The sequence below is a fragment of the Acinetobacter sp. YH12021 genome, assembly GCF_013420145.1.
GTDB lineage: Bacteria > Pseudomonadota > Gammaproteobacteria > Pseudomonadales > Moraxellaceae > Acinetobacter > Acinetobacter towneri.
In genome coordinates this window covers 57,672-173,014 of record NZ_VOYT01000002.1, presented here as the reverse complement: position 1 = coordinate 173,014, position 115,343 = coordinate 57,672, and the positions used below count along the sequence as shown (strand labels likewise).

The window sequence follows — 115,343 nt, the reverse complement described above, 5'->3', positions numbered from 1 at the left end:
GCAGGCAATAGGGTAAAACCTTGTTTTAAGCGTTGTACGCGTCCGCCTTCCTGATCGACTGCAATTAAAATATCAGGGCGTACCTGACGCATGTGGTCGGTCAAGGCGCGTACTTGCGCAGGAGATTGGATATTTCGGGCAAATAAAATGACTCCACCGACTTGCGGAGCGCTTAATAGTTCAATATCTTCTTGAGTAAGTTCTGTGCCAGCGATGTCGAGCATCAATGCGCCAATCATATTGGGTGTCCGTATTCGATTTTTATCAATAAAAAAACAATACCTGAATTCTGCAATGATTTGCTACATTTTGACAGCACAGATTATGATAAAACTACACGACAGACCCAAATTAAGTTGTATAAGATTTTGAATCTGCTCAATTCATTGTGAAAAGCAGAGATTGGTCAAAAACCAAGGACGTAAATATTTTTATGAAACTTCAAACCATCGCTTGTGCGGTTGCAATAGCAACTGGCGGTTTTTTCTTTTCTCACGCCATTAACGAGGCAATTGCAGCCAATAGTACCGCTGTCGTTGCTAACAGTATTGTGCCGACGCAGGAACAAGCTTTGGTTTCGCGTCAATTGGCGACCTTGGTCGATCGTCAGCATTATTTAAATCAGCGTTTAGATGCCGCAACGTCGCAGCGCATTTTTGATTTTTATATCGACAGTTTAGACCCAGACCATACTTTGTTTTTGGCTAAAGAAGTTGAGCAATACCGCAAACAATATGCAGCAACATTTGGCGCTTCATTAAAAGCAGGCAATTTGGCTGGACCGTATCAAATTCATGCACAGTATCGTGAACGCTTAAAACAGTTTTATCATTTCATGTTGGCAGAGCTGAAAAAACCACAAAATTTAAAACAGCCAAATGTCACGATTGAAACAGATCGGGAAAAAGCACCGTTCTTTAATACTGAAGCAGAAATGCGTAAGCATTGGCAAAAAATGCTGGTGTCGCAGCTCATTAACCTGACCATTAGCAAAGAAGAAGAATTGGCAAAACAAAAAGCCATTAAAGATAACCCTGAATTGACCAATGGTCAGGATTTGGCAAGTCCAGAAGATTTGACTCCAGTGCAGACTTTAACTAAGCGTTATACTCGTCAGTTAGAGCGCATGGATCGTTTAAAGAGCGATGATGTGCTGGATAAAACTTTGAATGCGATGATGCTGACTTATGATCCGCACAGCAATTATTTCCCACCTGTTGATGCGATGGAGCTGAATCGTCAAACGACTTTGCAGCTTGAAGGGATTGGGGTGTCGATTCGTCCTGAACGAGGCAATGAAGACTACACTAAAATTGAAACCATTGTTGAAGGTGGCCCTGCCAGTAAAACAGGGCAGGTGAAATCGGGTGACCGCATTATTGGTGTGGCGCAAGATGGCGAAAAAATGGTGGATGTTGTGGGTTGGCCGAGCAATGAAATTGTGGGGCTGATTCGCGGTAAACGTGGCACCAAAGTCACTGTGCGTTTGTTGGGTGCGGGTGCGGCGATGAATCAGGCGCGTAATGTGACCATTGTGCGTGATGTGATTCAGGAAGAAGATGCGGGAGTTCGCTCACGAACAATTGACATCAAACGTGATGGTCAAACTTATACCTATGGTGTGATTGAAATTCCATCGTTTTATTTGAATTACCGTGCGCGTCGTGCAGGTAATGAATATCGCTCGGTGTCGGAGGATACCAACAATGCCCTGAAAAGTTTGGCGGCCAAAAATGTCGCAGGGATTATTGTCGATTTGCGTAACAACCCTGGCGGTTCATTGGAAGAAGTGGCACGTATGCTTGGGCAAGTAATCAAATCAGGCCCTGTGGTGCAAATTCGTGATGGCAATGGCAACGTGAGCGTATTTGAAGATGACGATGGTGGTGCACAGACTTATGCAGGCCCATTGGCAGTGATGATTAACCTTGCTTCTGCTTCGGCCAGTGAAATTTACTCTGCTGCAATTCAGGACTATCAGCGCGGGATTGTGATTGGTAGCACCACCACAGGTAAAGGTACAGCGCAGGTACAACTCGACACCTTAGCTTATGGGCAGGCGACCTTAACTCAACGTAAGTTCTACCGTATTACAGGTGGAAGTACCCAAAACAAAGGTGTGATTCCAGATATTAAACTGGTGGATATTTACAATGAGGAGTTTGGTGAGCGTAAAGCTAAAAATGCCTTGAAGTGGGATACCATTCCAACTGCGCCATTTAAGCGTGAAGGTTCAGTACAGCCGTACATCACCAAGTTGGGTCAATTGTCACAGCAACGTGTCACGCTTGATCCACAATTTCAATATTTGGAACAACGTAAGCAAATTGCCAAACAAACTGAAGATCGCAAAAGCATTGTGTTAGATATTGAACAACGCAGAGCAGAGTTGTTAGCTTTGGAGCAACAAACGCTGACTGCGGAAAACAAACGCCGTCAGGAAACAGGTTTGAAACCATTTGCTAATTGGGAAAGCTATCAGGCATCTATTGATGCTTTGGCAGAAGCGCGTGCCAAAATGAAAGCGGCACAACGCCCTGCTTTACCTGAGGAAGAAGCTTTTGCGATTGAAGCAGCGCAGGTGTTGCAAGACTATGCCATGTTGCAAAAAGGTGTTTCTGAGCCGAATCAACCTTAAAACAATGTTAGAATCTTAATCAAATAGAACCAGCAGCGAAAAGTTGCTGGTTTTTTTCATCCTAAAGCGAAAAGTAAAGTGACAAGATGCATATAGCTTTGAGTCAGACAGCTATTTTTAGCAGTTTTGAATTGCCATTATTTCATGATGACATATTATATATTTGACTATTGACCAAAGCGGAATAGTATTAGACTCTTAAGTCAATGCAGTCTTTGCTAGATCAATCCGTCGTTCAGGTTGCTTTTTAGTTATTATTTATAAGAGAGTGTGAGATTGAGTAGCCGAAAAACAATAAAATATGACAGAGATGGATACATCTAATGATGCATGTACATTATGATCTGAGCTTGGTAATTGGCTCGGTAGCAATCTCAGTATTGGCCTGCTATTTTGCAGTGTCTGTTGGGCAAATGCTTTTTCAAAATGTACAACAACAACTAAAAAAAATTGCATTAATCATGAGTGGTTTGCTGCTGGGTGCGGCAGTGTGGAGTATGCATTTTGTGGGCATGTTGGCCTGCCAGTTACCTGCACCGTATCAATTTGATCTTAGCTTTACGACCCTATCTTTTGTTATTGCATTTATCGCCTCTACGTTTGCGGTTTGGCTGACCACGCAATCGACCTTGTCTGTGGCGCGTTTGATCCTGAGCGGCATTTTAATGGGGTTGGGTATTTCAGGCATGCACTATACGGGCATGATGGGAATTCAGGTAGAAGGCTACCGTAGTTATTATGATCCTACCATTGTTTTGCTGTCTGTATTAGTGGCCATTGGCGGTGCAATACTTACCTTTTGGTTTATGTTTCATTCCAAGTGCAGAATGGGGCGTCAGGCACAATATAAAATTTTCATTGCGGTGCTCATGAGTCTGAGCATTGTTGCCATGCACTATATAGGCATGGAAGCACTGCATTTTTACTCTACAGCAGATTTGCCTCAATCAGGGCATTTTCAGATCGGGCAAGGGCCAGCTCTGTTGGTGGTTATTTTAGTGACCAGTCTGATTTTTGCTGCTGCGGTGGGCGTATCTCTGCTGGAGCTGCGCTTAGAAGAAAAAAGCAGACAATTGTCTTTAGCCAACCGTGAATTGGCCAATCAGGCAGTCAAAGATAACCTGACCAAATTGCCCAACCGTTTATATTTAGCTGAATATGCACAATTGCTTTTTTCTGAGCATCGGCAAAAAAACACTAAAATTGCATTTTTGTATATCGACTTAGACCGCTTTAAAGCGGTGAATGACGTATTTGGGCATCATGTTGGCGATCAATTGCTGATTCAGTTGTCTAAACGTGTGCAATCCCACTTGGGCGAAAATACCCAATTATTAAGAATTGGTGGCGATGAATTTCTTTTGGTGATTGAACATACCGACATTGCAGAAGCCACTGTCATTTCTGAAAAAATATTAGAACTGATTCAGCAAAGTTTCTTAATTGCAGGCAAGGTCATTAATATTTCAGGCAGTATTGGCATTGCGATGTATCCAGAGCATGGCACCAATTTGCAAGATATTTTAATGAATGCTGATGCGGCGATGCTGACCTCTAAATATCAGGGGCGTAACACCAGTTCAATATTTAATTATGATCTGGAGTTACTTGAGGCTAAAAGCCAAAGTAAGTTGATTAATGATTTATATAAAGCAGTTGAACAACAACAATTTGCGTTGTTCTATCAGCCAAAGTTTAAAGCCGCTGACCATAAAATTTGTGGCGTAGAAGCTTTAATTCGTTGGTATCACCCCGTACATGGTTTACTTACCCCAAATATGTTTATTAAAGGAGCTGAAAAGACGGGGTTGATTATTCAAATTGGCTATTGGACGTTAGAGGAAGCCTTTAAACAAATTCAAATTTGGGAAAGATCGGGTGCACCGTTATTTCCTGTGGCTGTGAATTTATCGGCAGTGCAGTTTGAACATAAACACTTATTTTCGACTTTAGAAAACTTGTTTAAACGCTATGAGATTCAACCCCATCACCTGATGATTGAAGTGACTGAAAGTACAGCAATGCATCATATTGAATCGAGTATTCGTAGTTTTGAGCGTTTGCGTCAAATGGGGATTCAGTTGGCGATTGATGATTTTGGCACAGGACATTCGAGTTTCTTATATTTGAAAAAATTGCCAGTCGATGAGTTGAAAATTGATCGTGCTTTTATTTTAGATTTGTGTTTGGACAGCAAAGAAGAATTAATTTTAGAAAGTATTATTCAGTTGGCGATTAAACTGGGTTTAACTGTGACCGTTGAAGGGGTGGAAACGCCGTTACAAGCAGAAATTTTAACCCGTTTAGGCTGTCAGCAGTTGCAAGGTTATTTATTAGGCTTACCTATGGATGTTGAGCGTTTAGAAGAGTTGTTTAAACATTCGGCTTAAGTTAGTGGCATATAAAAATGATCACTGGCATGAACATGAAATCAGCTATTATCAAAAACAGATGATTGAAGATTTTTATGAATATATGCAGTTGATAGGTGGTAAGGTTGTTTTGAAAAATGAGTTTATACGGTAATTTCTTTTATTTTTTAATAAGTTTATAAATATTAGTGTTTTGATGAATAATTCTGGTGCGCACTGAGGGAATATGAAATACCAACCGCCTTATACTATCACCTCAAAAATCATTCATCTGATTGCTCAGATCAGTGAGAATATAGGGCGTTTGACTGTTTTAGAAGAAATCCAAGAAAATTTAAAACTTAGAAAAGCTAATCGTATTCGTACCATTCAAGGTTCACTTGCGATTGAAGGTAACACGCTTAGCACTGAGCAAATCACGGCAATCCTTAATGGTAAAACAGTAATTGCACCTCCAAAAGAAGTACAGGAAGTGCGTAACGCTATCAAAGCCTATGAAGCATTTCAGCAGTGGCAACCGAGCCAAGAAGCAGACCTATTACAAGCACATCAAGTTTTGATGACAGGCTTGATTGATGAAGTCGGTCAATATCGTCATGGTGGTGTCGGTGTAATGTCAGGTGATCGTGTGGTGCATATGGCGCCACCTGCGAATCAGATCAATCGTCTTATGGCTGACTTACTCGATTGGTTGAATGACAGTGATGTGCATCCACTCATTCAAAGTTCAGTATTCCATTATGAGTTTGAGTTTATACATCCATTCGCAGACGGTAATGGACGTATGGGGCGATTATGGCAAACATTGATTCTTAGTCAATGGAATCCAATCTTTACCAATATTCCTGTGGAAAGTCTGATCTATCAAAATCAAAAAGCTTATTACGAAGCCTTACAAGCAAGCACTGATCGCACGGATTCAGCACCGTTTATTGAATTTATTTTGCAAATGATTTTGGATGCAATCTTAAGTTCTAATGAAACCGCTCAAGCTAGCGATCATGCTACCGCTCAAGATAGCGTACAAGTGAGCGATCAAGTTCGACATTTAGTTTCTACATTAGGACAAGATGATTATACTTTGATTGAGTTGATGCAGCTGCTTGGTTTAACTCACAGAGCAACATTCCAAAAGAACTATCTGAATCCTGCCATAGAATTAGGTTTGATCGAGCGTACTATTCCTGAAAAACCGAAAAGCCCAAAGCAAAAGTATCGTCTTAAACCATGATTTAGCTTGAAAAATATTTTATTACATCTTTGCTTAAGTAGTTAGACATGAATGATAATCAAAAAGCGTAAAGTAAGTTTTTAAATGAATAATTTATTATTAATCAATAATTTATTTAATATTTTTCTTGATTGTGCTATTGGGGTTTGGTAAAAATAAAATCATTACCAAGTGTGAGATCGGTGTGATGAGTACTTTTGAAATGCAAGGTCTGACATGGAAGGCAAGATCGAAGTATCAACAAGATGCCATATTGATTGAAAATAAGGTTATTCAACATGATGGGCTGATCAGTAAACTTTACAGCCATTCTGAAACAGAATTATGGTGTGTTGCTGTAGCGGATGGGATTAGTAATAGTCCAGTAGCTGAGCAAGCATCCTATACGGTCTTAAAAGCTTTAATACAAAATAAAAAGATAGAACCTTGTCAAGCATTTACCATTCAGCAGTATCTTGTTGATCAATTAGCAAATAAAAAAAGTAGTTTTGGCGCCAGTTCAACACTCGCACTCATTCATCACGGTACAAGACAAGGTTTTGTAACCATTCAACATATTGGTGATAGCCGAGTTTATTTGTTTAGTCAGCATGATCAAAAATGGCACTGTCTGACGAGTGACCATAATTATCTTGAACAGTTAAGAGCAAATGGAGAAGTAAAAGCTGGAGAGAACTATGCCAGTATGTATGGTGCATTATTACAATACTTTTGTGCTGATCCCTTGCATGAAGTGATGGATTTTACAATAGCTGAGGAATTCTTAACTCAGAATGATGCCCTATTAGTCTGTACGGATGGCGTACATGATGTGATGGAGTGTACAGAATGGCCTCCATTAAAAGTAGATATGGAGCTTCGAACATGGTTACTCAATATGAAAGCGTCATTAGATTCAAAACAGGCGTATGACAATATCAGCATGGTCTTAGTACGAGCAAAAATTTAATTCATTGAGAATGGGGAAATTATGCAATCAGATGATCTTTTTGAACGTGCCAAATTATTCACAGAGGAAGTGGGTGTCGTTTCTGTATCGAGTTTACAACGCCATTTTTTAATTGGGTATTCTCATGCAGAACAATTACTTAGCCAGTTAATTGAAGCAAGTATTTGTGAATCTACAAAAACTTTTGTTCTAGATTATGGGTATGGCTATAAATTGCATCAAGGTATGAAATAACAACTTTAACAATTAAAAAATTTTATTTTTAGGATAATTTTTTATGGCTCAGCATCAAGTTGATCAACTGAAAACAGGAATTTGGTCAGTAAAAGAATTACTCTTAATTTTAGATCAACTCAGAATTCCTGATTATCAGCGTCCTTACAAATGGACAGAAAAAAATTTAAATGCCCTCGTCAATGATATACAGGAACATAAAGATAAATCTGCATATCGATTGGGTACTATCGTATTACACCGTGATAAAAATAATACGAGCCTTAAAAATATAAATATTGTGGATGGACAACAACGAACTTTAACTTTAATACTCCTTGTTTGGGCGGTTATTCAGAAGCAAGAATTAGATTTAGAACGAGAGGATCTGAAAACAGTTTTGAATGAAATATCGAATCAAATTAATGTCTTTATGGATGTGCAAAAATTTAATAGTGATATTAGCCATTACAATATTTATCAGAACTTTAATGCCGCTAAACGGATCGTTGCAGTAAACTTTTCCGAACAAGATATTGATTTTTTACTCAATAATTGTCAGGTTGCGGTTTTTATTTTAGATGATATTTCAGAGGCATTTCAGTTTTTTGATTCACAAAATGCACGTGGTCGTGATTTAGAACCGCATGATCTTTTAAAAGCTTATCATCTACGAGAATTTTCTGAACAGGAGCAACATTTAGAAGCGCAAACTGTTGCGCATTGGGAAAGTTTAGACTCGGCTCATTTGGCAAAGTTATTTTCGAACTATCTATTCCGTATTCGTCTTTGGTCAAGAGGAAAGTCCGCAAGATTTTTCAATAAAGATCATGTGCATCTTTTTAAAGGTATTCATCTTGGGCAATCAGACCATCATCCATATTTAGAACCATTACGCATAGCGCATTATTTTATTGATGACTATAACGCACAATATCAACGGCAAATAGATCGACAAGAAATGAGTTTCCCATTTCAGCTTGATCAAATGATCATAAATGGTCGTCGATTTTTTGAAATGGTTGAGCACTATGAAAAACAGATCAGTAAAGTGGTGGATCATCAAGATCAGTCTGAGAAGATCTCTATGTTTGGTGCAATATTACAAGATAGAGCAAATAGAATTATCAAAAGTTTGAATAAATTTCATGGTGCAAGCCATCGGTCAGGTGATGGCTATGTGCGAACCTTGTTTGATTCTGCATTGATTTTTTACATCGATAAATTTGCTACAGATCGGTTATCTGAGGCGATTGAAAAGATTTTTATTTGGGCATATCACAGTCGTATTAGTCAATATTCGGTGCAATTAGCAACGATAGATAATTATGTCATAAAAAATAATATATTCAGTTTACTGAAATATGCTCAATCACCCAGTGAGTTAATGGGATGGTCTCTCCCGATAGTTGATAAACAGGAAGGCACTAAAGTTGAGCCTTTGATCGAATTATTTAAAGAATTAAATTATCTCAAACAGGAAAATCATAATGACAAATGAGTCAATCCAAGCTCTTAATGTTCAAGCCTTGTTCGAGAATAAACAAACTTATATTATCCCGATGTATCAGCGTAATTATGCTTGGGGTGAGAAAGAAATTGATCAGTTAATTTTGGATATTCAAGATTATCAAAAGCAAACTGATCAATTAAATCAAGGACAGACTCAAGAAAATAAAAAATACTATATTGGAACTTTGGTTGTTTTTGAGCGTAGCAATAGCACTTATGAAATTATCGATGGTCAGCAACGATTTACCACTTTAACCTTGTTAGCGATTTGCCTGAAACGATTATCCAAAGAAGAAAAAATTGTTCTTGATATGTCTTGGTTTAATCAATTCAATCTTGATTTTCATAGTCGTCCAAAGTCTTCTTTAACCTTTCAGGCTTTACTCAGAGGCGATCATCTACAACATTTAAAATCATCCGAATATAACGCGGATTTAGTTCAGGGGTTTGAGTTGCTACAACGTGCAATTCAAAAAATCATCAAACAGGGTGACTTGAGTGTTTTTTGCAAATATTTATTTGAAAATGTAGTCATCACACAAGTTTTAGTTCCGAAAGATACTGATCTCAATCATTATTTTGAGGTTATGAATAACCGTGGTGAACAATTAGAAAAGCATGAAATTTTAAAAGCGCAATTGATGAGCGTATTGAATCAAATCAAAGATGAAGCAGATAAAACATCAAGCATGACACTATTTACGAGTATTTGGAACGCGACTGCCAATATGGAGCGTTACGTTCAATATGGTTTTTCCACAACACAGCGTGATGTGATTTTTGGAAAGGATTGGGGTGATTTTGTTCCTGAAAATGCTTCTAGCTTGCTCGAAATTTTTAGCAAAAATGTAGAATCACAAGAACAAACAAATTCGGAAAGCAATTTTCAATCTATTTCTGAAATGTTAAAACAAGTGCCTGAGCGTATTAGAAATAAAGATACAAAAGAAGAAAAGCCTGAACGATTCAACAGTATTATCAATTTTCCGAATTTCTTATTACAGGTTTTACAAATTTGGCTAAGTCAAACGATGCGTAATGAAAAAGTGGCATTGGATGATAAGCAACTGATTGATCAATTTGAAAAACATATTCTTTTAAAAGGGCAGGGAAACCCAGAGCATGAAAGGGTTATTGAGAATGTAAAAGGTTTTATGTTTACCTTGCTGAAGTGCAAATTTATATTTGATCAATACATTGTTAAACGGGATTATTCTACGGATCATGATGATTGGAGCATAAAAAAACTTAAACGATATGAAAATAGTGATTCTTATGTGAATACATTGGATGGAGACAGTTCTGAAATTAATCAAAAAATTCTATTATTGATGACAGCATTTCATGTATCCACGCCTACTTTGTCTTATAAATACTGGTTAAATGGCGCACTGTATTGGCTTTATCAAAATAAAGATAAATCTGTGTCTGACTATTTTAATGCATTCCAACATTTAGCGAGAAAGTTTATTTTTCAGCGGTATCTAAATGAAAAACAGATTGATTATTTTGATTTGATTTATGGCAATCAGAAAATTGATGATTTTAAAATTGATCAATCCAAACTAAGCTTTGGAAATATTGAAAATAATTTTGTCTTTAACTATTTGGATTTCTTAATTTATTGTAATGCAGAAAAACGTAATTTAGATGATCGATATGATGTAATCAAAAAATTTAAATTTACGCAACGGAGTTCGGTTGAGCATTTTTATGCACAACAGATAGAGGGAGAGCGTGATGAATCAGATCATGAAAATTTACATCGCTTTGGGAACTTGTGTCTCATTAGTTCAAGTAAAAATTCAAGCATAGGGAATCGCTTGCCAAGTGCTAAACGTGATTATTTTATGCCTGAGATAAGGAAGGGTAAAATTGATACCCTTAAATTGTATTTGATGATTCAAACGCTTGAAGAAGAAAAAGTTTGGAAAAAAGAACAAATCCTAGATCACGAGAAAAAGATGCTTGATTTGTTTGAGTCAGATTACAAAGACTTTTGTGAAATGTGTGCTGGTGAATCTATTCAATAATTTGAATTGTGGATAAATCAAGACATATCCGCAATCAGTAAAATCCTATTTAAATCTGCTACAATTACGCCAATTTTGAATTCCCACTTTTTCAGTTTTGGTACATATTTAGAAATGTGTACATAACTGTGTACATATTGTAGATTTTTCTCATGTTTAAAGATCAATTAGCTAGAGAGGTAAAGGCTCGTAGAACCTTTGCTATTATTTCCCACCCCGATGCTGGTAAAACCACCATGACAGAAAAACTGCTGTTATGGGGACAAGCCATTCAAGTTGCAGGGATGGTAAAAAGCCGTAAGTCAGATCGTGGCGCAACATCTGACTGGATGGAAATGGAAAAAGAACGTGGTATTTCCATTACAACTTCGGTGATGCAATTCCCGTATAAAGACAAAATGATTAACCTGCTCGATACCCCAGGGCACGAAGATTTCTCTGAAGATACTTACCGCACTCTAACTGCGGTGGACTCTGCACTGATGGTGATTGATGGTGCGAAAGGTGTCGAAGACCGTACCATTAAATTAATGGATGTGTGTCGTATGCGTGACACACCCATCATTTCATTCGTCAACAAAATGGACCGCGAAATTCGTGAACCATTAGAGTTGTTGGATGAAATTGAAAATGTCCTCAAAATTAAGTGTGTGCCAATCACTTGGCCAATGGGTACAGGGCGTGATTTCGCAGGGGTGTTTAACCTCATCGAAGAAAAGTTTTATGTGTACAAATCAGGTTTTGGTTCAACCATTCCTGAAATTGAAGTACGTGATGGCTATAACCATGCAGATTTACGTGAAAAAGTAGGTGAATTGGCATGGGCGGCATTTGAAGAATCACTTGAGTTGGTACAAATGGCGAATGAGCCTTTAGACCGTGAAGAGTTTTTAGCGGGTCGTCAAACACCAGTGCTATTTGGTACTGCTTTGGGTAACTTCGGTGTAGATCATGTATTGAATGCATTCAGTGAATATGCGCCGCCGCCAAAAGCACATCCAACGCAAGACCGTATTGTAGAAGCCAATGAAGAAGGCTTTAGTGGTTTTGTTTTTAAAATTCAGGCCAATATGGATCCGAAGCACCGTGACCGTATTGCTTTCATGCGAATCTGTTCAGGCAAGTATGAAAAAGGCTTAAAAATGAAGCATGTGCGTATTGATAAAGATGTACGTATCAGCGATGCCTTGACCTTCTTGGCAGGTGACCGTCAGCACCTCGAAGAAGCTTGGCCGGGCGACATTATTGGTCTACATAACCACGGGACGATTCAAATTGGCGATACCTTCACTTCGGGTGAAAAGTTGCAATTTACAGGGATTCCGCACTTCGCACCTGAAATGTTCCGTCGTGTACGCTTGAAAGACCCATTGAAGTCCAAACAGCTGCAAAAAGGCCTTAAAGAGCTTTCAGAAGAAGGTGCAACGCAAGTCTTTATGCCACAAAACAGCAATGATTTAATCGTAGGTGCTGTTGGTGTGCTACAGTTTGAAGTCGTCGCCTATCGCCTGAAAGAAGAATACAAAGTCGATTGTATTTACGAGCCTGTCAGCATCAACACGGTACGCTGGGTGTCTTGTGCCGATGAGAAAAAGTTTAACGAATTTAAGAAAAAAGCCCACGATCAGTTGTCTGTCGATGGTGGTGGTCACTTAACTTATCTCGCGCCAAGCCGTGTGAATTTACAGTTAATGCAAGAGCGTTACCCTGACATTGAGTTTAGAAACACGCGCGAGCACTAAGCCGTTGCTAATGTTTGATCTGGCAGGTGCGATCAGCGTAGCGTAGATGAATGTTCAGCGTTGCTAAAAGTTTCAAAATTAAAACAGCTTCTTTAGGAAGCTGTTTTATTATGGGGGCGGTAAAAGATTAAAGATTATTTTTGATAAGTGAATTGGGGAAATCATGCAGCAAAAATCGGTTTATCTGGGTGCAATTTTGAGCGGGATGGTTTTGCTTAGCGCCTGTGACTCATCTAAACAAGATCAAAACTCAGATGAGCAAACGTCTATTTTTCAGAAAGATCAAGCGGATGTTTTACCGTATTTGAATATCAAGCAACAGGCAGCAGAAATTGCCTTGCCATTTTGTGAAAATAAAAACTGCATTGAATTAGAGGTACAAACTTTAAATACCCAAGATACATGGCTCAACAGTTGGATTGCAAAAAATCAGGCCATGGTGATTCAAGATCAAATTGGCTTAAAACAAAAGATGAGTTTGCAGCAAGCCGTAGATGCCTATGTGAAAAAATCCGATGCTTGGCAGGCACAATTAGATCAAAATAAAGCTTATGAATTGGCGATGTACACCCGTATGGCATATCAACGCAATCAATATGTTTTGTTGCAAGTCGGGGTAGATAGCAAACAGGAAGGCACGCAGGTCAAAGAACGCTATTATTTCTTTGTGGCAGATCGGAAGCAGCAAAAAGCCTTGTCTGTTTTAGATGTGATTGATGCCAAACAACAAACCCGTATGAATACTTTTGTACAGCAGGCCTATCAGGATTGGCTCAAAACACAAAGCAGTGACGTGCAAAAAGCAGCACCTGCCAAATTATACTGGGGGCAGGCAGATTGGTTTTTTGATGATCAGGGCTTAGGATTGCATTATCGCACCCATGAAATTGTCAAAGATGGCACGCAGTTAGATATTTACCTAAGCAAAGCACAAACACAACAAGTTTTAAAAGCAGACATCTATCCATCTATGTTTTAGTAGATGAGTACGATGACAAGCAAAAATAGATGAAATCAAGGTTGGATCCATGTTGAAAAATAAAAGTATTTTGGCGATCAGTATTTTAATTACAACGCTAGGGATTACTGCATGTCAGCCAAAGAAAACCGAACCAGAAACAGTCGAGCCAGAGCAGACGCAGGCGGAACAACAAAGCTTAAAACTGGTCGGGGATACTGAAAAACTGAATTTGTCGTTGCCTAAATGTGAAGGGAATAACTGCCCTGAAATTTCAATTGAGCGTTTGAATAGTAATCAGGCCTTTATCGACCATTTTATTGATCAGAAAATTATTCAAGAATTGGCACAAATTTTAGAAATTGCACCACAGCAGGCGGCTTCTGAGGCTATAGCAGTTGAGAATGCAGCCAGTGAAAATACAGCAGCCAGTGCTGCAGATGCACCTGCCAGCAACCCCACTGCAGCAGCCATTGCACAAGTGGAAACTTTGGCGCAAAAATTAGAAAAACAAACTGTGCCTTATGTGCAAAGCTTTTTGGTACTTGATCAGGAACTGAAAGCTTTAAGCTCAAATCATAAAATCAGTTTGATGATTAAGCCTAAAATTTTGAATGCAGATCAGCCTTTGGCAACCGTGGTACTGAATAGCAGTAGTTATTTGGGCGGAGCGCATGGTGCATCGGCACAGCAATACTATAATTTTGATTTAGAACAGAAAAAATTAGTATTGTTAAATGACATTCTGTTAGAGAAGCAGCGTCCCCAATTGGAGCGTAAAGCCTACGAAGCGTTTAAACAATGGGTCATCGCATCTGAACTTTCCACCAATGTGCAAGAATATGAACAAGCGTGGAAATTTAAGCTGTCGGAAAATTACTATTTAGGTCAACAGGGTTTAATTCTGCAATACGCAGAATATGAAATAGGCCCTTATGTCGTTGGTTTACCGCGTTTAACCATTCCGTATGCAGAACTGCAGGGGATTTTAAAAGCTGCGTATTTGCCTGTAACAGAAGCAGCCTCTGAAGCAACCGCAAAATCTGCCGAAGCCAGTGCAGTAAACACAACCAAAGCGAAATCTTAATATGAGCATTGCGCTGTTTGATACGCATACCCATTTTGATGTACCTGATTTTGACTCAGATCGGGAGCAATTGACGTATGCGGCCAAGGCAGCAGGCGTAGAACATTTGGTACTGATTGGCTTTGTACAATCACGTTTTCAAGATTTAATCTCTACACAACAGTTTTTAAACCAACTTGAGCATGTGCCACAAAGTCATCTTGCACCAGGCTTGCATCCTTTTTATATCGAACAACATCAAGACCAACATTTACAAGATTTAGAACATTTTTTGCAACAACAGCATTGTGTCGCGGTGGGTGAAATTGGCTTAGACACTTTTTTGGTTGAACATAAACAGCCTGAAGCGTTTCAAAAGCAGCAAGATTTTTTTGCCGCGCAATTGGAAATCGCACGCCATCGACAAAAACCTGTACTGCTACATATTCGTAAGGCCCATGCCGAAACCTTAAAAATACTCAAACAACAACAATTTCAGTTTGGTGGCATTGCACATGCTTTTAGCGGTGGGGTAGAAGAAGCCAAAGCACTGATCAAATTGGGTTTTAAAATTGGTGTGACAGGGCAGATTACCAATCCCAATGCAAAAAAACTGCGCCGTGTTGTGCAGGAAATTGGTGCTGAACATTTGGTTTTGGAAACCGACTGCCCCGATATGACGCCTTTATGTTGTCAGACAGATACTCAATCACGAACCCGAAATACCCCTGCGAACCTGATTTATGTGCTTGAAGGTTTAGCGGATTGTTTAGATATTGCACCGCAAACTTTAGCCGCACAGATTTGGCAGAATAGCATTCAAATATTAGACTTGCCTAAACTTTAGATGAAACAACACGAAGTCTGCGAAACGCAGTAAAATGCCCACACTTTGAAATTAGATTTGATTGCAGCATGACAGACCTTCTTCAAGATGATGAATATGAACGCCGTTTTGCGGGTGTGGCCAAGATTTATGGCGACAGTGCTTTTCAGCATTATGCCCAAAGTCATGTCATGGTGATTGGAATTGGCGGTGTCGGCTCTTGGGCAGTTGAGGCGTTGGCACGTACAGGTATCGGCGAGCTGACATTGGTGGATATGGATGTGGTCGCAGCATCTAACATTAACCGTCAATTGCCTGCCATGAGCTCAACCTTGGGGCATGAAAAAATTAATGTCATGGCAGAGCGTTGTCGCGCCATTAATCCACGTATCAAAATTAATTTGGTCGATGATTACCTCAGTCCAGATAACGTCAAAGCGTTATTGGCGACTGCACCTGATTTGATTTTAGATTGCATTGATGACGTAAAAGCTAAACTAGCGTTGATGCTGCATTGTCGTTTTAACAAGATTCCACTGATTGTTTCGGGTGGTGCAGGTGGCAAACTTGATCCGTTGAAAATTCGAGTGGCAGATTTATCTAAAACCGAACAAGACCCAATGTTGGCCAAATTGCGCGCCCAATTACGCAGCAAAGGTATTTGTAAAAAGCCAAAAGAAAAGTTTGGGATTACCTGTGTGTATTCCATCGATAATCCATTTTCTAGTGCCGATGTATGCCCAAGCGCAGGCTTGCGCTGTGGCGGCTATGGTTCGGCGGTGGTGGTCACGTCCAGTTTTGCGATGGTAGCTGTGGCAGAAGTGTTGAAAAAGTTAGATGCCTTACAGGCTAAAAATACATAAATCAAAGCCATGCGAGGCATGGCTTATAAAAAAGTTCTTTGATTTTGCACATCGCCAATGACTTTATTCAGTAGGTCGTTGTAGCTGCTGCTCTTTTAAATAGTCTTCCGTACGCTGCATTGCTGCTTGAATATTGACCAATGCTTGCTCTACATCTGCAAATGTTTTGGCATTGCCGCCACTTAGTGCCTGACGCCATTTACGTGCACCTGGCAGGTTTTGGAATAAACCTAAAATATGGCGGGTAATGACAGAAAGTGGTGCACCTTGTTGTAGACGTTGTTCAATATACGGCAACATGCGCTGCATAATTTCAAAACGGTCAGGTAATTCTAGCCCCCATAATTGCCCAAGCTCTGCCAGTAAATAAGGGTTGTGATAGGCTTCACGACCAATCATCACCCCATCGACATGCTTGAGGTGTTGTTGGGTTTCGGCAAACGTTTTAATTCCACCATTAATTTCAATTAACAATTCGGGGCGGTCTTGTTTTAGGCGATACACATCCTCATAACGCAGAGGCGGAACTTCGCGGTTTTCTTTAGGCGATAAACCTTGTAATAAGGCAATTCGGGCATGCACGATAAAGTTATTGCAACCTGTTTGAGCCACGGTATCCACAAAATGCAGCATCTCTGCATAAGAGTGCATGTCATCAATCCCGATTCGATGTTTTACGGTCACAGGAATATCAACAGCTTGACGCATGGCGGCAATACACTCTGCCACCAAGTCTGGTTCTGCCATTAAACACGCACCAATTTTATTGTTTTGTACTCGATCACTTGGGCAGCCAACATTCAGGTTGATTTCATCATAACCCCAGTCTTGTGCCATTTTACTGCAGGTCGCAAGGTCTTTCGGATTTGAACCGCCCAACTGCAAGACAATAGGATGTTCTTCTTTGCTGTAATCTAAATGGCGCTTGGCATCACCAAATAAAATTGCGCCAGTGGTTACCATTTCAGTATACAGAATGATATTGGGGTTAAATAAACGTGCAAAAAAACGGTAATCGCGGGTAGTCCAATCCATCATAGGGGCAACCGAAATGCGAGGTTGTAAAGTTTGGATGGCACGTGTCATAACCCACCTGAATTGAAAAACAAAAGCACAAGACCGCGCATTATACGGGGTTTAAGTGAAAATCGACAGTATCCCCAACCCACATCCATTGGCATTAACTTTGCTTTGTTCGCTATGAACAAAGCAGCGCAACCGTAGATGCTAAAGCGGAACTGCTCAGTATTTGTATGCGTAGCCGTTTTTTAGTATGTTGAAAAGATAACGATAACGCAGCATAAGAGGGAAAATAAAATGTTGGTATTAGAAGAAATTTATCGAACTAAGAAAAATGAATTTTCAACGGCATTTAATTTACGCATGCAGCGCAGTTTAAGTTGGTGGAAAAAAGCCATTGAGTTTCATGATGATGTCGATATGCAATTTATGACAGCATGGGTGGCGTTGAGTGCCTTGTATGCGCAAGGTCAGACGGCAGAGCATACACAACAGACCTTGCAGCAATTTGTGCAGCGTATGTATCAAAAAGATGTCGATCAGCGCATGGCGAGAATTATTTGGGAAAAATATCCACAAAGTTTAGAGGTGTTGCTGACCAACCCTTATTTGTATCAAAGTTTTTGGGATTGGCGTAATCAAAAAATGACTGAAGCTGAATGGCGTGCAGATTATGAAGCAGAGAAACAGCAGATTATGCAGGCATTGCACATCCATGATTCAGCTACAATTTTGGCATGTTTGTTTAAGCGCTTATTGACGTTACAGCAGCAACTTTTACAAGGTGGTGCAACTTATAACAGTGCAATCAACCGCAAACAACTCAGCCATGCCAATACTTTACTGTGTGCGTTGATGCCGTGTTTTATCCAAATTTTATTGGAAAATTTAGAAAATGTGGAATTGAGTCAGCCGTTTTACCCTGTGATGCAAATGTCTTAAGCGACTTGCTTGATTGTAATCGCAGCGTTTAAGGCATGGCGGTGTGTTGACGTTGATGCTGCCAGTCGAGTAGGGCAAAGCTCATTGCGGCGGTAACAAAACACAAACCAACTAGGCAACTCCATAACCATCCACCGTGTTGCCATGCATAGATTCCCAAGGCAGAACCACAAGCACCGCCAGTAAAATAACTGGTCATATAAATTGAGTTAATCCGCGATTTGGCATCGGGGTGTAAACGGAAAATCACGTTTTGGTTGCTGCTGTGTACGGTGGCAAGCCCAAGGTTAATTAAGCCAAAACCAAGAATATAACTCCATAAGCTGAATTGTCCGTTGTATAGAAAGACCCAGCTAATTGCCAATAACGCCAACCCCCCCCAAGTCAGTGCTGTAACATAGCCGCGATCTGCAATTTTTCCCACATGTTTAGTCGAAAGAGCACCGAATACTCCCACCATTGCCACAATGCCCACCATAAAGTCGGCTAAGCCAAAACTGGATTTGAGTAATACTGCAATGGTAGAAAACAACACACTCATCGCTGCAAAAGCAAACGCACCGAGCAAGGCACGATAGACCAAACGACGTTCTTCTAAAATGAGTTTGCCCATAGACTGAAACACGGCCAAATAGCTGAGTTTGCTGGTTGAGATAAAGGGTAAGCGTGCTTTGAGGACTGCGGCAATGCAAAGCATCAGCACACCGCTAATCAGGTAAATCACTTTCCAATGGAATAAATTGGACAGCAAACCTGCCAAACTGGTCGAAAGTAAAATACCGACCAATAAACCACTCATCAATAAACCGACCACTTCACCCATTTTTTCAGGTTTTACGGTCATGGTGGCAAAGGGAATTAAGACTTGTGCTGCAACTGAAAACAGCCCTGTGATAATCGTGCCAATCCATAGCATGCTTAAATTGCTGGAAAAGGCACATAAAAATAAGCCAATCGAGGCCAAAAACATCAATAAGGGAATGAATTTGGTTTTATTGACAATATCGCCCATGGGCACAATGAATAATAAACCCAGTGCATAAGACACTTGTGCAAAAGTCACTGTCAATGCCACTTGGGATTGCGGAATTTGGAAAGATTGATGAATCGAGTAAATCAGCGGTTGGCAATAATAATTCGCCCCCGCGCATAGACCACAGGCAATCGCCATCAACCAGAGCAGGGTTTTATCTTGGCCGATGTCTGGTGCAGTGTTCATAATTATCCTAAGATCAATGGCAAAAACGGAATTGCAGTAGCTCAAAGATTGAATCCAATATTCAACTTCATTAGTGGCAGGATGTCGTCTTTAACTTAATGAGAGAACTTGTTTTTGGACAAGGTGATCATCATCACGCCTACAATATTGAGCATGCAGCCGAACCATTGTATGCCATTTAGGTGTTCACCTAAAAATGCTGTGGCCAATAAAATTGTCAAGATTGGGCCAATTGAAGCAATCATGGCCGATTGTGCCGCACCTAAACGGGCGATACTGTGCGCCATGAGTAAGGTGGGCAAGACTGTGACAAATATCCCTAAAGCTATGCCATAGCCCAGCACTTCTACAGGCAGTTGTTGCACCAGTCCCAGTGGATTCGGTGTGACCAAACTGTAATGCGTAAGCGTACCGATGCAGGCAGTACTTAAAGCCAGACCTGTAAAATTCCATGAACCAAAATGCTGAATCAGGCTTTTGGTCAGCAATAAATAGCCTGCAAAACACACTGCACTGGCGAACACCAAACTACTGCCTAACCAAAAATACGTGTCATGTGGGGTATTGCTCTGTTCCTGTAACATCACAATCACTGTTCCGCCATAACTCAGAGCAATTGCAAACAGACTCAGCCAGCTCAGTTTCTGCCGATACATTACGCTCGAAGCCAGAACGGTGAGCGTTGGATATAAAAACAGAATAATGCGTTCTAATGAAGCGCTAATGAACATCAGCCCTAAAAAATCCAGCCAGCTAGAAAAATAATAGCCCATCAGACCTGCAAATATTATTAGCAGCCAATTGCGTGTAGAGATGTTGCGACTGTGATGGCGATTGAGCCAACAAATCAGCAAGAAGAAAGGCAGGGCACTTGCCATGCGCAAAGCCATGAGTACGGTTGCATCGACCAACGGTGAAAGTGCATAAGCCTGTTTAATAAAAATGGCTTTGGTACTAAACAAAAAGGCTGCAAATAAGGCAAAGATGGAGCCCCATTGTGTGGCGTTAAGTCTGATCATGAAAAATGCTGTCGAGCAAGGTGGATGCAAGAAAAGTGACACATGCCGCGCACACAAATGCAAGTTGCATGATAGATAAAGGCAGATGCGACTGCATGGATAAAGCTGTGTGCTGTATTTGAGCAAGCATAGCCGATTTTATGCAGATGGTCTGCTTGAGATGGCATAAATTTTGTGAAAAGTAGAGTAAATGAGCTTTGCACGATAATGGTGCAAATTAGTTGAAAATATTGCAAAACAGAGAAAATCCATCATCAGACTAAATGACGCACAAAAAAAATGAAAAAAATAGCAGCACTTAACTTAGACCTGAGTTGAATAAATTCAAGCTTCTTTTAAAAGTTTTACTGTTTCAAATATTCGATTTTACTCATAAGGCAAAGGTAGGTTTTTCTAAGGTTTTCAGATGCGCAAAACACTTCTAAATTGAACCTTGTTGTGCGGTGTAAAAATTGTCAAAAAAGTCAATTTGGTGTTTAAGTTTTTGCTTTTAGCGCTTAAATGTATAGATATGCAATCTTTTAGCGCTAAGTCGGATTTTCCCAATTAAGTGAAATGCGTGTCAGAATGATCAATGCTTAATTCATTTAAATGTGGTCAACTGCAAGCTCAAAGCATCGCTTTTTTTCTTTTAGACACTTCAAATCGAAGTTTTGCTGAATAATTAGACTTATATTCAAGAAGCAAAACTTATCAATTATATCTCGCAACAATATTTTTATGAATCATCAGTTCAAAATATGGGTATTTATTAAATAAATATTGGGTGGTAATTTAAAAATGTTGCATTAGAATCCAAAAATTCAACAAAACTTATCCTGAGGGGAAAGCATCGTTATCCACGATGTTGACTTAAGAAAAACTAGCTTGAGGAACGCTCATGCAGATCGGAATTCCAACCGAAACTGTTGTCGGTGAAAATCGTGTCGCTGCGACGCCAGAAACAGTAAAGAAGTTGATTAGCGCGGGTCATAGCGTAGTCATTGAACGTGGTGCAGGCGTAAAAGCCGCTTATATCGACAGCGCTTATGAACAAGTAGGCGCGACCATGACAGATGATGCTTATCGCGGTAGCCAAATGATTTTGAAAGTTCGTGCCCCAAAGGGTGAAGAAATTCAAAAACTTGCACCGAACAGCACTGTGGTGGCGATGTTTGATCCTTACCGCAATACTGAATTAGACCAATTTGCTGCGGCTCAGGTGTCTGCATTTGCTTTAGAGCTTTTGCCACGTACCTTGTCGCGTGCGCAAAATATGGACGTGTTGTCATCACAAGCCAACTTGGCAGGTTATAAATCTGTGTTGTTGGCTGCAGCAGAATATCAACGCATGTTCCCAATGTTAATGACGGCAGCGGGTACTGTAAAACCTGCGCGTGTTGTGATCATGGGTGTGGGTGTTGCTGGTTTGCAAGCCATTGCAACAGCGAAGCGTTTAGGTGCTGTAGTCGAAGCAACTGACTTGCGTCCAACGGCAAAAGATCAGGTGGAATCTTTGGGTGGTAAGTGGTTAGACGTACCAATGTCTGAAGAAGAACAACAAAAAGCTGCCGATGCTGCCAAAAATGGTTATGGCTGGATGCCTGGTGAACAATACATTAAAGACCAAGCAGTGATTGTCGATAAAGCCGTTTCTAATGCGGATATCGTGATTACCACTGCGTTATTGCCGGGTCGTGATGCACCGCGTTTAATCAAAGCGGAAACTGTGGCAAAAATGAAGCCGGGTTCTGTGATTTTAGATATGGCAGTCGAAACGGGCGGTAACGTCGAAGGTTCACAATGCGGTGAAACTGTAGTGACTGCCAATGGTGTGAAAATTTTGGGTATTCCAAACATTCCATCGACTGTATCGACAGAAGCATCTGCACTATATGCGCGTAATGTGTTGAATTTTGTTGAAACATTATTTGATAACGACAAGAACTTCGCATTGAATCCTGAAGAAGAAATTCAGAAAGCGTTGCTGGTCACTCATAACGGTCAAGTGCTGTTAAAGCGTGGTTAAGGAGAATTCTCATGGTTGAAACAATTACGATTTTTGTCCTTGCCATCTTCGTAGGTTACTACGTGGTGTGGGGGGTAACACCTGCGTTACATACGCCATTAATGGCAGTAACCAATGCACTTTCTTCAATCATTATTGTAGGTGCGATGATTCAAACTGTTGGTCTACCAATCATGGGTGTAGAAGGCAGTGTCGATTTCCAAACCATTAATGTGGTGAGTGTACTGGGTGCGATTGCTGTGTTCTTGGCAAGCATCAATATTTTCGGTGGTTTTGCAGTGACTGCACGTATGCTGGAAATGTTCAAACCAAAAGCAAAGAAAAAAGAGGGCTAATGCATGGAATTTATTCGTGAATATGCAGACTGGTTCTATTTAATCGGGGCTGTGCTCTTTATCTTAACTTTACGTGGTTTGTCTGGGCCTAAAACTGCGATTGCGGGCAACCGTTACGGCATGATCGCAATGGCGATTGCAGTCTTGACTACATTCTTTGTGGCAGACAATCCAGTTGTGTGGATGATTCTGGCAGCTATGGCAGCAGGTGCGGTGGTGGGTATTGCCCGCGCACGTACGGTGCCAATGACTCAAATGCCTGAAACTGTAGCGTTAATGCACTCTTTAGTCGGTTTGGCTGCAGTTTTAATTGCGATTGCTGCGATTATTCATAACAACAAGTTAATCGAACTTGGTCCAGACTTGTTGGCTGCAAATGGCATTACTTTCCATGAAATGAGCAAAGTTCATTTATTTGAATTGTTTGTGGGCTGTTTCGTGGGGGCGATTACCTTTACTGCATCTGTTTTTGCATACGGTAAATTGGCGGCGAAGAAATGGGCAAAAACTATTTCGGGTGCATGGGTAAAACCTGTTCAGGCGTTAATTTTCCTTGCTATGCTCGGTTTTGGGATTCACTTCTTCCTGAGCGGCAACATGACTTCATTCTGGGCAATGACAGGTTTAGCATTGGCATTCGGTTGGGTATGGATTGCACCAGTGGGTGGTGGTGACATGCCAGTTGTGGTGTCATTGTTGAACTCGTTCTCAGGTTGGGCGGCAGCAGGTATTGGTTTCACACTTGAAAACAACATGCTGATTGTTGCAGGCTCATTGGTCGGTTCTTCAGGTGCGATTCTGTCTTACATCATGTGTAAAGCCATGAACCGTTCAATCATCAACGTATTGTTTGGTGGTGCGATGGGCGGTGCAGCAGCACCAACGGCAGCAGCGGGTGCACAAGTACAACGTAACTACCGTTCAGGTTCTGCAGATGATGCTGGCTTCTTGATGTCAAATGCAGACAGCGTGGTGATTGTACCGGGCTATGGTATGGCGCAAGGTCGTGCACAGAATGCAGTCAAAGAATTGGCCAACTTGTTAAAAGAGCAAGGTGTAACTGTTCGTTTTGCGATTCACCCAGTGGCAGGTCGTATGCCGGGTCACATGAACGTATTACTTGCAGAAGCAGACGTACCGTATGAAGACATCTTAGAAATGGACGAAATCAACTCAGATTTCCCTGCAACAGATGTGGTGTTGGTGATTGGTGCAAATGACGTAGTTAACCCTGCGGCAAAAGACGATCCAAACTCGCCAATTTACGGCATGCCAATTCTTGAAGCGCATAAAGCACGTACCATTATGGTCATCAAGCGCTCAATGGCAACAGGTTATGCGGGTCTAGACAACGACTTGTTCTATAACGACAAGACCATGATGATCTTTGGTGATGCCAAGAAAGTTGTGGAAGATATGACTAAATCAATCAACGGTACAGGTCACTAAGACACTGTTTCCAGATATGAAACCGCCTTCGGGCGGTTTTTTTTATGGCTGATGTAAAGTGGTTAATTGAGATCAGGCAGATTGAGTTCGGGCGAGTTTTATAGGATTGGTTTGAAGCAATGTATTGGGTAGGGGATGATATAAACCAATATTTGGTGGGTAGATTAATGCGATATAAAAATGATTAGGGATATGAGCTTCAAAAGATCTGCATTAAAAAAGCGACTTATTTGAAAGTCGCTTATTGTGTATCTTTAAGGCTGCTCAAGTGAGCTGTTGTATTAAGCAACAGACTCAGGCGTAGTGCGCCATAAGCTTTCTAGGTCGTAGAATTTACGCGCTGTTGGTAGCATGATGTGAACCACTACCATACCAAGATCGACCAAGATCCATTCTGCATCACGTTCACCTTCAATACCAATTGGGCGGAAGCCTGCTTTGCGCGCTTCTTCGGCAACATTGTCGGCAAGAGATTTTACGTGGCGAGTTGATGTACCGCTAGCAATCACAATGGCATCTGAAACATTGCTGATGCTGCTGACATCAAGTTCAACAATTTCTTTGGCTTTTACATCAAGGAGAGCTTCATGTACAACTTTAAGACAAGTTTGTACGTCATGCTTTTGGGTATTCATTGCAAGATCGTGAGAATTAGAAGCGCCGGGCGATGGTTCTAAATTCATGGGGTGTATAATTTCCTAAAATTATTCATCGTCTAATATAGCTGTTTTAGCCTGAAATTTCAAATCGGTTTAATTTTAACCACTTTGATTTGAGGGAAAGTATTTGTCTTTCCATGCAAATGATTGATTTGACGCCAGACTTGGGCGGTATTCTGCAGCGATATAGCCTGAATAAGCACTGTGCTGTAACCATTTGAAAATAGTAGTATAGTCTAGCTCGCCTGAATCGGGTTCATGGCGTCCTGGATTGTCGGCAAACTGGATATGACCAATATCCTGAATGTTTTCTTGCAATGCGCTCAGCACATCTTCACCCATCATCGCCATGTGATAACAGTCGTATTGCATTTTAAGAGCAGGATGTTTGACTGCTTCTAGCATCTCTTGAGCTTGCGCAATATTTTGTACTAAAAAGCGTGGCATGTCGGTGCCATTAATCATTTCAAAGACAGGCTGAATATGATGTTGAGTGAGCATCGAGCAGGCCAGTTTTAGGTTTTCTGCCAGTGTGTTTAAGCAAGGCAGTAAATCGGCATCGACAGGTTGTTTGCCTGCCAAAATATTGACGCTAGGGACATTTAATGCCGTGGCATAGCGGATGGCTAACTCTAAGGCATGATGAAATTCAATCTCTTTTCCGGGTACGCCCGCCAAACCATTGCCGCCTTGCATGAGGTCATCCGCAGGGACATTGATTAAACACAGGCTGAGTTGGTGGAGTGTGAGTTGGGTTTGAATCTGCTCAATACTCAGCTCATAGGGAAATTGAATTTCAACATGCTGAAAACCATGTTCGCGTGCAAGGGCAAAGCGTTCAATTAAAGGCACTTCGGTAAAAATCATCGACAGATTAACCGCCAGTTTAGACATGCAGGTGCTCCTTGCAGGCAAAGGTTGGATCAGGAATCAAGCCGATTAAGCTTCGACCTGATGAATAATGGTGGCTAAATCTGCTTCTGCAAAACCCTTGGCTTGATGGGCTTGCAGTTGTGAAAGGGCTTTTTCTGCCACAGGAATCTGTAACTGAAATTGCGCTGCCAGTTGTAAGGCATTGTTTAAATCTTTAGACAGGGTTTGGACTTTCCATTGCACAGGCTCAAAACTGTGAGTTGCCATACGTGGAGTTAAAATCTGAAACGGTTTCGAGTCGGCAAAACCACCCGCCAAAGCAGGTGCAAGTAAACGGGTGTCTACGCCTGCCTGTCCTGCTAAGGCAACAGCTTCGGCAATTAGGGTGCTGTTGGCAGCAACAATCAGTTGGTTGCAGATTTTAGTGGCTTGTCCTGTGCCTGTTTCACCCATACGGGTTACACGTTGTGACAGCACATGATAAATCGGGCTTAATTTTTCGATGGTGTTTGCATCACCCCCTGCAAAAATCACTAAACTACCTTGTTCGGCTCCCGCAGTGCCTCCCGATACAGGTGAGTCAATCCATGTGACCTGTTTGAGGCTGGCTTGCTGCGCTAGCTTTTGGGTTTGATCTACAGACAAACTGGAAAAATCGACAATGACTTGTTGAGTAGTCAAAAATGGCTCAAATTGATCTAATACAGCTTGGACGGCATGATCATCGGCAAGGCAACTCAAGATCACTGGATATTGTCCGATCTCGCTCAATTGCAGCGACTTTGCCCCCAGACTGAGCACAGATTCGCAAGCCGCAGGGCTACGATTCCACACCGCGACCTCAAAACCTGCCTGAACTAAGCGGGTTGCCATGCGCGTACCCATGAGTCCCATACCTAAAAAAGCGATTTTTGTGTCACGATCAAAATGCATAGCGCTGATTCTCCGTTTTTGCCTACAGTACAAGTCTGGCTTGAAATGTCAATTTAGCCTTTGGTCAAAGTCTGTTGTGTTTGAACTGAATCAAAACTGACGCGGTGCAAAGGTCACTTCAGGGTTCTTGTCCTTTTTACGTGCCAGTTGGCTATTTTTACCCAGCAATAATTTTAATTGCCAAATTTTTTCTAAACGTAAAGATTTATTTGGCGCATGTTCCATAGCATCCAGCACTTGTTTGGCTGCAGCCAATGCATCAGGAGAGCGCTGTGCAATTTCTTCGGCAAGAGCTTGTGCTTTTTGTAAAGGTGTTGCATCTAAATGCGTGACCAAGCCAATTTCTTTGGCATAGTTGGCATCAAAAATACGTGCAGTTAAGGTCAGTTCTTTGGCAAGGTCTAAACCAATTAAACCTTTTAATGAACGGCTTAGCCCCATATCAGGCACTAAGCCCCAACGGCTTTCCATAATCGACATTTGCGTGTCAGGATGCGCGATACGAATATCTGCAGCCAAAGCCAATTGCATCCCTGCGCCAAAACAATACCCTTCAATTGCAGCAATTACAGGTACAGGCAATTGTTGCCAAACGAGAAATGCTTTTTGAAACAGGCTTTGCCCCGGCTTAATTAACTCCCAAGCCGCAAATGCACGGTTTTGTGGATTGTTGAGGTCGGCCAAGTCAATGCCTGCACTAAATACCTTTGCTTCGCCTGTTAAAATTACACAACGTAAGCTGCGGTCTTTTTTAAGTTTTTCGGCAGTCCGCACCAATTCTTTAAGTAGGGCAAAACTCATGGCATTGCGTTTGTCTGGGCGGTTCAGGGAAACTGTGGCGATGCCGTTATTTTTTTCGATACGAAGTAAGGTCATGATGTGAGCTCTTGTTTTTACTGGGCAAAGCATAACATGGGCAGCAGTGCGATAAATGACAGCAGAGTCACGGCAAAGCCTTGCGACCTTGCCTTTGATTACGTGACTTTTTTTTGTGAATAGTGCTGGGTGAGTCGTGCTTACAAACTGTATCTTCTCGTTGAGGCGTTCGCGGTGAATGTCACTTTGATGTTGGCTAACTCACCGCATTATGTTTGGTAAAAATGTGTTCTGCTGCATGTTCAACTTGCTGTATACAGGTTTGTAATTCCTGATAACGGTTTAAGACCTCTTGCACAAACAGATCATCGGCTTTACGACGTTCTTTACGTAAGGTCGAAACAAACTGTTCAAATGAGCCTGTTACTTCTTGCAGGTTCGGTGTGCCAACATAGCGGGTCGCACCATACAGACGATGCAACACATGCTCGAGTTGTGGGAAATCTTCCAGTTCAATCAGCTGTTCAATTTCATGTAATTCTGTGGCAAAGCTATCCACTAGCATTTTCAGTAAATCCACTGCAAGGTCTTCTTTGTTGGCTGCCAGCATTAGGCTTTGTTGCCAATCCAACACCTGTGGATCTAGCGCTTCAATCACAATGGCTTTATCGACTGCAGGTGGCTTATTAAAACTTTGCGTGGTCCAATGGGTTAAAATTTGGATGATTTGTTCAATCTGAATCGGTTTGGTGACATAGTCATCCATACCGACTTTGAGTAATTTTTGCTTTTCATCGGCAAGAGCATGCGCGGTGAGGGCAATAATAGGTAAGCGTTTGTGATTTTCCAAAGTCGATTCTAAAGAACGAATCGCACGGGTGGTATCTACCCCCGACATCACAGGCATTTGAATATCCATAAAGATCAGGTCAAATGGTTGCTGTCCCTGCTCAATGCGTTGCTGCAAAAACCCCAAAGCTTCCTGACCACTTTGCGCTTTGGTGGTGGTCACATTCAGTTCGCCCAACAAGGCTTCGAGTACAATCAGGTTTGGTAGATGGTCATCCACCGCTAAAACGTGCAGGCCTTTACCATCAAATGATGCAGACTCCTGTTCATCAAAACTGTTTTCATTGTTGAGTAAGTCAATTAAGGCTGAACGACTGAGCGGTTGATACAAAGCGCGCGCACGATATTCATTTAACAGACTTGGGTCTAGCGCCATTTGATAGCCATACACTGCCAAGTTACCTTGATAACGGGTACGAATTTCTTTTAATAAAGCTTCGGTGTCGCCACTATGATCAACAATCAACCAAGTATTGTCTTGCAGGTCGGATACATCTTTTAAGCGGCTAAATAAATCTAAAATTGAAGCGGCTTCAATATGTCGCACCGCATAATTTTCAAGATAATGACGCAAGACATTCGCTGTGGCAGGGTGCGCCAAATATGAAACCACTTGAATCTCTTTAAAGTTTGGATGCTGCTGTGAATGCGCTTCATCTACCGCAAACATGGCAGTAAACCAGAAGGTCGAGCCTTTTTCGGTTGGGGCGCGTTCCTGATTGTCTTCAAAGCCAATTTGACCTTGCATCAAATGCACCAACTGCTTGGAAATGGCCAAACCTAAACCTGTACCACCAAATTGACGCGTGACCGAAGTATCACCTTGAGAGAAAGACTCAAACAATTTTTTACGGTCTGTACCGCTTAAGCCAATGCCACTGTCTTGGACGCTAAAGTGAATTAAGCATTGTCCAATATCGTCATGTTCTACCCGCGCCCGTACAATAATTTCACCATCGGGGGTGAATTTAATCGCATTGGAAATTAAATTGGTTAAAATTTGCTTGAAACGTAAAGCATCGCCCAGCACATATTGCGGCACGTTATCGGCAAAATAAAAGGCCATGTTGATGTGTTTTTGCGCAGCCAAAGGCGAGAGCATATCCATCACATCAAAAATGGCTTCTTCTAAATCAAAGGGTGCGGTATCCAGTTCCAGTTTGCCTGCATCAATTTTAGAAAAATCCAATACGTCATTAATGAGTGCTAAAAGATGCGCCGATGATTTACGAATGGTCTGTAAATATAAATTCTGTTCATTGCTAAGATTTTCCTGACGCAATAACAGGTGAATAAAGCCATCAATACTGTTTAACGGTGTTCTGAGTTCGTGGCTGATGTTAGCTAAAAATACCGATTTAGACTGGTTGGCAGAAATCGCTTGGTCACGTGCCTGACGATAAGTGATGTTTTGCACTTCCAAAGTATCGAGGGTGCGGCGCAAGTCATCTTCGGTTTGTTCGGTATGTTCTTTGAGTTCTAAAAAGCTGAAATGCAGGCGTTTTACCACATTGGCAATATCCCGCTGCAGTAAGCGTAATTCGCCAGTACTGTTAATGACCATGTGTTGATCGAGCGTATCGGCATTCAGGCGTTGTAGCTGCATGCGAATTTCATACATTGGCGCAATCCAGCGACGTGAATAGAAGTTCAGACACAGCAATAACAGCAATAAAGTCAGTAAGCCTGTGGCAATTAATACAATCATGACCCGATAACGGGCTATTTGTAGCGGTTGATTGTCTAGTTCAATCAGCAACCATGCAGGACGGTTGATTTCCTGCTGAATTTGCATGCCATACACATGATTGTTTTTATATTGAATTGGGCCAAAAAAATCGGCATTTTTAGGGAATTGGGGCCATTCGTCTTGATCTTGAAAGCCCATGCTTAAACGGCGTGTACCTGAAGCATCAATCAGTGCAGTACGAACCAAGTGTTTTTCGTTCATCATGTTTTGCATAAAAGTACGTGCTTCTTCGTACTTCCACGGAAAGCTAGCCAGTTGATGCAAAGCTGCTTCAGATGGCAACTCAAAACGGGTCAAAATCGCAATTGCCATTTGTCGCTGCTGTGCTTTTGCGGCATTCGAGGTTTCAGATAAAACTAGCATCGTGCCGACGCATGCCAAAACCATAATTGGCACAAAAATAAGTGCAATCAGCTGTCCATAAGCATGATTTAAATGTAAGCGCTTAAATAACTTTTTATTGATATTTGACATGGTTAACGCAGTTTAATCCCTATGTTTGGCAGTTTAGCATGCTTTATTTCTGCTGACTGTGTTTTCATCTGTTTGGTGCGAGTGGTTCAGCTGCATCTCGCAATCAATCGGTGTGCATTTTTTTGCATCCATCCCGCAAAAGACAATCTGAAATTGTGTTCATCTTGCCTAGAATTGTGTAGGCAGTGAGTGATGCATAAATTGTCGGCAGAGTATTGCTGTTTTGATAAAAAGCCTGTGAAAAACGTGCAGGAAGGTGCAAATTTTCATACAATAAGCCCACCTTGATATTGGTGCAGAGCATGCTTGATACCCAATCAGATTTCCAAAGTGATGAATTTTTGTTAGATCATTATGTGGGCAAAACCCCATTGGTGCGTTTGCAGCGTTTGGCAAGTCATACGCAGGCAACGGTTTTGGCAAAACTGGAAGGCAATAACCCTGCGGGTTCTGTTAAAGATCGTCCTGCCTACAACATGATTATGCAGGCAGAAAAACGCGGTGAAATTCAACCAGGCGATACTTTAATTGAGGCAACCAGTGGCAATACCGGCATTGCTTTGGCGATGGTTGCAGCTATGCGTGGCTATAAAATGCAGCTGATCATGCCTGACAATATGAGCCAAGAACGTAAAGATGCCATGCGTGCCTATGGTGCAGAATTGATTGAAGTGACTAAAGCACAAGGCATGGAAGGCGCGCGCGATTTGGCTTTGCAAATGCAACGCGAAGGCAAAGGCTTGGTGCTGAACCAATTTGGTAACCCAGATAATGTTGAAGCACATTACCTGACCACAGGGCCTGAAATTTGGCAGCAAACGGGCGGTAAAATTACCCACTTTGTCAGCTCTATGGGCACAACAGGCACCATTATGGGTGTGTCTAAATACTTAAAAGAACAAAACCCAGAGATTCAAATTATTGGTTTACAACCATCAGATGGTTCAAGCATTGCGGGGATTCGCCGTTGGCCTGAAGCATATTTACCAACCATTTTTGACCGCAGCCGTGTTGACCGCATTATTGATATTCCGCAAATTGAAGCAGAAAAAACCATGCGCAAATTGGCGCAAAAAGAAGGCATCAGCGCAGGCACATCATCGGGCGGCGCGGTATGGGCAGCTTTAAAAATTGCCGAAGAAAACCCAGAAGCAGTCGTCGTTTGTATTATCTGTGACCGTGGTGATCGTTATTTGTCGACAGGTTTATTCTCTGTTCAAGATGCTGAATCGTGATATTCATTTTTCTATCACCCATTGAGTAAGATTTTATGCGTTTACCTGTGCTGATTTTCGATATAGAAACCGTTACCGATTTGAAGTCAGGCGCGCATTTATATCAACTCGATTTACCCGAAGCAGAGCTTGAACAAGCATTAATGAAGTTGCGTCGCCAAGAGGCGGGCACCGATTTTCAGCGTTTGCCTTTGCATGAAATTGTGTGTATTTCAGGCTTGTGGATTGATGAACACGGCATGAAGCTGTTTTCCTTTAGCCGTGAACACGACAGCGAAGCGACAATGCTGAAAAAGTTTTTGTCTATTTTTGATAAGCGTCATCCGACTTTGGTCAGTTGGAACGGTTCGCAGTTTGACTTGCCAGTGATTTTATTCCGCGCCATGTATCACGGGCTCTCTGCACCAAGTTTATTTGATCAGGGCGAGATTGATCAGCAAAAACGCTATAACAATTATCAAAACCGTTACCATCAGCGTCATGTCGACTTAATGGATGTGATGGCAATGTTTAATGGTCGTCATTTCCAAAAGTTGGATGACATTGCGTATTTGCTAGGTTTTCCGGGTAAGCGTGTAGATGCGGGCTATCATGTTCCTGCATTTATGCAAAGCGGTGAATGGTCAAGGCTGACACGTTATTGTGAAGGTGATGTCTTAAATACTTGGCTGATTTATTTGCGTTGGTTGCTGCTCAAAGGACAGTTACTGCTTGAAGAGCATACTTTATGGGTACAGCACACCATTCAATATTTGCATACTCAGCCGCAGCATGCAGACTTTTTAAGCGTGTGGCAGCAGAGTTCGCAGCAAACTGAATTTACCCGTACAGATTTTCCTGAAAAAAGTGTCAGCACGCCTTCAAATGACTCCGTGATGCCTTTTCAATCACTCCCATCTTCCGATATTTAGACTGATATGAAACATCGCAGTAAAAACCGTACCACGCAGCAGGCTGAATATTGCTTTCAGGTGGAATCGTTGTCACATGAAGGGCGCGGGATTGCACACTACACAGCTCAGTCGGGTCATCCAGCCGAGAAGCAGGGGAAAACAGTTTTTATTGAGGGCGCATTGCCGGGTGAAACAGTACGCGCAAAAATTACGCATAGTAACAAGCGCTTAGAAGAAGCTGAGTGTCTAGAAGTACTGGGTGAGCCTTCGGCATTACGGGTTACGCCGCCGTGTCCGCATTATCAGCGTTGCGGTGGTTGTAGCATGCAGCATATTCAGTTGGATGAGCAGATTCATCTCAAACAACAGGTGTTGCAGTCGCATCTGCAACATTTTGCGCAAATTCAGCCTGAAGAATGGTTAGCGCCTTTGCGTTCACAGCGTGAAGATTATCGCCGTAAAGCCCGTGTTGGGGTGCGTTATATTGCCAGTCAAGACAAATTGGTGGTCGGTTTTCGTGAGCGTAATAGCAATAAATTGACCTCAATTGACCGCTGTATGGTGTTGGATCAGGCATTTGGTTCGTTAACACGAATCAAGCAGCTACTCCAAAGTCTAACAGGCAAAGCCCATATTGGTCATATAGAATTGGCAATGGGAGATCAAGAGATTGCTTTGGTGGTAAGGCATACAGAACAACTATCTGCAGCCGATATCAACCAGTTACAGCAGTTTGCGTTACAGAAACACTGGCAATTGTATTTGCAGCCTGAAGGCCCAGACAGTTTGCATCGGGTTGATGATCCGCACGCAGCAATGCGTTTGCATTATCGTTTAGATGATTTTGATGTGAATTTTGGCTTTCATCCCCAAGACTTTACCCAAGTCAATTCTACAATTAATCCACAAATGGTTAAGCTGGCATGTGATTTGCTTAACTTAAAATCAGGTGATCGGGTGCTTGATCTGTTTTGTGGATTAGGCAACTTTTCATTGCCGCTTGCACGTTGTGTAGGTGCAACAGGAAAGGTGGTTGCTGTAGAGGGTTCAGAGCAAATGGTGCAGCGTGGTGCAGAGAATGCACAACGTAATGATTTAGACAATGTTAAGTTTTATTCACAAGATTTAACAAAAGATTTTTCGCATCATTCTTGGGCAAATCAAGGATTTGAGGCATTATTAATTGACCCTCCGCGTTCAGGCGCAGAGGAAGTGATGTATTATGTGCCCAAATTTGGCGCAGATAGAATCGTTTATGTGTCTTGTAATCCAGCCACACTCGCAAGGGATGCAGGTGTATTGGTCAAGCAGGGCTATCAATTGAAAAAAGCAGGCGTGATGGATATGTTTCCGCATACGGGGCATGTCGAATCCATTGCCTTGTTTGAGAAAGAAAAGCAAATAAACGATTTATAATATGAAGTACATAGAGGTAGGAGAAGGGTATGGTCACAGTACGTGAACAACTTCCTGGACGTTTAAATGAACTGTCTGAGGAAACGACTGTAGAACATGCCGAGCAAGCCCGACAGGATTTAGCAGAATGGCTAGACCGAGTACGCGGGATTTACGATGGGGCGGCACTTGAACAATTAGAACGCGTTGCCAATTACACCCTGAAAAAAGAGCTGGAAACAGACGTCAGTCATCCATCGCATACCTTATATACAGGTATTGAGATGGCGAATATTTTAGCGCACTTGCATGTCGATGAAGACACTTTGTCTGCAGCCATGCTCTATCGTAGCGTGCGTGAAAATGTCATGCAGTTAGATGAAGTGCGTGAAGAATTTGGTGAAGCAGTTTATGGCTTGATCAAAGGCACCTTGTCGATGGGTAAGTTGTCTGAACTGATCGAAAAAAACAAACGTCTAGAAGATCACTTTAATAACAATCAGCGTGAACATTTAACTGGCATTTATAAAATGCTGATTTCCATGACGGAAGATGTGCGTGTTGTGCTGATTAAACTGGCAGAACGTACCTATTCTTTACGTGAGTTAGCCACAGCTTCAAAAGAACGTCAGGAACGTGTTGCACGTGAAATTCTAACCATCTATTCGCCATTGGCACACCGTTTAGGTATTGCTCAACTGAAATGGGAACTTGAAGATTTAGCTTTCCGTTATTTAGCACCAGACCGTTATAAAGAAATTGCCACACTGCTGAATGAAAAGCGTTTAGAGCGTGAAAATTATATCCAAAGTGTGATTTCACAATTGCGCACAGAATTGGGCAACAACGGTATTCATGCTGAAATTAGTGGTCGGGTGAAACACATTTATTCGATTTATCGAAAAATGAAAAGTAAAAACCTGAGCTTTGATCAGCTCTATGACATTCGTGCTGTACGGGTCTTGGTCAAAACCATTCCTGAGTGCTATCACTCATTGGGTATTGTGCATCAATTGTGGCGACATATTCCGCATCAGTTTGATGACTACATTACCAATCCGAAAGCCAATGGTTATCGCTCTTTACATACCGCAGTGATTGCAGAAAACAAATCACTGGAAGTGCAAATTCGTACCATGGATATGCACGAAGAAGCCGAGTTGGGGGTGTGTTCACACTTCAACTATAAAGAAGGCTCTAAGGCGACGGACCATTCGTTTAATCATCGTCTACATTCTTTACGTTCAGTGTTGGAACATTATCAGGAACGTAATGATGCCAGCGCACATAAAGATGATGATGATTCTGAAAACTTTGAGCAAATCCAAGAGTTTGAAGATTTTGAAAAAATTTATGTGTTCAGCCGTGATGGTGACATTAAAGAGTTACCACGTGGCTCGACCGTACTGGATTTTGCTTACCATGTGCATACCGAAGTGGGTAACAAATGTTATGCCGCACGGGTGAACCAGCGTTATGTGCCGCTGACCTATACCCTAAAAACAGGTGAGCAGGTCGAAATTCTGACCAAAAAAGACCGTGAGCCAAACCGTGATTGGTTGGTGAATTCTTTAGGTTATATTAAGACAGCACGTGCGCGCGATAAGCTGCGTCATTGGTTTAGACAGCAAGACCGCAGTAAAAATCTGGAAGTTGGGCGTGAAGTGCTCAATAAAGAATTGTCACGTTTGGCGATTCATCCAAAAAGTATTGATTTAAATGATTATTGCAATCACTTTAACGTCAAAACAGGTGAAGACATTCTGATTGGTTTGGTGAATGGTGATATTAGCCTGCATGCCTTAATTAATCAGGTCAATCGTCACATGCACTTAGATCAGGATGAACCTGAACTGGTGTTGAAGCCAACCTTGAACCCACGTGCCAGCCATACCTTATCGGCACATGGCATTTTGATTGATGGTTTGGATAACGTTGAACTGCATATCGCACAATGCTGTCAGCCTGTGCATGGTGAAGCGATTGCGGGGTATATTACCCTGAACCGTGGTGTGAGTATTCACAAAGTGGCGTGTTCGGACTATGTGCGTATGATTGGCAACGAACCTGAACGTGCGGTAGAAGCCGATTGGGAAATGCAGCCAACCCGTGGTCAAAGCGTGCAAATTGTGGTGGAAGCCTATGACCGCCGTGGTTTGCTCAAAGACTTAACCCAAGTGATTTTTGCCGATCAAATTAACATTCGTCAGGTGAATACTATTTCTGAAAGTGATGGTATCGCCAATATGAAATTGTTAATTGAGGTTAAAGGCTTGGCGCAACTTTCTCGTTTGTTGGCACGTTTAGAGCAGCAACCAGGGATTATCAGCGCACGTCGTTTGGTGCAAGGCAGCTAAGCGAGCACGCTTTAAAAAACCAGCATGTTTGCTGGTTTTTTTCTATCGTATTTCAGCCAAAATGGAGAAGGGCGGATGAATAAAACACCTAAAAAAATTTGTGTGAATGTTAGCCGCATTCAGCAGATTTTTAGCCCCGATCCAAGCACTGCACGCAATGAACAGATTCAACAGCAAAAACAGGCTATTTATCGGCATCGGAATCAATTGCTTTCTGGATACTTAGAACACGATATTCAAAACAGCGATATTGAGCGTAACCCACATGGCAAGCCATTTTTGACAGCATTCCCTCAATTGCAGTTTAACCATAGTCATAGCCGTCAGCATTATGCTTTGGTAAGCAGTTTTGAATTGCTCGATGTTGGCGTAGATGTCGAGGACTTAGACCGTAAGGTGCGTTTCGATGCCTTGGCACAACATGCGTTTCATCCCAATGAACTCCAATACTGGCAAGATTTGGAACAAGACGCTGATTATTGGTTTCGTGTCTGGACAACTAAAGAAGCAGTGCTGAAAGCATCAGGTTTAGGGATTCGTTTAAGCCTGAATGAGTTGGATACTCGTATGCATCCCAATGCACAGGGCGGCATTTGTCATCATCCACAGATTGGGCATTTTGCCTATCAAAACTTTCGTTTATCAGATTGTATGTTGACCGTAGCATGGCGAGCAGCGCCATCTTGCGTAGGCTTTCAGTTTCCACAGATTCATATTATTCAGCATTAACATCGCAACGTCAGCGTAAATATCGCAATGCTAAGGCACAAAAAAGCCTATCCGAAGATAGGCTTGAATGTTGGTGTCAGCAGAAATGCATTAAGGAATTTCTTGCTCTTCACCTTCAAATTCAGGTTTGACTTGAACAATAAAGTCCTGACGGTTCAGACCGCGCCATACGGCAAAGGCTGTACCAATATAAATAGATGAATATGTTCCGACAAATACACCCACAAACATCGCAATCGAGAACCATTTCAGACCATCACCACCCATGATCATCATCGCGACTACAACCAATAATAGGGTCATAGAGGTGTGAATGGTACGACGTAAGGTTTCTGTCAGCGCAATGTTCACCACTTCAAGCGGTGTTGCACCACGGATTTTACGGAAGTTTTCACGAATACGGTCAGATACAACAATGTTATCGTTGAGTGAGAAGCCAATAATCGCCAATAACGCTGCCAATACAGTCAGGTCAAATGGCCATTGCATCATGGCAAAAATACCCAGTGTCACAATAATATCGTGGAACAATGACAGTACCGCACCCATTGCCAGTTTGAATTCAAAGCGAATGGTGACATAAACCAACATCAATAACAGTGCTAAAGCTACAGCGCCCGCAGAACGTACGTACAGCTCATTACCGACTTGACCACCAACCACATCTACCTTTGGCACAGTTGCCGTGTTATTTGGTAGTTGTACCGCAGCAGTAATTGCTTTGGTTAAGTCTTCTGCTTCAACATCTTCTTGCACAGGCATACGTACCATTAGGTCGCGGTCTGAACCAAGCGTTTGTACCACAGGGTCGTTAAAGCCTGCTTTGACCAATGCGTTAGAAACATCGGTGGCTTTTACTGGATTGCTATAGTTGAGTTCTGCAGCAATACCCCCAGTAAAGTCCAAACCTAAGTTTAAACCTTTGGTGGCAATGAAGAAGATACTGGCAACCGTTAATAGAATAGAAAGCAATGCCGCAGGCAAAGCAATCTTCATAAACGGAATCACGCGCTCATCATCAGGGCGGCCATATTTTTTTGAAGGCAGTTGAGTATTCTCAGTCATCAGTGATCTCCTTAAATGCTCAACTTTTTCAAGTTACGTTTTTTGCCGTAGATGATTTGTACAATTGCACGGGTCACTGTAATTGCAGTAAACATCGAGCAGACAATACCAATCATGAGCGTCACAGCAAAGCCTTTGATTGGACCTGTACCAATCGCAAACAGAATGAATGCCACCAAAAATGTGGTTAAGTTCGAGTCGAAAATAGTGTTATACGCTCGGTCATAACCTGCCACAATGGCTTGTTTTGGCGAGGCGCCCCACTTAATTTCCTCTCGTATTCGCTCACAAATCAAGACGTTGGCATCCACCGCCATACCAATGGTGATGACGATACCCGCAATACCTGGCAAGGTGAGTGATGCACCAATCCAAGACATGACGGTTAAAATCATGGCTAAGTTAAACACTAAAGCGAAGTTGGCAATCAGACCAAACAGACGGAAGAACACCACCATCCAGATTGCAACCAAAATGAAGCCAATCTGAGTCGACAATACGCCTTTATCAATGTTTTCTTGACCCAAGCTTGGACCAATCACACGTTCTTCAACAAAGTACATTGGCGCTGCCAAGGCACCTGCACGAAGCATTAAGGCCAATTCAGAGGCTTCTTGTGGGGAATCTAGACCTGTAATACGGAACTGCGAACCCAATACCGCCTGAATGGTTGCAGCATTAATGACGACAGATTCGGTATATGGGGTGCGTACTTCAGTTTGTGTGCCAGTTTCATCGGTCACATAGCTAATACGTTGTTTGTTTTCAATAAACAATACCGCCATACGTTTACCCACAGCGTTACGTGTCGCATCTGCCATGAGTTTACCGCCCGCAGCATCAAGGGTAATGTTAACTTCTGCACCGCCTGTATCTTGGCTAAAACCACTCGACGCATTTTGAACACGCTCACCCGTTAAAATACGGCTGCGGTTCAATAATAATTGGCGACCACTGTCCAAAGATTCAAAGGCAAACGCTTCTGTGCCAGGTGGTACTGTACCTGTAGTCTGACCTGTGTACGGATCAATATATTGATCATTTAAGTCAGACACCAAACGGAATTCGAGGTTCGCAGTACGACCGAGTACACGCTTCGCTTCAGCAGTATCTTGTACGCCTGGCAATTCCACTACAATACGGTTGCTACCTTGAGTTTGTACCAAAGCTTCAGCCACACCTAACTCGTTAATACGGTTACGTAAAGTAGTTAAGTTCTGATTGACCGCATACGACTGAATTTCCTGTTTACGGACATCGGTATAGTTCAGACGTAAGCTAGAGCCTTCTGTGGTGGCTACAGCTTGCTGTGTGTATTCATTGCCGTTACGACGCAAGAAATCCATCACTGCATCACGGTCTGCATTATTGGCAAACTGTAGGGTGATGGTGTTGTTATTCAGCGAAAGGCTATTAAATTTCAGCTTGTTGTCACGCAATTGACGGCGTAAATCGGTGGCTGAAGTTTCCATACGCTGGCTGATGGCCTTGTCCATATCCACTTCTAATAAGAAGTGCACACCACCACGTAAGTCCAGACCGAGTTTCATTGGTTTTGCACCAATTTTTTGTAGCCATTCTGGTGTGGTTGGCGCAAGGTTCAGCGCCACGACATAGTCATCACCTAAACCGCGACGTAAAGCTTCTTTGGCTTTGAGTTGGGCTTCTGAGGTGTCTAAACGCAACAATGCGGCATTGTTGGTAAAGCTGTTGTCATGACTGGCAATATTTTCTGATTGTAAAATTTGCTCTGCTTTTTGTATGATGCTTTGATCAATTTGGGTACCAGCTTTGGCACCTGAAATTTGAACAGCAGGTTCATCTGGATACAAGCTAGGCAGGGCATATAATGTACTCACCACAAGAACAACGAGGATGAGCAGATATTTCCATGCTGGGTAACGCATTTATTTTCTTCTTAAAATGAAAAAGTCGTGCGTGAGCACGACTCTTTTTGATTAAAGGTTGTTTAATGTGCCTTCAGGAAGAACTGAAATGACACTCGCGCGTTGTACTTTTACTTCTACACCACGGTTCAGCTCTACCACTGCAAAATCACCTTCAATTTTCGTGATTTTACCCATAAGACCACCTGCGAATACCACTTCACTGCCCACGCCCAAGCTTTCAATCAGTGTGCGATGCTCTTTGGCACGCTTTGATTGTGGACGCCAAATCAGGAAGTAGAAAATTGCAATGAAGACTGCAATCATTAAAAGGTTAGCCACAAGGCTTGGTTGTTGTGCAGCTTCACCTGCTGCGTGAGCGGTTGAAATAAAAAGGCTCATTTCATTTTCCTAAACTAAAAACTGGCGATCAGTGATCTGATAATAAATTGGGTTTGTTCTGCAATTTACCTTGTCTTTTTACTCAGCGCAAATACTGAAAAGACTAATCTTCAGGACAAGGCGGTACTTCTAAGCCACGACGGGCATAAAAGTCCTGTACAAATTCATCGAAAGTGCCGTTATCTAAGGCATTGCGAATATCTTGGGTAAAGCGTTGGTAATAACGTAAGTTATGAATAGTGCCCAACATTGACCCCAACATTTCGCCACATTTTTCTAAATGAAACAAATAAGCGCGGGTAAAGTTCTTGCAAGTATAGCAATCACAATGCGGATCGAGCGGGCTTTGGTCATGACGATACTTACTGTTACGAATACGCACCAAGCCATCGGTTACAAAGTAATGACCATTGCGCGCATTACGGGTTGGCATCACGCAGTCGAACATATCGACGCCACGACGAATTGCTTCCACAATATCTTCTGGCTTGCCGACGCCCATCAAATAACGTGGTTTATCTTCTGGCATTTTAGCTGGCAAATAATCCAGTACTTTGATCATTTCTTCTTTCGGTTCACCCACCGAAAGACCGCCAATGGCATAACCATCAAAACCAATTTCAAGTAAGCCGTTTAAAGATTCATCACGTAAATCTTCATACATACCGCCTTGAATAATTCCAAACAGCGCGTTGCTGTTTTGTAGTTCATCATGGTGATGGGTTTTACAGCGTTTTGCCCAGCGTAAAGACAATTGCAAAGATTTTTGTGCTTCTTCATGCGTTGCAGGATAAGGCGTACATTCGTCAAAAATCATCACGATGTCAGAGTTCAAAGTTTTTTGAATTTCCATCGAGATTTCAGGCGAAAGAAAAACCTTTGAGCCATCAATAGGCGAACGGAAGGTCACACCTTCTTCTTTAATTTTACGCATTGCGCCTAAGCTAAACACCTGAAAGCCACCAGAGTCAGTCAAAATAGGCTTATCCCATTTGATGAATTCATGTAGACCGCCGTGTTGCTGAATCACTTCTAGCCCTGGACGCAAATATAAATGAAAGGTATTGCCTAAAATAACCTGTGCCTGAATTTCTTCAATATCGCGTGGCAGCATGCCTTTGACTGTGCCATACGTCCCCACAGGCATAAACACAGGGGTTTCTACCACACCATGAGCAAGTGTTAAACGACCACGACGGGCGCGCCCCGACTGACCTAATTTCTCAAACTTCATATATGTTCCAAATCAAGGCGAAAAAACAGTTCGCTGATTGTTCATGCTAAAAGTGCACTATTTTCCTAGATTCTGCACGGAATTGCCAGTTGAGATACGTTTTCCTTGGTAAAAATTGCGAGTAAATATTTTGTTTAAATCCACTGCGTTTACATGGCGTAAAATTGCTGAATACGTTGGGTAATTTCTTCTTTATGTAAGGCAAACTCCCCTTGTTCATGGTTGTCCATTGCAGCAACGTGCTGAATTAAACGCTGAATATATAAATTACTGTCAATAAAACTCGGTTCTAATGTGAGCAAATAGGCTTCATGTGCAATGCTCAAATAATCATACGGTTCCACTTCTAAAAGTTGTGCCAGATCAATCAGCAAGTCTTTATCCACTTGTTGTAGTTTGAGCTTGGGTTGTGCGGTGGATTGTTCCATCGTGGTTTGAGGCGCTTTGTTGTGCAGGAATTCATCGAGCAAAGCACTTGGAGTGTTTAGAAATTGCGCTGAGTGGATTTCTACATCGACCTGTTTGGGCACATGAATAAAAAACAGAATTTGGCTTAAATCTAAGCCATAAGCGCCCGATAAAGATTGTTTAGCCTGCTGGAATATATCCAGTAAAAGTTCAAGATGGTTGTATTGCAGCGTGTCATTGGAATTCAGCAGAGGATTGCCATAGATATGTCGCTGTTTAAAATAATCTGCAAAAATATTTTTAAATTGATGCAGACCGCTAGAATTGTTGGCTTGAGTGCGATAACGCCATTTTTCTATATTCCATTTATTTACTTCAGATAAATATTGTGCTTCATCTTCCTGTTCATTAAACAGGCTGCGTTGGCTTGAAACAGCTAAATAATCGACCCCAAGATATTCATTAAAGACCAGTACACAGGCATAAATTTGGTCTTGTTCATATTGCTCATAGAGTTGGAAAAACTCTTGAATGAGGGTGTTTTTCAGGTTCTGAATATGTTCTAACATTTTATCGGCTTACTTTTTATTTTGGGATTTATGTTTTGAGTAATTGTTGTTTATATTTTGCTCAACCTCATGATTGTGTCAAAGCTGAGAAAAATGTCAATAAGACAAAACAAATTGTAGTCAAAGCTCACTTAAGTTGTTAAATTGTAATTAAAATCAATTCATAGAGGTGGGCTATGAGTGAATTAAACAGTGCACTAAAAGAAGCCCAATTCTATAAAACACTTTTGGAAACCACGAATGCAATTCCGTGGCAGATTAACTGGAAAACCAAAGCTTTTAGCTATATTGGCCCACAAATTGAGTCTTTACTGGGTTGGACGCAAGACAGCTGGAAAACTGCACAAGATTGGATTGATCGGATGCATCCTGAAGATCGGGACAAGACCGTGAATATGTGTGTGAGTCTGTCCGATCAAGGCACAGACCACGAAGCGGATTATCGTGCCTTAACCGCTACAGGAGATTATGTCTGGATTCGTGATGTGGTGCATGTGATTCGTGAAAATAACGAAACTGTGGCGATTATTGGGTTTATGTTTGATATTTCTGCGCGTAAACAGATGGAGTTGGAACTTGAAGCGTTGAGTCGCAAAAATCTGGCTTTGAGTTTACAAGACCCGCTGACTTTGGTTGCCAATCGAAAGGCGCTCAGTGAGCGTATAGAGAACGAATTTAAACGTGCTGTGCGTCATCAACATGCATTGTCTCTCTTGTTTATCGACATCGATCATTTCAAGCCTTATAACGACAATTATGGACATTTACAGGGTGATCATTGTTTGATTAGTGTGGCGCAGTTGCTTAAACAATATTTTGCGCGTGCATCTGACTTTGTGGCTCGCTTTGGTGGCGAAGAATTTGTGGTGCTGTTGCCCGAAACACCATTGGCAGATGCTGTACAACTTGCTGAAAACTTTAGGCAGGCGGTGTATGCGCTAGAAATTCCACATACCAAGACTGGGGAAACGACCCAAGTCACTGTGAGTATTGGTGTAAATAGCTATGATCAAAATCAGCAATATCACAATGTGGTCGATTTTCTGCATTCAGCAGATGAATTGTTGTATCTGGCAAAAAATAAGGGACGTAATCAGGTGCAGTATCTGACACAGTCATGTGTTTAGTTGAAATCTGAAAAAAACAGCAAGCTTCGTGCTTGCTGTTTTTATTTATGTATTGAAAAATAATTTTAAATGAGTGGCTTAGCATTCAATGGCTTAAAAGTTTGGACGATAATCAAAACTTTGTGCTGCACTGTTGTCCCGAAAGGCGCGCACAGGTTTTTTCGCTGTGGTTGCAGTGTTAATCATGTTGTTGGGAAAGACCTGAATATAGTTATTAAACAACTCGACATTGCGGTTATAAATAGTAATCGCAGCACCGACATTTTCGTTCTGCTCATCAATTTCATGCATCATTTTTAAATACAATTGGTCGGCTTTGAGTTCAGGATAATTTTCGACCACCACATTCAAGCTGCGCATCAATTCTTTGCTCAAGGCTTCAACACGTTGTAACTGACTCACATCGGCATTGTTGATGTTCAGGTTCATAATATTTTGGCGTAGTTCAGTCACTTTTTCTAAAGTGCCTTTTTCCATGCCTGCATATTGTTCGACCACTGGTGCAAGTTCTTCGAGCGTTTTTAATTTCTGTCGTTCAAAACTGGTCACATCTGCCCAAGCGCGGATGGTGGCGTTGTGGTGGCGTACGATGTTGTTACGAATCATGATGCCCAGCATCACCAAGACGATGACAACCAAAAGAAAAATTGCGATACCCATGTTTTGCCCCAAGACGATTTTCTTAGTCCAGAAAATCAATCAAATCTGTCTGTAATTGTTCTAAATAAGGTAATTTAAAAGTGCGTAAGTGTCCACGCAATGCGGAAATATCTTGAATATTTTTTGCTTTACTGGAAATTTCAAACAAGTTGCGATTACCTAAAAAACAGAGCGTGTTCCGCTCAGGGTGAAATAACAAATCACCTTGCTGATGCTGAAAAAAATCATCCAGTTTTAACACCATTGCAGGGCTGAGCGTACGCGCCAGTTGAATTGCATCACTGCCAAAAAAGTTGAGTTTTTGATTCAGACAAATATCACTGGTATGCCACGGCACATGATAAGGCGCACCAAAGGTTTTATTGTTTGAGGTAACGGCTAAACCTTGTAGCTGCACATCAAAGACAAATACGCCCGATAAATGTCGCACCACTTCACGTACTTTGTAGTCATTGCCATTTTGATCTTTAATGCGGGTTTCACTGACATAGCGATATTCAAATACCAAAACCTGATGCTGCTTGCCTTGTTGATCTTGCCAAACTGTACTAGCGTAGCGGCGAATTTCATTGGACAGATTCCCCAAATTAAATAAAGGGAACAGACTTTTTAAATGGGCAATCAAATAAACGGGTTGTAAGGTTCGGGCAAGATGTTGCGGTGGTTGCTGCCATGCCAGTTGATAGCGCTGTGCAATGCTTTCTTGTTCTAAAAAAGTGATGACTTCTTCAATGGGGTCGTCTTGTTCATAGGTAATAAATGCCCAGAAGATACAGCCTAACCCAATCAGCAAGCAGAATTGCAGCCAAATATTACTCGGTTGAATCAAGAGCAATAAACAGAACAACACACCTATAATGCCAAGCAGGACAGGCAAAACATTTTCAAACTTGAGGGTGATGTCATCTTGCCAAGGGTGTAAGCCATCTAAAATATCTTGATGGCTTTGTGCTTTTTTTCCAATATCCCATAACCGCGCGATATTACGAAATACCCGCTGATTCTTCTTGCGTCGAATATGAATGGAGTGTTGCACGGTATCGAGCGGCATGGTGGTTTCTTTTACAGTTTGAAAATTAAGTCTGAGCTTGATCAATCAGCATGGCATCGCCATAGCTAAAGAAACGATAGCGTTCCGCCACAGCATGTTGATACGCCTGCATGACATTTTCACGGCTTGAAAGCGCAGATACCAACATTAATAAGGTGGATTCAGGCAAGTGGAAATTGGTGATTAGACGATCCACCACTTTAAACTGATAACCTGGGTAAATAAAAATTTGCGTATCACCCGACCACGCTGCAAGTTTGCCTGCATGGGCTTGGGCAGCACTTTCCACGGCACGGGTGGCAGTTGTGCCCACTGAAATAACTTTGTTGCCTCGTGCTTTGGTTTCACGAATCAGCGCTACGGCAGCTTCAGAAACTTCACACCATTCACTGTGCATGATGTGATTGGCAATATCATCGGTACGTACAGGCAGGAATGTACCTGCGCCCACGTGCAAGGTCACAAAGGTTTTTTGAATGCCTTTATCTGCTAGCTGTTGCAGCAAGGCTTCATCAAAGTGTAAGCTGGCAGTGGGTGCGGCAACACTGGCGAGTTTTGTCGGGTCGTTAAATACGGTTTGATAACGCTCGGTATCAATCGCTTCTGCTTCACGGTTAAAGTAGGGTGGAATCGGTAACTGACCGTAGGCATCCAATACGTCTAAAATAGGCTGCGAAAACTCGACAATAAATAAGTTTTCATGGCGACCTTGTACGGTCACTTTTACGGCATCAGGCCCAATAAACAGTTCTGCACCAGCTTTTGGTGAGTTGCTGGCTCTAATATGACAATGAGCAATAAATTGATCTTGCAGACGTTCAACTAAAACTTCTACTGCACCGCCTGTGGCACGTTTACCTTTAAGACGCGCTTTCATGACTTTGGTATCGTTAAGTACCAGTAAATCGCCCGCTTCGAGTAAATTCAGTAAGTCGGTAAATTGATGGTCATGATACTGACCTTGAGCATCAAGATGCAGCAGACGAGAGGCGCTACGACTTGCTAGTGGGTAACGAGCAATGAGTTCATCGGGGAGATTAAAATTAAAGTCAGAAAGCTGCATGATAAAAACAAGTTAGAACACTGGGAAAACTGCGCCTAGTATATGCTTTTTTAGGTTTTATGGATGAAATTGGTCGATTATAAATCAAAAAAATGACAGCTGATTTAATTTTAAACAATTGCAAAAAACTTGCGTTGACAAGCTGTCAAAAAAGTTTATTATACCCATCAACACCTACCCGAGGTGGTGAAATTGGTAGACGCGGCGGACTCAAAATCCGCTGTCAGAGATGACGTGTCGGTTCGAGTCCGACCCTCGGGACCATATAAAGGAAAAGCCCTCAAGCATATTAAGACTTGGGGGCTTTTTTTATTGTCTGAACTTTATCCAATGATTTGAATATCCTTAAGTTTTTATATGAAGATTGTCGTTTGCTTCAATTTAACTTTTGGGACTCATAGATAAGAATGGGTATACAGAATAAGAAATAAAGATATATGTGAAGATATAGCTCACCTATTCAGTCTTTATCAATTTACTGCCAACAAAAAACCAGTGCTTTCACACTGGTTTTTTGTAGAACAGGCACTGAATCGTATCAGTGCGATATCATCGCATTAAATAGTTTCAAGTGCAGCATTGAATGTTGCGCTTGGACGCATTACTGCATTCACTTTAGCTTGATCTACTGCGTAGTAACCACCGATATCAACCGATTTACCTTGTACTTCCGCAAGTTCAGCAACAATTTTGTCTTCGTTTGCAGCTAAAGCTTGTGCAAGTGGTGCAAACTTCGCTTTCAACTCAGCATCTTCATCTTGAGCAGCAAGTGCTTCTGCCCAGAATTTTGCCAAGTAGAAGTGGCTGCCACGGTTGTCCAGTTCGCCAGTACGACGTGATGGAGACTTGTCGTTATCAAGTAATTTGCTGGTCGCTTGATCAAGAGTTGATGCAAGTAATTTCGCACGAGTATTATCTTCTTTAATACCCATTTCTTCTAAAGAAGCAGCAAGCGCAAGGAACTCACCTAATGAATCCCAACGTAAGTGGTTTTCTTCAACAAGTTGTTGTACGTGTTTAGGCGCAGAACCACCCGCACCAGTTTCGTACATACCACCACCCGCCATTAACGGAACGATAGATAACATTTTCGCAGAAGTACCAAGCTCCATAATTGGGAACAAGTCAGTGAGGTAGTCACGTAAGATGTTACCTGTTACAGAAATGGTGTCTAAACCACGCGCAACACGCTCAAGTGTATAACGCATCGCACGAACTTGTGACATGATTTGAATATCTAAACCAGTCGTGTCGTGATCTTTTAAGTATTTTTGAACTTTCTTGATCACTTCGTTTTCGTGTGGACGGTACGGGTCTAACCAGAAAATTGCTGGCATACCAGAGTTACGTGCACGTGTTACTGCAAGTTTAACCCAGTCGCGAATAGGTGCATCTTTCACCTGACACATACGCCAGATGTCGCCTTCTTCTACGTTTTGAGTCATCAACACTTCACCAGTGTCAATATCAGTGATGTTTGCAACACCTGCAGCAGGAACTTCAAAAGTCTTGTCGTGTGAGCCGTATTCTTCAGCTTTTTGCGCCATCAAACCTACGTTTGGCACAGTACCCATCGTACGTGGGTCGAAGTTACCATTCCACTTACAGAAATTGATCATTTCTTGGTAAATACGCGCGAAAGTAGATTCAGGCATTACTGCTTTACAGTCGTAAGGTTTACCGTCAGCACCCCACATTTTACCGCCACCACGAATCATTGCAGGCATAGAAGCATCTACAATTACGTCGTTTGGAGAGTGGAAGTTGGTGATGCCTTTTGCAGAATCCACCATTGCAAGTGCAGGGCGGTGTTCTTGGCATGCGTGTAAATCTTCGATGATTTCTTCACGTAAAGAAGTTGGTAAGGTTTCGATCTTTTCATAAAGACCTGCCATACCGTTGTTGACGTTAATGCCAAGTTCTTCAAACAATTTACCGTGTTTTTCAAACGCTTCTTTATAGTAAATTTTCACACAGTGACCGAATACAATCGGGTGTGAAACTTTCATCATGGTCGCTTTTACGTGTAAAGAGAACAAAATGCCTGCTTCTTTACAATCATCCAATTCTTTTTCATAGAAGTCGCAAAGCGCTTTCTTGCTCATGAACATAGAATCGATGATTTCGCCGTCAAGTAACGCTACTTTTTCTTTCAGTACAATGGTTTCACCAGATTGAGTGATGAGTTCCATTTTTACGTTACGTGCGCGGTCAAGCGTCATCGATTTTTCGCCATGGTAGAAGTCGCCTTCATCCATGTGTGAAACGTGAGTTTGTGACCATTGCTTCCATTCACCCATAGAGTGCGGGTGTTTTTTCGCATAGTTTTTCACTGCAGCAGGTGCACGACGGTCAGAGTTACCTTCACGTAATACAGGGTTTACTGCTGAGCCTAAGCATTTGCCAAAACGAGCGCGTAAAGCTTTATCTTCTGCAGTATTTTCATTTTCAGGATAGTCAGGAATTGCATAGCCTTTTGCTTGTAATTCCTTGATACATGCAACTAACTGAGCAACTGAAGCACTGATGTTTGGAAGTTTGATGATATTGGTATCTGGATCTTGCGTGAGACGTCCAAGCTCTGCGAGGTTGTCGGCTACCTTCTGTTCTTCGCTTAGGTATTCCGAGAATTCAGAGAGTACGCGTGCTGCTACAGAGATATCACTCTTGACAATCTCGATGCCAGCAGGCTTAGTAAAGGTCTCAATGATCGGCAGTAGAGAGTAGGTCGCCAACAATGGCGCCTCATCGGTCAGTGTGTAAATGATTTTTGACTTTCCACCAGCCATATATAGCCCCTTGCTTTGATTGAGTTTTTTAGGAGCGAGATGATGACTCAGCCCCTGCGAACCGATTTGCCTAATTTAACCTTGAGAGTATCGACTCTCTATGCATTTCAGTCAACGTAATTACAGTGATGACGCCATTTCGCTACGAAATGATGTGTCGCATTTGTGCGAGTCAAGACACGGCTTAATGTAAAAATGAGCCTATTTAAACTTAAAAATCGCCTTGAGTATTTACTGTTGAAATACTAATCAAATCGTATGATGAAGATATGACATCAAAAATATATGTATATTTTATTATAAATTAACCAGTTGAGGGTTCGACTTAAGTCGAATGTTTGATAAATAACCGATGAAAATGATAGGTGGATATATTTATTCTATTTATTTTATATGTTTATCAATATGTTGCTTCTATTTTTTACAGTGTGATGCAATGTAAACTCTTGTATAGAAGTTGAGATTTTCTTCAAAAACGGAGGGAAATCTACAGATAAAAAGCCTGATTTATATTTTAAAAGTTTAGATCTATTTTTATGGTCCAAATTTTACAAAAATAAGCGTATTTTTTAGCGGGTTTGTAGCACCGTTTGATCCATCAAAAATCATAATCAAGCGTGAGCTAAACCCTTGTTAATCCATAGATGAAAAAATCAAGTAGTAAAGAAGAAATGCCGAGTTGTTACGCAGTTTTTTAAATTAGTTTGAAAGCTTGTGTTTTGTGTTAAAGTTTGTAGGTTAACTCTGAATTCAGTGGATGAGTTTTGTAGACAAAATAATTCATAGGCGCGGCACACTTTAATTAACGAGGCAAAAATGAAAATACAGTTGCTGGAAATTGGTCCTGAAACGGAGCAACTCAGTGCTTGCACACTCTCGTTATTATTGGGTGTACATACGCCAAGTAACCAAATTGATGGTTTTTTGAAGTTTGCCCGTCAAATGCTGCAAGTAGATCATGCCATTTTGACTTTTAAAAATGAGCCGTACATCTGGTATTCCACCAATCAAGTTTTTAAAGCCTTTCGTGCCAACCCAAACGCACGGTTAGACGCTTTCTTTCAAGGTCAGCAACTGATTGAACCTCAACATCCTCAATATGCAAATTTTGTGCAGCACATCGCAAGTTTGGGGATAGAAGCCGCGCGCCTAATCGCACTGGATTTACTCAAAACCGATGGCGAGTCGATTGGGCAGTTGTTGTTATTTGATCATCGTGAAGAAGCGTTTAGTTTAGGTGCTTTGCCGACAGTGGCGGAGTTTGCTGCAGGTTTGGTGCGTTATATTGAATTAAAAGTTGATTATGCAAGCTTAAAAGAACTGTATGAACAGCAGTCTGCATTGAATTTTAGTAAAACCAAATTTTTCCAAATTATTGCGCATGATTTGCGCGCGCCATTTCATGGCTTATTGGGGTTTTCGGAAGTTTTAGCGCAAGAGCGCGAAACTTTGGATGATTCTAGTATTCAAAATATTGCCGACTATTTATTCGACACAGCACAATCGACCTATAACTTGCTAGAAAGTTTATTGAATTGGGCGATGGCAGAGGGTGGACGCTTTGTGTATCACCCAATTAATTTTGAGTTAAAGCAATCGACCAAAATTGTTTGCGATGTGTTGAAAAGTTTGGCAATCAAGAAAAATATTGAACTGATTGATCAAGTTGAAGAAGGCATTAAAGTTTATGCCGACATCAATATGATTACCTCGGTGATTCAAAATTTGGTGTCGAATGCGCTGAAATTTACCTTTACCGATGGCACAGGCAAAGTCATTTTACGTGCAGAGCAAACAGAAACCAGTGTGGATATTTATATTCAAGATACGGGTTTGGGCATGACTGCACAACAACTCGAAACGCTGTTCGAGCCTAAACTTACTGTTAGTTTTAAAGGCACTGCAGGTGAAAAGGGTATTGGTTTAGGTTTGGTGTTGTGTAAGCGTTTTGTCGATTTGAACCACGGGCAAATTGTGGTGGAATCGAAAGAAGGTGTGGGAACGACTTTTAAAGTCAGTTTGCCAATTGCGACCAGTAGCCATCAAGTATTAAGTAAAGAAGCGTTATTATCTGAGAAAACTTAATTTCAAAGTTTATATACAAAGCAAGCAAAAGCCTGTGGATGTTTAAAATCATCCACAGGCTTTTTTTATCGTGATCAATTTAGATCAACTCTTGCATTATTGAATGTTTTGAATCGGACTACCACCCAACGCTTGCAATAAAGTCACATAGGCGTTGTATTGGTTTTGCTTGGTCTGCAATAAACTTAAACGTGCATTGCGGGTGGTTTCTTGTGCATCTAGCAGGTTTTTTAAGGTAATCGCACCATGCCGATAACGCACCTCAGTTAAGCGTTCAGTTTTCTCTGCCAGTGCTAAATTGCGGCTTTGCAGCGCGACTTGTTGATTCAGCGCGGTTCGTGCTGACAGTGCATTTTCGACATCGGCAAAGGCTTTATATAAAGTTTGTCGATATTGCACAATGGCTTTTTCATATTCCAAAGCATTCACTTTTAGATCGCGCTGCATATCATTCCATTGCAAAAATGGCAGGGTTAAACCTGCACCTAAAGTGGCAATTGGGTTTTTTAGGGCATCGCTTAAAGAGGTATGCGCGCCTGTACCGACACCTGTACTGAGTGTGCCTGTAAGACTGATGGATGGGTAATAACTGGCTCGATTGGCATCTTTATTGGCCAAGGCTTTACGTAAACGTAATTCGGCTGCACGTAAGTCGGGACGACGTGACAGCAGTTCTGCAGGTAAGCCAGCAGTAATATTCGGTAAACGAACAGCGGCTAAACTCTGTGGTTCATTGATATTCAACATTTGCACAGGTTGATGCAGTAAAACTGCCAAGGCGGTGCGTGTTTCAACTTTTTGCTGTGCAATTTGGCTCAAGGTTGATTTTTGACTTTGCAGGGCTTGTTCGGCTTGGTTTAAATCCAATCCTGAAACTGCACCCGCGCGATATTGCGCACTGACCAATTGATACGTTTTTTGCGTACTGGCAAGGTTTTGTTGTGCGACAACATAGCGTTCATTTAAATAACCCAATTGCCAATATAAATTGGCAGTGGTTGCAATCAGGCTTTGTGCGGTGGCTTGTAAGTCTTGTTCGGTGGCTAAGGCTTCCCAACGTGCAGCTTCAGTCTGATTGGCAAGTTTACCGAATAAGTCCAATTCATAGCTCAGTCCGGGATAATTCAGCGAAATCCCACGCGCTGTATCACCATTGCCCTCTAAACTAAATTGATGCCCTGTAGAAATACCTGCATTGCCAATCCGGACACCTTGCTGACTTTGGCTTTGTTTGGCTTGTAATCTGGCTTGTTGTAAATTCAGTCCTGCAACCGCGAGGTCACTGTTACGCGCCAAGACTTGTTCAACCAATTGATTTAAAGCAGCATCGTGAAAGAGTGTCCACCAACGGTCTGTATTTAGTTGTGCAAGGACTTGCTGGCTTTTTTGCTGCTGCTCAAACTGTTGAGGAATATTTACAGCAGGTGCCTGATAAGGTGTTTTGACTACGGCTGCACAACCCACTAAGCTGCTGCCAAGAAAAAGCGCAGTGACGAGTTGGCTGAATTGTCGTGACTTCTGGTTAAATCGCATCATCATTCCTTACTCTAATTCCTTACTCTCTAGATAGCGCATCGACAGGGTTCAGTTGGGCAGCATTACGTGCAGGAATAAAACCGAACACAATTCCAATCAGGCTTGAACAGACAAAAGCGGCTACAATCGAGGTGGTGGAGTACGCCATTTGAAAGGTTCCACCTGCCACATGATTAATCAATTGCCCAATTCCGAGTGCGAGCAAGACGCCAAGTACACCGCCTAAAATACACACTAAAATGGCTTCAATTAAAAATTGCTGCAAAATATCGCTTTGTCGTGCGCCGACTGCCATGCGTACCCCAATTTCTTGGGTGCGTTCTGTGACAGAGACCAACATGATGTTCATTACGCCAATTCCACCGACCACCAGTGAAATCACTGCAATAGCAGAAACCAGTAAGGTCATGGTGGCGGTAGTTTGTTGGATGGTTTCACGGATACTGTCGGCATTTTGAGTAAATACATCCTGCGCACCATGACGCTGTACCAACAGACTTAGGATGGCATTTTCTGCTGCAGCACTTGGATATTCATCTTTGACTCGTACAATAATGCTGCGCACATGGCTTTGGCCAAGCATGCGGCTCATTACCGTAGAGTAGGGCAAATACACATTTAAGCTGTCGGCATTGCCCATCATGCTTTTTTGTTCTTCGACCACGCCAATAATACGGCTGGGTACGCTGCCCAATAAAATTACTTGCCCGACAGGGTTGCTGCCATCACTAAAAAATGTATTTTTGGTGTTGTGATCAATCACCACATCTTGCGCTTGTTCCAGCACGCTGTGTTTGTCAAAAGACTGACCCGACTGGAAGTTCATGCCGCGCACATAGAAAAAGTCTTCGCTCACACCATTGACTGTGGCAGAAGCCTCGGTGTCTTTAAAACGTACTGTGACGTTGCTATTGACCGATGGGCTGACCCCATCCACATAAGGTTGTTCTGCCAAAGCATCGGCATCGGCAGGAATTAGGGTTTTAAGCTGAGATGAGCGCGAGGTATCACCAAAACCACGTCCCTGAAACACGGTAATGGTGTTGGTACCTAAACTGCTGATGTTCTCTAAAATTTGTTTCTGTGAACCATTGCCAAGTGCCACAACAGATACAACCGAAGCGATCCCGATAATAATCCCGAGCATGGTTAAAAAGGTGCGCATGCGATGCGCATTCATCGCCAGTAGCGCCATGCGGAAGGCTTCACCTAAACGATCAAATATAGAACGCCAAGCTGAAGTTCTTTTTTGTGGCGGATGTTGCAAGGTTTGTTGGGCAATATCATCCTGATCGGCAGGTGTGTTGGGCTGATCAGAAATAATAAGCCCATCACTGATTTCAATAATCCGTGTGGCATTTTTAGCGACATTATGGTCATGTGTGACCAAGATGATGGTGTGACCTTTGGTATTTAGCTCACGCAAAATCCGCATCACTTCAATACCGCTATTCTTGTCGAGTGCACCTGTGGGTTCATCGGCAAGAATCACATCGCCACCATTCATCAAGGCACGTGCAATGGATACACGTTGTTGTTGCCCACCTGAAAGCTGACTTGGGCGGTTTTGGGTTTTATCGGCTAGACCTAAGTCACTGAGCAGCGCAGTCGCGCGTGCTTGTCGTTCTTCAACATCGGCACCTGCATAAATTGCAGGCACTTCGACGTTGCCCGCAGCGCTTAAATCACCCAATAAGTGATAGCGCTGGAAAATAAAACCAAAATATTCACGACGTAGCTGTGCCAGTTCATCGGCTTCAAGTTGTCGGGTTTCACGTCCTTTGACTTTATAGCTGCCAGTGGTGGGTTGATCCAGACAGCCCAAAATATTCATGAGGGTGGATTTTCCCGAACCCGACTGACCTACAATCGCAACCAATTCACCTGGGTAAATCTTCAGATCAATGCCTTTGAGAATCTGCACTGTAGATTCACCCGCAGGGAATTCACGGGTCAGATTGGTGACCTCTAACAGAGGTTGTGACTGACTCATCTTACATTCTCACTGATGGGCCAACACGACCACCACGCTTCGCCGCATCGTTTGAGGTATCGGAACCATCGGCAATAATGACTTGATCGCCCAGTTTTAGGCCACGAATGACTTGTACTGTTGCGCGGTTGTTTAAGCCAAGCAATACCGATTGTGGTCGAGCTGAACCATCGGCTTGCAGCACGCGTACCATGCCTAAAGAGGCTTTACCTTGATCAACCAAGGCTTTTTCATTGGTAGTCAATTCCAAGCGGGCAGGGCGTTTGCTAGAACTGGCATCGGTATTGTCGCGCTCAGCACGTACGTTGCTGTCTGAATTATTGCTGTTGCCACGACTGCGTGAACGGTTTACACCTTGTACCGCAGCAGCAGGAATGGTCAGCACATTGCGTGCCTCTGCCAATACAATGGACACTTGTGCGGTCATATTGATGCGTAGCTTGCCGTCTTCATTTGGTACGTCAAATAAAGCGTTGTAGTACACGGCAGAACTTGAAGATGATGACGTATTGTTATTGCTTTCGGTATTGATGGATTTGGGTGCAGGTTCTACCTGACGTAAAGTAGCGTAATGTTTTTTCTCACTGTTGCCCAAGGTGGTGAAATAGACCGTTTGTCCCTCTTCGACCTTCATTACATCCGCTTCAGAAATTTCTGCTTTTACAGTCATGGTGTCAAGTTTGGCTAATTTAACAATCGTGGGTGCACTTTGATTGGCGTTCACGGTTTGACCTTCTTCGGTCACAATTGCAACGACAGTGCCATCCATTGGGGCAAGAATACGGGTATAACCTAAATTTTCTTTAGACGTGTCTAAAGTTAGGCGTGACTGTTCAATTTGAGCGTTAATGGCAGCAATTTCTGCTTGTGAAGTTTTATAGTTGGCTAAGGCAGTTTCAAGTTCGGCACGTGAGGTCGCATCTTGCGCATACATGGCTTGTTGACGCTGATATTCTGCTGCGACTTTAGCAAGATTAGCTTGTCGAACCGCCAATTGTGCCTGTTGGTTTTTAATGCTGGCTTGTGCTGTTTTAAACTCGTTTTCCTGTCGTACAGAGTCAATTTGGGCAATCAACTGTCCTTGTTTGACCTGATCGCCTAACTGAACATACATTTTTTTGACTTGACCCGAAACTTGCGCACCAACACTGACCATTTTGGTGGCTTCAAGTACGCCTGTTGCCAACACCGCACTTTCAATATCTCCACGGCTCACTTCGGCAGTAATGTATTGCGGTTGTTGTTCTTTGGGTTTTAAAAAATACCAAGCGGCAAGTGCCAGCATTAGCGCAATGATAATTCCCGCAATAAGTTTGGTCGATTTTATTTTTGGCATGAGTCAAAAAACAGAAAAAGAAATTAAAAGGATTATAGAAGTGAAATAAGGATAAATCGTGAATTTTTTGAAGAAACTGCAAATGAGAATTATTTATTAGTGGTTTGAGCTAGATTTAATACAGTCTGAGTACGGTATTACATCCATAAAAAAAGTGAAAATAGCATCTGTTAACGAGGTGGGATAGTTTGTTTCATCTCTATGATAATTTTATGAATTTTTATGATAAATGCTGAAAAATACAACTATGGTCTAAGTTGCTTAAAAAACCTTATTTTCTATATGGATTTAAGAATTAAAAGCAGCTAGTATCAAATTCCATAAAATAATTATGGATTTAATCATTAGGATAATACGGCATCGGGACGATGCAATAAAACATGACTTTAAGCAAAAAATCTGAGGGGTAAATCATGGAGTGGAGTGAGAAATTTAATATCGGAATTGATGTGATTGACAATCAACATCGACAAATTCTGGACTATATTAATGCGCTGGAAAAAATTCGGGCGACAGGTGCGCGGGAGCAAATCAAAGAAGTCTTGGATGACTTGATTGACTATACGCAATCGCATTTTAGCTTTGAAGAAAACTTGTTGTCACAGGTCAATTATCAATACTTACCATCACATCGTGGTATTCACGAACTCTTTGTGAAGCGTTTGAATGATTGCCGTCAGCGTTTTGCCAATGGCGAATCGGTAGAACATGATTTGTATCGTTTGTTGTCTAAATGGTTGATTAACCATATTCAGCATGATGATCAGGATTATGTCGATGCGGTACGCGACAATATGCTGCATTATTTGCGTTCGCAGGAACAGAAAAAAGGTAAAAGTTGGTTTGCACGTTTCTTTAGCTAATCTTGCGATAAGTGGCTGACTTTAAAATTTATTTAATGAAGTCTGCTTAATTAAGCCGAGTGAGAAGCAAACAGTGTTTTACCACAGAGTTCTGTAATGGCTTGTAGCACCAAATGTTCAGGGTTTTCCTTGGACATCCCTTTAATGGAGGCATCAATACGCAATAATAGGGCGGGCCATTGCAAGAAACTATTTGGATTTAAACGTCGCAAAGCTTGCTGATACACACTGACTTTGTTTTTCCAAATGCCCAGTTGCAAAGCATTTTGTGGTTGTTCAAATAATTGCATCAGCAGGCGCATTTCTTTGCTGATGCTCCACAAAATTAAACTCATGGCTTCACCCGAAGCCATGAGGTATTGAAAAATTTTCATGGCTTGCGCTAGATTTCCCGCCAGTAAAGCATCATTTAAATCGTAAGTGCTATAACGGGATTGATCTTGTAAACAGGCATGTAAATGTTCAATCTGAATCTGCTGAATTTCAGGAAAGGTGTCACTGACCCGCATTAAGCTATTTTTGGCAGCCAAAAGGTTGTGTTCATGATGTTGTTCCAACCATTGCCACGCATCATGTCCCAATTGGATGCCAAGCTTTTCTGCTTCCAAACCTAAAATCTGCTGCCGATCTTTAGGATAATTCGCCGTGAGTGCAACATTGACCCCATTGGCATCAATCAACTGAAAAAAACTGGATTTCAGACTATTGTTGTCTTGTTTCGGCATTACCACCAACAGCAAGTTTTGTTCATTGTGTTGAATATAACTTTTCAGTTGTTTTAGTGTGCTGGCATCAGGCTTGATATTGCCGTGTACTTCAACCGCCAATTGACTCGAAAACAGTGACAGACTGTTTAAGGCATTGAATACATTTTTCCAATCGCTAACGCTATTTAAATCATAACGCTGACGTTCAATATCCTGTTTTTGCCAACTGGCACGAAAAGCATCCAGCAAGTTTTGTTCGAGTAAGGGTTCTTGACCATGCAAAATCCATACGCCACGTGCTTCATCGACACGTTTGAGGGCTTGTAGATAGTCAAGTTTCATAAAAAATTCGCACTCGAAAACTTATTTAGGGTTTGAATACACAGGTGGGTTGACCAAAGGTAAACGATTAGATGAAATTTGACGCACAATTTGCTGTGCTACATCATCAATAATGACTTCTTTTAAGAATTTTTGTTCCTGATCATCGGTATTCACAGTTGCGACATCGTATTGATAACTGCGCGTTGCCATGACGGTACGAGGTTCGGTGATCGGGTTGCCTTGCGCATCTTCAATACGGAAAGTCACACTCAAACGTAATAAGGTTTCTACCAGTTTGCCATTCAATTCCAAGCGACGTGGCGTATAGTCAAGTACACGCAGTACATAGGCATTAGGGTCATTGCTGAGTTGTACGCCCGCTGTACCCATGTGAATGGAAAGTTTTTCTTCTAATTCTTCAGCATTGCTCGGTAAAGCCAGACTCATTTTTGAATAAGCCACAGGTGCAATGCTTGGATTGGTGCCTTTAAGATGAAAACCACAGCCGACTAAGCCAGCACTGAGTCCACAAGTTAAAACAATGACTGCTAGACGTTGGCTAAAGTGCATGTGCTGTCCTCTGTAATATTCTTGAAAGTTTAAAAGCGGAAGTTGAGAATATCTTGATTGTAGGTGCAAAGCCCATTGACTGACAACGGGCTTTGTTTGGAAATTGTTTTAATTCCTTTTTTGTAGGAGGGTTTAGGGGGATTGTTTTATAAAATCCCTCCAAACCTCCCTTTAAAAAAGGGAGGTTTAAAAGCACTTAAACCACCAAATTCACTAGCTTATTCGGTACCACAATTTCTTTCTTGGTTGGCCCAGTCAAGAATGGTTGTACTTCTGGTAAGGCTTTGGCAAGTGCAAGAATGTCTTCTTTAGATGCATCTACTGCTACATCAAGCTTGCCGCGTAATTTACCATTTACCTGCACCACAATCGTTTGAGTATTGCGGGTTAATGCAGACTCATCGACCACAGGGAATAGGGTAGAGGTTAATTCAATGCCGAACTCAGCCAACAAGGTTTGGCTCAAGTGTGGTGCAAATGGTGCAAGCAAGGTCAATAAAGTCACAATTGCTTCACGTTCAACCGCAAGGTCTTGTTCGTTCTGCGCTTCAAACTTGTTGCAAGCATTCAAGAGTTCCATCAATGCTGCAATTGCAGTGTTGAACGCATGACGACGCTCAATATCATCGCCCACTTTTTGAATGGTTTCATGGGTTTTGCGACGTAAGTCTTGTGCTGCTGTAGCAAGTTTGCTGCTGTCAATTGCAGTTGCATTGCTGCCTTTTTCAAGGAAACCTGCCGCCAAACGCCAAACACGTTTTAAGAAGCGGTTCGCACCTTCAACGCCTGCATCTGACCATTCTAAAGACTGATCTGGTGGTGCAGCGAACATCATAAATACACGTGCAGTATCTGCGCCGTATTGGTCAATAATGGCTTGTGGGTCGATACCGTTATTTTTCGATTTCGACATTTTTTCCTGACCACCAACAATCACAGCTTGACCATCGCCTATGTATTTAGCCGAAAGAACGCGACCTTTTTCGTCTTTTTCAAGCTCGATATCGGCAGGGTTAAACCAAGTTTTCTTGCCGCTTTCTGCTTCGCGGTAGAAGGTGTCAGCCAAGACCATGCCTTGAGTCAGTAAGTTGGTAAATGGCTCATTGCCTTGTACCACGCCTTCATCACGCATAAGTTTGTGGAAGAAACGCGCGTACAATAAGTGCAAGATGGCGTGTTCTACACCACCAATATATTGATTGACTGGCAACCAAGTTTGTGCAGCTTCAGGCTTGACCATGCCACCTGTAAAGTCTGGAGATGCGTAACGTGCGTAATACCAAGATGACTCTACAAAAGTATCTAAGGTATCGGTTTCACGACGTGCTTCGCCACCACAGCATGGGCAAGTAGTTTGATAGAATTCAGGCATTTTATTTAACGGGTTGCCTGAGCCATCTGGCACAACATCGGTAGGTAAAATGACAGGAAGCTGATCTTCTGGAACTGGAACTTGTCCACATTTTTCACAGTTGATCATCGGAATTGGGCAGCCCCAGTAACGTTGGCGTGAAACACCCCAGTCACGTAAACGGAATTGTACTTTTACATTGGCTAAGCCTTGTGGCTCTAATTTCGCTAAAAGTGCATCAAAAGCCGCTTGGAAATCTAAACCATCAAATTCGCCTGAATTGACCAGTTTACCTTCTTTAGAACCGTACCATTCTTGCCATTGGGTTGTGTCAAAGTCCGCATCGTCTGCACCTTTGGCATCAATCACCTGAATAATTGGCAATTGGAATTTATTGGCAAACTCAAAATCACGCTCATCGTGTGAAGGTACAGCCATCACCGCGCCAGAACCGTAAGACATCAACACATAGTTGGCAATCCACACAGGTAATTCTTTACCTGTTACTGGATGCTTCACAAACAAGCCAGTCGCCATACCTTTTTTTTCGGCAGTGGCAAGGTCAGCTTCTGCCACAGAACCCATGCGGCATTCTTCAATAAAGGCTTTTAATTGTGCATTATTTTCTGCTGCTTTTAACGCCATTGGATGTTCTGCAGCAACAGCCACATAAGTTGCACCCATTAACGTGTCAGCACGCGTTGTAAATACAGTCAGACCATCTGCATAAATTTCAGGATTTGCCGATGGGAATGTGATTTCCATCCCTTGCGAACGCCCAATCCAGTTGCGCTGCATGGTCAAGACTTGCTGTGGCCAACCATCTTTTAAAGTTTCTAAATCGTCTAATAATTCTTGGGCATAATCGGTAATGCGGAAGTAGTACATTGGAATATCGCGTTTTTCTACCAATGCACCTGAACGCCAACCACGACCATTTTCGACCTGTTCATTGGCCAAAACTGTTTGATCGACAGGATCCCAGTTGACTGTCGAGAGTTTGCGATAAATTAACCCTTTTTTATACAGTTGCACGAATAACCATTGTTCCCAGTGGTAATACTCTGGGGTGCAAGTGGCAAATTCACGATCCCAATCTACTGCCAAACCTAGTTTTTTTAATTGGTCGCGCATGTAGGCGATATTTTCAAAAGTCCATTTAGCTGGGGCAACCTGATGCGCAATCGCTGCGTTTTCAGCAGGTAAACCAAAAGCATCCCAACCCATAGGTTGTAAGACTGTTTCACCTTTTAAACGGTGAAAACGGCTAATTACATCACCAATGGTGTAGTTACGCACGTGACCCATGTGCAGTTTGCCGCTTGGGTAAGGGAACATCGAGAGGATATAACGATGTGGACCTTCGACTGTGTCGGCAACTTTAAAGGCTTTACGAGATTCCCAGTCGCTTTGGACTTGGGGTTCAATCGCACTGGCTTGATATTCAGGGTCAATGTGAGTAGTCATAAGGTTAAATCAGGAATAAACGGTTAAAAAAAGTGTGTCACACAGCATAGCGCAAAATGCAGCTAAATTGAATTTTGCGCGTTGGATTGTGCAGGAAAATTTAAGCGAGTCGTACTTTATGGCTTAAAACTTAAAAAACTTGTGGGTTGGCACGTTCTTGTTGTGCCTGATTTAAAGCTGCATTGGCTTCACGTTGTTGCTGATCCATGGCTGGATTTCCTGCAGGATGATTTGTGGTAGGTGTCGCATGTTGGTTTGTTGTATTTGCAGCAGTAGGTGCAGGGTTGTCAGCAGGATTTGCAGGAGTGGCAACAGTAGGTGCTGAATTTTTCCAGCCGTAGGTATCGACTTTACCTTTTTTCTTGGCTGTTTTTGGTGGTGGTGTCGTGGTGTAATGGGTTGATCCATTTGCATCGACCCACTTGTAATATTGTTTTGCAGAAACTGAGCTAGTGGCAAAAATTAGAATCAAGCTTGCAGAAAGACAACTCAAGCGGATCATTGGCGTTTTCATGTTTGGAAGTCCTGAGCAAAAAAGGTAAATGGCAGAAAAACCAATTACAAAAAATCATGTTGGCTAAATTTTAGCAATAATTCCCCGTGAAGCTAGGATTTATTGACAATTTTTTGATGATTTTTATCTGCAATATCGCCTATTTAAAATTGGAGCATTGACTTGTCTATTTGCAAGTTAAAATAAGCTGAAATGCGTTGGTGAATCATAACCAAGCGATTTATATATTTTTTAATTCATTCTTTATTTTTATGTATGTGATATGAAAAAATTATAAAAAACTCAGCAAATCTCTGAAATTATTTGTTTTATATGGAAATATTGGACTTGGGATTAAATTGTGATGGATGACACAAAGCGTAAAAAATACCCAGTTTATAAATAAAGCAGAAAAAGCCGATTTTTAAACTTGACTTTAGTCGGGTAAACTACAAAAATGCACACTTTAGTTTTATGTGCCTTAGATCGATCACCCTTCGAATAAGTGTCATGTCATGCAATGGGCAACTTCTCTAGCCGAGAAGCTGAACAAAGCTTATAAAATGTGTTTACCCCAACACGTTTTAGATCTCATATTGCTTATACGGTAATCAGATCAGAAATTTTTCCTATTGCCATGAAAACTATGAAATATGTGTGCTATAACAGTGCAGGAATTAATGAACAAAACACTGCAGGTGTCTCCCATTTTGCAGTGACAAGACTAGGGTGAATCACGTTGGAACTTTTATCTGGTGGTGAAATGCTCGTTCGCGCATTGGCGGACGAAGGCGTTGAGCATGTTTTTGGATACCCAGGCGGCGCAGTACTTCATATTTACGATGCGTTCTTTCAACAAGACAAAATTAATCATTACCTTGTGCGCCATGAGCAAGCTGCTGGTCATATGGCAGATGCCTACTCGCGCGTAACAGGTAAAACTGGTGTGGTGCTGGTGACTTCAGGTCCTGGTGCAACCAACACGGTAACTCCAATTGCAACGGCTTATATGGACTCAATCCCAATGGTGATTTTGTCTGGTCAGGTTGCAACACACTTAATTGGTGAAGATGCCTTCCAAGAAACCGATATGGTGGGTATTTCACGTCCGATTGTAAAACACAGTTTCCAAGTGCGTCATGCAAGCGAAATTCCTTCAGTGATTAAGAAGGCATTCTATATTGCATCTTCAGGTCGTCCTGGTCCTGTGGTGGTTGATATTCCTAAGGATGCAACCAACCCAGCAGAAAAATTTGCTTACGAATACCCAGAAAAAGTGAAGATGCGTTCGTATCAACCGCCGCATCGTGGTCACTCAGGTCAAATTCGCAAAGCAATTGATGAGCTATTAAATGCCAAACGTCCTGTGATTTATTCAGGCGGTGGTGTTGTACAAGGCAATGCTTCTGAGCAATTGACTGAACTTGCACACATCTTGGGCTTCCCTGTAACCAATACATTAATGGGCTTGGGCGCGTTCCCGGGTAATGATCCACAATTTATTGGTATGTTGGGCATGCATGGTACGTATGAAGCCAACATGACCATGCACAATGCCGATGTGATTTTGTGTATTGGTGCGCGTTTTGATGACCGTGTAACCAATAACCCTGCAAAATTCTGTCCAAATGCTAAAGTCATTCATATTGACATTGACCCTGCGACAATTTCAAAAACCATCATGGCACACATTCCAATTGTAGGTGCGGTTGAACCTGTACTTCAGGAAATGTTGGTTCAATTGAAGCAATTAAATGTGTCCAAGCCAAACCCTGAAGCGATTGCTGCATGGTGGAATCAGATCAATGAATGGCGTAAAGTTCATGGTTTGAAATATGACAAACCAACCGATGGCACGATGAAGCCGCAACAAGTAGTTGAAGCTTTAGACAAAGTGACCAATGGTGATGCGATCATTACTTCTGACGTAGGTCAGCACCAAATGTTTGGCGCGAACTACTATAAGTACAAGCGTCCACGTCAATGGTTGAACTCTGGTGGTCTAGGTACTATGGGTGTAGGTTTACCGTATGCTATGGCGGCTAAACTGGCTTATCCAGATCAACAGGTTGTATGTATCACGGGTGAAGCATCGATTCAGATGTGTATCCAAGAGCTTTCTACCTGTAAGCAATATGGTTTAAACGTTAAGATCTTATGCTTGAATAACCAAGCTTTAGGTATGGTTAAACAATGGCAAGATATGAATTATGAAGGTCGTCACTCAAGTTCTTATGTTGACTCATTGCCTGACTTCCCTAAATTGATGGAAGCTTATGGTCACGTTGGTATTCAAATTAACCATGCCGATGAGCTTGAGTCTAAGCTTGCAGAAGCGATGGCGATTAATGACAAATGCGTATTCATTAACGTAATGGTTGACCGTACAGAGCACGTTTATCCGATGCAAATTGCGGGTCAATCCATGAAAGATATGTGGTTAGGTAAAGGGGAGCGCACAGAATGAGACACATTATTTCCGTTCTCGTTGAAAACGAATCAGGTGCGCTTTCTCGTTTAGTGGGTTTATTCTCTCAACGTGGTTATAACATTGAGACTTTAAACGTTGCGCCAACCGAAGACCCAACACTTTCACGTTTAACGCTTACAACTTATGGTGATGATCATAAAATTGAGCAAATCACCAAACAACTGAATAAATTGGTTGAAGTGGTTAAAGTGGTCGACCTGTCAGAAGGCCCGCATATTGAACGCGAATTGATGCTGATTAAAGTCAAAGCATCGGGTGCTGCACGTGCTGAAATTAAACGTACTGCAGACATCTTCCGTGGTCAAATTGTGGATGTCACACCAACGACTTATACGGTGCAGCTTGCGGGTACAACTGAAAAACTTGACGGTTTTATTGATGCGATTGCAGAAAATACGATTTTAGAAGTTGTACGTTCAGGTGTATCTGGTATTGCACGTGGCGAAAAAGTTTTAACCATTTAACTGAATTTAGTTAATTTTATTCATCGAATTCATTCCATCTCAAAGGATGGAGAGCTTGCTCAAGTACTGAATAGACAAGTACTTGAGTAAGATAGGAATCCTAAGCATTTTAGCGGAGACAGCAATGCAAATTTTTTACGATAAAGACTGCGACTTATCTATCATTCAATCTAAGAAAGTAGCGATCATTGGTTACGGTTCACAAGGTCACGCGCACGCGCTTAACCTTAAAGATTCAGGTGTTGACGTAACTGTAGGTTTACGTGCTGGTTCTGCTTCTTGGAAAAAAGCTGAAAATTCGGGTCTTAAAGTTTCTGAAGTTCCTGCTGCTGTTGCTCAAGCTGACTTAGTTATGATTTTGACTCCAGATGAGTTCCAATCACAACTTTATCGTGACGTAATCGAGCCAAATATCAAGCAAGGCGCAACTTTAGCATTTGCTCACGGCTTCTCTGTACTTTATAACCAAGTTGTTCCACGTGCAGACTTAGATGTAATCATGGTTGCACCTAAAGCACCTGGTCACACTGTACGTTCTGAATTCCAACGTGGTTCAGGTGTTCCTGATCTTATCGCGATTCATCAAGATGCTTCTGGTAATGCACGTAACGTTGCACTTTCTTACGCTTCAGGTGTAGGTGGTGGTCGTACAGGTATCATCGAAACTTCTTTCCGTGAAGAAACTGAAACTGACTTATTTGGTGAGCAAGCAGTTCTTTGTGGTGGTGCTGTTGAATTGGTTAAAATGGGCTTCGAAACTCTTGTTGAAGCTGGTTATGCACCAGAAATGGCTTACTTCGAATGCTTACACGAGCTTAAATTGATCGTTGACTTGATGTTCGAAGGCGGTATCGCTGACATGAACTATTCAGTATCTAACAACGCTGAATATGGCGAGTATGTAACGGGTACTGAAGTGATTAACGAACAGTCTCGTGAAGCAATGCGCAATGCACTTAAACGTATTCAATCTGGTGAATATGCGAAAATGTTCATCCAAGAAGGTGCGTTGAACTACCCATCAATGACAGCTCGTCGTCGTCAAAATGCGGCGCATGGTATCGAAGTTACGGGTAACAAATTACGTGCAATGATGCCTTGGATTCAAGCGAACAAGATTGTAGATAAAGAGAAAAACTAATTTCTCGAATCAGTCGATTTGAATGCGAAAACCCACTCAATTTGAGTGGGTTTTTATTTAATCATCCATCCCAAATACGTCGCGCGTATACACCTTGTTTTGCACATCATGAAGTAATGAACATTTACGGTTACAGACAATTAAATCAGCACGTTGTTTAAACTCGGCTAAATCGTGAATCACTTTGGAATTTAAAAACTTTTTCTGATCTAATTCGGGTTCATAAATAATCACTTTTATGCCATAGGCTTTCAGATATTGCATCACGCCTTGTATAGCAGAGGCACGAAAATTATCTGAACCACTTTTCATGGTCAGGCGATAAATCCCAACCACTTTGGGTTGCTGTTTGCGAATGGATTCTGCAATAAATTCTTGACGGGTTTGATTGGCATCTACCACGGCTTTAATCAAGTTGCTTGGAACTTGAGCATAGTTTGCCAGTAATTGTTTGGTGTCTTTGGGTAAGCAATATCCGCCATAACCGAAGGATGGGTTATTGTAAAACTGACCAATACGTGAGTCTAAACAGACACCATCAATAATTTGACGTGTGTCTAGGTTGTAGATTTGAGCATAGGTATCTAACTCATTGAAATAAGCGACACGCATCGCCAGAAAAGTATTGGCGAATAGCTTAATCGCTTCGGCTTCGGTAGCTTCGGTAAACAGCACTGGACAGTCTTTTATGATTGAGCCTTCTAACAGCATATTCGCAAAAAGTTTGGCACGTTCTGATTTTTCACCCACAATAATCCGCGAAGGATAAAGGTTGTCATGTAGCGCTTTACCTTCGCGCAAAAATTCAGGTGAAAAAATAATATTTTCGGTGTGATATTTTTGTTTGATGTGTTGGGTAAAACCTACAGGTACAGTGGATTTAATCACCATGGTTGCCAAAGGATTAATCGCCAATACATCTTGAATGACCGCTTCAACACTTTGTGTATTGAAGTAATTGGTTTCTGGGTCATAATCGGTAGGGGTGGCAATAATCACAAAATCGGCATGTTGATAGGCATCGATTTTGCAATGAGTGGCTTGAAAATTTAATTCTGATTTTGTTAAAAATTCAGAAATTTCTTGGTCGCGAATGGGTGAGATGCGTTGATTGAGTAGTTTAATTTTTTCTGCTTGAAGATCGTAGGCCACGACCTGATGATGTTGAGCAAAAATCATGGCATTAGATAAACCGACGTAACCTGTACCTGCAATTGCGATTTTCATATTCAATCAAATTTCTTATTATTTATATGTTTTTAATGTGGTGAAAATTTATTCAAGCCTTGTGACAGTTCAATGAAGTTTATATTTCGAGTCATTGAGGAGATGTAGCTTTGCTTACTTTAAATGCTTTGATAGAGTAAAATAATGCGATTCTTGCTTTAGATCTGGTGGGTGAATATGCATATTGTATATGTGAGTGATGGCAAGGCAGGTCATCGCTCTCAGGCATTAGGTCTTTTTAAGGCAATGCAAAAGCAAACACATATTGAGTTCACTTTTGAAGAAATTTCGATTGATCATTTACCATTGTTGAGTTTGTTGGCCGCATATAAGAAACAAAAACTTGCAGCAGTATCGCAGCCACCAGATTATATTGTTGGGGTAGGCAGTCATACGCAATTACGTGTTTTTTTGATGGGCAAGGTTTTTCCGCAAGCGAAAACCGTGATTTTAATGAAACCCAATTTTCCATTATCTTGGTTTGATCATGTGGTTATTCCTGAACATGATGGTGTTGCTAAACAGGGCAATGTGATTGTTACAAAAGGTGCGCTGAATCCAATTGAAAATGAGCAGCGACACATAGCAAACCGTATTTTGATCGCATTAGGTGGTTCATCTAAACGGCATGTATGGAATGCAGATAAGGTGTTGTCTGCGATTGGGCAGATCGTGCAGCAGAATATGCAGTGTGAGATTATTTTGACGAGTTCTAGGCGTACACCTGCAGATTTTTTAGCGACATTGGCTCAGCAAAGTTTTGCTTCACGACTACAAATTTTTCCAGTTGAAGAAACGCCGCAGGGTTGGATTTTTGAAGAGATGCAAAAAGCGGAAGCTGTATGGGTGACTGAAGATAGTGTATCTATGATATACGAGGCACTCACCGCAGGCTGTAAAGTGGGGCTTATTCAGATAGATCGAGCGAAAGAGGATCGTATCACGCGTTCGGTACAGCATTTGATTGATCAGAAACTTGTATCGAATGCTAGACAAATTGCTGAATTATATTCTACTACTGCTTTTAAAGAAGCTGAGCGTGTGGCGAATAGGATGCTAGGTAAATGAGATGTAGTTGTTTAAATTTTTATGATGGACTAGTTTATATCCTATTATTCTTTTTTAACAATGATTAAAATATACCAATCTATAAATGGAACATTCATTTGTTTCTTGAGTGATTTATGAAAATATTACATATTGCAAATTTTGGGTTTAACAAACAAGGTTCTCATTTTTATTGTACTGACCGTAAGATTTCTGCGGGTTTGATTGAAAATGGTCATTTTGTATATGACTTTAGTTTTCGTGATATGGCTAGAATGGGAACTATTTTTAAAACAAAAAAATTAGGGGCAAATTGGGCAAATAAAGAAGTTCTTAAAATAGTTTCTAATTTAGAACCAGATCTAGTTTTGATTGGACATAGCGATTTAATGAGTCCAACGGTGTTAAAAGAGATAAAGCAACAATTCCCAAAGACAAAAATTGCATTTTGGTATGTTGATCCTTTGTATTTGGAGCAAAAACTTGGTTTTGTTCGTGAATTTTCTCCATATTTAGATGCTATTTTTTGTACGACTGGTGGAGAATATCTTCAAAAATTGAAACAGCCAAATTTAAAAGTAGCTTATTTTCCTAACGTCGGGCATTCAAATGTTGAAATACTAAAACAATTTGAATCTACAAATATTGATAAAGAATTTATATTCTGTGGTGTTGTTTATAAAGAGCCAGAACGTGAAAAATTTTTGAAAGACTTGGCAAATACTCTCCAAGCACATTCATTGAAATACCAATATTATGGTTGTTTTGAGCAAGCTGGCGTGTATGGAAAAGGTTATTATAAAGTGCTTTCAGAAGCGCGTATGGGGTTAAATTATTCACGTAAAAACGATGTAACTTTATACAGTTCAGATCGTATTGTGCAGTTAACGGGTAATGGCCTATTGACTTTTAGCCCTCGTATCCCTGATTTTGAAAAACTGTATAGTGAACAAGAAATTGTCTATTTTAACGACCAAAATGATTTAGCTGAAAAAATTAAGTACTATGCAGATCATCCTGATGAGGCAAGAAAAATTGCAGAATTGGGTTGGAGCAAAACGCGTCATAGTTTTAATGCTAAACGTATTACTCAATTTATGCTTGAAGTTACTTTTGATCAGCCTTTATCTGAAGCATATGAGTGGGCACATGAGGTGTATATCTAATGTGGTTTATTTATGTGGTACTTGGTTTAATTGTTTTTGCTGCAATACTTTACTTATTAGGTAATTATACCTTTTGGTTACCATTACGCAGTGCGAAATTGCCACGTATTGTGATGTTGCATCAAGTAACTCCCCATGCAGAAGCTTCAGGTATGAATATGCCACCGGCTAAATTTGAACAGTTGTTGCAGTATTTGGTAAAAAAACAGGCTGTTTTTTGTTTCGTTTCCGAACTTGACCAGTATGAGGGGCAGAGTAATGTTTTTGCCCTGTCATTTGATGATGGCTTTCAGGATAACTACCAATATGCATTTCCTTTACTCAAAAAATATAATGCGAAAGCAACAATTTATTTAGCAACACAAATTGAAGGTATTGAGAAGTTAGATACAGCACAAATTCAAGAAATGTCAGCTTCGGGCTTAATTGAGTTTGGTGCACATACTCAGCATCATGTAAATTTGTTGAAATTATCTGATGAGGAAGCATTTGCAGAAATGCAGGCATCAAAAAAAGATGTAGAAGTTTTAGTAGGGAAATGTCCAAGCTTTGCTTATCCATTTGGGCGTTTTAATGACAAACATCAACAAATGGCAAAAAAAATTGGTTTTAAAAATGCTGTATCTACACGTAAAAAAGTAGAAGCTTATACAGAAACTAACCAATTTAATATTCCACGTGTCAGTACACATGGCGCAATGAATGCTTTGCAAATGCGTATTGCTTTAGCCAAAGGACGTTATAAATTATGATTCCGTGTAGTGTTTATATCGTAACCTTAAATTGTGCTGAATGGCTTGAGAGTACACTGGAAAGTGTAAAAGACTTTTCAGAGGTCATTATTTTAGACTCAGGCAGTACAGATCTTACTTATGCTATTGCAGAATCATTTCCCAATACGCGAATTTCTCATCAAGATTGGCAGGGGTATGCGGGTCAAAAAAGCTTAGCTTTAGCGCAATGTAAAAATGATTGGGTTTTAAATTTAGATGGTGATGAAGTTTTATCTTCTGAATTAAAAGCTGAAATTGAGCAAACGATACAAAGTAATCAATTGGATGCTTTAATTACACCAATTAACGATGTGTTTTTAGGTGTTCCCAATAGTAAATATACAAAAAAGCATGCCAAGGTACGTTTTTTTCGTAAATCTAAAGGGCGATATGACTTGGAAAATAAAGTGCATGAAAATGTGATTGTAGATGGTCAGAGTGTTCGTGCAGAAGGTGATATTTACCATTATGGTGAATCAAGTATTTTTGTTAAAGTTGAAAAGAATAATCAATATTCTGAATTAAAAGCACAAGAAAAATACCAAAAAGGTAAAGTGCCGAGTTTATTAAAGTTGGTTTTAGTTATGCCTCTTACTTTTATAAAGTCTTATTTTATTAGACGTAGCTGCTTAAATGGGTGGAGAGGCTTTGTAAACAGCATGGTAAATGCTTTTTATGCATTTTTAAAGGAAGCTAAATTATTTGAGCAACATCAAAAAATGAAAAATAAACAGGATAATCTATGAAGATTGTTCAAGTTTTGGCAACAAGTGGTGGTGTTGGTGGTTTAGAACAACACACTTTTAACTTGGTTAATGAATTATCTCAGCAACATGAAGTACATATTATTGCACACCCTTGCTACGCGGATAAATTTAATGCGCATGTATGTTTTCATGCTGTAGATTTTTCTCGTAGTCGTTGGAATATATTTTTACTTTGCCAGCTAAAATCTATTATTAATAAAATTCAGCCAGATATTGTACATGCACAAGCAGGAAAAGCTGCTGAATTGATCTCTAAAATAAGAACATGGCTAAAACCTGTTAAATTTGTAACAACAGTCCATGGTACGAAAAAGAACAAATCAATTTATACTTTTGCAGATGCCGTTATTGCAGTTAGTCAGGCTTTAACGCAGGGAATTCCTAGTGAAAAAGCGTATGTGGTTTATAATGGGGTATATACACAACCAAATTTATCTGACGAGCAAAAACAACAACTAAAGTCGGAAATCTACATTCAACATTCTTTATTAAATTCTTCTAAAAAAATAGTAATGTGTATCGGACGTTTAGAGCCTGTAAAAAATATAAGTTTACTACTTCACGCAATGTCTAATATAGATGCACATCTTTTTATTGTTGGTGATGGGTCATTGCGATCAGATTTAGAACAACAAACAGCAGCACAAAAAATGCAAGATCGTGTTGCTTTTTTAGGTTTTAGGACAGATGCTCGTGATTTAATCCAAATCGCTGATGTTGTTGTATTGTCCTCGGATCGTGAAGGATTTCCATTAGTGATGGTTGAAGCTTTACAAGCAAATAAAACGATGGCATCTACTCGTGTAAATGGTGTTATTGAATGGTTGCCAGAGCCATATCTTGCAAATATTGGACAAGCGAAAGAGTTGCAACAAGCAATAGAAAATGCTTTAACTGTACAAGCACAAGAAGATTTCTCCCCTTTATTTATGAAAGCAAAGCAAGAATTAACTGTTACAGCTATGGCACAGCAAACGCTCAATATTTATGAGCATTTGCTAAAATAGTTGTTTTGGGCTTATTTACTTTTTAACTGATAAGCGTATTGCATCTAAAACTACAAAATTATGTTCAACATTTATTGTATGGCAACCATCATCATTATTGTTCCATGTGGGTAAAACAACTTCTAAAAGTTGCTCTTTATATGAGGTTGGGCTAAGTTCAAGAATTTCTTTGAATTCAATATTTCCACCATAACGCTTTAATGAGTCTTGACTAGGTCGTATAAGTTTTTCTTTATAAATAAAAGGCTTACCAGCCATTCTGAATTGCTGATGACCTTTGCAGACTGGATTTTGTGGGTGTTCTTGCCAGTTAGGATTTAAAATATCTTCAGTAAAGAAAATATCTAAACGGTCACCAAATTTTTTGCAGTTTCTACGTGTGGACGTCAATAAATACCACATCCCGTCATGATGAAGAGGAGTGGTATCTACAGCATCAATATTTTCAAATAAGTTTGAATGTTTTTCCCATTTGAGAGGGAAATCAGTACATTTCCATAGTTCAATAGTTTTATTAGCACTGGTTTCAGGAATCATGTACCAGTTATTTTCTACCTTAAATACACAAGGATAAGATAGGTGATAATCTAATTTTAAAATAGTTTGTGGCTTTGAGTGGCTTCCATCTTTAAAAACCTCTAGGACTGATAAAAAGCCCACGGGATGAACATCATCTACTTCTTCAAAAAATATAAAGTGTTGATTATTCTCTTGTACATAAAAACAATCAGCAAAAGTGAATTTTTGAGGTGAATGAATTTCAAAAAGATCTTTTAGCTGTTTTTGATTGTTAAAGGATTCGTCTAACCAACCAAAACGCATATACCAGTGCGAATTAAATTTTTTTGCTTGTTGGTTTTGTTGAAATTTATACCATTTCTTTAAAATTGTACGCATCATAAAAATTGGATATATAAGACTATCTATCTAATTCTACATTAGATATTATGTTCAGCAATACAGCATTGGCTTATATGTATGAAAGTTTTTGTTATTAGTATCGAAGAAGAAAACTCTCTAAGACTAAATACATTTTTATGTCAGTCTTTTTTTCAGAATGGAAATTTAGAATATACAAAAGTTGGGGTGAAGGGGGGAGAACTTTCCGCAAAAGAATATTTTGAATTAGCTGTTAAAGGGCGTGATAAGCCATTAACACCAGGTGAGTTAGGCTGTACCTTATCACATTTGGCAGCATTAAAGAGGTTCTTGGAAACTAGTGATGAGTTTGCATTAATTTTAGAAGATGATGCTATTTTGAAAAATGATCTTTCATATCAAATGCTGAGTGACGGATTAAGCAAGATAGATTTGCCTAAAAATTTGCTATTAAGTATTGGTGGTATTCAAATGAAAGAATGCCGTAAAGTTAGAGGGAAATTTTGCGAATTTAGTCTATTAAATAAAAAAGTTTTAAAGGTGGTTCCTGATTTTTATCATCGAGTAAATTATACAGTATCTTATATCGTAGATCGAAAAATGGCGAAAACTTTATTGGAATATCATAAGCCAGTTAGACGTGCAGATGATTGGAGTTATCTATATGATTTTGACACTTCTTCTAACATTTTAATGACTTATCTTGTTGATCATCCTGTTATCGATAAAGGAGAGAGGGATCAGGGTTTAAGTATTATTGAAAGTGAAAGAAATACTACTGCTGACCTTCTCAAAAGTAAATATGGTACGAATTTGCGTAAGAGTATTGCTAAAATTAAATTCAAAAAGTTTACAATTTAAAGGTTATTTTTTTCATGATTAAAGTCTTAGTTTCCTTCGGTACTCGTCCTGAAGCGATAAAAATGATTCCTTTAATTCAATGTCTGAAAAAAGATAGTAGATTTGAAGTAAAGGTATTGGTGACGGCACAACATCGTGAAATGTTAGATCAAGTGTTGGAAATTTTTAATATTATTCCTGACTTTGATTTGGACTTAATGAGAGAGAATCAAAGCCTTAGTCTACTTGCATCAAATATTTTAAAAAAAATGGATGATATTTACAAAAAATTTCATCCTAATATTGTATTGGTACATGGTGATACTTTATCAGCCTTTGTTGTTGCTCAATCTGCATTTTATAATCAGATTGATATTGGGCATGTGGAAGCAGGTTTAAGAACTTTTAATTTAAAGTCACCTTGGCCTGAGGAAGGAAATAGACAATTAATATCTAAAATTTCTAATTTACATTTTGCTCCTACTGAATTGGCTGCAAGCTATTTAATAAAAGAGAAAATTAGTTCTGAGAAAGTTTTTATAACTGGAAATACAGTAATAGATATATTGCTTGATGTTTCTATAAGAAAATTACCTGAACCAATAGGCTTTGATGGCAATAAACTTAATTTGGATGCAAGCATTAAAAAAGTTTTGATAACAGGGCATCGTCGTGAAAATTTTGGTCAAGGTTTTATAAATATATGTTCTGCTATAAAAAGTTTAGCATTAAATAATCCTGAAATAGAGTTTATTTATCCTGTACACTTGAATCCTAATGTTAAAAATATTGTTTTTGAAATCTTGAAAAATATAAATAATATTATTCTTTTACCTCCACAAGCTTACTTGGAGTTCGTTAATTTAATGAAAAATAGCTATATTATTTTGACTGATTCGGGAGGAATTCAAGAGGAAGCCCCTAGTCTTGGTATACCTGTTCTAGTTATGCGGAATACAACAGAAAGACAAGAGGCTGTAAATGCTGGTACTGTCAAGTTGGTAGGAACTGATGAAAGCTCTATTAAACTTGCTGTTCAGAGTTTATTGGATAATAAGCAATTATATAGGAAAATGGCAAATGCTAATAATCCATATGGTGATGGAAATGCTAGTCTAAAAATAAAAAATATTTTAGTCGAAAAATATAAAATATAAGTTATTGAAACTTATATTTTATAAAATAACGTATCAGATTTAGAATGTCTCTAAGTGTAGCTTTTTTTGCTATAATTTTGAGAAAATCTTTATTGTGAATAATGTTATTTGATGACTCAATTTGCTCATTAAAGTAATTTTCTGCTGTATTTTCTTTGTAGCTTCTTACTTTATTGGGTAACCATGAGCCATAAAAATGATGTGTTGCAAAATTTTTAGGTAAGTCTAAACAAAAATGTGTTGATGGATATATATGAATAGTATTTTTTGTATCACTCCCTATTTGTAATATATTTTTTAATGGGTCGATAAGAAACTGATTTTTTAAAATCTCAGATATTGAATAGGTGTTTGTATTTTCTTTTTCAGTATATATTCGATTATCATAATAGCTTAATACAGTATCAGTTAAGCTGTGATTTGCTATTGCTCCCCAAACAGCAGTAAAAGGTGCTCCTTTATTTTCAAATCCAGAGAATGCTTGATGATGTAAAAATACATCTAGACTTTCTTTTAATTCAACATCGGTATCGAGATATATTCCACCATAATTTTTAAGAGCATAAGCTCTTACGTAATCAGATACATAAGCATACTTCTTTTTTTCATACGCTGTCTTTGTAAAAGGATGGCTATTTACATCAAATGAACTTTCATTCCAAATTTTGATTTCGTAATCAGGACAGAATACCTTCCATGACTGCATATATTGAAGTAATTGATCAGGTATTTTGTTAGGACCAAACCAACAGTAATGTATTATACGTGGAATCATATTTAAAACCTTTTATAGAATTTAAAATATTATAACTTAAATTTTAAATATAGCTTTATGTATGGGCGTATTATTTTATAAAAAAACCATGGAAGGATTATAGATTTTTTATTGTATTTTTTTAGTTCATTGAATAATTTTACATTTCTTTTTTTTATAGAGTAGTATAACCAATATTGAAATTCTTTATTTGTTAAGTCATCAATTGAAGTTAAAATATTCGTATTTTCTTTAATTTTTGATAGAAAGTCACGAGCCTCTGTATAGCTTTCAAGAATTGAAATGGCTGCCTTTTCAGAAGGGTTATTTGTTGCAGAGTCAACTCGACCTAAACGATACTCAAATAAATTTTCTGGACAAGCATTTACATTGGCAAGAGCGAGTAGTTTTATTAAAAAAGCTGTGTCTTCACCATTAGTTTTTCCATTGTTAAACTTAATATTATTATGTTTTAAAAATGAAGAGCTTATTAATACTGAACAAATTGATAAAATATGTTTTTGTTTCTTTAAGAAGTTTAAGTAATCATAAATTATATTTCCATTTTTTTGAAAAATTTGACTTGTATTAGAGAAATGATTATTAATGTATCGATTAAAACCACAATAACTAGCATCATACAGAATATTTTTTGTTTGTACTGAATTTAGTAATTTGCGTAAAAAATCTTGATGATAGGTATCATCGGAATCTAAAAAAGATATATAGTCCCCGTTACATATATTTATTCCTCTATTTCTTGAATATGAAACCCCACTATTAGTTTGTGTATAAACTTTTATTTTAGGGTTTTTTTTTGAATATTTTTGACAAATTTTTAATGTGTTATCTGTTGAGCCATCATTAATAATGATTAACTCCCATTTTTTGTATGTTTGGTTAATAACGGAAAGAATAGATTTTTCTATATAATTCTCGCAATTATATGTGGGCATAATTATTGAGATCAGAGGTTTTTTTGAGATTTTCAATTAAATATACTCAAGACGCTTACAAATTAATAGTTTTATTTATCCGCATTCCCCGCCAACACCATATAAATTAGTCCCACAAAAATCACAAATGCACCGCCAATAGAACTTAAGCTAAAGTACAAAATACGGTCATTGGTGTCTAAGGCAAACAGGTTATTGGCCAGAATATAACGCATGAATAACCATTGAGCGACAGCAAATACAATAAGCATAATGCCACGATTACGAACTGCAGGACGCATAGCCATAGTAACGCTCAACTTAAAATTCAAAACGAAGCGCTATTATGCCACTAGCTAGCCCATATCTCAATTCATAAAAAAACCCTGCAAATTTGCAGGGTTCTTCTCACATTCTCAAAACTTATTCTTGAGATTCTGCTTTTGGTTTTTCACGTAAACGAATACCCAAATCACGCAATTGAGTCGCTTCAACTGGTGCTGGTGCTTGAGTCAATGGACATTCAGCTGTCTTAGTTTTCGGGAAGGCAATTACATCACGAATAGACGATGCGCCTGTCATCAACATCACCAAACGGTCTAAACCAAATGCCAAACCACCGTGCGGAGGCGCACCGTATTTCAACGCATTCAGTAAGAAGCTGAATTTCTCTTCAGCTTCTTCTTCTTCAATACCTAAAGCTTCAAAAATCGCTTTTTGCATTTCTAAAGTATAAATACGCAGTGAACCACCACCAATTTCGGTACCGTTCAATACCATGTCATACGCAACAGATAAAGCTTCACCTGGGTTGCTCTTCACATCTTCAACGCTTGATTTTGGTAATGTGAATGGGTGATGCACAGAGGTCCATTTACCATCATCTGTTTCTTCAAACATTGGGAAATCAACGACCCAAAGCGGTGCCCATTCGCAGGTTGCAAGGTTCAAATCGTGACCGATTTTGACACGGAGTGCGCCCATTGCATCGTTTACCACTTTGGCTTTATCTGCACCAAAGAATACGATGTCGCCATTTTCAGCGCCTACACGTTTTAATAAATCAAGCACGATTGGCTCAATAAATTTCACGATAGGAGATTGTAAACCTTCGATGCCTTTTTCAAGTTCATTGACTTTAATATACGCCAAACCTTTTGCACCATAGATGCCTACAAATTTGGTGTATTCATCAATCGCGCTACGTGGCAATGAACCCGCACCAGGCACACGAAGTGCAACAATACGACCTTTCGGATCTTTCGCTGGACCAGCAAATACTTTGAACTCAACGTCTTGCATCAAGTCTGCAACGTCTACCAATTTCAGTGAGATACGCAAGTCTGGTTTGTCAGATGCATAATCACGCATTGCTTCTGAATACGGCATACGTTGGAATTTGTCGAATTTCACGCCTAGAAGTTCATCGAACATCTTCACGGTCATGCCTTCCATCAAATCCATAATGTCATCGTCACTCATGAACGATGTTTCAATGTCGATTTGAGTAAATTCTGGCTGACGGTCTGCACGTAAATCTTCATCACGGAAACATTTAGCGATTTGGTAGTAACGGTCAATACCGCCCACCATCAACAATTGTTTAAATAATTGTGGAGATTGTGGCAGGGCATAGAAGCTACCGTTAGATACACGGCTTGGTACTAAATAGTCACGCGCACCTTCAGGCGTTGCACGTGTTAAAATTGGTGTTTCAACATCCAAGAAACCATGATCGTCTAAATAGTTACGAATTAGGTTGGTGACTTTAGAACGGAAACGTAAGCGATCTAACATTTCTGGACGACGGATGTCCAAGAAACGGTATTTCAAACGAATTTCTTCTGAAATGTTGGTATTTTCATCGTTCAATGGGAACGGAGGCGTTTCAGATGCTGCAAGAACTTCAATTTCCTTGCCTAAAACTTCAATTTGTCCACTGACCATATTAGCATTTTCTGTGCCTGCATAGCGACGACGTACACGACCTGTGATTTTTAATACAAATTCTGAACGTGCTTTGTCTGCAGTTGCAAATGCTTCTGGAGTGTCTGGGTCAATTACGACTTGCACAAGACCATCGCGGTCACGCATGTCTAGGAAAATTACACCACCGTGGTCACGACGACGGTGTACCCAGCCACACAGGGTCACGGTTTGATCAATTTGAGCTTCGGTTAAAGAACCGCAATAATGAGTTCGCATCATAGCGTTAAAAATCCAACTATATGGGTTAAGGAAGCGAATACGTAAACAGCGCACCGCCTTTAGCAAAGGTAGGATTATGCCTCTTTGGGCATGTGGCGACAAGAACCTACTGCAAAAACAGTGGGTTTTTAGCGGGAATCTGCTTGAAACTGAAGAATGTAGGCAGATGAAAGCGAAAGTAGGGCGCTAGGGCGTTTATTCTATTCGCCCTTGAAAATCTAAAATCAGAAATAGCAGGCAGCCCAAACTCAACATAAGTAACGTACCTTGGCTAAACTCATTGATGGCACGTCCCGTAAAATAATATAGTTCGGCTTGCCAGGTCGCATCGGGGATATAACGCGCATAATCCCAAAGTGAAAAACCACCACATACAATCGACAAGAGAATGAGAGCGATGGCATAAACGCGAATTTTAGTGCTTACAGAACTGACCTGTCGATGCTTGCGATAATAATGCAGGCTCATACATAACAAAAAAGGCAGCGCCAAAATAGAACTACCAATTTGCAGTATGCGATGCATCGGATAAATACCTGTGTCTAATTGTACCGATTGCGCTAAAAAATCCTGAAAGGCAAAACTACGAAAGTCGTGATGGGTTAAACCATCCCAAATTAAATGGGTGGCATTGCCAATCAGTAAGGCCAGAATCAAGCCACATACAAACCCAAGTACAGATTTTATCGTGTTTAGATTTAACGGGTGATGCACGCCCACAAAGCGATACAATGCAGGGCGATAGAGTAAATACCACAGCGCACAAAAGACAAGACCCAATAATAAATTTGGATACAGCAATGCTGACCATAAATGTGGAGTGGGATCATGACGCAAAGTAAACAGACGGTGTAAATCTGGCAACATCGTACCTATAGCGAGTGCAGCGATGGGCAGACGTTGTCCTGAAAGCTTGGCGAGTGGTGGGGCAAGTACCGCATGTGAGAGCGTAAAGGGCATACAAATTTAAAGTAAAGAATATAAAAAATCAGAATAAATTGTGATGAACAGCTTAATTGAGAATACAGAATAACAATGTTTTTTATTGCAATGTTAATGAAATGTTATATTATAACATTAATTATTTTTGCTAATTTGAGCATGGGTCATGTCGTTCCATAAAAATTTAATAACACTTTCCATTTTTTCAGTGCTGACACCTGCAGCATTCGCCAATACTGAAAGCAGTAGTACACAACTGGAAACTATTCAGCTACAAGCACATCCTTTGGTGCAAACTGCAGCAGATTTTGCAGTGGCAGATCATGTGATTGATCAGAAAACTTTGGCAGAGCGCAGTACCACCATTGGTGATGCGATGGCAGATGAGCTAGGTGTATATTCCAATCAATATGGCTCAGGTTCTAGCCGCCCTGTGATTCGTGGACAAGATGGCCCACGGGTTAAAGTGTTGCAACATGCTTCAGAAACTGCCGATGTTTCTACACTTTCACCTGACCATGCTATCACTGTAGATCCGATTTTAGCCAAACAAGTTGAAATTATTCGTGGCCCATCAACATTACTTTATGGTGCAGGAACGGTTGGTGGCTTAGTTAATGTGACCGATCAAAAAATTCCAACTCAAATGCCAAATAATGGTTTAGAAGGACAGGTAGGTTTACGTTACAACACAGGTAGCGATGAAAAGCTAGTGAGTGCGGGGGTAACTGCAGCACTCAGTGATCAATTTGCGCTGCGTATTGAAGGTTCAAAACGTAAAGCCAATGATTACATCACTCCAAATTATTGGGTAGAGCATCATCATACAGAAGTACATGTTGAACCAGATGGCTCAACCCATACACATGAACATGAAGAGTTGGTAAAAGAACGTCGTGTAGACAATACATTTGCCGAAGGACAAACGGTGAATATTGGTGGATCATGGATTCATGATCGTGGTTTTGTAGGTGTGTCATACAGTAACCGTCAGGACAAATATGGTTTGCCTGGGCATAGTCATGAGTATCATGATTGCCATCCACATGGAAATAAATTGCATTGCGGAAGTCATGACCCTGCATCACAATCAGATCCAAATGCTGTTGAAGAACATGCACATGGTGGCCCATGGGTTGATCTAGAATCACATCGTTATGATTTACGTACCGAGCTTGATCAGCCTTTTGCAGGTTTTGATAAACTACGTGCGCACGCCAGCTTTACTGATTATGAACATGATGAATTAGAAGAAAATAAAGTTATCAGTAACTTTAGAAGTAAAGGCTACGATGCGCGTTTAGAGTTGGTTCATCAACCTGTTGCAGGTTGGGAGGGTGTGTTTGGTACACAGTATAGTCAGCAAAAAATTGATTTAACTGGACAAGTAGAACAACACGGCGATCATTCTCACGAAACCGTGCCTATGCCTGATACCAAAACTCAAAAATATAGTTTGTTCGGTTTAGAGCATAAACAATTTGGCGATGTGCATGTTGAACTCGGTGCACGGGTTGAACATCAAAAAATTGATGTCGATGCAGAGCTAAAAGATTATTCAGATACAGGCGTATCTGCTTCTGCAGCAGCCAACTGGCAGTTTGCACCGAACTATAAACTATCCCTTACAGGCTCACACCAACAGCGTTTACCGTTGGCGCAAGAGCTTTATGCAAATGGCATCCACTTTGCAACAAACACTTATGAGCGTGGAAATGCGAATTTAGATGTGGAAAAGTCGAATAATTTAGAACTTGGTTTGCACTATGAAGCTGACAAACTGGATTATTCGTTGCATGTCTATCACAACTGGTTTGATAATTATATTTATGGTGCAACTACTGACCATAAGGAAACTTTCCGTTTAATTGATTATCAACAAGACAAAGCCAAGTTTTATGGCACAGAAGCCAAGCTAGGTTATCAGATCAGCCCAGATTATAAACTCAGTGTATTTGGTGATTATGTCCGTGGTGAGATTGACAATCAAAATGCACCGCGTGTACCTGCAGGGCGTTTGGGGACTAAAGTAGATGCCAACTTTGCCGATGGTTGGTCGGGTATGGCGGAATACTACCGTGTCTTCAAACAAGACAAGGTTGCTTATTTAGAGCAAGAAACAGCAGGCTATAATATGGTCAATGTTGGTGTGGCTTATGCGGGCAACTATGCCAACAAACAAGATTACCGTGTATATTTTAAAGCCAACAACTTGCTAGATGATGAGGTGTATTCGCACAGCTCTTTCTTGTCGAATATTCCACAGGTGGGTCGTAACTTTACAGTTGGCGTGGAATTTGGCTTCTAAAATTCAATTTGCCTTGAGCAGGATGTCTGCGTGAAAACACAGAAATCCTCTTGAAAATCCAAACAATTAAACCTAGTCTGAGCGCATCGGACTAGGTTTTTTGTTATGCGTATCTTTCAGCGAATTCATCAAAAATTGAATTGGTCGCCTCGGGCGTATGTGGGACTTATTATAAGTTTTCTGGCTTTAGGTTATTTGGCGTCTGCGACCTACCACAGCTTAAAACCATTGCCCGAAGGGCTGAATTACACTGGAAAGTTACGTCATGCGCCTATTAAATTTATTGCCGATCAGACCTATATCGACGCGCAAGGTGTTCAGCAACAACAGCATCAAATTTTTAATGAAATTTTAGAGCTGGTTGATGCAGCACAAAGCACCATTGTATTGGATATGTTCTTGTTTAATCCTGAAGTGGGAACATCTAAACAGCAGTATCAACCACTGACACAGCAACTCACCGATGCTTTAATTCATAAACGTCAGCTGCAGCCAAATATTGAAATCAAAGTCATTACTGATCCCATTAATTCGGTATATGGTGGCATTGCACCTGAACATTATCGTCAATTGCGTCAGGCAGGTATTGATGTGATTGAAACAGATTTAACCCCGCTGCGCGCATCGAATCCTTTGTGGTCGGGGTTTTGGTATCTCTGCTGTCAGGGCATTCCAAATAATGCCGAAAAGGGTTGGCTACCCAGTCCTTTCGGTAAAGATAAAATTACCTTACGTAGTTATTTCAGCTTGCTTAATTTTAAAGCTAATCATCGTAAAACCATGGTGGTCGATACCGCCGAAGGCTGGAAAGCATTGGTCACGTCGTTTAATCCACATGATGGCAGTTCACGTCATTCTAACAGCGCGTTATTGGTGACGGGCAATACTGCAGTAGATGTGTTGAAAACAGAACAAGCCGTCGCGCGTATGTCGCAGGGTAATCTGTCTGGGGTGATTGTGGGGGAGTTTGAGGCAGATTCGTCTTATCCTCAAGTGCAAGTCATCACTGAACAAGCCATTTTAGAGGCCAGTTTGACACTGATTCAGCAGACAAAAGCGCAAGAACATCTGGATTTGGCAATGTTCTATTTATCGGAGCGACAAATCATCAAGGCACTGATTGCTGCACAGCAACGTGGTGTACAGGTACGGGTGTTGTTAGATCCGAATAAAGATGCCTTTGGTCGTGAAAAAAATGGTATTCCAAACCGACAGGTGGCGGCAGAATTACATGCTGCAGGGGTGAAGGTACGTTGGTGTAATACCCAAGGTGAGCAATGCCACAATAAAATGCTGATGAAATCGAATGCCACACAGGCTGAGTTGATTTTAGGTTCTGCTAATTTCACCGCACGTAATTTTAAAAACTATAATTTAGAAAGCAACTTGCGTGTGGTCGGACAGGTGCAAGACCCTGTATTTCAGGATGCTCAACACTATTTTAATACCGCATGGTCAAACCTTGAGGGTAAAAATATGAGTGTGGATTATGCGGTTTATGCCGATGAGTCGAAGTGGAAATATGCGCTGTATCGCTTTATGGAATGGAGTGGTTTATCGACCTTTTGATTTTTTAATTGTATGCCTTGAACTCAAAAATCCCTCTTATTGAAAGAGGGATTTTTTTGAGCCGAATATTACTTTACAGGATTTGGCGGCACCATTTCATCCAAATCTTTATCACTCATTTGATCTAACTCGGCAATATCGGTTTTGATTTTCCATTGCGCTTCATCATCTACAGGATTCGGTAAACGCGCTTCTAGCCAGTCACAAACCACATCTGGGCTAAATTCTGGATGGTTACATTGAATCACCCACGATAAAAAATCTTTGGCTTCACCATTCATATACGGTGGCGGTGAAACAGGTAAGAATTGAGTCGGCAAGCGCTCATCTCTGGAAATATAATTCAGCACATGTCCCAATTCCTGCACAGTTTGCCATGCTAACGGATGTTCTACATCAATTTGAAATTTGAACCACCATGCATGCTGACCGTCTGAACCATAAGCGTCTACACGGGCTTGCTGTACACTCGGAACTTTGCAGAAAAACTGATGAAGGCGGTCAAAATTTAATTCAGGCACGAGGTTTCATCCAATTTCAAAAAAAATGTATCTTAGCATAGGGGTTGGAGATATTTCATAAATGGCGAGCCGTGTCGGTGAAATCTGCGGAGACGAAAGTTTAAAATTGCTGATTTTTTATTCATTGTTTATCCTTAATTTGAGCTTAGAATAAAAATATGAAAATAGGAGTGCTAGATATGAAAGTGGCGATTTTAACTGCATTGAGTGGCATGCTATTTTTAGGTGTGTCGATGCAGAGCTTGGCAGAAACCAATCGCTGGGCAGGTTATACAGGCGTCAATACACAGCGTGATCAGCATCGTCCTTATTCGCCACAGCATCGTCCTGCTTATCCGCAGCATCGACCTTATTATTCACAGCAACCTTATTCCTATCCACCACATTATCCATACCATCAACGACCTGTACCGCAGTGGGGGCAGCCAACCATTCGTAGTGGCATCAATATTCAATACAATGCGCCAAGTACCGTGCAATATAACCACCAAAGCTACAGTTGGGTAAATGGTGAGCCGAGTAGTGCACATATTGAAAGTTCGACCTATCGTGTGGTGACTGACTGGCAGCACTTGGGTTTACCCGCTCCGCCACGAGGTATGTACTGGATTTTTGAACATGGGCGTTATGTGTTGGTGGCAAATCGTTGAGAAAAAAGTGAAATCATAGACATCAATGCTTCTAGATATTGAGTATCTAGAAGCATTTTTTTGACCTATTTTAGATTTTTACGCCAATTCATCATCTTCTGGGCGAGGGGTTTTGCCTTGTGCTAAAGGCTTTTCACTGTGCTTGTCTCGAATAACGGAAGGGTAATGCCAAGATGCAAAACGCACCACTAAAATTGCAGCGGCTAAAATTAAAATTGAACCAGTAATAATCACTAAGTCGAGATCAGCTTTATGGTCGTGTTGAATATCTGAAATTAGCAAACGGGTTAGTGCGGTAATGGCAATATAAATTAAAAAACGCACAGGCATGTGATTGGTTTTAAAATAAATACCCACCATTGCACCTAGTTCTAAATAGATAAAAAGCAATAAGATGTCATCAATAGTGGCATATTGTTTGATGGTGAAAATATCAATTACCGTATGTCCAGCAGACCAAATGACCATACAGCCAATGATAAAGAGCGCAAGATAATGAAAACTTTCTACAGCCCAATTGCCATATTTGTCTAATAGGCTTTCAACTGCTTGAATATTTTTATCTATTTTTGAACGACGTACTGCCATTTTCACCTCCTGTTTGAGTATGGATATTCAGACTTCAACAAAGGTGATGCAAATTTCATGCACAAATTAGAATAGGGATATAAAATTTAGTACAAAAAAACGCCTGATGATTCAGGCGTTTTTGCGATAATGTATTAATTAAGACTGGTTAGTGAAGTAATCTTCGCTGAAGTTCATCACCACTTCTGCACCCGCTTTCACTTTGGTAATGCGTAAAGTCAGTTCTGGCAAAATACGTTGTACAAAGTACAGTGCCAATGACAATTTGTTTTGATAGAACTCACCCTCTTTTTGCTTGGCTGCATTGGCAATGCGCGCAAACATATATGAGAAGCTGAGCAAACCTACCGCATGTAAATAATCAACCGCTGCTGCGTTCGGGAAATCTACATTTTCTTTGGCTGCATTTAAAACGTATTGAGTCACGGATTCAACTTCAGTCGCTGCATCTAAAGTTGCATCTTTAATGAAGTTGAGGTCTGCATCTAAACCATTGGTGAAATCACGGATTTCTGCAATGTATTCTGCAATAAATTCGCCATTACATTTAATGGTTTTACGACCAATCAAGTCTTGCGATTGTACGCCGTTGGTGCCTTCATAAATTTGGGCGATACGTAAATCACGAACACATTGCTCCATACCCCATTCACGGATATAACCATGACCACCGAAGACCATTTGTGAATCAATTACAGCGTTAAATGCAGTATCGGTTAAGTAGGCTTTGGCAATTGGAGTTAACAATGCAACACGGTCATTGGCTTTTTTCACAACTTCTGCATCGGTAGAGAATTTAGTGATATCCAATTGTTGACCCACATATACCGCAAATGCACGTGAAGCTTCGTTATTGGCACGTGCATTGAGCAGCATACGACGCACATCGCCATGCACCAAAATGCTATCCGCTGCTTTGTTTGGTGATTTTACGCCCGATGCACTACGGCCTTGAATACGGTCAGTCGCATATTGCGCAGCATTTTGATAGGCAAATTCAGATGCACCTAAACCTTGAATTCCCATAGACAGACGTTCGTAGTTCATCATGATGAACATGGCTGCCAAGCCTTCATTTTCTTTACCCACTAAGTAGCCTTTGGCACCATCAAAGTTCATCACACAAGTTGCAGAGGCTTTAATGCCCATTTTGTGTTCGATTGAGCCTGGACCTACTGGGTTGCGCTCACCCAACGAACCATCTTCATTCACCAAGAATTTTGGCACGATGAATAAAGAAATACCGCGTGAACCTGCAGGAGCGTCTGGTGTTTTCGCTAAAACTAAGTGAATGATGTTTTCTGCGAGGTCGTGATCACCACCTGTAATAAAGATTTTAGTCCCTGTGATGTTGTACGTACCGTCTGCATTTGGTTCTGCTTTGGTTTTAATAATCCCGAGGTCTGTTCCTGCATGTGGTTCAGTCAAACACATGGTACCTGACCACTCACCTGAGTAAATTTTAGGTAAATAGGTTTCTTTCTGTTCTTGTGATGCATAACTGCTTAATGCCATGCCTGCACCGACAGATAGCAGTGGATACAACATGAAGGATGGGTTGGTGGCAAACAGCATTTCATCTGACAATACTGTCAGCATTTTTGGCATGCCTTGACCACCCCATTCTTCATCTGCGCCTAAACCAATCCAGCCGCCTTCGGCATATTGTTTAAATGCTTCTTTAAATCCAGCAGGTGTGGTGACTTCGCCATTGTTATAGGTCGCGCCTTCTTCATCACCGCTACGGTTAATAGGCAACGTCACATTTTGGGCAAATTTTGCCATTTCTTCCAAAATTGCTTCAGCCGTTGCAGCATCAAGGTGAGCGAGGTTTTCATTGTTTTGCCAGAATTGTTCTGCATTGAATACATCATTTAAGATGAATTTCATATCGGCAAGTGGGGCATTATAAATTGGCATGTGAGTTCACCTGTTTATTGTTTGAATCTTGATTCGTTGAGTTCAGTGTAATCTACAATTGTGAATGTTGTAGACCACTAAAGCGAAAGAATGCTTTATTTATAAAGAAAAAGGACTGTCAATGCTATGACCGTCCTTTCTCAATTTCTGTACTCAAGAGTACAACATTTTGAATATCCCGCTAAATATGTTCAATATTTAGCGAGTTTCAATTTTCGCTTAGAAAGCAAAGTGTTCAGCATCTAATGCAAATAATGGCTCTACACCTGTTGCAATCACGTCTACGTGTGAGCGAACACGTGGCAAGATTTTCTTGAAGTAGAAACGTGCAGTCGTCACTTTAGCATTGTAGAAGTCTACATCGGTTGTGCCTGCTGCAAGTGCTTCTTGAGCGACCAATGCCATACGTGCCCATAGGTAAGCTAGTGTTACATAACCAGAGAAGTACATGTAGTCTACTGCTGCAGCACCTACTTCCTCAGGGTTTTGCATTGCACGCATACCAATTTGCATGGTCAAATCGCCCCATTCTTTATTGAGCGCTGCGAGCGGTTCAACAAATTCTTGCATTGCTGCGTTGTCTTTGTTGGCTTCTGCAAATTTATGGATGATTTTGGTGAAGTCTTTCAACATTGCACCTTGTGTACCCAAAACTTTACGACCTAACAAATCGATTGCTTGAATTTCAGTTGTACCTTCGTACAAGCATGAAATACGTGTATCACGCACAATTTGTTCCATGCCATGCTCAGAAATGAAGCCATGACCGCCGAAGACTTGCACACCATGTTTTGCAGATTCAGAACCTGTTTCAGTTAAGAATGCTTTTGCAATAGGCGTCAATAAAGACAAGATGTTGTCAGAGAACTTACGTTCTTCTTCAGTTGCACCTTGTTCAACGATATCTGCGTGTAGAGACAACAGATACACTAGTGCGCGACCACCTTCAGCAAACGCTTTTTGAGTCAATAGCATATTGCGTACAGCAGGATGCACAATAATTGGATCTGCTTCTTTTTCAGGAGCTTTCGGACCAGAAAGTGAGCGCATTGCTAAACGGTCTTTGGCATAAGTCAACGCACCTTGGAAAGAACCTTCAGATGCTGCAAGACCTTGTACCGCTGTACCGATACGTGCAGTGTTCATGAACGTGAACATGCAGTTTAGACCACGGTTTTCAGGGCCAATCAAGAAACCTTTCGCATTATCAAAGTTGATGACGCAAGTTGCATTGCCATGAATACCCATTTTGTGTTCGATTGAACCACAACGTACACCATTACGCTCCCCTAAAGAACCATCTGCATTCAGGTTGAACTTAGGAACGATGAACAGAGAAATACCTTTAGTTCCTTTAGGTGCACCAGGTAAACGTGCCAATACGATGTGCACGATATTCTCTGCCATGTCATGTTCACCAGCAGAGATAAAGATTTTCTCGCCCGAGATTGCATAGCTTCCGTCGGCCTGAGGTTCAGCTTTAGTACGGATAATACCCAAGTCAGAACCTGCATGAGATTCGGTTAAACACATGGTACCTGTCCACTCACCTGAAACAAGCTTTGGCAGATAGGTTGCTTTTTGTTCATCTGAACCGTGGTGTTCTAAAGTACGTACAGCACCATGAGAAAGACCTGGGTACATGCCCCATGCCCAGTTTGCTGTACCGACCATTTCTGAAATCACGTTTCCTAGAGAAACAGGTAGACCTTGACCGCCGTATTGTTCTTCAGCAGAAAGAGACGGGAAGCCAAGTTCGATATATTTTTGATACGCTTCTTTAAAGCCCGTTGGTGTAGTCACCACGCCATCATTCCAAGTACAACCTTCACGGTCACCGCTTTGGTTGATTGGAGAAAGTTCATTTTCACAGAAATCTGCTGCAGCTTCCAAATATTGGTCAACCAATTCACGGCTTACGTTTTCTTGGAATGCAGGTAATTTTGCATAGTGATCTTCGGCATTTAATAATTCATGCAAAACGAATTGCATATCACGTAAAGGCGCTTTGTATTGTGGCATATCGGTTTCCTCAATACTGGTTTGACCAGCGTTATATTTTAAATGGATTTCAGCACATGCCTTCTCAGACATGCCATGTTGGAATGGTTGTAATCGTGCAACATCTTCTAATTCGGTACAAGCATCTGCATAGCATTTCTTGGTGACTGTAAAGTCAAAGATTTTTACCTTGAAATGGCTAAGTTGTTTGAGTGTAAATAGTTTTGCTGAATTTGAAATGATACAAATAGTCAAAACCGTAAAGAGATATGTCCAATAAAAAAGGCGCAATTTGCGCCTTTTTTATCTATTTATGCTTTTTAGAGTGGCTTAAGCAGCCTTATCCGGTGCTGAAACAGGTGCGTTAGGCTGGAAGTGAACGATACATTTGCCATCTATTGTTTGTGTGCCGACTTTTAGCTGCACGGCTTTACCATGGGTTTGACCTTGGCAGGCTTTGGTCGCAGCTTGTTCACACGCTTGACGTTCAGCTAAACGTTGATCGTATTGCTGGGTTAACTCAGCACGTTTCGCATCGGTTAGTGGTTCGCCACGATGCATATGCATGCCACGGAATTGACCACGATCGGCTTTATCGGCACGCATTGGGTGATGTTCACCACGTTTCATTTCATCACGGTTCGGTTTAAATGTAATCGCACATGTGCCTTCTAGTGTTTGCTCACCTGCTTTGACTTGGACTGCTGAACCCACCGCTTTGCCATCGCAGGCTTTTTTTATGTCTTGCATGACTTGTTTACGTTCAGTACGCATTTTTTCAAATTGTTTGCGTTGTTCAGGCGTCATGTGACGGTCTTTTTGATAATGACCATGCATATATTGCGACTGCTTCATATCTTTTGGTGCTTGGGTGGATTGACAGGCAGTCAACGCACCTACAGATAAAACGCTGGCAGTGGCTAAAGCAATTTTTGTCATCTTATTCATTCTAAATTCCCCCATACAAGAGCATGTGATTTTGGATGATTAAAGATTAAATAATAAAGATGTAGAAACAATGGAGAGTTTTTTCTAGCACTGTTGGTTACAATGCTCAAAATCGACAAAAAAAGCTGAGATTGCGCTTTTGAAAATTCGCCGTATACCCATCGCATTACGCCTGTTCTTAACAGTGCTGCTGACGACCTTGCTGATTACCACGGTCAGCTTGGGGGTATTGCATGTCAATATGCAGCGAAACTTCAGCAAATATGTGGCCGATGTCGAAATGCAAAAGCTGGACTTGCTCACTCAAAACTTGGCAGAAGTCTATGCGGTATATCACGATTGGGGCAATGCCATTCAGGCGCAAATTCTCCAAATTGAAGGTGAGGCTGCGCCCGATGATTATGACCGTTTATCGCGGTGGTGGTTGCGCCGTCAATATGACATTGCCTTGCAGCAGCGTTATTTTCAGGAACATACCTTAGCCAATGTAAACCCAAGTGTGGTCGAGCCTGATCTAGCTAAACGACAAGCCAATGCCGCAGAACTTCGCTGGTTAGAACTGAATTTACCTTCACAGTTTCAGCCATTTGAAGGTTTGGTCTTTCCTTTAAGTGCCAATCAAAATGCTTTCCGTTCAGATCGTAAAAATGAAGGGCAAAACAACACGACAGAATCTTCAGGGAAAAAACAATTTATTTCGATGCCTGACCGTTTGGGTTTGAGTTCTCGTCTATCTTTATATGATGCACAGCGGCAATTTGTAGTGGGAGAGCCTGCTGAAACTCAAATTTCCTATCGTCCAATTATGGTCAATGAAAAAGTCGTGGGCTATTTGGGCTTAAAACCTGTGTTAGATCAGGAAGATGCTTTAAGTATTAACTTTTTTAGTAAACAAACTCGTTATTTATTATTGGTTTATGCTTTAAGTATTTTGGCGAGCTTGATTGCTGCATTGTTGTTGGCGACCTATTTTAAAAAGCCGATTCAGCGTTTGTTGAATGGGACGCGCGAATTGACCAAAGGGCATTATCAGCATCAGGTCACGGTCAATCGTAATGATGAATTGGGTGATTTATCTACCGAGTTGAATCATTTGGCGGTGATTTTAGATCAACATGAAACCTCGCGTCGTCAGTGGGTGGCAGATACTTCGCATGAGTTGAAAACCCCGTTGGCCGTGTTGCAGGCGCAAATTGAAGCTATGCAAGATGGTATTCGCAAAGCCACCCCAGAGCATTTGGCTGCGATGATGCATCAGGTCAATAGTCTGAAAAAACTCACACAGGATTTGTCGGACTTGGCGCAAGCCGAAGCCATGCAGCTGAAATGCTATTTTTCGATTATTGATCCATGGCAAGTGATTGAGCAGGAAATTGAAAGCTTTAAGCCGAAATTTGAACAAGCGCAGTTGGACGTGATCGTGTCGGGTGAAGGCACGCAATTACAATTGGATATAGACCGTTTTAAGCAAATTATGCTCAACTTATTGAGTAACAGTATTCGCTATACCGAAGCGGGTGGGCAGGTACATATTCACACCAGTCAAAGCGCAACAGAATGGACAGTATATGTAGATGACAGTCCGTTTGGTTTAAGTGATGAACAATTGGCACGTTTGGGTGAGCGTTTCTATCGCGCCGATGATTCACGTACACGTGCCACAGGCGGGACAGGTTTAGGTCTGGCTTTATCGGTCAAAATTGCTAAAGCATTGGGCGGAGAGTTAAGTTTTGCACATTCACCATTGGGTGGTTTACGTTGCAAATTAAGCTTTCCCAAAACAATCAAATCTTGAAGGATTTTAAGGAATCGTGCATGAAACATATCTTGCTGGTTGAAGATGAAATTGAACTTGCCCAATTGGTGCGAGATTATTTAGAAGCTGCTGGTTTTGAAGTCAGTATGTTTCATGATGGGCAAGAAGCTTATGACAGCTTTTTGCAGCGTAAACCAAGCCTGATGATTTTGGATTTGATGGTACCACGCATGGACGGCCTGACCATTTGCCGCAAAGTACGTGAACAGTCCGATGTGCCAATTATTATGGTCACCGCCCGAACAGAAGAAATTGATCGGGTGCTGGGTTTAAACATGGGGGCAGACGATTATGTTTGTAAGCCTTTTAGTCCAAAAGAATTGGTCGCGCGCGTGCAAGCGGTTTTGCGTCGCTTAGAACGCAAAGTTGAGCCTGAAAGCAATGATTTATTCCGCATGGATAAAGCGCAGCAGCGTATTTGGTATCAGCAAAAAACCTTGAATTTGACCCCGACCGAATTTCGTTTATTGGAATTGTTTTTAGAGCATGTGGGGCAGGTGTATTCAAGAGCGCAATTGCTAGATCATATTAACCCTGACAGTTTTGAAGTAGCTGACCGTGTGATTGATAGCCACATTAAAAACTTACGCCGTAAAATTTCTGACGCTGCCGAAACAGGTAATCGGCATGAATGGATTCAAGCAGTGTATGGTGTAGGCTATCGCTTTGAGTATCCAGAAGAGTAAGTCTCAGGTATAGAAAAAGCGAATCTTGGAAGATTCGCTTTTGTTTTCTTAGTTAGATATTATGTTGAAAAAGTGCAGAGCAAATAGCTTTAAAAAATTTTTATTGACTCAAGTTGCACTACGCAAAAGCTCAATCCGTTGTCTTTCTACTTTCTTTAATTTTGCGACTACCAGCTCATAAGAATTTAAGACCAAATCTTGCACCAGTTGTGCATCTAAGTCCTCATCTGCAAAAATTGAAATCCAGTGCTGTTTGTTCATGTGCCAACCTGTTCGGATATACGGATAAAAATCGCGTAGCATGACACCATGTTCAGGCTGCACTTTTAGATTGATGATGGCATGACCATTTAAATACAAACTCAGCATAAACACTTTATCAACCACCTTATGCACCAAACAGCCATCACCAAAAGGTTCGCTCAGGCTAACTTGAGGCAATTGTGCTGCAACACTTGCTGCAATTTGATGCAGTGATGACGGTGTTTGTGCCACTTATTTTCCCCTAAAAAGTTTATCCTGTGGATAACCACAGCTTTTTCCACAGAAAATGTGTATAACTTTGTTGGAATTTTAAACGTCCTTTGGCGAGTGCGTTGGTATTAAGATGAACAACTCACCATCACTTCTGGCACATCACTTGGTAAAGGTGCTAAATCTTCAGGTTTTTCCAATGCTGTTTGCTGAATATAGGGTTGGCTGAGCAAGTTAAATAAACGCTCAACTTCTGAAAAATCATCACGCTCTGCTTGCTCAATCGCCTTTTGTGCCATGTGATTGCGCAAAATATAGTGAGGGTTTACCTGTTGCATTGCAGCATCTAAAGCATCGGTATCTTGATGTTCACGAATCTGTAAATACTGTGCCAAAAAGCTTTCCCACTGACGACGATCCAAACAATCATCCAGTATTTCAGTATATTGTTTATTTTGTAGGCAGATAAAGCTCTGGGTGTAATCCAGTTGCTCACTTTGCAAAATACGTAAGAAGTTGGTTGCGCAGTCAAAACTGTCTTTATGGAAGCTTGGCAGTCCCATTTTTTCACATAAACCGAGTTTGTAATGCTCTAAAAAAGTGGGTTCAAAATGTTCTAAGCGTGCTGCCAGTGCTTGTTTCCAGTGTTCTTTTTGATCAGGGCTTTGCTCAAGCGGAATTAAATTATTTAACCAGACCCATAAATTCCAGTGTGCCACACTCGGTTGTTGTTGGTAGGTATAACGTCCTTGATAGTCCGAATGGTTGTTGATCCAGTTGGGACGAAAACGCTCCATAAAGCCATAAGGGCCAAAATCGAGTGTTGAACCTGTAATATTTAAATTATCGGTGTTCATCACCCCATGCGCAAAACCGACCAATTGCCATTTGGCAATCATGACAGCGGTACGTTGAATAACTTGCGTAGCAAAGGCGAGTACAGGCTGTTTGGCTGCCAAGCATTCTGGATAGTGCCATTCGATACACTTTTGCACAAACTCTGGCAGTAATTCAGGTTGATACTGATTGATCCATTCAAAATGCCCCAAACGAATATGACAGTCTGATGTGCGTAATAGCATTGCGCCAAGTTCTAATTTTTCACGTTGTACACCTTGAGTGGATGAGGTAAATCCAACGGCATTGCTTGATGGCACACCCAGCGCATTTAAAGCATGACCTGCTAAATATTCACGAATCACGGAACGTAATACTGCACGTCCATCGCCCATACGTGAATAAGGCGTTGCCCCCGCACCTTTTAAATGCAGGTCAATAGTACGTTGTTGTGTGTCCAAAACTTGCGCAATGAGTAAACCGCGTCCATCTCCCAATTGACCTGCCCACTGTCCAAATTGATGTCCTGCATAGACCATTGCCAAAGCAGGAAATTCTTTAAACGTGGTTTGTCCGCTGCAAATTTCAACCCATTGCTGTTGTTCTTCGGCTGTCCATTGTAGTTCTTTTGCCAATGCAGCATTAAAGTGTCCTGCTTTTGCACCTTTTAAAGGTAGAGGCTGCTGCATGTGATAAAGACGGGCGGGCAGGGTCGGATAACGTGGATTAAATTGCATGATGATGAAGCGCTTGGCACAAGGTGAGTTTCACTATAGCAAACTTAGACTTTAAAAACTGTAGCCTAACAATGCAGAAAGCCCTGAACAGGTCAGGGCTTTCGCAGTGCATCAGAACAGAGGTTTATTCAGATACAGGATTCTTTTTTAGGTTGCGCATCAGCAAGTTCAAGGTTTCACGATGATGTGAAAGACGCTGTTCAACCAACTGGAATTCAACTTTTAATTTGTCATCCATTTGGTGAATTTTTTCAGCTACAGACGCTTTTTTCGCCTGAATTTCTTGCTCTTTTAACTTTGCCCAATCGTTCAGAGTTTGAGTAAAGGCATCATATTCTTGCGCAATACGGCTTTTAACTTGACCAATGTCATCGTTCACATTGTGACCATAGACCGCCAAGTCTTGTTCTGCATATTTAAAACGCATCGCCAATTCTGCTTTTTTAATATTAAAGCTTGGAATACGACGCAAGTTTTTCGCTAGGCCTAACTTCGAGCATGTCCAAATTAACCATTTAGTTGGGTCATATTGCCACCATTTTACGCCATTACGATAATCATACTGGAAAATGTGGTGATAGTTATGATAACCCTCGCCCCAAGTGGCAATTGCTAACCAGAAATTATCACGCGCGGTATTTTCGTCAGTATAAGGACGCGAACCCCACATGTGGCACAGCGAGTTAATAAAGAAGGTAACATGGTGGCTTAAAATCAGACGCATTAAACCGCCCAATAACAACACGCCCCACATATCGCCCACAGCCCAACCAATTGGCACCAAAATGCCAACGTGAACTGCAATTACGAGCGGAATATAGTATTTGTGTTGGAACATCACCAGTTTGTCATTTAACAAATCTGGCGCATTTTTAAAGTTTGGCTCTGCGGCAGGGTAGTCACGTAGCATCCAGCCCATGTGCGCAAACCAAAAACCATTATTAATTGAATATGGGTCTTTTTCGACATCATCAACATGGCGGTGATGGGTGCGGTGACCTGAACCCCAGAACAAAATACTGTTCTGAACGGCAAATGTTCCCATAATCATTAAAATGATTTTCAAGGGAAGGGTAGCTTCATAAGCACGGTGTGCCCATAAACGGTGATAACCTGCTGTAATACCCAAGCTACTTACGCCAAGTAATACAAACATGCTGATCCAAGCGGCTAAGCTAAAATCATGGTGATAGGCATACCAAGGAATCGCGATCACTGCAACAATAGGTAAGAAAACCAGTGCAAAGATGGCAATCCAGTTGATTGGGGCTTTGGGTAAGGGAGCATTCATCTCCAACAGCACTCCTAGAACCTTGGGAGGTATAAATGGACGCTTAATCCGTTATAACGCTATGACCAATCTATAGATTGAAATCATAGTATTAAATTTTTTAGGGATTAATTTTTTCGCATATTAGCATGAGCGTATTCACGATCACAGCATTATTGTACAGTTGTATTGTACTGGGTGGTAACAGAATATAATGGTATCTGCGAGATTTTACGGAAATATGATATACGGTAGCCAAACAAGCACGATAAATCATTTATTTATTCATCAATATGCTTAAGGTTACCGCTTACAAGTGTTGCATCATCAGTTTAGGATAATCGGTAATTAAACCCTGAATCCCTAAATCTTTAAGCTGTTTGGCGCGTTCAATCTGGTTGACTGTCCAAACGCTGATATTCAGTTTGGCCTGTTGTGTGGCTTGAATGAGCGCACCGGTTGCGAGTTCGTTCATCCAACCAATTTGGCAACAACCTAATTCTAAAGCCTGATCAATGGCTTGATATTGCAGATCATCTTCAACCAATAAACCGCGTTTAAAGCGTGATTTTTGTTGTTGCAAAGCCCAGTGAATTTTCGGATCAAAACTGGTGATGATGGCGTTGTGTTCAAAACCCTTCAAATGTTGCTCTAAACTTTGGGTAATTTTTTCGGCAGCGGCATGCGAGTTGACCGCTTTGACTTCTACTTCAATATGATCAAAATTTTGAATAATGGTCATGGTTTGATTGAGTAGGGGCGTGGTTTCGACTTTATTCCAGTCCGACCACATCACAGCATGATTGTAATGGTTTAAATCTTCCAGACTACATTCATACAGTGCTTTGTCTTGTCCTGTAGTGCGAATGAATTGATCATCATGCATAACCACTAAGGCATTGTCTTTGAGTTGACGCACATCAAACTCAACCGCTCGAATGCCAATATTTTGAATATATTCAAAACCACCGAGTGTGTTTTCAGGCGCTTCGCCACGCGCACCACGATGACCAATTATGCGCATAATGTGCCCATGAATTGAAAGTTTGCTTTCATTTTGCAAGTACGACGTGACAAAGAGATGACATTTCTTATTTTGGTCGGATGGTGTGAAATTTCAAGCAGCATCCGACGTGATTTTTTAGATGCAAAATCAGGGCTTTATTTTAGTTTCCGATTCTAGAGTGTGATGTCAGTTACCAATACTGTCGTTGATGTTCTTTTGCCATAACACTTCGCTGCCTCTTTCGGCACGTTGCAAGCTGCGAGATGCCACAAATAGCCAGTCAGACAGTCGGTTCAGTAATTGCAAAGATGGTGCCTGAATATTTTGATCACGGTTGTGTACGGTCATTAAACTGCGTTCTGCACGACGACATACAGCACGAGCTTGATGTGCATAACTGCATGCCAATGTACCTGCAGGTAAAATAAATTCTTTGAGCATTGGCAGGCTTTCATTCATACGGTCAATGTCTTGTTCTAGGTACTCAATTGCAAGCGGTTGTACGAGATGGTAATTGGGGATACAGACTTCACCGCCTAAATCGAATAGCCAGTGCTGAATCAGGCTAAGCGATTTGTCCCAAGTGTTTTTGTCTTGAATGTTGCTATGTGTAATTTGTGAGCGCAATACGCCTATGCAGGCATTGAGTTCATCGACATCGCCCAGTGCATGAATGCGTAAGTCGTCTTTGGCGACACGTGAGCCATCGCCCAGTCCTGTTGTGCCTGAATCGCCTGTGCGGGTATAAATCTTGCTTAAACGGTGGCCCATAACTTTTCCTTAGGTAGAAATGAAAAAAAGGATAATGCCGGTCAAAACATTATCCATAAACTGCGCTGTTTTATATATTTTTTGAAGCTGAGAATTAATAACGGAAAGTGACTCCAGCAGAGGCAAGACGACCGCCATTGATATAGTAAATATCTTGACCCCATTGAGATGCTGAAGTTGTTTTATATTCGACATCGCCAATATTCTGAATATTCGTAAATAGTTTAACGTTAGGATTTACATTCCAAAATGCATTTACATCAACAGTAGCATATCCAGAAATGGTGCTATTTTTAGGTCTAGATTTAGCTGAAAGTGATGCACTAATGCCATACACTTCATTTTGTAGTCCTGATGTCAAAGTTAGACTTTGACGTGAGCGACGAGGCAGGTCTTGATCAGTTTTCTTGTCTTTTGGCTGTACATAAGCATATGAAAGATTAGTATATAGTTCTTCTTTTGCCCAATTAAGGTTGAATTCACCACCAGTAAAAGTTGCTTCCTTTACATTGAAATTTTTACCATTCTGCCAAGTAATTAAGTTATCAACTTCATTTCGGTATGCAGATAATCCCATTCTTAAGTGATCTGTAAGTTGTTGGTCGAGCCCAATTTCATATGAAACACTTTCTTCTGGTTTTAACTGTGGGTTTCCACCCCAGCTTAATGCGTATAAGTCATTATTTGTCGGAGCACGGAAAGCAGTCCCAATATTGGTGTAAATACTAGTAGCTGGTAAAATTTGATAACGTGCTGCAGCTTGCCCTACGGTATGAGTACCAAATGTCTCATGATCTTCTACACGGACACCTAATTGGGTGTGTAGTTTTTCAGATTGGTATTGGTGTTGAACAAAATAACCTGTGCTATCAACTTCTTTGTCATAGTCTACACCATAAACACCACTACCTGAAAGAACGTCAGATTTGACATTTTTTGTTGCGATTCCAGCTAAGATATTCTGAGTTGGGCTAAATTTCCATTTGCTATAGAGTTCAGCTTCTTTAGTAGTATTGTAAATAGCATCTTGAGATTCATTTTGCTCAAGATCATCTTTGAATTGTGACAAACGAGCATGCATCGAAATATCATCATTGATATTTAGACGCCCTTTAATATTAATGATTTCATTTTTAAAATCTTGGGTGACATTTTTGACACCAGTGTATGTATCATTGTCAGTGATATATTGAGATTGACCATTATTCTCTGAGTAATCTATAGACGCTGCATATTGTTTCTTTTCTACACTGATTTTTGTACTAAAGCCTTTTTGGTCATAGTTACCTGTTTTTATACTAGGATCTTTCAAATTTGTGACTTGTGTACCATCAGATTCTAAGCGTTGTCCACGAATTTGTGCATAAATACCATTCTCAGCTAAATCCGCACCAATGACAGATTTATAGGTATTGTGCTCACCGATTTCACCAGTTATAAAAGCCTCTGTTTTTTCTGGTGTTTTAGAAACTAACTGAACTACACCACCAATTGCATCTGTGCCGTATAATACAGATGCTGGACCTTTCAATACTTCAATTTGTTTAATATCGGTAGTATCAATAAATGCCAAAGATGCAGATCCTGCAGACCCAGTGTTTAGTCGAACACCATCACGTAATACAAGAGTATGGGTCGAATTTGTTCCACGTGTAAAGATAGATGCAGTTTGACCATAACCACCGTATTGCATCATATCAATAGATGCATCACTCATAAGTAAATGAGGCAATTCAGCAATTGGAGACTGATCGACAATTTGTGGTTCAATAATGGAGATACGTGCAGGCACATCTTTGATTTTTTCTTCAGAACGAGTCGCGGTAATGACTAAAGTGTCTAAAGATGCATTTACAACATTAGAACTGTCTTGTGCAGATACAGACGTAGAGAAACCCATTGCAAGCGCAATTGCGCCCACTAAAGCAGTAGGCTGAAAAAGAGTAGACATGACTTTGCTCCATACATTCACCCCACGTGAATGATTGAGTTAAGGGCACAACAAGCAGGTCTCCGGACTTCAATGTGCCAAGCATCTTCTAATTTATGATTGCTTCGCTATATATCCACCTTCCCATATTGTTCATACAGTGGTGTAAATCATAAGATTTAAATCGATATACGTTTCATGGTTACCGTTGCGGGGGCAGTGTTGGACTTTCACCAACTTCCCTAAAGCTCAAAGCTAGAACTCGTTGCATTTGCGCGAAGTATAAAGTCTGTTCAGCATTTAAACAACGGAAATGTAGAATAATCCGCCTGAACTTCACTCAACCTCTGAAAATTGCATTACAATGATTCGCCCCAATATCTGATTCTGTGAGTGTGAACAGACAATTTTAAAGTCACGCACAGCAAGATCAGCAAAATGAAGATTGAAAATCAGGATTAGAGTCCAAAACGATGCGTACCCGTGCCAAAATTTGCGGAATCACGCGAATTCAAGATATAAACAGTGTTGTGCATGCGGGTGCAGATGCAATTGGCTTGGTGTTTTATCCTCCAAGTCCACGCAATGTGAGCATTGAGCAAGCACAAGGCTTGCTGCAACACATTCCCGCTTATGTGCAAGTGGTTGGTTTATTTGTCAATGCAACGGCAGAAGAAATAGCCGCTGTACTGAAACAAGTACCTTTAGATATTCTGCAATTTCATGGTGATGAAACACCCTTGCAATGTCAGCAAATAGCACAGCAAGTTGGACGTCGATGGTACAAAGCCATTCAGGTCAAACCTGATTTAAATGTGTTAGATGCGATAAAAAGCTATCAACAAGCAGGTGCAAGCGCAGTATTATTAGACGCGTGGCATCCTGAACTCAAAGGTGGAACAGGACACAGTTTTGACTGGTCAAAATTCCCCAAACTCGATATTCCTTTAATTTTGGCGGGTGGTTTAAACCCTGAAAATATTGAAGATGCAATTCAGACGACTCAAGCCTATGCCGTTGATGTCAGTGGCGGAGTTGAGTCTGCAAAAGGTATTAAAGACCAACAACTCATAGAAAACTTCATGCAAGGAGTCCAACGTGGATCAGCAAAGTACAAATCACAATAACTCAGTGATTGACTATACCCAATTCCCAGATGCAAAAGGGCATTTTGGTATCCATGGCGGACGTTTTGTGTCAGAAACGCTGATGGCGGCTTTACAAGATTTAGAGAAATTGTATTTCCGCATGAAAGATGATCCGCAGTTTTTGGCAGAATTCGACCGCGATCTCGCCTACTATGTAGGTCGTCCTAGTCCTTTGTATTATGCTGAGCGATGGTCAAAAGAGTTGGGTGGTGCACAAATTTACTTAAAACGTGAAGATTTGAACCATACTGGCTCACATAAAGTGAACAACACCATTGGTCAGGCACTGTTGGCAAAACTGTCTGGTAAAAAACGCATTATTGCCGAAACAGGTGCAGGTCAGCACGGTGTAGCAACCGCGACCATTGCCGCTCGTTTAGGCTTGGAATGTGTGGTGTTCATGGGTGCAGAAGACGTGAAGCGTCAGGCCATGAACGTGTACCGTATGCGTTTACTTGGTGCAACTGTTGTACCTGTAGAAAGTGGCTCAAAAACCTTAAAAGATGCCATGAACGAAGCCATGCGTGACTGGGTCACCAATGTTGACTCTACATATTACGTGATTGGTACGGTCGCTGGCCCACACCCATATCCACAATTGGTACGTGATTTCCAGTCGATTATTGGTCGTGAAGCGCGTCGCCAAATTCAAGAGCAGGCAGGTCGTTTACCTGATGCATTAGTAGCTTGTGTAGGCGGTGGTTCTAATGCCATGGGCTTGTTCTATCCATTCTTGAACGATGCCGAAGTGAAAATGTACGGTGTCGAAGCTGCAGGTTTAGGCATTGAAACAGGCAAACACTCTGCACCATTGAATGCAGGACACGTGGGCGTATTACACGGTAACCGTACTTATTTAATGTCGGATGCACAAGGTCAGATCATTGAAACCCACTCTATTTCTGCAGGTCTGGATTATCCAGGTGTAGGGCCAGAGCACAGCTTCCTGAAAGATATGCACCGTGTCGATTACGTGCCAATCAATGACCAAGAAGCCTTGCAAGGTTTCCGTGATTTAACCCGCATTGAAGGGATTATTCCTGCTTTAGAAAGCTCGCATGCTATGGCTTATGTAAGCAAGCTTGCACCAACGATGGATAAAGACCAAATCATTATTGCGACTGTTTCAGGTCGTGGTGATAAAGACTTAATGACTGTTGCCCGCATTGATGGCGTGGAAATGGTCGATATGTAAATCGCAAGCTGCTTGAAATAAAGCATGCTACATTTCAATTCAATCGTGCTGAAGCAATTCGGCACGATTTTTTATTTGGAGGATTGAAAAATTCTCGCTACTTTAAACAATCATGCTTAAAAAGCATCAACCTTAAAAGCCATCATGCTTAGGAAATTTGCGTAGGAGTCGGATATGCCCAGTTTATTTATCGTGATGTTAGGCGGGCGTCATGTGCGAGCCAATACTGAAGTGCATGATGTGGTACTTGCGGTAGGCGATTCTTTAGAACAGACCTATCCGCAACTCAAGCAGGCTTGGTTTGCAGAGCCGAAAGGTTTACATATTGACGCATGGGCGCAAATTAATGGTGTTGAGTTTGAAGGTAAATCCTACTATTTAAAATTTACCGATGCACAGCCGAATCAGGCAGAAAACCGACTGTATTTAATTAATTTGGGTGGATATGACCCGCGTGAGTTTGGCGAATTACATCGTTATGTTTTGGTGGTGGCGCAAAATCCAATGGTGGCAAAACAGCGTGGTAAAACCTATTTTGCTAAGCATTGGCAAAAACAACATACCGATCGGGTCTTAGAGGTAGATGATTGTATTGCCATAGATCAGGTGTATGGTCGCTATGTGCAGTTGGTTGAAGGCTCATTTTCAGGCAATCGTTGGGAAAATACCTATCTGACTTTGAATGCTGATGCTTAAATACCTTCAGAATATTGAGGGGAAGATATCTATTAATTTATATTTTGTATATTTAGTGAACGCTCAAGCCTTAAAATAGTAAAACAATCTATGCTTTTATAGTTTTTTGAACAAAATCATAAGCTGCGGGTTTTTTGTACATGCATTTGTAGGCATAATACGACCAAAGATGAATTGTTTTTAGACAATAGGGAATGTCTTCAATGGATTTAATTCAGGCGAATGGACAACCGCATTATGGACGTTTTAGTGAACTTCCCAAAAAAATTGATTATCAGGCTTATCAATATAAATCACCGTATGGTGAAGTATTGTCGGGTTGGCGTAAACGCTTAAAATATAAAAAGTTTAAATTTTGTAGTATTCAGCACGAACACTATACCATTGGGCTTGCGATTGCCGATATTGCTTGGGCAGGGCACGGTTTTGTCTATATTTATAATCACATGACGGGCGAAGTGCAGGAATGGAATGCGATTAATTTTTTATCGCGTAATACGGTTTTAGATGAGCAACCGTTATTTAATCAAAGTTTTTTTGAAAAATCGCCATTTCAAATTGAAATTCAACATGCCAATGGTGTGCGTTATATCCGCGTGACCAAATATGGTGAAATTAAACTCAGTGCGCGGATATTTTGTGCAGGCACAGACCCGCTAAGTATGTGTAGCCCAACAGGTATTAATGGTTGGACTTACACCCAAAAACTGACCACACTCGGCTGTGAAGGCTATTTTGTTAATAAAACAGGACAAACCATTCAATTCCATGAACGCACCTTTGCTTCTTTAGATGATACCTGCGGTTTTTTACGCCCTGAAACAGCATGGTTTTGGTTGTCGTGCAACTTTTGGGATACCGAAGACCGTCGTGTAGGCTTGAATCTGGCTTCTGGTGTGAATGAAAGTTTTGGCAACGAAAACTGTTTGTGGATTAATGGCGTGCTGTATCCCTTAACAGATGTGTTGTTCCAACCTGAGGATGATGGCTCGTGGAGCATTCGCTCACTGGATCATCGTTTGAATTTAACTGTCAGCACAGGTTGGCGCCGTTATGAAAACCTGAATTTGCGTCTAGTCGGCAGTCAGTTCAGCCAATGGCAAGCTAAAATTAGTGGTACTATTCAACAAGACGATACCGAAATTATTTTGTTAAACGAATACGGCTTGCTTGAACAGCATTATGCCAAGTGGTAGGGCAAGTTTTTAACCAAGATTGTACGTCACCATTTGCAGATCATCATGTGACGTCATCTATCACTCACTTGAATCGCCATTGAGTTTTTACATAAACGGCAAAAAAAGGCGCATTATGCAATTTCACTATGCGTTCAGAATTGGCATGATACTGCGAAATATATCAAGGTGAGTTTCACATGGCACAAGGTCTTTTGGCGGGTAAGCGTTTTTTAATTGCTGGTATTGCAAGTAAATTATCTATCGCATTTGGTATTGCAGAAGCATTGCATCGTGAAGGTGCAGAATTAGCATTTACTTATCCGAATGAAAAACTCAAAAAACGTGTTGATGACTTCGCTGCACAATTTGGCTCAAGCATTGTATTGCCTTGCGATGTAGGCGTAGATGCAGAAATTGAGCAAGCTTTTGCTGACTTGGCAAAGCACTGGGATGGTTTGGATGGTTTGGTTCACTCGATTGGTTTTGCGCCTGCGCATACTTTAGATGGTGACTTTACCGATGTTACAGATCGTGATGGTTTCAAAGTTGCGCATGACATTAGTGCTTATAGCTTTATTGCGATGGCACGTGCTGCAAAACCATTATTACAAGCACGCCAAGGTTGCTTATTGACTTTGACTTATCAAGGTTCTGAGCGTGTGATGCCAAACTACAACGTCATGGGTATGGCGAAAGCATCTTTAGAAGCAGGTGTACGCTACTTGGCTTCAAGCTTGGGTGCTGACGGTATTCGCGTGAATGCAATTTCTGCAGGTCCGATTCGTACGCTTGCCGCATCGGGCATTAAATCATTCCGTAAAATGTTAGACCTGAATGAAAAAGTTGCACCTTTAAAACGTAACGTGACCATTGAAGATGTTGGTAATGCGGCATTATTCCTTTGCTCACCATGGGCGAATGGTATTACTGGTGAAATTCTGTATGTCGATGCAGGTTTTAACACGGTTGGTATGAGCGCAGAATTAATGCTAGATGCTGAATAAGCATTGCATCAAGCAGATAAAACCGAAGTTTAGGCTTCGGTTTTTTTATCGCTGCATTTTAAGTAAGAGGTATTTTGCAGATTGCTGTAATTTTATTTTCTTCTTTGACGCATCTGCTGCTATAAATAGATGGGTTGACAATATTTCAAAATAAAACTGGGTTTTAGGTCTTAAAAATGAATGCGGAACAATTGCAAAAAACGTTACATGCCAGTCAATATGCAGAACAAGTCTTGGCAAATCACGAAAGCCTGTTACAGCAGGATTATGCAATTGACCAATTTCTAAAACCGCTGAGCGCAGACTATATTCATCAATTGGTGATTTCGACTTTACAAGACATTCAAGATGAAACCTTGTGGATGAAAACCCTGCGAATTTTACGCGCGCGTTTAATGTTCCGCTGGATTTGGCAAGATGCCAACCAACTCACCGATGTGGTGACGTTGACGCAGGAACTTTCAGACTTTGCTGATATTTGTGTGCAAGTAGCCAAAGATTTTGCGCGGATTCCGTTGGTCGCCAAGCATGGCGAACCGATGGGGTATAACGGTAAAGTCCAAGACCTGATTGTGGTCGCCATGGGTAAACATGGCGCGCAGGAACTGAATTTATCCAGCGACATCGACCTGATTTTTGCCTTTGATGAACAAGGCGAAACCAATGGACGCAAGTGTATTGAAGTGCAGCAATTCTGCATTTTATGGGGACAAAAACTGATCTATCTATTAGATCATATCACCGCCGATGGTTTTGTTTTCCGCGTCGATATGCGTTTACGCCCGTGGGGCGATGGTTCTGCTTTGGCGATTAGCCATGTCGCACTGGAAAAATATTTAAGCCAGCATGGACGCGAATGGGAACGCTATGCTTGGATTAAGGCACGTATTATCACAGGTGGGCAAGAAGGTTATGAACTGCTGGAAATGACCCGACCTTTCGTATTCCGCAAATATGTCGATTACACCGCCTTTGAAGCCATGCGCGAAATGAAAGCCATGATTGAGCGCGAAGTGCAGCGTCGTAATATTGAAGACAATATTAAATTGGGCGCGGGCGGTATTCGTGAAGTTGAATTTATTGTGCAGGTTTTTCAGCTGATTTACGGTGGTTCAAAACTAGAATTACAAGACCGCCAGTGTTTGGTGAGTTTGCGCCATTTGGGCGAAGCTGAATTGCTAGAGCCACAAGCCGTACTGGATTTGGAAGATGCCTATTTATTCCTGCGTCGAGTAGAACATGCCATTCAAGCCTTGAATGATCAGCAAAGCCAAGCTTTACCGACTGAACCTGAGTTACGCGCACGCATTAGCGATACTTTGGGCTTTGCCGATTGGGACAGCTTTATGCAGACCCTAAATGAAAAGCGTGTCAAAGTCATTTATCAGTTTGAGCATTTAATTAAAGAAAATGAACCCGATTCTTTGCTGGAAAATTACAGTCAGCTAGAAAAACAGCTCGATGCGGTACTAGACGATCAAGCGAAAAATTTAGTGCATGAGTTCTGGTATGGACATGCCATTAAAAAACTCACCGCCAAAGCTTTACAGCGTTTAAAAACCTTTTGGCCACACTTGATTGAAGCAGTGTTGCAGTCAGAAAATCCACAAATGGCATTGATGCGTTTAATGCCACTGGTCGAATCTGTTCTGCGTCGTACCGTGTATTTGGTCATGCTGATTGAAAGCAAGGGGGCACTGCAACGCTTGGTAAAAATGGCCACAGTCAGCCCGTGGATTTGTGAAGAATTGACGCAATATCCTGTGTTGTTGGATGAATTTTTATCTATGGATTTTGAATTGCCAAAACGCAGCGATTTGGAAGATTCTTTGCGCCAACAATTGCTGCGCATTGAACTGGATGAAGTTGAAGACCTCATGCGGGTGCTACGTTTATTCAAAAAATCCAACGTATTAACAGTTGCGGCCAGCGATGTACTGGCAGAAAGTCACTTAATGAAAGTGTCAGATGCGTTAACCGATATTGCCGAAGTGACCGCAAATGCAGCCCTACAACTGGCCTATCAGATGATTGTCAAAAAACATGGTTATCCGCTAGACAGTGAAGGGCAGCGCTGTGGTTTGGAGCATAACGCTTTTGCCATTATTGGTTATGGCAAAGTAGGTGGCATCGAACTTGGTTACGGCTCAGATTTAGACGTGGTTTTTATTCACAACATGGATGAACAAGCCGATACTGATGGCATTAAACCGATCAGTGGCTTTGAATTTGCTATGCGGGTGGCACGTAAATTTGTATCTTTAATGACCACGCAAACTTTAGATGGTCGAGTTTATGATGTCGATACCCGTTTACGTCCTTCGGGAGATGCGGGTTTATTGGTGACCAGTTTACGGGCCTTTGAGCAATATCAACTGAAAAGTGCGTGGCTGTGGGAGCATCAGGCTTTAGTGCGTGCGCGCAGTATTGCGGGTGAGCAATGTTTACGTGACAAGTTTGAAGTGTTGCGTTGTCAGATTTTAACCCAGCCGCGAGATGAAGCTTATGTCCGCAGTGAAGTGCTGAAAATGCGTCAAAAAATGAAAGATCATTTGGGTTCATCTAAAGAGCAAAAAAAAGATGGAATTTTTCATTTAAAACAGGATGCAGGTGGTATCGTTGATATCGAATTTATGGCACAGTATGCGGTATTAGCCTGGAGTGGGTCGAATCCTGATCTCGCCCATTATTCCGACAACGTAAGAATCCTTGAAGATGCCGCAAAAACAGGTTGCTTATCCAGCGACGATGCGACAGCATTGATTCAAGCTTATCTCCGTGAACGAGCCGAAAGCCACCGCTTAGCCCTTGCAAATCAATCCATGCAAGTCAATGCTGCGGACTGGTACGATACCCGTGAGGTCGTTTGCAAGTTATGGCAAAGATTAATTGATCCGACTGCAATGTCTGCGTTGGATTAAAATGACTATTGTATAAACATTTGGAGTGTGTGCCATGAATTTGGCTGATCGTGATGGTTTTATTTGGCAAGATGGACAATTGGTTGACTGGCGTGATGCAAAAATTCACGTCTTAACACATACCTTACACTACAGTATGGGTGTGTTTGAGGGTGTCCGCGCTTATGAAACGCCAAACGGAACTGCGATTTTCCGTCTTCAGGACCATACTAAGCGTTTGTTAAACTCTGCAAAAATCTATCAAATGAAAGTACCATTTGATCAAGCAGCTTTAGAACAGGCGCAAATTGATGTGGTACGTGAAAACAAACTTTCATCGTGCTATTTACGTCCATTAATTTGGATTGGTTCTGAAAAACTGGGTATTGCTGCAACCAATAACACCATTCATGCCGCTGTTGCGGCTTGGGGTTGGGGTGCATACTTGGGTGAAGAAGCGATGGCTAAAGGTATTCGCGTTAAAACTTCATCGTTTACGCATCATCATCCAAACGTGACTATGTGTAAAGCCAAAGCTTCTGGTAACTACACTTTGTCTATTCTTGCACACCAAGAAGTAGCGCAAGCAGGCTATGATGAAGCGATGTTGATGGACCCACAAGGTTATGTATGCCAAGGTTCTGGCGAAAACGTATTCTTAATTAAAGATGGCGTTTTACATACACCAGACATCGCAGGCGGTGCTTTAGATGGTATTACGCGTCAAACGGTGATCACCATTGCTAAAGACTTGGGGTATGAAGTAGTTGAACGCCGTATTACGCGTGATGAATTCTACATTGCCGATGAAGCCTTCTTTACAGGTACAGCAGCAGAAGTTACTCCAATTCGTGAATACGATGACCGTGTGATTGGCTGTGGTTCACGTGGCCCAATTACCACTGAAATTCAAAAAACTTTCTTTGACGCAGTTCAAGGCAAGAATGACAAATATGCACATTGGTTGACTTACGTTAAATAAGTCACGCGTGTGTACCTGAGTCAACATGATTGACTCAGGTGTGATGACCCCATTCAGGCAATAGTTTGAATGGGGTTTTATTTTGTCTGCTATTGCGTTATGAGTTAGCTAAACATCTTGCGAGGTTTATCTCTCACGTTACAGATATAGATGAATGATCAACTGTTTCTTCGTTGAGTTGGTGGTGTGCAAATTTGATCTTTTGGATAGATTCAGCCGCCCAAAACATGGCTTTTTTATAGCGAGAGGCAATCCCTGTAATTGGTGAGATTTGATGTTAAAAAACGCTCAGTCTGTTGAATGTGATAGAAGATAGTGAATTAAATACGTGAAAAGTGTAGTAAAAATTAGGCTAAAAACTGAATTTTGACCATTTTTTCAAAAATAAACCTACTTAAAATGTAACAAAAGTTAAAATAAAAATGTTGTTAAAGTTAAATAAAAACAATGTGTTGGTTTAAATGTAAATAAATATATATTTTTCATTATCCCTAGAATTGGTATCACAAGTTTTAGGGAGTGAGCTGCTCCCTAGTTTTTTGCGATGTCATTTAAAACAGTACTTTAATCTCGTAATTTGCTGAAATTCAAAGTTTATTAAAAATTGTGTGAAATGGGGCGTATAGATGGATTTTTGTGAGAAATACCTAAAATGAAGAAACTTGCTAAGGATTGAGTTTCAATAATTCTAACGATATCTCAAGTGAGTGAATGATTAAAAAATGGTTTTTTATAAGAGTTATGGAGAAGTGACATGTCTAAATTTTATTAATTTGCTTTTTTAGACGGTTTGGATGTGCAGCAGATTCAGATAATGGGCTCAGCAGATCAGGTATTCAGCAAACAAGATATTCAGCAGGCAGGTATCCAATATCTGCTTTTTTTATCTATTTAGGGTGAATGACAGCAAACGATTTACATTAAATTTATACATAAAACTATGTGTGCAAAACTAGGTATAGGCGATCATCGAGTTGTTAAAAAAATGACAAATGTGTCACCAAAGCATCATATTACTGCAATGCAGCTGCTCTATGCTAGCAAGCATAAAATAAGAATTGAGCAAAAGGCGATGAGCAATGTATTGGCAAAGCAGAGCAGTAAATTAGAGCGTTACAGCGATGCGTTTAAATTTTACTTCAAACAAGATCAAAAACAAAAAAGCAGTCAGCCTACCTCTGAACTCTCAGACCTCGTCCGCCCACGTTTAAAAATTGCCCTAGTAACAGAAACTTGGCCACCTGAAATTAATGGTGTAGCACGTTCACTGTTGCAGCTTTGCAAAGGATTGCAGGAACTTGGACACAAAATTTTATTGATTCGCCCTGAACAAAAACAAGCCTGCACTCAATTCCAACCGTATCAAGAATGTCTGGTAAAAGCACAAGCCATTCCTAAATATCATAATTTACAATTTGGCTGGCCGCAGTGGTCTAAACTTTCGCAGGCTTTAGATGAGTTTCAACCTGATGTGGTGCATATCGTCACTGAAGGCCCTTTAGGGCTTGCCAGTTTACATATTGCAAAATCAAAAAATATTCCAGTATCAAGTGGTTTTCACTCCGCATTTCAAGATTTTAGCCGTTTTTTCGATTTGGCATTTTTACTCAAGCCAATTCAGCACTATCTAAAATGGTTTCATAACAATACCTCGCTGACGTGTGTGCCAAGTAGCCATACTGAAAAATCATTGCGTCAGTTTGGTGTGCAAGGGCCTTTGGTGGTGGTTGGGCGTGGTGTCGATGTTGAATATTTTTCACCAGATTTTCGTTCTACCCAACTGCGAGCAAGCTGGGGTGCGAGTGAAAATACGCGGGTGATGTTGTATGTAGGGCGTTTATCACCTGAAAAAGAAGTCAATCTTATTATTAATGCCTATCAGCGTATGCCAAAAAATACCGAACAGCCTGTGAAATTGGTGATTGTTGGAGATGGGCCAGACCGTGAACGTTTAGAAGCCATGAACGCTCAGGGAGATATCATTTTTACAGGTAGTTTAAGTGGCACAGCACTTGCACAAGCCTATGCCAGTGCCGATGTGTTTGCTTTTGCCAGTCAGGTCGAAACCTTTGGCAATGTCGTGTTAGAAGCTATGGCCAGTGGCTTGCCTGTCATTGCTTATGACTATGCTTGCGCACGTTTACATCTAAAACCGAATGAAACAGGCTGGTTGAGTTCACTTGGTCAGCCAGAAGATTTGGTCGGTCATATCCACCGACTTCCCGATCTTACAACCCTTAGACAGATGGGCGAACACGCCCGCAAAGCGACTTTAAATATTGGCTGGCAGTATCCAGTCCAACAATTTGAGCAGGCGTTATATCTGGTGGCGAAGGAGCTACACATGCCATCTTAGCTATACGCCAAAGAGGAGAGAACTGATGAAGTTTAAAAATGCAAAAATAAGAATGCTGGATCTCGACTTAAAAGGCTGTTTGTATCTTAACCATTTTTCCCACTCTCAGCGGGTGGCACAATTTTTTAAAGTTATTAGCCGTTTGGGCGATGGTGTGTTCTGGTATGTCATGCTCGCAAGTGCATGGATGATGCAGGGCATTGGTTATAGTTTACAAATTATTTATCTGTTGTTAGGCGGATCTGTCGGCACAGGTATTTATAAATATTTAAAACAAAAAACCGTCCGTCCACGTCCGTATCAGGTACACCAAGTGATCCGTTTGGGTGAACGTCCCTTAGATCATTTTAGCTTCCCATCAGGTCACACTTTGCATGCAGTCATGACCACAACGGTTTTGGGTTATATCCAGCCAGTATTGTTGATGTTGATGTTGCCCTTTACGATTTTGGTGGCCGTTTCCCGTATGATTTTAGGCTTGCACTATCCGAGTGATGTGGCAGTCGGGGCGATGATTGGCGGTTCAGTGGCGAGTGCGATTATTTTGGCTGCACCTTATGTAAATATTGTTTTATAAGCTTGGATAAAACCAAATCGAAAATTCAGTGCAGTAATGGCAGGCAGCCCATGCGAAATTTGTTAAAGTAGTCGCTGTCTTGACTAGAATAGGGAATACACATGGGTTTACGTTGGACGGACAGCATCGACATTGCCATTGAGTTATATGAGGCGCATCCCGATGTCGATCCGCAATGGATTCGTTTTACCGATTTGCACGCTTGGGTCTGTGCTTTGCCAGAGTTTCAAGATGATCCCGAAAAATCGACTGAAGGCATCTTAGAAGCCATTCAAATGGCGTGGATTGACGAAGCACGTTAATCTAGCGGTGTGAAGCAAGATTGATTTGCCGATCAAGGTCCTGCACAATGCGCTTCATATCGAAAAAAGCAATTTTTTTACACATCAAAAGCAGAAAATAGCCCATTATTCGGTATAATGCGGCAAAATTTTCGCGTCAACATTGACTTAAGGAGCCAATCATGGCTATTGAACGTACTTTATCTATCGTAAAACCAGATGCTGTTGCTAAAAACCACATCGGTGACATCTTTGCTCGTTTCGAAAAAGCTGGTCTTAAAATCGTTGCGACTAAAATGAAACACCTTTCTCAAGCTGAAGCTGAAGGCTTCTACGCTGAGCACAAAGAACGTGGTTTCTTTGGTGACCTAGTTGCGTTCATGACTTCTGGTCCAGTCGTTGTTTCAGTTCTTGAAGGTGAAAACGCAGTTCTTGCTCACCGTGAAATTTTAGGTGCAACAAACCCTAAAGAAGCTGCACCTGGTACAATCCGTGCAGATTTCGCTGTAAGCATCGATGAAAACGCTGCTCACGGTTCAGACTCAGTTGCATCTGCAGAGCGTGAAGTAAACTACTTCTTTGCTCAAACTGAAGTTTGCCCACGTACTCGTTAATACGCAGTATTCAAACCAGATAAGTGTTATTATGCTTATCTGGTTTTTTATTCTCCGATTTTTATTTTCTGAATAAACCTTTGCTCACCTCTTGAGCTTCTCCTTTCATCTTTAGACATGGTTTAGGTATACACACATGAGTACAGAAGTCCTCGCTGCATCTGCAACAGATGTTCAGCAAGCATCTGCGTCCGCTCCTGCACAGTCTGCGACTGCAGAGAAAGTGAATCTCCTTGGCATGTCACGTCCACAAATGGAAAAATTCTTTGAAGATTTAGGCGAGAAGAAATTCCGTGCAGGGCAGGTGATGAAATGGATTCACCAGTTTTTTGTTACAGATTTTGCTGAAATGACCAATATTTCAGGCAAGTTACGTGAAAAACTGGAAAAGATTTGTGAAATTAAAGCGCCTGAAGTGGTGCATAAAAATTATTCTAAAGACGGTACTCGTAAGTGGGTATTCCGTGTCGGTGATGGTGAAGGCTCATTGGTCGAAACCGTTCTGATTCCTGCCGAAGACAAAACTGGCTCACGTAAAACCCTGTGTATTTCATCGCAAGTAGGTTGTGCACTGGACTGTTCATTTTGTTCTACGGGTAAACAAGGTTTTCAGCGTGACCTAACCCAAGCCGAAATTATTGGTCAGTTGTGGATGGCAAACTATTCCTATATGGAAGATGTGCCTGTGATTGAACGTGAGCGTTCTGTGACCAACGTGGTGATGATGGGTATGGGCGAACCGTTGTTGAATTACGATGCCGTCTTGAACGCCATGCGCATTATGCTAGATGACTTTGCTTATGGCATGTCTAAGCGTCGTGTGACTTTATCGACTTCGGGTGTTGTACCTAAAATTGACCAATTGGCACAAGATATTGATGTGGCTTTGGCAATTTCTTTGCACGCCACCAATAACGAACTGCGTGATGAACTTGTTCCAATCAATAAAAAATATCCATTGGAACAATTAATCGCAGCTTGTCAGCGTTATATTGGCAAAGATGGCAACGAAAGTGCGCGTAAACACGTGACCATTGAATATGTCATGTTAGATGGTGTAAATGACCATCCTGAACATGCGCAGCAAATGATTAAGCTACTCAAGAACCTGCCAAGCAAGATTAATTTGATTCCATTTAACCCATTTCCGCACGCGCCGTATGGACGTTCAAGCCGAAATCGAATTATTTCTTTCCAAAAAACTTTGTCTGATGCAGGTTTTGTGTGTACGATTCGTCAGACACGTGGTGATGATATTGATGCTGCGTGTGGGCAATTGGTCGGACAAGTGGCAGACCGCACCCGCCGTGCCGAACAGTGGAAAAAGAAAGTTGCAGCGCAAAATGAAATCATACGCTCGCAAGGATAATGACTTGTATAGATAACTAACTTGCATCGAACGAAGACGCAAAGGGGATGTCCATTGAATAAGCCTGTATTTAAAATCGCACAAATTACAACTGTTTGTATTTCGGCAATTTTTGCTGCAGCTTGTCAAACCACAGCTCCAACCTTAGGGCAAAAAGACCCTGAAAAAGCGGTGCAAGTACGTACGCAGTTGGCAGCAGAATACTTAAAAAATGGCGATTTAGACTCAGCCAAACGCGCACTTGATCAAGCTTTGGAAAGCGATTCACGTGATTCCACCGCTAATATGATGATGGGCGTGTTGCTGCAACAAGAAGGCAGCAAGCTGAATTTAGAAAAAGCCGATGCGTATTTTAAGCGTGCCATTGCCGCTGACCCAAAAAATGCACAAGCGCGTAACAACTATGGTACGTATTTATATCAAGTAGAACGCTATAATGATGCGATTGAGCAGCTCAGTATTGCAGGTGCAACACTGGGTTATGATCAACGCTTTAGAGCATTGGAAAATGTAGGTCGTATTTACTTGAAATTAGGCGATATAGAGAATGCCGAAAAGTCATTCAAACAAGCCTTGCAAGCCAATCGCGATTCTTATGTTTCAATGTTAGAGTTGTCGGAAATTTTATATTTAAGACAACAATTTGCACCCGCGCGACAATTGTATGAACAATTTGTACGTGCTGTGGGGCAAAAAAATCAGGGTGCGCGTGCCTTATGGATTGGGATTCGTTTAGCACGTGCCAATGGCGATCAATTGGGAACTCAGGTTTTAGTGAACCAGCTGCGTGCATTATTTCCCAATAGCCAAGAATACCAACGTTATTTGCAATTACAGTACAGTACTGAGGCCGTATGGAAGTAAATCCTAATTCAC

At 41.1% G+C, this 115,343-nt stretch carries 96 protein-coding genes, 1 tRNA gene and 1 riboswitch (2 of these 98 cut by a window edge); of the genes, 54 read left to right on the top strand and 43 right to left on the bottom strand.

Annotated elements, in window-relative coordinates; translation table 11 throughout:
* On the bottom strand, positions 1-239 hold the 5' portion of the coding sequence (nagZ, locus tag FTT91_RS03150; RefSeq protein WP_004974880.1) for a beta-N-acetylhexosaminidase. It extends 865 nt beyond the left edge of the window; 239 of the gene's 1,104 nt are visible here — the first part of the coding sequence; it begins with the start codon at positions 237-239; its stop codon lies beyond the left edge, outside the window.
* Between the two features lie 194 nt (positions 240-433).
* Here nagZ and FTT91_RS03145 point away from each other — a divergent pair, with 194 nt between their 5' ends.
* The 12 genes from FTT91_RS03145 (at position 434) to FTT91_RS03090 (ending at position 16,403) form a co-directional block, all read left to right on the top strand.
* Entirely contained in the window at positions 434-2,638 is a 2,205-nt protein-coding gene (locus FTT91_RS03145; protein WP_180168961.1) for a carboxy terminal-processing peptidase, read from the top strand.
* A 323-nt stretch (positions 2,639-2,961) separates the two neighbouring features.
* Positions 2,962-5,028, top strand: coding sequence for a bifunctional diguanylate cyclase/phosphodiesterase (locus FTT91_RS03140; protein WP_180168960.1), 2,067 nt, complete (start codon positions 2,962-2,964; stop codon positions 5,026-5,028).
* A gap of 208 nt (positions 5,029-5,236) precedes the next feature.
* Positions 5,237-6,241, top strand: a complete 1,005-nt coding sequence (locus FTT91_RS03135; RefSeq protein ID WP_180168959.1) for a Fic family protein — start codon at positions 5,237-5,239, stop codon at positions 6,239-6,241.
* Between the two features lie 187 nt (positions 6,242-6,428).
* Positions 6,429-7,190, top strand: coding sequence for a PP2C family serine/threonine-protein phosphatase (locus tag FTT91_RS03130; RefSeq protein WP_179993968.1), 762 nt, complete (start codon positions 6,429-6,431; stop codon positions 7,188-7,190).
* Positions 7,191-7,211: 21 nt separating this feature from the next.
* The gene (locus FTT91_RS03125; RefSeq protein ID WP_151834050.1) at positions 7,212-7,424 is read left to right on the top strand and encodes a DNA translocase FtsK; all 213 of its coding nucleotides are present in this window, start codon (positions 7,212-7,214) and stop codon (positions 7,422-7,424) included.
* 43 nt (positions 7,425-7,467) lie between these two features.
* A complete protein-coding gene (locus FTT91_RS03120) occupies positions 7,468-8,904 on the top strand; it encodes a DUF262 domain-containing protein (protein WP_180168958.1) in 1,437 nt (478 codons plus the stop codon).
* Complete coding sequence (locus tag FTT91_RS03115; RefSeq protein ID WP_180168957.1) at positions 8,894-10,948, top strand: DUF262 domain-containing protein; 2,055 nt, start codon at positions 8,894-8,896, stop codon at positions 10,946-10,948. The genes FTT91_RS03120 and FTT91_RS03115 overlap by 11 nt, the downstream gene beginning before the upstream one ends.
* 152 nt (positions 10,949-11,100) lie before the next feature.
* Positions 11,101-12,690, top strand: coding sequence for a peptide chain release factor 3 (locus tag FTT91_RS03110; protein WP_167846306.1), 1,590 nt, complete (start codon positions 11,101-11,103; stop codon positions 12,688-12,690).
* A 163-nt stretch (positions 12,691-12,853) separates the two neighbouring features.
* Positions 12,854-13,669, top strand: a complete 816-nt coding sequence (locus FTT91_RS03105; protein WP_180168956.1) for a hypothetical protein — start codon at positions 12,854-12,856, stop codon at positions 13,667-13,669.
* Between the two features lie 49 nt (positions 13,670-13,718).
* On the top strand, positions 13,719-14,735 hold the full coding sequence (locus tag FTT91_RS03100; protein WP_096901396.1) for an RsiV family protein: 1,017 nt from the start codon (positions 13,719-13,721) through the stop codon (positions 14,733-14,735).
* Position 14,736: 1 nt separating this feature from the next.
* Positions 14,737-15,561 (top strand): TatD family hydrolase, encoded by an 825-nt coding sequence (locus tag FTT91_RS03095; protein WP_180168955.1) that lies wholly within the window; start codon positions 14,737-14,739, stop codon positions 15,559-15,561.
* A gap of 68 nt (positions 15,562-15,629) precedes the next feature.
* Entirely contained in the window at positions 15,630-16,403 is a 774-nt protein-coding gene (locus FTT91_RS03090; RefSeq protein ID WP_004974901.1) for a ThiF family adenylyltransferase, read from the top strand.
* Positions 16,404-16,466: 63 nt separating this feature from the next.
* Here the strand turns inward: FTT91_RS03090 and dusA are convergent, their stop codons facing one another.
* A complete protein-coding gene (gene dusA, locus FTT91_RS03085) occupies positions 16,467-17,489 on the bottom strand; it encodes a tRNA dihydrouridine(20/20a) synthase DusA (protein ID WP_180168954.1) in 1,023 nt (340 codons plus the stop codon).
* Positions 17,490-17,720: 231 nt separating this feature from the next.
* Between dusA and FTT91_RS03080 the strand changes: the two genes are divergently transcribed.
* Positions 17,721-18,365, top strand: a complete 645-nt coding sequence (locus FTT91_RS03080; protein ID WP_004974903.1) for a hypothetical protein — start codon at positions 17,721-17,723, stop codon at positions 18,363-18,365.
* A 28-nt stretch (positions 18,366-18,393) separates the two neighbouring features.
* Here FTT91_RS03080 and FTT91_RS03075 read toward each other — a convergent pair whose 3' ends face one another.
* Positions 18,394-19,584, bottom strand: a complete 1,191-nt coding sequence (locus FTT91_RS03075) for an MFS transporter (RefSeq protein ID WP_180168953.1) — start codon at positions 19,582-19,584, stop codon at positions 18,394-18,396.
* 95 nt (positions 19,585-19,679) lie between these two features.
* On the bottom strand, positions 19,680-20,603 hold the full coding sequence (locus FTT91_RS03070; protein WP_096901401.1) for a DMT family transporter: 924 nt from the start codon (positions 20,601-20,603) through the stop codon (positions 19,680-19,682).
* Positions 20,604-21,483: 880 nt separating this feature from the next.
* Here FTT91_RS03070 and FTT91_RS03065 point away from each other — a divergent pair.
* Genes FTT91_RS03065 through FTT91_RS03055 form a run of 3 tightly spaced genes read left to right on the top strand, consistent with a single transcriptional unit; the run spans position 21,484 to position 24,395 of the window.
* Positions 21,484-22,611: a Re/Si-specific NAD(P)(+) transhydrogenase subunit alpha gene (locus FTT91_RS03065; protein WP_004974923.1), complete on the top strand. Its 1,128-nt coding sequence runs from the start codon at positions 21,484-21,486 to the stop codon at positions 22,609-22,611.
* 11 nt (positions 22,612-22,622) lie between these two features.
* Positions 22,623-22,946, top strand: a complete 324-nt coding sequence (locus FTT91_RS03060) for a proton-translocating transhydrogenase family protein (RefSeq protein WP_004974924.1) — start codon at positions 22,623-22,625, stop codon at positions 22,944-22,946.
* A 3-nt stretch (positions 22,947-22,949) separates the two neighbouring features.
* Positions 22,950-24,395 (top strand): NAD(P)(+) transhydrogenase (Re/Si-specific) subunit beta, encoded by a 1,446-nt coding sequence (locus tag FTT91_RS03055; protein WP_004974925.1) that lies wholly within the window; start codon positions 22,950-22,952, stop codon positions 24,393-24,395.
* Positions 24,396-24,676: 281 nt separating this feature from the next.
* Here FTT91_RS03055 and rsfS read toward each other — a convergent pair whose 3' ends face one another.
* From rsfS to FTT91_RS03030, 5 genes are all read right to left on the bottom strand, one after another.
* The gene (rsfS, locus tag FTT91_RS03050; RefSeq protein ID WP_004974926.1) at positions 24,677-25,078 is read right to left on the bottom strand and encodes a ribosome silencing factor; all 402 of its coding nucleotides are present in this window, start codon (positions 25,076-25,078) and stop codon (positions 24,677-24,679) included.
* A 75-nt stretch (positions 25,079-25,153) separates the two neighbouring features.
* On the bottom strand, positions 25,154-25,948 hold the full coding sequence (locus FTT91_RS03045; protein WP_180168952.1) for a hydroxypyruvate isomerase family protein: 795 nt from the start codon (positions 25,946-25,948) through the stop codon (positions 25,154-25,156).
* A 45-nt stretch (positions 25,949-25,993) separates the two neighbouring features.
* The gene (locus tag FTT91_RS03040; protein ID WP_180168951.1) at positions 25,994-26,860 is read right to left on the bottom strand and encodes an NAD(P)-dependent oxidoreductase; all 867 of its coding nucleotides are present in this window, start codon (positions 26,858-26,860) and stop codon (positions 25,994-25,996) included.
* A gap of 90 nt (positions 26,861-26,950) precedes the next feature.
* On the bottom strand, positions 26,951-27,736 hold the full coding sequence (locus FTT91_RS03035; protein WP_004974929.1) for a crotonase/enoyl-CoA hydratase family protein: 786 nt from the start codon (positions 27,734-27,736) through the stop codon (positions 26,951-26,953).
* 196 nt (positions 27,737-27,932) lie between these two features.
* Positions 27,933-30,749, bottom strand: coding sequence for an ATP-binding protein (locus FTT91_RS03030; protein WP_180168950.1), 2,817 nt, complete (start codon positions 30,747-30,749; stop codon positions 27,933-27,935).
* A gap of 302 nt (positions 30,750-31,051) precedes the next feature.
* Between FTT91_RS03030 and cysM the strand changes: the two genes are divergently transcribed.
* The 5 genes from cysM (at position 31,052) to FTT91_RS03005 (ending at position 37,358) form a co-directional block, all read left to right on the top strand.
* Positions 31,052-31,984: a cysteine synthase CysM gene (cysM, locus tag FTT91_RS03025; protein ID WP_179990032.1), complete on the top strand. Its 933-nt coding sequence runs from the start codon at positions 31,052-31,054 to the stop codon at positions 31,982-31,984.
* 35 nt (positions 31,985-32,019) lie between these two features.
* Positions 32,020-32,895 carry a 3'-5' exonuclease gene (locus FTT91_RS03020; protein ID WP_180168949.1) on the top strand — a complete coding sequence of 292 codons (876 nt, stop codon included), beginning with the start codon at positions 32,020-32,022 and terminating at the stop codon, positions 32,893-32,895.
* A 6-nt stretch (positions 32,896-32,901) separates the two neighbouring features.
* The gene (gene rlmD, locus FTT91_RS03015) at positions 32,902-34,293 is read left to right on the top strand and encodes a 23S rRNA (uracil(1939)-C(5))-methyltransferase RlmD (protein ID WP_096902674.1); all 1,392 of its coding nucleotides are present in this window, start codon (positions 32,902-32,904) and stop codon (positions 34,291-34,293) included.
* A 29-nt stretch (positions 34,294-34,322) separates the two neighbouring features.
* A complete protein-coding gene (locus FTT91_RS03010) occupies positions 34,323-36,629 on the top strand; it encodes a bifunctional (p)ppGpp synthetase/guanosine-3',5'-bis(diphosphate) 3'-pyrophosphohydrolase (RefSeq protein ID WP_180168948.1) in 2,307 nt (768 codons plus the stop codon).
* Between the two features lie 75 nt (positions 36,630-36,704).
* Positions 36,705-37,358, top strand: a complete 654-nt coding sequence (locus FTT91_RS03005; RefSeq protein WP_180168947.1) for a 4'-phosphopantetheinyl transferase superfamily protein — start codon at positions 36,705-36,707, stop codon at positions 37,356-37,358.
* A gap of 90 nt (positions 37,359-37,448) precedes the next feature.
* Here the strand turns inward: FTT91_RS03005 and secF are convergent, their stop codons facing one another.
* From secF to FTT91_RS02975, 5 genes are all read right to left on the bottom strand, one after another.
* Positions 37,449-38,426 (bottom strand): protein translocase subunit SecF, encoded by a 978-nt coding sequence (gene secF, locus FTT91_RS02995; protein WP_180169018.1) that lies wholly within the window; start codon positions 38,424-38,426, stop codon positions 37,449-37,451.
* Between the two features lie 8 nt (positions 38,427-38,434).
* Complete coding sequence (secD, locus tag FTT91_RS02990; protein ID WP_104852524.1) at positions 38,435-40,330, bottom strand: protein translocase subunit SecD; 1,896 nt, start codon at positions 40,328-40,330, stop codon at positions 38,435-38,437.
* Positions 40,331-40,381: 51 nt separating this feature from the next.
* On the bottom strand, positions 40,382-40,711 hold the full coding sequence (gene yajC / locus FTT91_RS02985) for a preprotein translocase subunit YajC (RefSeq protein WP_004974939.1): 330 nt from the start codon (positions 40,709-40,711) through the stop codon (positions 40,382-40,384).
* Positions 40,712-40,814: 103 nt separating this feature from the next.
* Positions 40,815-41,945 carry a tRNA guanosine(34) transglycosylase Tgt gene (gene tgt, locus FTT91_RS02980; RefSeq protein ID WP_180168946.1) on the bottom strand — a complete coding sequence of 377 codons (1,131 nt, stop codon included), beginning with the start codon at positions 41,943-41,945 and terminating at the stop codon, positions 40,815-40,817.
* Positions 41,946-42,094: 149 nt separating this feature from the next.
* Positions 42,095-42,922 (bottom strand): DUF4303 domain-containing protein, encoded by an 828-nt coding sequence (locus FTT91_RS02975; RefSeq protein WP_180168945.1) that lies wholly within the window; start codon positions 42,920-42,922, stop codon positions 42,095-42,097.
* 176 nt (positions 42,923-43,098) lie between these two features.
* Here FTT91_RS02975 and FTT91_RS02970 point away from each other — a divergent pair, with 176 nt between their 5' ends.
* Positions 43,099-44,049, top strand: a complete 951-nt coding sequence (locus tag FTT91_RS02970; protein ID WP_180168944.1) for a sensor domain-containing diguanylate cyclase — start codon at positions 43,099-43,101, stop codon at positions 44,047-44,049.
* A 93-nt stretch (positions 44,050-44,142) separates the two neighbouring features.
* On the opposite strand, the gene FTT91_RS02965 is transcribed toward FTT91_RS02970, so the two are convergent.
* The 3 genes from FTT91_RS02965 to queA are packed head-to-tail and all read right to left on the bottom strand — an operon-like array spanning position 44,143 to position 46,823.
* Positions 44,143-44,709 carry a LemA family protein gene (locus tag FTT91_RS02965; protein ID WP_163141230.1) on the bottom strand — a complete coding sequence of 189 codons (567 nt, stop codon included), beginning with the start codon at positions 44,707-44,709 and terminating at the stop codon, positions 44,143-44,145.
* Between the two features lie 22 nt (positions 44,710-44,731).
* Positions 44,732-45,760, bottom strand: coding sequence for a hypothetical protein (locus tag FTT91_RS02960; protein WP_180168943.1), 1,029 nt, complete (start codon positions 45,758-45,760; stop codon positions 44,732-44,734).
* Positions 45,761-45,785: 25 nt separating this feature from the next.
* A complete protein-coding gene (queA, locus tag FTT91_RS02955; RefSeq protein ID WP_180168942.1) occupies positions 45,786-46,823 on the bottom strand; it encodes a tRNA preQ1(34) S-adenosylmethionine ribosyltransferase-isomerase QueA in 1,038 nt (345 codons plus the stop codon).
* 177 nt (positions 46,824-47,000) lie between these two features.
* On the opposite strand from queA, the gene FTT91_RS02950 reads away from it, so the two are divergent.
* Positions 47,001-47,087 (top strand) — tRNA-Leu (locus FTT91_RS02950).
* A 293-nt stretch (positions 47,088-47,380) separates the two neighbouring features.
* Here FTT91_RS02950 and FTT91_RS02945 read toward each other — a convergent pair.
* Entirely contained in the window at positions 47,381-49,612 is a 2,232-nt protein-coding gene (locus FTT91_RS02945) for an NADP-dependent isocitrate dehydrogenase (protein ID WP_096902620.1), read from the bottom strand.
* Positions 49,613-50,428: 816 nt separating this feature from the next.
* On the opposite strand from FTT91_RS02945, the gene FTT91_RS02940 reads away from it, so the two are divergent.
* The gene (locus FTT91_RS02940) at positions 50,429-51,697 is read left to right on the top strand and encodes a sensor histidine kinase KdpD (RefSeq protein WP_004974961.1); all 1,269 of its coding nucleotides are present in this window, start codon (positions 50,429-50,431) and stop codon (positions 51,695-51,697) included.
* A gap of 96 nt (positions 51,698-51,793) precedes the next feature.
* Here FTT91_RS02940 and FTT91_RS02935 read toward each other — a convergent pair whose 3' ends face one another.
* Genes FTT91_RS02935 through FTT91_RS02925 form a run of 3 tightly spaced genes read right to left on the bottom strand, consistent with a single transcriptional unit; the run spans position 51,794 to position 56,562 of the window.
* The gene (locus FTT91_RS02935; RefSeq protein WP_180169017.1) at positions 51,794-53,230 is read right to left on the bottom strand and encodes an efflux transporter outer membrane subunit; all 1,437 of its coding nucleotides are present in this window, start codon (positions 53,228-53,230) and stop codon (positions 51,794-51,796) included.
* A gap of 22 nt (positions 53,231-53,252) precedes the next feature.
* Positions 53,253-55,226, bottom strand: coding sequence for a MacB family efflux pump subunit (locus FTT91_RS02930; RefSeq protein ID WP_180168941.1), 1,974 nt, complete (start codon positions 55,224-55,226; stop codon positions 53,253-53,255).
* Position 55,227: 1 nt separating this feature from the next.
* On the bottom strand, positions 55,228-56,562 hold the full coding sequence (locus FTT91_RS02925; RefSeq protein WP_180080144.1) for an efflux RND transporter periplasmic adaptor subunit: 1,335 nt from the start codon (positions 56,560-56,562) through the stop codon (positions 55,228-55,230).
* A gap of 413 nt (positions 56,563-56,975) precedes the next feature.
* On the opposite strand from FTT91_RS02925, the gene FTT91_RS02920 reads away from it, so the two are divergent.
* Entirely contained in the window at positions 56,976-57,425 is a 450-nt protein-coding gene (locus tag FTT91_RS02920) for a bacteriohemerythrin (RefSeq protein ID WP_004974971.1), read from the top strand.
* A gap of 50 nt (positions 57,426-57,475) precedes the next feature.
* Here FTT91_RS02920 and holA read toward each other — a convergent pair whose 3' ends face one another.
* The 4 genes from holA to FTT91_RS02900 all read right to left on the bottom strand — a co-directional run bounded on the left by holA (position 57,476) and on the right by FTT91_RS02900 (position 62,346).
* Positions 57,476-58,474: a DNA polymerase III subunit delta gene (holA, locus tag FTT91_RS02915; RefSeq protein WP_180168940.1), complete on the bottom strand. Its 999-nt coding sequence runs from the start codon at positions 58,472-58,474 to the stop codon at positions 57,476-57,478.
* Positions 58,475-58,495: 21 nt separating this feature from the next.
* Positions 58,496-59,026 carry an LPS assembly lipoprotein LptE gene (lptE, locus tag FTT91_RS02910; protein WP_004974973.1) on the bottom strand — a complete coding sequence of 177 codons (531 nt, stop codon included), beginning with the start codon at positions 59,024-59,026 and terminating at the stop codon, positions 58,496-58,498.
* A gap of 196 nt (positions 59,027-59,222) precedes the next feature.
* Entirely contained in the window at positions 59,223-61,844 is a 2,622-nt protein-coding gene (gene leuS, locus FTT91_RS02905) for a leucine--tRNA ligase (protein ID WP_180009004.1), read from the bottom strand.
* Between the two features lie 130 nt (positions 61,845-61,974).
* Entirely contained in the window at positions 61,975-62,346 is a 372-nt protein-coding gene (locus FTT91_RS02900; protein ID WP_373686101.1) for a DUF4124 domain-containing protein, read from the bottom strand.
* Positions 62,347-63,076: 730 nt separating this feature from the next.
* Between FTT91_RS02900 and FTT91_RS02895 the strand changes: the two genes are divergently transcribed.
* The 3 genes from FTT91_RS02895 to ilvC all read left to right on the top strand — a co-directional run bounded on the left by FTT91_RS02895 (position 63,077) and on the right by ilvC (position 66,433).
* Positions 63,077-64,804: an acetolactate synthase 3 large subunit gene (locus FTT91_RS02895; protein ID WP_096902629.1), complete on the top strand. Its 1,728-nt coding sequence runs from the start codon at positions 63,077-63,079 to the stop codon at positions 64,802-64,804.
* Positions 64,801-65,292: an acetolactate synthase small subunit gene (gene ilvN, locus FTT91_RS02890; protein WP_004974986.1), complete on the top strand. Its 492-nt coding sequence runs from the start codon at positions 64,801-64,803 to the stop codon at positions 65,290-65,292. Before FTT91_RS02895 ends, ilvN begins: the two co-directional genes overlap by 4 nt.
* A gap of 124 nt (positions 65,293-65,416) precedes the next feature.
* Entirely contained in the window at positions 65,417-66,433 is a 1,017-nt protein-coding gene (ilvC, locus tag FTT91_RS02885) for a ketol-acid reductoisomerase (protein WP_004974988.1), read from the top strand.
* 57 nt (positions 66,434-66,490) lie between these two features.
* Here the strand turns inward: ilvC and FTT91_RS02880 are convergent, their stop codons facing one another.
* A complete protein-coding gene (locus FTT91_RS02880) occupies positions 66,491-67,660 on the bottom strand; it encodes a nucleotide sugar dehydrogenase (protein WP_180009006.1) in 1,170 nt (389 codons plus the stop codon).
* Between the two features lie 177 nt (positions 67,661-67,837).
* Here FTT91_RS02880 and FTT91_RS02875 point away from each other — a divergent pair, with 177 nt between their 5' ends.
* The 5 genes from FTT91_RS02875 to FTT91_RS02855 all read left to right on the top strand — a co-directional run bounded on the left by FTT91_RS02875 (position 67,838) and on the right by FTT91_RS02855 (position 72,420).
* Positions 67,838-68,728 carry a mitochondrial fission ELM1 family protein gene (locus tag FTT91_RS02875; RefSeq protein WP_180168938.1) on the top strand — a complete coding sequence of 297 codons (891 nt, stop codon included), beginning with the start codon at positions 67,838-67,840 and terminating at the stop codon, positions 68,726-68,728.
* Between the two features lie 116 nt (positions 68,729-68,844).
* Positions 68,845-69,873 (top strand): glycosyltransferase, encoded by a 1,029-nt coding sequence (locus FTT91_RS02870; RefSeq protein ID WP_180043948.1) that lies wholly within the window; start codon positions 68,845-68,847, stop codon positions 69,871-69,873.
* A complete protein-coding gene (locus FTT91_RS02865) occupies positions 69,873-70,625 on the top strand; it encodes a polysaccharide deacetylase family protein (protein WP_180009012.1) in 753 nt (250 codons plus the stop codon). Before FTT91_RS02870 ends, FTT91_RS02865 begins: the two co-directional genes overlap by 1 nt.
* On the top strand, positions 70,622-71,392 hold the full coding sequence (locus tag FTT91_RS02860) for a glycosyltransferase family 2 protein (RefSeq protein WP_178318719.1): 771 nt from the start codon (positions 70,622-70,624) through the stop codon (positions 71,390-71,392). The genes FTT91_RS02865 and FTT91_RS02860 overlap by 4 nt, the downstream gene beginning before the upstream one ends.
* A complete protein-coding gene (locus FTT91_RS02855; RefSeq protein WP_180009014.1) occupies positions 71,389-72,420 on the top strand; it encodes a glycosyltransferase in 1,032 nt (343 codons plus the stop codon). The genes FTT91_RS02860 and FTT91_RS02855 overlap by 4 nt, the downstream gene beginning before the upstream one ends.
* 15 nt (positions 72,421-72,435) lie before the next feature.
* Here FTT91_RS02855 and FTT91_RS02850 read toward each other — a convergent pair whose 3' ends face one another.
* Positions 72,436-73,320, bottom strand: a complete 885-nt coding sequence (locus FTT91_RS02850; protein WP_180168937.1) for a hypothetical protein — start codon at positions 73,318-73,320, stop codon at positions 72,436-72,438.
* 78 nt (positions 73,321-73,398) lie between these two features.
* Between FTT91_RS02850 and FTT91_RS02845 the strand changes: the two genes are divergently transcribed.
* Positions 73,399-74,160 (top strand): glycosyltransferase family 25 protein, encoded by a 762-nt coding sequence (locus tag FTT91_RS02845; protein WP_180095295.1) that lies wholly within the window; start codon positions 73,399-73,401, stop codon positions 74,158-74,160.
* Between the two features lie 14 nt (positions 74,161-74,174).
* Positions 74,175-75,296 (top strand): non-hydrolyzing UDP-N-acetylglucosamine 2-epimerase, encoded by a 1,122-nt coding sequence (gene wecB, locus FTT91_RS02840; protein WP_180095292.1) that lies wholly within the window; start codon positions 74,175-74,177, stop codon positions 75,294-75,296.
* 1 nt (position 75,297) lies between these two features.
* Here the strand turns inward: wecB and FTT91_RS02835 are convergent, their stop codons facing one another.
* The 5 genes from FTT91_RS02835 to FTT91_RS02815 all read right to left on the bottom strand — a co-directional run bounded on the left by FTT91_RS02835 (position 75,298) and on the right by FTT91_RS02815 (position 80,153).
* Positions 75,298-76,071: a glycosyltransferase family 32 protein gene (locus tag FTT91_RS02835; RefSeq protein ID WP_180095289.1), complete on the bottom strand. Its 774-nt coding sequence runs from the start codon at positions 76,069-76,071 to the stop codon at positions 75,298-75,300.
* A gap of 29 nt (positions 76,072-76,100) precedes the next feature.
* Positions 76,101-77,006 carry a glycosyltransferase family 2 protein gene (locus FTT91_RS02830; RefSeq protein WP_180095286.1) on the bottom strand — a complete coding sequence of 302 codons (906 nt, stop codon included), beginning with the start codon at positions 77,004-77,006 and terminating at the stop codon, positions 76,101-76,103.
* A gap of 71 nt (positions 77,007-77,077) precedes the next feature.
* Positions 77,078-77,293 (bottom strand): hypothetical protein, encoded by a 216-nt coding sequence (locus FTT91_RS02825; RefSeq protein ID WP_180095283.1) that lies wholly within the window; start codon positions 77,291-77,293, stop codon positions 77,078-77,080.
* A 115-nt stretch (positions 77,294-77,408) separates the two neighbouring features.
* Positions 77,409-79,193 (bottom strand): aspartate--tRNA ligase, encoded by a 1,785-nt coding sequence (gene aspS / locus FTT91_RS02820; protein WP_180168936.1) that lies wholly within the window; start codon positions 79,191-79,193, stop codon positions 77,409-77,411.
* A gap of 195 nt (positions 79,194-79,388) precedes the next feature.
* A complete protein-coding gene (locus FTT91_RS02815; RefSeq protein ID WP_180168935.1) occupies positions 79,389-80,153 on the bottom strand; it encodes a DUF4184 family protein in 765 nt (254 codons plus the stop codon).
* Between the two features lie 148 nt (positions 80,154-80,301).
* On the opposite strand from FTT91_RS02815, the gene znuD reads away from it, so the two are divergent.
* Together znuD and FTT91_RS02805 are read left to right on the top strand one after the other, a co-directional pair.
* Positions 80,302-82,443 (top strand): zinc piracy TonB-dependent receptor ZnuD, encoded by a 2,142-nt coding sequence (gene znuD / locus FTT91_RS02810; protein WP_180168934.1) that lies wholly within the window; start codon positions 80,302-80,304, stop codon positions 82,441-82,443.
* A gap of 105 nt (positions 82,444-82,548) precedes the next feature.
* Positions 82,549-84,012, top strand: coding sequence for a phospholipase D family protein (locus tag FTT91_RS02805; protein ID WP_180168933.1), 1,464 nt, complete (start codon positions 82,549-82,551; stop codon positions 84,010-84,012).
* A 68-nt stretch (positions 84,013-84,080) separates the two neighbouring features.
* Here FTT91_RS02805 and FTT91_RS02800 read toward each other — a convergent pair whose 3' ends face one another.
* A complete protein-coding gene (locus FTT91_RS02800; protein WP_004975032.1) occupies positions 84,081-84,533 on the bottom strand; it encodes a hypothetical protein in 453 nt (150 codons plus the stop codon).
* 179 nt (positions 84,534-84,712) lie between these two features.
* Here FTT91_RS02800 and FTT91_RS02795 point away from each other — a divergent pair, with 179 nt between their 5' ends.
* Positions 84,713-85,183 carry an RcnB family protein gene (locus FTT91_RS02795; RefSeq protein ID WP_180168932.1) on the top strand — a complete coding sequence of 157 codons (471 nt, stop codon included), beginning with the start codon at positions 84,713-84,715 and terminating at the stop codon, positions 85,181-85,183.
* Positions 85,184-85,261: 78 nt separating this feature from the next.
* On the opposite strand, the gene FTT91_RS02790 is transcribed toward FTT91_RS02795, so the two are convergent.
* The 4 genes from FTT91_RS02790 to FTT91_RS02775 form a co-directional block, all read right to left on the bottom strand.
* A complete protein-coding gene (locus FTT91_RS02790) occupies positions 85,262-85,771 on the bottom strand; it encodes a phosphate-starvation-inducible protein PsiE (RefSeq protein ID WP_004975036.1) in 510 nt (169 codons plus the stop codon).
* A gap of 138 nt (positions 85,772-85,909) precedes the next feature.
* A complete protein-coding gene (locus FTT91_RS02785) occupies positions 85,910-87,691 on the bottom strand; it encodes an acyl-CoA dehydrogenase C-terminal domain-containing protein (RefSeq protein ID WP_180168931.1) in 1,782 nt (593 codons plus the stop codon).
* A gap of 219 nt (positions 87,692-87,910) precedes the next feature.
* Complete coding sequence (locus FTT91_RS02780; RefSeq protein WP_131260791.1) at positions 87,911-89,713, bottom strand: acyl-CoA dehydrogenase C-terminal domain-containing protein; 1,803 nt, start codon at positions 89,711-89,713, stop codon at positions 87,911-87,913.
* Between the two features lie 309 nt (positions 89,714-90,022).
* Positions 90,023-90,640: a hypothetical protein gene (locus tag FTT91_RS02775; RefSeq protein ID WP_180168930.1), complete on the bottom strand. Its 618-nt coding sequence runs from the start codon at positions 90,638-90,640 to the stop codon at positions 90,023-90,025.
* 139 nt (positions 90,641-90,779) lie between these two features.
* Here FTT91_RS02775 and baeS point away from each other — a divergent pair, with 139 nt between their 5' ends.
* Positions 90,780-92,435 (top strand): sensor histidine kinase efflux regulator BaeS, encoded by a 1,656-nt coding sequence (gene baeS / locus FTT91_RS02770; protein WP_180168929.1) that lies wholly within the window; start codon positions 90,780-90,782, stop codon positions 92,433-92,435.
* 20 nt (positions 92,436-92,455) lie between these two features.
* Complete coding sequence (locus tag FTT91_RS02765; RefSeq protein ID WP_168418565.1) at positions 92,456-93,142, top strand: response regulator; 687 nt, start codon at positions 92,456-92,458, stop codon at positions 93,140-93,142.
* A gap of 108 nt (positions 93,143-93,250) precedes the next feature.
* On the opposite strand, the gene FTT91_RS02760 is transcribed toward FTT91_RS02765, so the two are convergent.
* The 6 genes from FTT91_RS02760 to FTT91_RS02735 form a co-directional block, all read right to left on the bottom strand.
* A complete protein-coding gene (locus FTT91_RS02760) occupies positions 93,251-93,637 on the bottom strand; it encodes an MmcQ/YjbR family DNA-binding protein (RefSeq protein ID WP_180168928.1) in 387 nt (128 codons plus the stop codon).
* Positions 93,638-93,744: 107 nt separating this feature from the next.
* On the bottom strand, positions 93,745-95,190 hold the full coding sequence (locus FTT91_RS02755; RefSeq protein WP_180168927.1) for a YdiU family protein: 1,446 nt from the start codon (positions 95,188-95,190) through the stop codon (positions 93,745-93,747).
* A gap of 124 nt (positions 95,191-95,314) precedes the next feature.
* The gene (locus FTT91_RS02750) at positions 95,315-96,481 is read right to left on the bottom strand and encodes an acyl-CoA desaturase (RefSeq protein WP_004975053.1); all 1,167 of its coding nucleotides are present in this window, start codon (positions 96,479-96,481) and stop codon (positions 95,315-95,317) included.
* A 289-nt stretch (positions 96,482-96,770) separates the two neighbouring features.
* A complete protein-coding gene (locus FTT91_RS02745; protein WP_004975054.1) occupies positions 96,771-97,484 on the bottom strand; it encodes a glycerophosphodiester phosphodiesterase in 714 nt (237 codons plus the stop codon).
* Between the two features lie 168 nt (positions 97,485-97,652).
* Positions 97,653-98,237 (bottom strand): cob(I)yrinic acid a,c-diamide adenosyltransferase, encoded by a 585-nt coding sequence (locus FTT91_RS02740; protein ID WP_154320365.1) that lies wholly within the window; start codon positions 98,235-98,237, stop codon positions 97,653-97,655.
* 94 nt (positions 98,238-98,331) lie between these two features.
* Positions 98,332-100,188, bottom strand: coding sequence for a TonB-dependent siderophore receptor (locus tag FTT91_RS02735; RefSeq protein ID WP_180168926.1), 1,857 nt, complete (start codon positions 100,186-100,188; stop codon positions 98,332-98,334).
* A gap of 35 nt (positions 100,189-100,223) precedes the next feature.
* Positions 100,224-100,448: riboswitch (cobalamin riboswitch) on the bottom strand.
* A gap of 192 nt (positions 100,449-100,640) precedes the next feature.
* Here FTT91_RS02735 and FTT91_RS02730 point away from each other — a divergent pair.
* The 14 genes from FTT91_RS02730 to FTT91_RS02665 all read left to right on the top strand — a co-directional run.
* Entirely contained in the window at positions 100,641-101,294 is a 654-nt protein-coding gene (locus tag FTT91_RS02730; RefSeq protein WP_004975062.1) for a phosphoribosylanthranilate isomerase, read from the top strand.
* The gene (gene trpB / locus FTT91_RS02725; protein ID WP_004975067.1) at positions 101,266-102,510 is read left to right on the top strand and encodes a tryptophan synthase subunit beta; all 1,245 of its coding nucleotides are present in this window, start codon (positions 101,266-101,268) and stop codon (positions 102,508-102,510) included. The genes FTT91_RS02730 and trpB overlap by 29 nt, the downstream gene beginning before the upstream one ends.
* 174 nt (positions 102,511-102,684) lie before the next feature.
* Complete coding sequence (locus tag FTT91_RS02720) at positions 102,685-103,206, top strand: DUF1543 domain-containing protein (RefSeq protein ID WP_180112626.1); 522 nt, start codon at positions 102,685-102,687, stop codon at positions 103,204-103,206.
* A 203-nt stretch (positions 103,207-103,409) separates the two neighbouring features.
* Entirely contained in the window at positions 103,410-104,402 is a 993-nt protein-coding gene (locus tag FTT91_RS02715) for a DUF2804 domain-containing protein (protein WP_004975070.1), read from the top strand.
* A gap of 179 nt (positions 104,403-104,581) precedes the next feature.
* Complete coding sequence (locus FTT91_RS02710; protein ID WP_004975071.1) at positions 104,582-105,388, top strand: enoyl-ACP reductase; 807 nt, start codon at positions 104,582-104,584, stop codon at positions 105,386-105,388.
* A 176-nt stretch (positions 105,389-105,564) separates the two neighbouring features.
* Positions 105,565-108,309, top strand: coding sequence for a bifunctional [glutamate--ammonia ligase]-adenylyl-L-tyrosine phosphorylase/[glutamate--ammonia-ligase] adenylyltransferase (gene glnE / locus FTT91_RS02705; protein ID WP_096901524.1), 2,745 nt, complete (start codon positions 105,565-105,567; stop codon positions 108,307-108,309).
* A 34-nt stretch (positions 108,310-108,343) separates the two neighbouring features.
* Positions 108,344-109,270, top strand: coding sequence for a branched-chain amino acid transaminase (locus tag FTT91_RS02700; RefSeq protein WP_004975074.1), 927 nt, complete (start codon positions 108,344-108,346; stop codon positions 109,268-109,270).
* Positions 109,271-110,342: 1,072 nt separating this feature from the next.
* The gene (locus FTT91_RS02695; protein WP_180168925.1) at positions 110,343-111,626 is read left to right on the top strand and encodes a glycosyltransferase family 1 protein; all 1,284 of its coding nucleotides are present in this window, start codon (positions 110,343-110,345) and stop codon (positions 111,624-111,626) included.
* Positions 111,627-111,651: 25 nt separating this feature from the next.
* Positions 111,652-112,203 (top strand): phosphatase PAP2 family protein, encoded by a 552-nt coding sequence (locus FTT91_RS02690; RefSeq protein ID WP_004975087.1) that lies wholly within the window; start codon positions 111,652-111,654, stop codon positions 112,201-112,203.
* A gap of 101 nt (positions 112,204-112,304) precedes the next feature.
* Positions 112,305-112,505 carry a Fe-S cluster assembly protein IscX gene (iscX, locus tag FTT91_RS02685; RefSeq protein ID WP_004975089.1) on the top strand — a complete coding sequence of 67 codons (201 nt, stop codon included), beginning with the start codon at positions 112,305-112,307 and terminating at the stop codon, positions 112,503-112,505.
* A 161-nt stretch (positions 112,506-112,666) separates the two neighbouring features.
* A complete protein-coding gene (ndk, locus tag FTT91_RS02680; RefSeq protein WP_004975092.1) occupies positions 112,667-113,098 on the top strand; it encodes a nucleoside-diphosphate kinase in 432 nt (143 codons plus the stop codon).
* A gap of 136 nt (positions 113,099-113,234) precedes the next feature.
* Positions 113,235-114,467 (top strand): 23S rRNA (adenine(2503)-C(2))-methyltransferase RlmN, encoded by a 1,233-nt coding sequence (gene rlmN / locus FTT91_RS02675; protein ID WP_004975094.1) that lies wholly within the window; start codon positions 113,235-113,237, stop codon positions 114,465-114,467.
* A gap of 75 nt (positions 114,468-114,542) precedes the next feature.
* Positions 114,543-115,331, top strand: coding sequence for a type IV pilus biogenesis/stability protein PilW (gene pilW / locus FTT91_RS02670; protein ID WP_371971077.1), 789 nt, complete (start codon positions 114,543-114,545; stop codon positions 115,329-115,331).
* A protein-coding gene (locus FTT91_RS02665; RefSeq protein ID WP_179995991.1) for a helix-turn-helix domain-containing protein crosses the window boundary here: on the top strand, positions 115,322-115,343 show its 5' end (the start). The gene runs 788 nt beyond the window's last position; only the first 22 of its 810 coding nucleotides appear in the window; its start codon is at positions 115,322-115,324; its stop codon lies off the right edge, out of view. Before pilW ends, FTT91_RS02665 begins: the two co-directional genes overlap by 10 nt.

What these genes read in the sequence shown, in the direction of transcription:
- FTT91_RS03145 (WP_180168961.1), top strand. Translation starts at nt 434, where the DNA reads ATGAAACTTCAAACCATCGCTTGTGCGGTTGCAATAGCAACTGGCGGT.
- FTT91_RS03140 (WP_180168960.1), top strand. Translation starts at nt 2,962, where the DNA reads ATGATGCATGTACATTATGATCTGAGCTTGGTAATTGGCTCGGTAGCA.
- FTT91_RS03135 (WP_180168959.1), top strand. Translation starts at nt 5,237, where the DNA reads ATGAAATACCAACCGCCTTATACTATCACCTCAAAAATCATTCATCTG.
- FTT91_RS03130 (WP_179993968.1), top strand. Translation starts at nt 6,429, where the DNA reads ATGAGTACTTTTGAAATGCAAGGTCTGACATGGAAGGCAAGATCGAAG.
- FTT91_RS03125 (WP_151834050.1), top strand. Translation starts at nt 7,212, where the DNA reads ATGCAATCAGATGATCTTTTTGAACGTGCCAAATTATTCACAGAGGAA.
- FTT91_RS03120 (WP_180168958.1), top strand. Translation starts at nt 7,468, where the DNA reads ATGGCTCAGCATCAAGTTGATCAACTGAAAACAGGAATTTGGTCAGTA.
- FTT91_RS03115 (WP_180168957.1), top strand. Translation starts at nt 8,894, where the DNA reads ATGACAAATGAGTCAATCCAAGCTCTTAATGTTCAAGCCTTGTTCGAG.
- FTT91_RS03110 (WP_167846306.1), top strand. Translation starts at nt 11,101, where the DNA reads ATGTTTAAAGATCAATTAGCTAGAGAGGTAAAGGCTCGTAGAACCTTT.
- FTT91_RS03105 (WP_180168956.1), top strand. Translation starts at nt 12,854, where the DNA reads ATGCAGCAAAAATCGGTTTATCTGGGTGCAATTTTGAGCGGGATGGTT.
- FTT91_RS03100 (WP_096901396.1), top strand. Translation starts at nt 13,719, where the DNA reads ATGTTGAAAAATAAAAGTATTTTGGCGATCAGTATTTTAATTACAACG.
- FTT91_RS03095 (WP_180168955.1), top strand. Translation starts at nt 14,737, where the DNA reads ATGAGCATTGCGCTGTTTGATACGCATACCCATTTTGATGTACCTGAT.
- FTT91_RS03090 (WP_004974901.1), top strand. Translation starts at nt 15,630, where the DNA reads ATGACAGACCTTCTTCAAGATGATGAATATGAACGCCGTTTTGCGGGT.
- dusA (WP_180168954.1), bottom strand. Translation starts at nt 17,489, where the DNA reads ATGACACGTGCCATCCAAACTTTACAACCTCGCATTTCGGTTGCCCCT.
- FTT91_RS03080 (WP_004974903.1), top strand. Translation starts at nt 17,721, where the DNA reads ATGTTGGTATTAGAAGAAATTTATCGAACTAAGAAAAATGAATTTTCA.
- FTT91_RS03075 (WP_180168953.1), bottom strand. Translation starts at nt 19,584, where the DNA reads ATGAACACTGCACCAGACATCGGCCAAGATAAAACCCTGCTCTGGTTG.
- FTT91_RS03070 (WP_096901401.1), bottom strand. Translation starts at nt 20,603, where the DNA reads ATGATCAGACTTAACGCCACACAATGGGGCTCCATCTTTGCCTTATTT.
- FTT91_RS03065 (WP_004974923.1), top strand. Translation starts at nt 21,484, where the DNA reads ATGCAGATCGGAATTCCAACCGAAACTGTTGTCGGTGAAAATCGTGTC.
- FTT91_RS03060 (WP_004974924.1), top strand. Translation starts at nt 22,623, where the DNA reads ATGGTTGAAACAATTACGATTTTTGTCCTTGCCATCTTCGTAGGTTAC.
- FTT91_RS03055 (WP_004974925.1), top strand. Translation starts at nt 22,950, where the DNA reads ATGGAATTTATTCGTGAATATGCAGACTGGTTCTATTTAATCGGGGCT.
- rsfS (WP_004974926.1), bottom strand. Translation starts at nt 25,078, where the DNA reads ATGAATTTAGAACCATCGCCCGGCGCTTCTAATTCTCACGATCTTGCA.
- FTT91_RS03045 (WP_180168952.1), bottom strand. Translation starts at nt 25,948, where the DNA reads ATGTCTAAACTGGCGGTTAATCTGTCGATGATTTTTACCGAAGTGCCT.
- FTT91_RS03040 (WP_180168951.1), bottom strand. Translation starts at nt 26,860, where the DNA reads ATGCATTTTGATCGTGACACAAAAATCGCTTTTTTAGGTATGGGACTC.
- FTT91_RS03035 (WP_004974929.1), bottom strand. Translation starts at nt 27,736, where the DNA reads ATGACCTTACTTCGTATCGAAAAAAATAACGGCATCGCCACAGTTTCC.
- FTT91_RS03030 (WP_180168950.1), bottom strand. Translation starts at nt 30,749, where the DNA reads ATGTCAAATATCAATAAAAAGTTATTTAAGCGCTTACATTTAAATCAT.
- cysM (WP_179990032.1), top strand. Translation starts at nt 31,052, where the DNA reads ATGCTTGATACCCAATCAGATTTCCAAAGTGATGAATTTTTGTTAGAT.
- FTT91_RS03020 (WP_180168949.1), top strand. Translation starts at nt 32,020, where the DNA reads ATGCGTTTACCTGTGCTGATTTTCGATATAGAAACCGTTACCGATTTG.
- rlmD (WP_096902674.1), top strand. Translation starts at nt 32,902, where the DNA reads ATGAAACATCGCAGTAAAAACCGTACCACGCAGCAGGCTGAATATTGC.
- FTT91_RS03010 (WP_180168948.1), top strand. Translation starts at nt 34,323, where the DNA reads ATGGTCACAGTACGTGAACAACTTCCTGGACGTTTAAATGAACTGTCT.
- FTT91_RS03005 (WP_180168947.1), top strand. Translation starts at nt 36,705, where the DNA reads ATGAATAAAACACCTAAAAAAATTTGTGTGAATGTTAGCCGCATTCAG.
- secD (WP_104852524.1), bottom strand. Translation starts at nt 40,330, where the DNA reads ATGCGTTACCCAGCATGGAAATATCTGCTCATCCTCGTTGTTCTTGTG.
- yajC (WP_004974939.1), bottom strand. Translation starts at nt 40,711, where the DNA reads ATGAGCCTTTTTATTTCAACCGCTCACGCAGCAGGTGAAGCTGCACAA.
- tgt (WP_180168946.1), bottom strand. Translation starts at nt 41,945, where the DNA reads ATGAAGTTTGAGAAATTAGGTCAGTCGGGGCGCGCCCGTCGTGGTCGT.
- FTT91_RS02975 (WP_180168945.1), bottom strand. Translation starts at nt 42,922, where the DNA reads ATGTTAGAACATATTCAGAACCTGAAAAACACCCTCATTCAAGAGTTT.
- FTT91_RS02970 (WP_180168944.1), top strand. Translation starts at nt 43,099, where the DNA reads ATGAGTGAATTAAACAGTGCACTAAAAGAAGCCCAATTCTATAAAACA.
- FTT91_RS02965 (WP_163141230.1), bottom strand. Translation starts at nt 44,709, where the DNA reads ATGGGTATCGCAATTTTTCTTTTGGTTGTCATCGTCTTGGTGATGCTG.
- FTT91_RS02960 (WP_180168943.1), bottom strand. Translation starts at nt 45,760, where the DNA reads ATGCCGCTCGATACCGTGCAACACTCCATTCATATTCGACGCAAGAAG.
- queA (WP_180168942.1), bottom strand. Translation starts at nt 46,823, where the DNA reads ATGCAGCTTTCTGACTTTAATTTTAATCTCCCCGATGAACTCATTGCT.
- FTT91_RS02945 (WP_096902620.1), bottom strand. Translation starts at nt 49,612, where the DNA reads ATGGCTGGTGGAAAGTCAAAAATCATTTACACACTGACCGATGAGGCG.
- FTT91_RS02940 (WP_004974961.1), top strand. Translation starts at nt 50,429, where the DNA reads ATGAAAATACAGTTGCTGGAAATTGGTCCTGAAACGGAGCAACTCAGT.
- FTT91_RS02935 (WP_180169017.1), bottom strand. Translation starts at nt 53,230, where the DNA reads ATGCGATTTAACCAGAAGTCACGACAATTCAGCCAACTCGTCACTGCG.
- FTT91_RS02930 (WP_180168941.1), bottom strand. Translation starts at nt 55,226, where the DNA reads ATGAGTCAGTCACAACCTCTGTTAGAGGTCACCAATCTGACCCGTGAA.
- FTT91_RS02925 (WP_180080144.1), bottom strand. Translation starts at nt 56,562, where the DNA reads ATGCCAAAAATAAAATCGACCAAACTTATTGCGGGAATTATCATTGCG.
- FTT91_RS02920 (WP_004974971.1), top strand. Translation starts at nt 56,976, where the DNA reads ATGGAGTGGAGTGAGAAATTTAATATCGGAATTGATGTGATTGACAAT.
- holA (WP_180168940.1), bottom strand. Translation starts at nt 58,474, where the DNA reads ATGAAACTTGACTATCTACAAGCCCTCAAACGTGTCGATGAAGCACGT.
- lptE (WP_004974973.1), bottom strand. Translation starts at nt 59,026, where the DNA reads ATGCACTTTAGCCAACGTCTAGCAGTCATTGTTTTAACTTGTGGACTC.
- leuS (WP_180009004.1), bottom strand. Translation starts at nt 61,844, where the DNA reads ATGACTACTCACATTGACCCTGAATATCAAGCCAGTGCGATTGAACCC.
- FTT91_RS02900 (WP_373686101.1), bottom strand. Translation starts at nt 62,346, where the DNA reads ATGATCCGCTTGAGTTGTCTTTCTGCAAGCTTGATTCTAATTTTTGCC.
- ilvN (WP_004974986.1), top strand. Translation starts at nt 64,801, where the DNA reads ATGAGACACATTATTTCCGTTCTCGTTGAAAACGAATCAGGTGCGCTT.
- ilvC (WP_004974988.1), top strand. Translation starts at nt 65,417, where the DNA reads ATGCAAATTTTTTACGATAAAGACTGCGACTTATCTATCATTCAATCT.
- FTT91_RS02880 (WP_180009006.1), bottom strand. Translation starts at nt 67,660, where the DNA reads ATGAAAATCGCAATTGCAGGTACAGGTTACGTCGGTTTATCTAATGCC.
- FTT91_RS02875 (WP_180168938.1), top strand. Translation starts at nt 67,838, where the DNA reads ATGCATATTGTATATGTGAGTGATGGCAAGGCAGGTCATCGCTCTCAG.
- FTT91_RS02870 (WP_180043948.1), top strand. Translation starts at nt 68,845, where the DNA reads ATGAAAATATTACATATTGCAAATTTTGGGTTTAACAAACAAGGTTCT.
- FTT91_RS02865 (WP_180009012.1), top strand. Translation starts at nt 69,873, where the DNA reads ATGTGGTTTATTTATGTGGTACTTGGTTTAATTGTTTTTGCTGCAATA.
- FTT91_RS02860 (WP_178318719.1), top strand. Translation starts at nt 70,622, where the DNA reads ATGATTCCGTGTAGTGTTTATATCGTAACCTTAAATTGTGCTGAATGG.
- FTT91_RS02855 (WP_180009014.1), top strand. Translation starts at nt 71,389, where the DNA reads ATGAAGATTGTTCAAGTTTTGGCAACAAGTGGTGGTGTTGGTGGTTTA.
- FTT91_RS02850 (WP_180168937.1), bottom strand. Translation starts at nt 73,320, where the DNA reads ATGATGCGTACAATTTTAAAGAAATGGTATAAATTTCAACAAAACCAA.
- FTT91_RS02845 (WP_180095295.1), top strand. Translation starts at nt 73,399, where the DNA reads ATGAAAGTTTTTGTTATTAGTATCGAAGAAGAAAACTCTCTAAGACTA.
- wecB (WP_180095292.1), top strand. Translation starts at nt 74,175, where the DNA reads ATGATTAAAGTCTTAGTTTCCTTCGGTACTCGTCCTGAAGCGATAAAA.
- FTT91_RS02835 (WP_180095289.1), bottom strand. Translation starts at nt 76,071, where the DNA reads ATGATTCCACGTATAATACATTACTGTTGGTTTGGTCCTAACAAAATA.
- FTT91_RS02830 (WP_180095286.1), bottom strand. Translation starts at nt 77,006, where the DNA reads ATGCCCACATATAATTGCGAGAATTATATAGAAAAATCTATTCTTTCC.
- FTT91_RS02825 (WP_180095283.1), bottom strand. Translation starts at nt 77,293, where the DNA reads ATGGCTATGCGTCCTGCAGTTCGTAATCGTGGCATTATGCTTATTGTA.
- aspS (WP_180168936.1), bottom strand. Translation starts at nt 79,193, where the DNA reads ATGATGCGAACTCATTATTGCGGTTCTTTAACCGAAGCTCAAATTGAT.
- FTT91_RS02815 (WP_180168935.1), bottom strand. Translation starts at nt 80,153, where the DNA reads ATGCCCTTTACGCTCTCACATGCGGTACTTGCCCCACCACTCGCCAAG.
- znuD (WP_180168934.1), top strand. Translation starts at nt 80,302, where the DNA reads ATGTCGTTCCATAAAAATTTAATAACACTTTCCATTTTTTCAGTGCTG.
- FTT91_RS02805 (WP_180168933.1), top strand. Translation starts at nt 82,549, where the DNA reads ATGCGTATCTTTCAGCGAATTCATCAAAAATTGAATTGGTCGCCTCGG.
- FTT91_RS02795 (WP_180168932.1), top strand. Translation starts at nt 84,713, where the DNA reads ATGAAAGTGGCGATTTTAACTGCATTGAGTGGCATGCTATTTTTAGGT.
- FTT91_RS02790 (WP_004975036.1), bottom strand. Translation starts at nt 85,771, where the DNA reads ATGGCAGTACGTCGTTCAAAAATAGATAAAAATATTCAAGCAGTTGAA.
- FTT91_RS02785 (WP_180168931.1), bottom strand. Translation starts at nt 87,691, where the DNA reads ATGCCAATTTATAATGCCCCACTTGCCGATATGAAATTCATCTTAAAT.
- FTT91_RS02780 (WP_131260791.1), bottom strand. Translation starts at nt 89,713, where the DNA reads ATGCCACAATACAAAGCGCCTTTACGTGATATGCAATTCGTTTTGCAT.
- FTT91_RS02775 (WP_180168930.1), bottom strand. Translation starts at nt 90,640, where the DNA reads ATGAATAAGATGACAAAAATTGCTTTAGCCACTGCCAGCGTTTTATCT.
- FTT91_RS02765 (WP_168418565.1), top strand. Translation starts at nt 92,456, where the DNA reads ATGAAACATATCTTGCTGGTTGAAGATGAAATTGAACTTGCCCAATTG.
- FTT91_RS02755 (WP_180168927.1), bottom strand. Translation starts at nt 95,190, where the DNA reads ATGCAATTTAATCCACGTTATCCGACCCTGCCCGCCCGTCTTTATCAC.
- FTT91_RS02750 (WP_004975053.1), bottom strand. Translation starts at nt 96,481, where the DNA reads ATGAATGCTCCCTTACCCAAAGCCCCAATCAACTGGATTGCCATCTTT.
- FTT91_RS02745 (WP_004975054.1), bottom strand. Translation starts at nt 97,484, where the DNA reads ATGCGCATAATTGGTCATCGTGGTGCGCGTGGCGAAGCGCCTGAAAAC.
- FTT91_RS02740 (WP_154320365.1), bottom strand. Translation starts at nt 98,237, where the DNA reads ATGGGCCACCGTTTAAGCAAGATTTATACCCGCACAGGCGATTCAGGC.
- FTT91_RS02735 (WP_180168926.1), bottom strand. Translation starts at nt 100,188, where the DNA reads ATGTCTACTCTTTTTCAGCCTACTGCTTTAGTGGGCGCAATTGCGCTT.
- FTT91_RS02730 (WP_004975062.1), top strand. Translation starts at nt 100,641, where the DNA reads ATGCGTACCCGTGCCAAAATTTGCGGAATCACGCGAATTCAAGATATA.
- FTT91_RS02720 (WP_180112626.1), top strand. Translation starts at nt 102,685, where the DNA reads ATGCCCAGTTTATTTATCGTGATGTTAGGCGGGCGTCATGTGCGAGCC.
- FTT91_RS02715 (WP_004975070.1), top strand. Translation starts at nt 103,410, where the DNA reads ATGGATTTAATTCAGGCGAATGGACAACCGCATTATGGACGTTTTAGT.
- FTT91_RS02710 (WP_004975071.1), top strand. Translation starts at nt 104,582, where the DNA reads ATGGCACAAGGTCTTTTGGCGGGTAAGCGTTTTTTAATTGCTGGTATT.
- glnE (WP_096901524.1), top strand. Translation starts at nt 105,565, where the DNA reads ATGAATGCGGAACAATTGCAAAAAACGTTACATGCCAGTCAATATGCA.
- FTT91_RS02700 (WP_004975074.1), top strand. Translation starts at nt 108,344, where the DNA reads ATGAATTTGGCTGATCGTGATGGTTTTATTTGGCAAGATGGACAATTG.
- FTT91_RS02695 (WP_180168925.1), top strand. Translation starts at nt 110,343, where the DNA reads ATGAGCAATGTATTGGCAAAGCAGAGCAGTAAATTAGAGCGTTACAGC.
- FTT91_RS02690 (WP_004975087.1), top strand. Translation starts at nt 111,652, where the DNA reads ATGAAGTTTAAAAATGCAAAAATAAGAATGCTGGATCTCGACTTAAAA.
- iscX (WP_004975089.1), top strand. Translation starts at nt 112,305, where the DNA reads ATGGGTTTACGTTGGACGGACAGCATCGACATTGCCATTGAGTTATAT.
- ndk (WP_004975092.1), top strand. Translation starts at nt 112,667, where the DNA reads ATGGCTATTGAACGTACTTTATCTATCGTAAAACCAGATGCTGTTGCT.
- rlmN (WP_004975094.1), top strand. Translation starts at nt 113,235, where the DNA reads ATGAGTACAGAAGTCCTCGCTGCATCTGCAACAGATGTTCAGCAAGCA.